Annotated in this window: 110 protein-coding genes (2 of these 110 running past the window's edge); 55 read left to right on the top strand and 55 right to left on the bottom strand. The window is 68.8% G+C overall.

What is annotated here, in order from left to right; all coding sequences use genetic code 11:
* The 4 genes in view from AC3WS6_RS16870 to AC3WS6_RS16855 are tightly spaced (at most 45 nt apart) and all read left to right on the top strand, a layout consistent with a single transcriptional unit that may run on beyond the window.
* Positions 1-634, top strand: the 3' portion of a protein-coding gene (locus AC3WS6_RS16870; RefSeq protein ID WP_492502163.1) for a putative oxygenase MesX. 371 nt of this gene lie to the left of the window's left edge; 634 of the gene's 1,005 nt are visible here — the last part of the coding sequence; its start codon lies off the left edge, out of view; it ends in the stop codon at positions 632-634.
* A gap of 20 nt (positions 635-654) precedes the next feature.
* Complete coding sequence (locus tag AC3WS6_RS16865) at positions 655-1,692, top strand: methionine synthase (RefSeq protein ID WP_492502162.1); 1,038 nt, start codon at positions 655-657, stop codon at positions 1,690-1,692.
* A gap of 45 nt (positions 1,693-1,737) precedes the next feature.
* Entirely contained in the window at positions 1,738-3,390 is a 1,653-nt protein-coding gene (locus AC3WS6_RS16860; RefSeq protein ID WP_492502161.1) for a sodium-dependent transporter, read from the top strand.
* Positions 3,387-3,521 (top strand): methionine/alanine import family NSS transporter small subunit, encoded by a 135-nt coding sequence (locus AC3WS6_RS16855; RefSeq protein WP_492502159.1) that lies wholly within the window; start codon positions 3,387-3,389, stop codon positions 3,519-3,521. The genes AC3WS6_RS16860 and AC3WS6_RS16855 overlap by 4 nt, the downstream gene beginning before the upstream one ends.
* A gap of 103 nt (positions 3,522-3,624) precedes the next feature.
* On the opposite strand, the gene AC3WS6_RS16850 is transcribed toward AC3WS6_RS16855, so the two are convergent.
* Complete coding sequence (locus tag AC3WS6_RS16850; RefSeq protein WP_492502158.1) at positions 3,625-4,287, bottom strand: arsenate reductase/protein-tyrosine-phosphatase family protein; 663 nt, start codon at positions 4,285-4,287, stop codon at positions 3,625-3,627.
* Between the two features lie 116 nt (positions 4,288-4,403).
* Here AC3WS6_RS16850 and AC3WS6_RS16845 point away from each other — a divergent pair, with 116 nt between their 5' ends.
* The 6 genes from AC3WS6_RS16845 to AC3WS6_RS16820 all read left to right on the top strand — a co-directional run bounded on the left by AC3WS6_RS16845 (position 4,404) and on the right by AC3WS6_RS16820 (position 10,086).
* Positions 4,404-4,664, top strand: coding sequence for a DUF6458 family protein (locus AC3WS6_RS16845; protein ID WP_201471102.1), 261 nt, complete (start codon positions 4,404-4,406; stop codon positions 4,662-4,664).
* A 6-nt stretch (positions 4,665-4,670) separates the two neighbouring features.
* The gene (locus AC3WS6_RS16840; protein WP_492502157.1) at positions 4,671-5,354 is read left to right on the top strand and encodes a phosphatase PAP2 family protein; all 684 of its coding nucleotides are present in this window, start codon (positions 4,671-4,673) and stop codon (positions 5,352-5,354) included.
* On the top strand, positions 5,351-6,166 hold the full coding sequence (locus AC3WS6_RS16835; protein WP_492502156.1) for a DUF1206 domain-containing protein: 816 nt from the start codon (positions 5,351-5,353) through the stop codon (positions 6,164-6,166). Before AC3WS6_RS16840 ends, AC3WS6_RS16835 begins: the two co-directional genes overlap by 4 nt.
* Before the next feature lie 538 nt (positions 6,167-6,704).
* Entirely contained in the window at positions 6,705-8,384 is a 1,680-nt protein-coding gene (locus AC3WS6_RS16830) for a YcaO-like family protein (protein WP_492502155.1), read from the top strand.
* Between the two features lie 12 nt (positions 8,385-8,396).
* A complete protein-coding gene (locus AC3WS6_RS16825; protein ID WP_492502154.1) occupies positions 8,397-9,536 on the top strand; it encodes an MFS transporter in 1,140 nt (379 codons plus the stop codon).
* Positions 9,537-9,675: 139 nt separating this feature from the next.
* A complete protein-coding gene (locus AC3WS6_RS16820) occupies positions 9,676-10,086 on the top strand; it encodes a DUF2087 domain-containing protein (protein ID WP_492502153.1) in 411 nt (136 codons plus the stop codon).
* A 115-nt stretch (positions 10,087-10,201) separates the two neighbouring features.
* Here AC3WS6_RS16820 and AC3WS6_RS16815 read toward each other — a convergent pair whose 3' ends face one another.
* From AC3WS6_RS16815 to AC3WS6_RS16800, 4 genes are all read right to left on the bottom strand, one after another.
* A complete protein-coding gene (locus tag AC3WS6_RS16815) occupies positions 10,202-10,816 on the bottom strand; it encodes a hypothetical protein (RefSeq protein WP_492502152.1) in 615 nt (204 codons plus the stop codon).
* Between the two features lie 61 nt (positions 10,817-10,877).
* Complete coding sequence (locus AC3WS6_RS16810; RefSeq protein ID WP_492502151.1) at positions 10,878-11,507, bottom strand: hypothetical protein; 630 nt, start codon at positions 11,505-11,507, stop codon at positions 10,878-10,880.
* Positions 11,504-11,746 carry a hypothetical protein gene (locus AC3WS6_RS16805; RefSeq protein WP_492502150.1) on the bottom strand — a complete coding sequence of 81 codons (243 nt, stop codon included), beginning with the start codon at positions 11,744-11,746 and terminating at the stop codon, positions 11,504-11,506. The genes AC3WS6_RS16810 and AC3WS6_RS16805 overlap by 4 nt, the downstream gene beginning before the upstream one ends.
* Before the next feature lie 339 nt (positions 11,747-12,085).
* A complete protein-coding gene (locus AC3WS6_RS16800) occupies positions 12,086-13,111 on the bottom strand; it encodes a LacI family DNA-binding transcriptional regulator (protein ID WP_492502149.1) in 1,026 nt (341 codons plus the stop codon).
* A gap of 245 nt (positions 13,112-13,356) precedes the next feature.
* On the opposite strand from AC3WS6_RS16800, the gene AC3WS6_RS16795 reads away from it, so the two are divergent.
* From AC3WS6_RS16795 to AC3WS6_RS16775, 5 genes are all read left to right on the top strand, one after another.
* Positions 13,357-14,739, top strand: a complete 1,383-nt coding sequence (locus AC3WS6_RS16795; protein WP_492502148.1) for an ABC transporter substrate-binding protein — start codon at positions 13,357-13,359, stop codon at positions 14,737-14,739.
* A complete protein-coding gene (locus tag AC3WS6_RS16790) occupies positions 14,739-15,677 on the top strand; it encodes a carbohydrate ABC transporter permease (protein ID WP_492502147.1) in 939 nt (312 codons plus the stop codon). The genes AC3WS6_RS16795 and AC3WS6_RS16790 overlap by 1 nt, the downstream gene beginning before the upstream one ends.
* Positions 15,678-15,684: 7 nt before the next feature.
* Positions 15,685-16,578, top strand: a complete 894-nt coding sequence (locus tag AC3WS6_RS16785) for a carbohydrate ABC transporter permease (RefSeq protein WP_492502146.1) — start codon at positions 15,685-15,687, stop codon at positions 16,576-16,578.
* 73 nt (positions 16,579-16,651) lie between these two features.
* On the top strand, positions 16,652-18,211 hold the full coding sequence (locus AC3WS6_RS16780; protein WP_492502145.1) for a glycoside hydrolase family 32 protein: 1,560 nt from the start codon (positions 16,652-16,654) through the stop codon (positions 18,209-18,211).
* 5 nt (positions 18,212-18,216) lie between these two features.
* Positions 18,217-19,149 carry a carbohydrate kinase family protein gene (locus AC3WS6_RS16775; RefSeq protein ID WP_492502144.1) on the top strand — a complete coding sequence of 311 codons (933 nt, stop codon included), beginning with the start codon at positions 18,217-18,219 and terminating at the stop codon, positions 19,147-19,149.
* Here AC3WS6_RS16775 and AC3WS6_RS16770 read toward each other — a convergent pair.
* Together AC3WS6_RS16770 and AC3WS6_RS16765 are read right to left on the bottom strand one after the other, a co-directional pair.
* Positions 19,142-20,293 (bottom strand): calcium:cation antiporter, encoded by a 1,152-nt coding sequence (locus tag AC3WS6_RS16770; protein WP_492502143.1) that lies wholly within the window; start codon positions 20,291-20,293, stop codon positions 19,142-19,144. The two genes, AC3WS6_RS16775 and AC3WS6_RS16770, sit on opposite strands and share 8 nt — an antisense overlap.
* Before the next feature lie 166 nt (positions 20,294-20,459).
* Entirely contained in the window at positions 20,460-21,860 is a 1,401-nt protein-coding gene (locus AC3WS6_RS16765; RefSeq protein ID WP_492502142.1) for a threonine/serine exporter family protein, read from the bottom strand.
* Positions 21,861-21,933: 73 nt separating this feature from the next.
* On the opposite strand from AC3WS6_RS16765, the gene AC3WS6_RS16760 reads away from it, so the two are divergent.
* Together AC3WS6_RS16760 and AC3WS6_RS16755 are read left to right on the top strand one after the other, a co-directional pair.
* Positions 21,934-22,545: a sugar O-acetyltransferase gene (locus tag AC3WS6_RS16760; RefSeq protein ID WP_492502141.1), complete on the top strand. Its 612-nt coding sequence runs from the start codon at positions 21,934-21,936 to the stop codon at positions 22,543-22,545.
* Entirely contained in the window at positions 22,535-23,116 is a 582-nt protein-coding gene (locus AC3WS6_RS16755; protein ID WP_492502140.1) for a TetR/AcrR family transcriptional regulator, read from the top strand. Before AC3WS6_RS16760 ends, AC3WS6_RS16755 begins: the two co-directional genes overlap by 11 nt.
* A 39-nt stretch (positions 23,117-23,155) precedes the next feature.
* Here the strand turns inward: AC3WS6_RS16755 and AC3WS6_RS16750 are convergent, their stop codons facing one another.
* A complete protein-coding gene (locus tag AC3WS6_RS16750; RefSeq protein ID WP_492502139.1) occupies positions 23,156-24,709 on the bottom strand; it encodes an MFS transporter in 1,554 nt (517 codons plus the stop codon).
* A gap of 180 nt (positions 24,710-24,889) precedes the next feature.
* Here AC3WS6_RS16750 and AC3WS6_RS16745 point away from each other — a divergent pair, with 180 nt between their 5' ends.
* The gene (locus AC3WS6_RS16745) at positions 24,890-25,333 is read left to right on the top strand and encodes a MarR family winged helix-turn-helix transcriptional regulator (protein WP_492502138.1); all 444 of its coding nucleotides are present in this window, start codon (positions 24,890-24,892) and stop codon (positions 25,331-25,333) included.
* Positions 25,334-25,337: 4 nt separating this feature from the next.
* Here the strand turns inward: AC3WS6_RS16745 and dinB are convergent, their stop codons facing one another.
* Positions 25,338-26,534, bottom strand: coding sequence for a DNA polymerase IV (gene dinB / locus AC3WS6_RS16740; RefSeq protein ID WP_492502137.1), 1,197 nt, complete (start codon positions 26,532-26,534; stop codon positions 25,338-25,340).
* A 167-nt stretch (positions 26,535-26,701) separates the two neighbouring features.
* Here dinB and AC3WS6_RS16735 point away from each other — a divergent pair, with 167 nt between their 5' ends.
* From AC3WS6_RS16735 to AC3WS6_RS16710, 6 genes are all read left to right on the top strand, one after another.
* Positions 26,702-28,432: an MDR family MFS transporter gene (locus AC3WS6_RS16735; RefSeq protein WP_492502136.1), complete on the top strand. Its 1,731-nt coding sequence runs from the start codon at positions 26,702-26,704 to the stop codon at positions 28,430-28,432.
* 1 nt (position 28,433) lies between these two features.
* On the top strand, positions 28,434-28,889 hold the full coding sequence (locus AC3WS6_RS16730; RefSeq protein ID WP_492502135.1) for a MarR family winged helix-turn-helix transcriptional regulator: 456 nt from the start codon (positions 28,434-28,436) through the stop codon (positions 28,887-28,889).
* A 99-nt stretch (positions 28,890-28,988) separates the two neighbouring features.
* Positions 28,989-29,543 (top strand): MarR family winged helix-turn-helix transcriptional regulator, encoded by a 555-nt coding sequence (locus tag AC3WS6_RS16725; protein WP_492502134.1) that lies wholly within the window; start codon positions 28,989-28,991, stop codon positions 29,541-29,543.
* Between the two features lie 40 nt (positions 29,544-29,583).
* A complete protein-coding gene (locus tag AC3WS6_RS16720) occupies positions 29,584-30,675 on the top strand; it encodes an alkene reductase (protein WP_492502133.1) in 1,092 nt (363 codons plus the stop codon).
* A 164-nt stretch (positions 30,676-30,839) separates the two neighbouring features.
* Positions 30,840-31,100 carry a hypothetical protein gene (locus AC3WS6_RS16715; protein WP_492502132.1) on the top strand — a complete coding sequence of 87 codons (261 nt, stop codon included), beginning with the start codon at positions 30,840-30,842 and terminating at the stop codon, positions 31,098-31,100.
* Between the two features lie 100 nt (positions 31,101-31,200).
* Complete coding sequence (locus AC3WS6_RS16710; RefSeq protein WP_492502131.1) at positions 31,201-32,385, top strand: zinc-dependent alcohol dehydrogenase; 1,185 nt, start codon at positions 31,201-31,203, stop codon at positions 32,383-32,385.
* On the opposite strand, the gene AC3WS6_RS16705 is transcribed toward AC3WS6_RS16710, so the two are convergent.
* Positions 32,354-33,181 carry a CPBP family intramembrane glutamic endopeptidase gene (locus AC3WS6_RS16705; RefSeq protein ID WP_492502130.1) on the bottom strand — a complete coding sequence of 276 codons (828 nt, stop codon included), beginning with the start codon at positions 33,179-33,181 and terminating at the stop codon, positions 32,354-32,356. The genes AC3WS6_RS16710 and AC3WS6_RS16705 overlap by 32 nt on opposite strands.
* A 94-nt stretch (positions 33,182-33,275) precedes the next feature.
* Positions 33,276-33,713: an SRPBCC family protein gene (locus AC3WS6_RS16700; protein ID WP_492502129.1), complete on the bottom strand. Its 438-nt coding sequence runs from the start codon at positions 33,711-33,713 to the stop codon at positions 33,276-33,278.
* Positions 33,714-33,892: 179 nt separating this feature from the next.
* Here AC3WS6_RS16700 and AC3WS6_RS16695 point away from each other — a divergent pair, with 179 nt between their 5' ends.
* Complete coding sequence (locus tag AC3WS6_RS16695; RefSeq protein ID WP_492502128.1) at positions 33,893-35,227, top strand: cytochrome P450; 1,335 nt, start codon at positions 33,893-33,895, stop codon at positions 35,225-35,227.
* Between the two features lie 29 nt (positions 35,228-35,256).
* Here AC3WS6_RS16695 and AC3WS6_RS16690 read toward each other — a convergent pair whose 3' ends face one another.
* Both AC3WS6_RS16690 and AC3WS6_RS16685 read right to left on the bottom strand, forming a co-directional pair.
* Positions 35,257-36,240: a cation efflux transmembrane domain-containing protein gene (locus AC3WS6_RS16690; RefSeq protein WP_492502127.1), complete on the bottom strand. Its 984-nt coding sequence runs from the start codon at positions 36,238-36,240 to the stop codon at positions 35,257-35,259.
* Positions 36,237-36,725, bottom strand: coding sequence for a hypothetical protein (locus AC3WS6_RS16685; RefSeq protein WP_492502126.1), 489 nt, complete (start codon positions 36,723-36,725; stop codon positions 36,237-36,239). Before AC3WS6_RS16685 ends, AC3WS6_RS16690 begins: the two co-directional genes overlap by 4 nt.
* Positions 36,726-36,885: 160 nt before the next feature.
* Here AC3WS6_RS16685 and AC3WS6_RS16680 point away from each other — a divergent pair, with 160 nt between their 5' ends.
* On the top strand, positions 36,886-38,196 hold the full coding sequence (locus tag AC3WS6_RS16680) for a hypothetical protein (protein WP_492502125.1): 1,311 nt from the start codon (positions 36,886-36,888) through the stop codon (positions 38,194-38,196).
* Between the two features lie 380 nt (positions 38,197-38,576).
* Here AC3WS6_RS16680 and AC3WS6_RS16675 read toward each other — a convergent pair whose 3' ends face one another.
* The gene (locus AC3WS6_RS16675; protein WP_492502124.1) at positions 38,577-39,134 is read right to left on the bottom strand and encodes a hypothetical protein; all 558 of its coding nucleotides are present in this window, start codon (positions 39,132-39,134) and stop codon (positions 38,577-38,579) included.
* Positions 39,131-39,796: a DUF4352 domain-containing protein gene (locus tag AC3WS6_RS16670; RefSeq protein ID WP_492502123.1), complete on the bottom strand. Its 666-nt coding sequence runs from the start codon at positions 39,794-39,796 to the stop codon at positions 39,131-39,133. The genes AC3WS6_RS16675 and AC3WS6_RS16670 overlap by 4 nt, the downstream gene beginning before the upstream one ends.
* Before the next feature lie 105 nt (positions 39,797-39,901).
* Here AC3WS6_RS16670 and AC3WS6_RS16665 point away from each other — a divergent pair, with 105 nt between their 5' ends.
* Entirely contained in the window at positions 39,902-41,365 is a 1,464-nt protein-coding gene (locus tag AC3WS6_RS16665) for an HNH endonuclease signature motif containing protein (protein ID WP_492502122.1), read from the top strand.
* Positions 41,366-41,444: 79 nt separating this feature from the next.
* Here the strand turns inward: AC3WS6_RS16665 and AC3WS6_RS16660 are convergent, their stop codons facing one another.
* The 5 genes from AC3WS6_RS16660 to AC3WS6_RS16640 all read right to left on the bottom strand — a co-directional run bounded on the left by AC3WS6_RS16660 (position 41,445) and on the right by AC3WS6_RS16640 (position 45,864).
* The gene (locus AC3WS6_RS16660) at positions 41,445-42,254 is read right to left on the bottom strand and encodes an endo alpha-1,4 polygalactosaminidase (RefSeq protein WP_492502121.1); all 810 of its coding nucleotides are present in this window, start codon (positions 42,252-42,254) and stop codon (positions 41,445-41,447) included.
* Positions 42,255-42,271: 17 nt separating this feature from the next.
* On the bottom strand, positions 42,272-42,994 hold the full coding sequence (locus AC3WS6_RS16655; RefSeq protein ID WP_492502120.1) for a DUF899 domain-containing protein: 723 nt from the start codon (positions 42,992-42,994) through the stop codon (positions 42,272-42,274).
* Positions 42,995-43,068: 74 nt separating this feature from the next.
* Positions 43,069-44,460 (bottom strand): MFS transporter, encoded by a 1,392-nt coding sequence (locus tag AC3WS6_RS16650; RefSeq protein ID WP_492502119.1) that lies wholly within the window; start codon positions 44,458-44,460, stop codon positions 43,069-43,071.
* Positions 44,461-44,494: 34 nt separating this feature from the next.
* Positions 44,495-45,589: a carboxylate-amine ligase gene (locus AC3WS6_RS16645; protein WP_492502118.1), complete on the bottom strand. Its 1,095-nt coding sequence runs from the start codon at positions 45,587-45,589 to the stop codon at positions 44,495-44,497.
* Positions 45,590-45,597: 8 nt separating this feature from the next.
* Positions 45,598-45,864, bottom strand: a complete 267-nt coding sequence (locus tag AC3WS6_RS16640; RefSeq protein ID WP_492502117.1) for a Rho termination factor N-terminal domain-containing protein — start codon at positions 45,862-45,864, stop codon at positions 45,598-45,600.
* 115 nt (positions 45,865-45,979) lie between these two features.
* Between AC3WS6_RS16640 and AC3WS6_RS16635 the strand changes: the two genes are divergently transcribed.
* A complete protein-coding gene (locus AC3WS6_RS16635; protein WP_201471139.1) occupies positions 45,980-46,144 on the top strand; it encodes a hypothetical protein in 165 nt (54 codons plus the stop codon).
* Positions 46,145-46,195: 51 nt separating this feature from the next.
* Here AC3WS6_RS16635 and AC3WS6_RS16630 read toward each other — a convergent pair whose 3' ends face one another.
* Positions 46,196-46,402: a CsbD family protein gene (locus AC3WS6_RS16630; protein ID WP_492502116.1), complete on the bottom strand. Its 207-nt coding sequence runs from the start codon at positions 46,400-46,402 to the stop codon at positions 46,196-46,198.
* A 228-nt stretch (positions 46,403-46,630) separates the two neighbouring features.
* Between AC3WS6_RS16630 and AC3WS6_RS16625 the strand changes: the two genes are divergently transcribed.
* Positions 46,631-47,005 (top strand): four-helix bundle copper-binding protein, encoded by a 375-nt coding sequence (locus AC3WS6_RS16625; protein WP_492502115.1) that lies wholly within the window; start codon positions 46,631-46,633, stop codon positions 47,003-47,005.
* Between the two features lie 197 nt (positions 47,006-47,202).
* Here the strand turns inward: AC3WS6_RS16625 and AC3WS6_RS16620 are convergent, their stop codons facing one another.
* On the bottom strand, positions 47,203-47,550 hold the full coding sequence (locus AC3WS6_RS16620) for a hypothetical protein (protein ID WP_492502114.1): 348 nt from the start codon (positions 47,548-47,550) through the stop codon (positions 47,203-47,205).
* 330 nt (positions 47,551-47,880) lie between these two features.
* Here AC3WS6_RS16620 and AC3WS6_RS16615 point away from each other — a divergent pair, with 330 nt between their 5' ends.
* Together AC3WS6_RS16615 and AC3WS6_RS16610 are read left to right on the top strand one after the other, a co-directional pair.
* Positions 47,881-48,366 carry an FBP domain-containing protein gene (locus AC3WS6_RS16615; RefSeq protein WP_492502113.1) on the top strand — a complete coding sequence of 162 codons (486 nt, stop codon included), beginning with the start codon at positions 47,881-47,883 and terminating at the stop codon, positions 48,364-48,366.
* A gap of 109 nt (positions 48,367-48,475) precedes the next feature.
* On the top strand, positions 48,476-49,102 hold the full coding sequence (locus tag AC3WS6_RS16610) for a Type 1 glutamine amidotransferase-like domain-containing protein (protein WP_492502112.1): 627 nt from the start codon (positions 48,476-48,478) through the stop codon (positions 49,100-49,102).
* A 10-nt stretch (positions 49,103-49,112) separates the two neighbouring features.
* Here the strand turns inward: AC3WS6_RS16610 and AC3WS6_RS16605 are convergent, their stop codons facing one another.
* From AC3WS6_RS16605 to AC3WS6_RS16590, 4 genes are all read right to left on the bottom strand, one after another.
* A complete protein-coding gene (locus AC3WS6_RS16605) occupies positions 49,113-51,410 on the bottom strand; it encodes a beta-xylosidase/alpha-l-arabinosidase (protein ID WP_492502111.1) in 2,298 nt (765 codons plus the stop codon).
* 64 nt (positions 51,411-51,474) lie between these two features.
* The gene (locus AC3WS6_RS16600) at positions 51,475-52,365 is read right to left on the bottom strand and encodes a carbohydrate ABC transporter permease (protein WP_492502110.1); all 891 of its coding nucleotides are present in this window, start codon (positions 52,363-52,365) and stop codon (positions 51,475-51,477) included.
* Positions 52,362-53,360 carry a carbohydrate ABC transporter permease gene (locus tag AC3WS6_RS16595; protein ID WP_492502108.1) on the bottom strand — a complete coding sequence of 333 codons (999 nt, stop codon included), beginning with the start codon at positions 53,358-53,360 and terminating at the stop codon, positions 52,362-52,364. The genes AC3WS6_RS16600 and AC3WS6_RS16595 overlap by 4 nt, the downstream gene beginning before the upstream one ends.
* Entirely contained in the window at positions 53,341-54,636 is a 1,296-nt protein-coding gene (locus AC3WS6_RS16590) for an extracellular solute-binding protein (protein WP_492502107.1), read from the bottom strand. The genes AC3WS6_RS16595 and AC3WS6_RS16590 overlap by 20 nt, the downstream gene beginning before the upstream one ends.
* Positions 54,637-54,796: 160 nt before the next feature.
* On the opposite strand from AC3WS6_RS16590, the gene AC3WS6_RS16585 reads away from it, so the two are divergent.
* Complete coding sequence (locus AC3WS6_RS16585) at positions 54,797-55,798, top strand: LacI family DNA-binding transcriptional regulator (RefSeq protein ID WP_492502106.1); 1,002 nt, start codon at positions 54,797-54,799, stop codon at positions 55,796-55,798.
* On the opposite strand, the gene AC3WS6_RS16580 is transcribed toward AC3WS6_RS16585, so the two are convergent.
* The 6 genes from AC3WS6_RS16580 to AC3WS6_RS16555 form a co-directional block, all read right to left on the bottom strand.
* The gene (locus AC3WS6_RS16580; RefSeq protein ID WP_492502105.1) at positions 55,704-56,675 is read right to left on the bottom strand and encodes a PaaX family transcriptional regulator; all 972 of its coding nucleotides are present in this window, start codon (positions 56,673-56,675) and stop codon (positions 55,704-55,706) included. The two genes, AC3WS6_RS16585 and AC3WS6_RS16580, sit on opposite strands and share 95 nt — an antisense overlap.
* Complete coding sequence (locus tag AC3WS6_RS16575; RefSeq protein WP_492502104.1) at positions 56,665-57,930, bottom strand: kynureninase; 1,266 nt, start codon at positions 57,928-57,930, stop codon at positions 56,665-56,667. The genes AC3WS6_RS16580 and AC3WS6_RS16575 overlap by 11 nt, the downstream gene beginning before the upstream one ends.
* A gap of 1 nt (position 57,931) precedes the next feature.
* Positions 57,932-59,002 (bottom strand): amidohydrolase family protein, encoded by a 1,071-nt coding sequence (locus AC3WS6_RS16570; protein WP_492502103.1) that lies wholly within the window; start codon positions 59,000-59,002, stop codon positions 57,932-57,934.
* Positions 59,002-59,856, bottom strand: a complete 855-nt coding sequence (locus tag AC3WS6_RS16565; protein ID WP_492502102.1) for a tryptophan 2,3-dioxygenase — start codon at positions 59,854-59,856, stop codon at positions 59,002-59,004. Before AC3WS6_RS16565 ends, AC3WS6_RS16570 begins: the two co-directional genes overlap by 1 nt.
* Positions 59,857-60,236: 380 nt before the next feature.
* Entirely contained in the window at positions 60,237-61,952 is a 1,716-nt protein-coding gene (locus AC3WS6_RS16560) for an amidase (protein ID WP_492502101.1), read from the bottom strand.
* A complete protein-coding gene (locus AC3WS6_RS16555) occupies positions 61,949-62,989 on the bottom strand; it encodes an agmatine deiminase family protein (protein WP_492502100.1) in 1,041 nt (346 codons plus the stop codon). Before AC3WS6_RS16555 ends, AC3WS6_RS16560 begins: the two co-directional genes overlap by 4 nt.
* A gap of 90 nt (positions 62,990-63,079) precedes the next feature.
* Here AC3WS6_RS16555 and AC3WS6_RS16550 point away from each other — a divergent pair, with 90 nt between their 5' ends.
* Both AC3WS6_RS16550 and AC3WS6_RS16545 read left to right on the top strand, forming a co-directional pair.
* Positions 63,080-63,799, top strand: coding sequence for a TetR/AcrR family transcriptional regulator (locus tag AC3WS6_RS16550; protein ID WP_492502098.1), 720 nt, complete (start codon positions 63,080-63,082; stop codon positions 63,797-63,799).
* A gap of 9 nt (positions 63,800-63,808) precedes the next feature.
* Positions 63,809-65,182 (top strand): pyridoxal phosphate-dependent decarboxylase family protein, encoded by a 1,374-nt coding sequence (locus AC3WS6_RS16545; RefSeq protein ID WP_492502097.1) that lies wholly within the window; start codon positions 63,809-63,811, stop codon positions 65,180-65,182.
* Between the two features lie 223 nt (positions 65,183-65,405).
* Here the strand turns inward: AC3WS6_RS16545 and AC3WS6_RS16540 are convergent, their stop codons facing one another.
* Positions 65,406-66,458 carry an alpha/beta hydrolase gene (locus tag AC3WS6_RS16540; RefSeq protein WP_492502096.1) on the bottom strand — a complete coding sequence of 351 codons (1,053 nt, stop codon included), beginning with the start codon at positions 66,456-66,458 and terminating at the stop codon, positions 65,406-65,408.
* A 243-nt stretch (positions 66,459-66,701) separates the two neighbouring features.
* Here AC3WS6_RS16540 and AC3WS6_RS16535 point away from each other — a divergent pair, with 243 nt between their 5' ends.
* Both AC3WS6_RS16535 and AC3WS6_RS16530 read left to right on the top strand, forming a co-directional pair.
* On the top strand, positions 66,702-68,306 hold the full coding sequence (locus tag AC3WS6_RS16535) for an ABC transporter transmembrane domain-containing protein (protein ID WP_492502095.1): 1,605 nt from the start codon (positions 66,702-66,704) through the stop codon (positions 68,304-68,306).
* Positions 68,303-70,051, top strand: coding sequence for an ABC transporter ATP-binding protein (locus AC3WS6_RS16530; protein WP_492502094.1), 1,749 nt, complete (start codon positions 68,303-68,305; stop codon positions 70,049-70,051). The genes AC3WS6_RS16535 and AC3WS6_RS16530 overlap by 4 nt, the downstream gene beginning before the upstream one ends.
* A gap of 7 nt (positions 70,052-70,058) precedes the next feature.
* On the opposite strand, the gene AC3WS6_RS16525 is transcribed toward AC3WS6_RS16530, so the two are convergent.
* A complete protein-coding gene (locus tag AC3WS6_RS16525) occupies positions 70,059-70,586 on the bottom strand; it encodes a TetR/AcrR family transcriptional regulator (RefSeq protein ID WP_492502093.1) in 528 nt (175 codons plus the stop codon).
* 81 nt (positions 70,587-70,667) lie between these two features.
* Here AC3WS6_RS16525 and AC3WS6_RS16520 point away from each other — a divergent pair, with 81 nt between their 5' ends.
* Positions 70,668-71,378: an MBL fold metallo-hydrolase gene (locus tag AC3WS6_RS16520; RefSeq protein WP_492502092.1), complete on the top strand. Its 711-nt coding sequence runs from the start codon at positions 70,668-70,670 to the stop codon at positions 71,376-71,378.
* Here AC3WS6_RS16520 and AC3WS6_RS16515 read toward each other — a convergent pair.
* Genes AC3WS6_RS16515 through AC3WS6_RS16505 form a run of 3 tightly spaced genes read right to left on the bottom strand, consistent with a single transcriptional unit; the run spans position 71,375 to position 74,699 of the window.
* Positions 71,375-71,926, bottom strand: a complete 552-nt coding sequence (locus AC3WS6_RS16515; RefSeq protein ID WP_492502090.1) for a cysteine hydrolase family protein — start codon at positions 71,924-71,926, stop codon at positions 71,375-71,377. The genes AC3WS6_RS16520 and AC3WS6_RS16515 overlap by 4 nt on opposite strands.
* Positions 71,923-73,368, bottom strand: coding sequence for a purine-cytosine permease family protein (locus AC3WS6_RS16510; RefSeq protein WP_492502089.1), 1,446 nt, complete (start codon positions 73,366-73,368; stop codon positions 71,923-71,925). The genes AC3WS6_RS16515 and AC3WS6_RS16510 overlap by 4 nt, the downstream gene beginning before the upstream one ends.
* A gap of 47 nt (positions 73,369-73,415) precedes the next feature.
* Entirely contained in the window at positions 73,416-74,699 is a 1,284-nt protein-coding gene (locus tag AC3WS6_RS16505) for a M18 family aminopeptidase (protein ID WP_492502088.1), read from the bottom strand.
* Between the two features lie 280 nt (positions 74,700-74,979).
* On the opposite strand from AC3WS6_RS16505, the gene AC3WS6_RS16500 reads away from it, so the two are divergent.
* The 4 genes from AC3WS6_RS16500 to AC3WS6_RS16485 are packed head-to-tail and all read left to right on the top strand — an operon-like array spanning position 74,980 to position 77,646.
* The gene (locus AC3WS6_RS16500; protein ID WP_492502087.1) at positions 74,980-75,849 is read left to right on the top strand and encodes an EamA family transporter; all 870 of its coding nucleotides are present in this window, start codon (positions 74,980-74,982) and stop codon (positions 75,847-75,849) included.
* A 29-nt stretch (positions 75,850-75,878) separates the two neighbouring features.
* Positions 75,879-76,331, top strand: a complete 453-nt coding sequence (locus tag AC3WS6_RS16495; RefSeq protein ID WP_492502086.1) for a GNAT family N-acetyltransferase — start codon at positions 75,879-75,881, stop codon at positions 76,329-76,331.
* Positions 76,332-76,390: 59 nt separating this feature from the next.
* Positions 76,391-76,639, top strand: a complete 249-nt coding sequence (locus tag AC3WS6_RS16490) for a hypothetical protein (RefSeq protein WP_492502085.1) — start codon at positions 76,391-76,393, stop codon at positions 76,637-76,639.
* Entirely contained in the window at positions 76,636-77,646 is a 1,011-nt protein-coding gene (locus AC3WS6_RS16485; protein WP_492502084.1) for a hypothetical protein, read from the top strand. Before AC3WS6_RS16490 ends, AC3WS6_RS16485 begins: the two co-directional genes overlap by 4 nt.
* Positions 77,647-77,652: 6 nt before the next feature.
* Here AC3WS6_RS16485 and AC3WS6_RS16480 read toward each other — a convergent pair whose 3' ends face one another.
* Positions 77,653-78,306 carry a response regulator gene (locus AC3WS6_RS16480; RefSeq protein WP_492502083.1) on the bottom strand — a complete coding sequence of 218 codons (654 nt, stop codon included), beginning with the start codon at positions 78,304-78,306 and terminating at the stop codon, positions 77,653-77,655.
* Between the two features lie 226 nt (positions 78,307-78,532).
* Here AC3WS6_RS16480 and AC3WS6_RS16475 point away from each other — a divergent pair, with 226 nt between their 5' ends.
* Entirely contained in the window at positions 78,533-79,681 is a 1,149-nt protein-coding gene (locus tag AC3WS6_RS16475) for a sensor histidine kinase (protein ID WP_492502082.1), read from the top strand.
* Between the two features lie 262 nt (positions 79,682-79,943).
* On the opposite strand, the gene AC3WS6_RS16470 is transcribed toward AC3WS6_RS16475, so the two are convergent.
* On the bottom strand, positions 79,944-80,687 hold the full coding sequence (locus AC3WS6_RS16470) for a GntR family transcriptional regulator (RefSeq protein ID WP_492502081.1): 744 nt from the start codon (positions 80,685-80,687) through the stop codon (positions 79,944-79,946).
* 171 nt (positions 80,688-80,858) lie between these two features.
* Here AC3WS6_RS16470 and AC3WS6_RS16465 point away from each other — a divergent pair, with 171 nt between their 5' ends.
* The 6 genes from AC3WS6_RS16465 to AC3WS6_RS16440 all read left to right on the top strand — a co-directional run bounded on the left by AC3WS6_RS16465 (position 80,859) and on the right by AC3WS6_RS16440 (position 87,513).
* Complete coding sequence (locus AC3WS6_RS16465; protein ID WP_492502080.1) at positions 80,859-81,788, top strand: phosphate/phosphite/phosphonate ABC transporter substrate-binding protein; 930 nt, start codon at positions 80,859-80,861, stop codon at positions 81,786-81,788.
* 163 nt (positions 81,789-81,951) lie between these two features.
* A complete protein-coding gene (gene phnC, locus AC3WS6_RS16460; protein ID WP_492502078.1) occupies positions 81,952-82,794 on the top strand; it encodes a phosphonate ABC transporter ATP-binding protein in 843 nt (280 codons plus the stop codon).
* Positions 82,791-84,548: a phosphonate ABC transporter, permease protein PhnE gene (phnE, locus tag AC3WS6_RS16455; RefSeq protein WP_492502077.1), complete on the top strand. Its 1,758-nt coding sequence runs from the start codon at positions 82,791-82,793 to the stop codon at positions 84,546-84,548. Before phnC ends, phnE begins: the two co-directional genes overlap by 4 nt.
* A complete protein-coding gene (locus AC3WS6_RS16450; RefSeq protein WP_492502076.1) occupies positions 84,545-85,699 on the top strand; it encodes a TIGR03364 family FAD-dependent oxidoreductase in 1,155 nt (384 codons plus the stop codon). The genes phnE and AC3WS6_RS16450 overlap by 4 nt, the downstream gene beginning before the upstream one ends.
* Positions 85,696-86,412: an HAD family hydrolase gene (locus AC3WS6_RS16445; RefSeq protein ID WP_492502075.1), complete on the top strand. Its 717-nt coding sequence runs from the start codon at positions 85,696-85,698 to the stop codon at positions 86,410-86,412. Before AC3WS6_RS16450 ends, AC3WS6_RS16445 begins: the two co-directional genes overlap by 4 nt.
* A gap of 12 nt (positions 86,413-86,424) precedes the next feature.
* Positions 86,425-87,513 carry an alcohol dehydrogenase catalytic domain-containing protein gene (locus AC3WS6_RS16440; RefSeq protein WP_492502074.1) on the top strand — a complete coding sequence of 363 codons (1,089 nt, stop codon included), beginning with the start codon at positions 86,425-86,427 and terminating at the stop codon, positions 87,511-87,513.
* A gap of 58 nt (positions 87,514-87,571) precedes the next feature.
* Here the strand turns inward: AC3WS6_RS16440 and AC3WS6_RS16435 are convergent, their stop codons facing one another.
* Together AC3WS6_RS16435 and AC3WS6_RS16430 are read right to left on the bottom strand one after the other, a co-directional pair.
* Positions 87,572-88,081, bottom strand: a complete 510-nt coding sequence (locus AC3WS6_RS16435) for a CinA family protein (RefSeq protein ID WP_492502073.1) — start codon at positions 88,079-88,081, stop codon at positions 87,572-87,574.
* A 50-nt stretch (positions 88,082-88,131) separates the two neighbouring features.
* Positions 88,132-88,713 (bottom strand): FHA domain-containing protein, encoded by a 582-nt coding sequence (locus AC3WS6_RS16430; RefSeq protein ID WP_492502072.1) that lies wholly within the window; start codon positions 88,711-88,713, stop codon positions 88,132-88,134.
* Between the two features lie 150 nt (positions 88,714-88,863).
* Here AC3WS6_RS16430 and AC3WS6_RS16425 point away from each other — a divergent pair, with 150 nt between their 5' ends.
* Positions 88,864-89,223 (top strand): DUF7882 family protein, encoded by a 360-nt coding sequence (locus AC3WS6_RS16425; RefSeq protein WP_492502071.1) that lies wholly within the window; start codon positions 88,864-88,866, stop codon positions 89,221-89,223.
* Between the two features lie 48 nt (positions 89,224-89,271).
* Positions 89,272-90,156, top strand: coding sequence for an SDR family oxidoreductase (locus AC3WS6_RS16420; protein ID WP_492502070.1), 885 nt, complete (start codon positions 89,272-89,274; stop codon positions 90,154-90,156).
* Between the two features lie 9 nt (positions 90,157-90,165).
* On the opposite strand, the gene AC3WS6_RS16415 is transcribed toward AC3WS6_RS16420, so the two are convergent.
* Both AC3WS6_RS16415 and AC3WS6_RS16410 read right to left on the bottom strand, forming a co-directional pair.
* The gene (locus tag AC3WS6_RS16415; protein ID WP_492502068.1) at positions 90,166-90,999 is read right to left on the bottom strand and encodes a YidC/Oxa1 family membrane protein insertase; all 834 of its coding nucleotides are present in this window, start codon (positions 90,997-90,999) and stop codon (positions 90,166-90,168) included.
* 59 nt (positions 91,000-91,058) lie between these two features.
* Positions 91,059-91,331, bottom strand: coding sequence for a DUF6412 domain-containing protein (locus AC3WS6_RS16410; RefSeq protein WP_492502067.1), 273 nt, complete (start codon positions 91,329-91,331; stop codon positions 91,059-91,061).
* A gap of 54 nt (positions 91,332-91,385) precedes the next feature.
* Between AC3WS6_RS16410 and AC3WS6_RS16405 the strand changes: the two genes are divergently transcribed.
* A complete protein-coding gene (locus AC3WS6_RS16405; RefSeq protein ID WP_492502066.1) occupies positions 91,386-92,438 on the top strand; it encodes an NAD(P)H-dependent flavin oxidoreductase in 1,053 nt (350 codons plus the stop codon).
* Here AC3WS6_RS16405 and purU read toward each other — a convergent pair.
* Positions 92,435-93,286 carry a formyltetrahydrofolate deformylase gene (gene purU, locus AC3WS6_RS16400; RefSeq protein ID WP_492502065.1) on the bottom strand — a complete coding sequence of 284 codons (852 nt, stop codon included), beginning with the start codon at positions 93,284-93,286 and terminating at the stop codon, positions 92,435-92,437. The genes AC3WS6_RS16405 and purU overlap by 4 nt on opposite strands.
* A gap of 113 nt (positions 93,287-93,399) precedes the next feature.
* Here purU and AC3WS6_RS16395 point away from each other — a divergent pair, with 113 nt between their 5' ends.
* Positions 93,400-93,867 (top strand): glutaminase, encoded by a 468-nt coding sequence (locus AC3WS6_RS16395; protein ID WP_492502064.1) that lies wholly within the window; start codon positions 93,400-93,402, stop codon positions 93,865-93,867.
* Here the strand turns inward: AC3WS6_RS16395 and AC3WS6_RS16390 are convergent.
* The 6 genes from AC3WS6_RS16390 to AC3WS6_RS16365 form a co-directional block, all read right to left on the bottom strand.
* Positions 93,858-94,589: a glutamine amidotransferase-related protein gene (locus AC3WS6_RS16390; RefSeq protein WP_492502063.1), complete on the bottom strand. Its 732-nt coding sequence runs from the start codon at positions 94,587-94,589 to the stop codon at positions 93,858-93,860. The two genes, AC3WS6_RS16395 and AC3WS6_RS16390, sit on opposite strands and share 10 nt — an antisense overlap.
* 19 nt (positions 94,590-94,608) lie before the next feature.
* The gene (locus tag AC3WS6_RS16385; RefSeq protein ID WP_492502061.1) at positions 94,609-95,364 is read right to left on the bottom strand and encodes a LysR substrate-binding domain-containing protein; all 756 of its coding nucleotides are present in this window, start codon (positions 95,362-95,364) and stop codon (positions 94,609-94,611) included.
* A 60-nt stretch (positions 95,365-95,424) separates the two neighbouring features.
* On the bottom strand, positions 95,425-95,832 hold the full coding sequence (locus AC3WS6_RS16380) for a DapH/DapD/GlmU-related protein (RefSeq protein WP_492502060.1): 408 nt from the start codon (positions 95,830-95,832) through the stop codon (positions 95,425-95,427).
* Between the two features lie 93 nt (positions 95,833-95,925).
* Positions 95,926-96,699, bottom strand: a complete 774-nt coding sequence (locus AC3WS6_RS16375) for a DNA-formamidopyrimidine glycosylase family protein (RefSeq protein ID WP_492502059.1) — start codon at positions 96,697-96,699, stop codon at positions 95,926-95,928.
* Positions 96,699-97,499 carry an EI24 domain-containing protein gene (locus AC3WS6_RS16370; RefSeq protein WP_492502058.1) on the bottom strand — a complete coding sequence of 267 codons (801 nt, stop codon included), beginning with the start codon at positions 97,497-97,499 and terminating at the stop codon, positions 96,699-96,701. Before AC3WS6_RS16370 ends, AC3WS6_RS16375 begins: the two co-directional genes overlap by 1 nt.
* Positions 97,500-97,635: 136 nt before the next feature.
* The gene (locus AC3WS6_RS16365) at positions 97,636-102,228 is read right to left on the bottom strand and encodes an ATP-dependent helicase (RefSeq protein ID WP_492502057.1); all 4,593 of its coding nucleotides are present in this window, start codon (positions 102,226-102,228) and stop codon (positions 97,636-97,638) included.
* A 69-nt stretch (positions 102,229-102,297) separates the two neighbouring features.
* On the opposite strand from AC3WS6_RS16365, the gene AC3WS6_RS16360 reads away from it, so the two are divergent.
* The gene (locus AC3WS6_RS16360; protein ID WP_056279641.1) at positions 102,298-102,708 is read left to right on the top strand and encodes a DUF6157 family protein; all 411 of its coding nucleotides are present in this window, start codon (positions 102,298-102,300) and stop codon (positions 102,706-102,708) included.
* Between the two features lie 2 nt (positions 102,709-102,710).
* Here the strand turns inward: AC3WS6_RS16360 and AC3WS6_RS16355 are convergent, their stop codons facing one another.
* Positions 102,711-104,384, bottom strand: a complete 1,674-nt coding sequence (locus AC3WS6_RS16355; protein ID WP_492502056.1) for an ABC-F family ATP-binding cassette domain-containing protein — start codon at positions 104,382-104,384, stop codon at positions 102,711-102,713.
* Positions 104,385-104,642: 258 nt separating this feature from the next.
* Positions 104,643-105,299, bottom strand: a complete 657-nt coding sequence (locus AC3WS6_RS16350) for an alpha/beta hydrolase (RefSeq protein ID WP_492502055.1) — start codon at positions 105,297-105,299, stop codon at positions 104,643-104,645.
* Positions 105,300-105,412: 113 nt separating this feature from the next.
* Between AC3WS6_RS16350 and AC3WS6_RS16345 the strand changes: the two genes are divergently transcribed.
* Positions 105,413-106,012, top strand: coding sequence for a DUF4916 domain-containing protein (locus tag AC3WS6_RS16345; protein WP_053097566.1), 600 nt, complete (start codon positions 105,413-105,415; stop codon positions 106,010-106,012).
* A 24-nt stretch (positions 106,013-106,036) separates the two neighbouring features.
* Here AC3WS6_RS16345 and AC3WS6_RS16340 read toward each other — a convergent pair whose 3' ends face one another.
* Positions 106,037-107,104, bottom strand: a complete 1,068-nt coding sequence (locus tag AC3WS6_RS16340) for a threonine aldolase family protein (RefSeq protein WP_053097565.1) — start codon at positions 107,102-107,104, stop codon at positions 106,037-106,039.
* 92 nt (positions 107,105-107,196) lie between these two features.
* Here AC3WS6_RS16340 and AC3WS6_RS16335 point away from each other — a divergent pair, with 92 nt between their 5' ends.
* Positions 107,197-108,729, top strand: a complete 1,533-nt coding sequence (locus AC3WS6_RS16335) for an MFS transporter (RefSeq protein ID WP_492502053.1) — start codon at positions 107,197-107,199, stop codon at positions 108,727-108,729.
* A gap of 51 nt (positions 108,730-108,780) precedes the next feature.
* Here the strand turns inward: AC3WS6_RS16335 and AC3WS6_RS16330 are convergent, their stop codons facing one another.
* Positions 108,781-109,422, bottom strand: coding sequence for an SDR family NAD(P)-dependent oxidoreductase (locus AC3WS6_RS16330; protein ID WP_492502052.1), 642 nt, complete (start codon positions 109,420-109,422; stop codon positions 108,781-108,783).
* Positions 109,423-109,533: 111 nt separating this feature from the next.
* Positions 109,534-110,837, bottom strand: the 3' portion of a protein-coding gene (locus AC3WS6_RS16325; protein ID WP_492502051.1) for a DUF6421 family protein. Its footprint extends 127 nt past the window's final position; 1,304 of the gene's 1,431 nt are visible here — the last part of the coding sequence; its start codon lies off the right edge, out of view — the gene reads right to left on this strand; it ends in the stop codon at positions 109,534-109,536.

Raw genomic sequence — 110,837 nt, 5'->3', positions numbered from 1 at the left:
CGACTTCAGCGTGCTGCTGCCGGCGGCCGCCGAGGCCGCGGGTGGATTCGCCGTTCCCGACGACTTCGGGGCGCTGCACGGCAAGCTCTTCCGGCACTTCCTCGACTCCGACGCCTATCGCGAGCGTTTCGAGATCTCGCCGGTGATCTGCATCAGCGTCTCGACCAGCAAGACCTACCGTCGCACCGAGAACCACCACCCGGTGCTGGGCGTCGAGTACGAGCAGAAGGATCCCTCGCTGACCGACGACTACTTCGGCAGGATGGGCCTCTCGGTGCGGTACTTCATGCCGCGCGGCAGCGTCGCGCCGCTGGCGTTCTACTTCCGCGGCGACCTGCTGGGCGACTACACGAACCTGCAGCTGATCGGCACGATCAGCACCATGGAGACGTTCCAGAAGATCTACCGGCCCGAGATCTACAACGCCAACTCGGCCGCTGCGAGCATCTACCGCCCCACGCTGGATCAGCAGGACTACTCGGTGACGAAGATCGCCTACGACCGCGACGAGCGCAGTCGGCTCGCGAGCGAGCAGGGCAAGTACGCGGATGCGCACCTCATGCGCCCCCACGGGGATGTGCTCGCCCAGTGGGCGGCCTCCTACTCCGCTGCAGACCTGGCCCCTGTCGGATGACGAACGGAACCCACCCGATCATGAGCGCACTCCTTCCCACCTCGATCGTGGGCAGCCTTCCCAAGCCGTCGTGGCTGGCCGAGCCCGAGACGCTCTGGTCTCCCTGGAAGCTGCAGGGCGACCAGCTGGTCGAGGGTCGGCGGGATGCGTTGCGCATCGCCGTCGACGAGCAGCGTCTCGCGGGCATCGACGTCATCAGCGACGGCGAGCAGACGCGCCAGCACTTCGTCACGACGTTCATCGAACACCTCTCGGGTGTCGATTTCGACCAGCGCGAGACGGTGCGCATCCGCGACCGCTATGACGCCAGCGTGCCGACGGTGGTCGGCGCCGTGGGTCGCGAGAAGCCGGTGTTCGTCGAGGATGCGAAGTTCCTGCGTGAGCTGACCGATCAGCCGATCAAGTGGGCGCTGCCCGGTCCGATGACCATGATCGACACGCTCTCCGACCGCCACTACGGCAGTCGCGAGAAGCTGGCGTGGGAGTTCGCGACGATCCTCAACCAGGAGGCGAGGGAGCTCGAAGCGGCCGGAGTCGACATCATCCAGTTCGACGAGCCCGCGTTCAACGTCTTCTTCGACGACGTGCAGGACTGGGGCGTCGAGGTGCTCGAGCGGGCGGCCGAGGGGCTTAACGCCCAGACCGTCGTGCACATCTGTTACGGCTACGGGATCAAGGCGAACACCGACTGGAAGGCGACGCTCGGGGCGGAGTGGCGCCAGTACGAGAAGTCGTTCCCGCTGCTGCAGCGCTCGAGCATCGACATCGTCTCACTCGAGAGCCACCACTCCCACGTGCCGCTCGAGCTCATCGAGCTGATCCGCGGCAAGAAGGTCATGCTCGGGGCCATCGATGTGGCGAGTCACGAGATCGAGACTCCCGAAGAGGTCGCCGACACGCTGCGCGACGCGCTCCGCTTCGTCGATGCCGAGAACCTCATCCCCAGCACGAACTGTGGCCTGGCGCCGCTTCCCCGCGATGTCGCGCGGGGCAAGCTGCGTGCGCTCGGCGCGGGCGCCGCGCTTCTCCGTGAAGAGCTCGGGGGTGCGCTCGGCTGACCCGACCGCGAGGGCGCAGAACCGGCACTCCGGTATTCTCGGCGGATGGCCATCGCACAGACTCACACCCCCAAACGCGAGGCATTCGGATCGCGGAACGTGTTCATCATGTCCGCGATCGGGTCGGCCGTGGGGCTCGGCAACATCTGGCGCTTCCCGTACGTGGCGTATGAGGGCGGTGGCGGCGCGTTCCTCATCCCGTACCTCTGCGCGCTGCTGACGGCCGGCATCCCGCTGCTGTTCTTCGACTACGCGATCGGGCACCGCTTCCGCGGCTCTGCACCGCTCGCGTTCCGGCGCATGCATCGCCGGGCGGAACCGCTCGGATGGTGGCAGGTGCTGATCTGCGTGGTCATCGCGGTGTACTACGCGGTGATCATCGCCTGGGCCGCGATGTACACGTGGTTCTCGGCGCAGCTCACCTGGGGGCCGGGCAACGAGAACGACTTCTTCTTCATCGACTTCCTCCGCTCGGCCGACGTCGCCGAGGTGGGTGTCTCGACCGAGTTCGTGCCGCAGGTCGGCATCCCGCTCGTCGTCGTCTGGCTGGTGGTGATCGCCATCATGGCCCTCGGCGTGAAGCGCGGCATCGGCAGGGCGAACATGATCCTGATGCCGCTGCTCACGGTCATGTTCGCGATCCTCGTGGTGCAGTCCCTCTTCCTTCCCGGAGCGATGGACGGGCTCAACGCGTTCTTCACCCCGAACTGGGAGGCGCTCGGAGACCCCGCGGTGTGGGCTTCGGCGTACGGCCACATCTTCTTCTCGCTGTCGGTCGCCTTCGGCATCATGGTCACGTACTCGTCGTACCTGAAGCGCAAGACCGACCTCACCGGCTCGGGCCTCGTCGTGGCCTTCGCGAACTCGGGCTTCGAGATCCTCGCCGGGATCGGCGTCTTCGCCGCGCTCGGCTTCATGGCACAGGCGCAGGGCACCGAGGTGGCCGGCGTCGCCTCGTCGGGCATCGGACTCGCGTTCATCGCGTTCCCGACGATCGTGTCGCAGGCCGCCGGAGGCTCGATCATCGGGGTGCTGTTCTTCGGGGCGCTCGTGTTCGCGGGAGTCACCTCGCTGATCTCGATCCTCGAGGTGATCGTGGCCGCGCTGCAGGACAAGCTGGGCTGGGCGCGCATCCGCACCACGCTGACGGTCGCGATCCCGCTCGCGATCATCTCGATGGCGCTGTTCTCGACGACCACTGCGCTGTCGGTGCTCGACACGGCCGATGCGTTCGTCAACGCGTTCGGCATCATGGCGGTCGCGCTCGTCGCGGTCGTGGTGGTCGCCTGGGTGCTGCACAAGCTGCCGGTGCTGGTCGAGCACCTCGATCGTCGCTCGAGCTTCCGCGTCGGACGCATCTGGATGCTGCTCGTCGGTGCGCTCGCGCCGCTGGTGCTCGGGTACCTGCTCGTCACCGAGCTCGTCGCCAAGATCTCCGAGCCGTACAGCGGATACCCGAGCTGGTTCATCGGCGTGTTCGGCTGGGGCATGGTGATCGCCCTCGTGGTGATCGCGCTGCTGCTGTCGGCGCTGCCCTGGGGCGGACGCTCGCACGCCAAGGACGATCCGGAGTACGACGAGTTCCTCGTCGACGAGCAGTACGAGCCGGATCCCGAGACGTCGTCGATCCCCCTGTTGCGCGACGGTGGTGCCGCGACGCCGGGATCCGCCACGGCTGAGAAGGGAGCAGGCGCATGACTCCGACAGCGATCGTCATGATGATCGTCGCGATGGTCGCGGTGTGGGGTGGCCTCGTCGCCGCGGTGGTCAACCTCGCGCGGCACCCCGAGGTCGCGGACTCCGAGCCGGATCCGCCCGTCGAACTCTGAGGTTGCGCGGGGGCGCCGCTGCGCCGTGAGGCCGCGACGTCTCTGTGCCGCAGGTCTTCAGGCTGCGACGTCTCTGTGCCGCAGGTCTCTGTGCCGCAGGTCTCTAGGCTGCGATGAGCCGTGACGAGAGTGCGCGGATCCGCAGGTGCAGGGCGTCGAATGCGTCGTCGAAGGCCGCGGGGGTGCCGATCCGTGCGGGATCCCGCACCGACCAGTGCAGGTCGTCGCGGGTGTGCAGGCGCTCATGCGCATCGTCGCAGACCGTGATCACCAGGTCGCCGTCTGCGCGCACGTCGTCGATGTGGCGGGGTGGACGGCTCGGATCGATCGCGAGACCGTGACGGGCGGCCGACGCTGTGGCCTGGGGGTTCACGAGCGCTGCGGGTCGGGTGCCGGCCGACGCGACCTCGATCGGGCTCACGTCGCGCCAGATCGTCTCGGCGAGCTGGGATCGGGCGGAGTTCGCCGTGCACACGAAGAGCACGCGTCGAGGCGGTTCGACGCTCGGCGGCGCGAGGGTGTCGAAGACCTCGGGGCGCAAGCCGATGTAGCTGCGCCGACGGTCGAACTCAGAGCGTGTGCGGGTGATGATGTGCGCGGATTCGAGGACGCCGAGATGATGGGCGATGAGATTCGATCGCAGATCGAGCGTGGTTCCGATCTCGGACGACGACAGGTCGCCGAGCGTGAGCAGATCGACGATGCGCAGGCGCGTCTGGTCGGCGAGGGCGGCGAAGATGGCCACACGGCGTTCGAGCTCAGTCATCGCTTCCATCCATACCATGTGCGCCGAGCCGTGTCCATGACTATTGACTCAGTGCCCGTTGACCATATTCTGGGGGGCGCGAGACCGCAGAGGCGGTCTCGGGGAGGAATGAACACATGGGAATCGGAACCGGAATCGCGCTCGTCGTCATCGGAGCGATCCTCGTCTTCGCGCTCAACATCGACACCGGCGGCTACGTCGATCTCGACCTGATCGGCTACATCCTCATGATCGCCGGAGCGGTGGTCTTCCTCATCAGCCTGGTGCTCGTGATGCGCAGCCGCCGTACCGAGACGGTCGACCGCACCGCTGTCGACCCTGCCACCGGCGAGCGTGTCACGCGCCGCAGCATGCGCAACAACGATCCCCTCGCCTGACCCGTCGTGACAGCTGTCGCACGCGGCACCACGGCCCTGGTCTGGGGTGCCGCGGCGACGCTCGCCTTCGTCGCCCTGCGTGCCGTGGTGGCGATCGGCGGGCACGAGCCCCTCGCGATCGACCACTGGTGGAACGACCTCATGGGCGATCTGACCAGTGACGTCTGGCTGGTCGTCGCCTGGGTGCCCGCCGTCGTCGGCGGCACGATCGGCATGATCGTCGTCGGAGCGCTGCTCATCGTGTGGTTGCTCTGGCGTGGGCGGCGGTGGGATGCCGCGACGCTGGCGATCGCCATGGTGGCCGTCGTCGCGATCGGCGCCAGCATGGCCGCCGTGATCGGACGCACGCGGCCCGAGGACTCGCTCGCCGAGAGCGTGGCGACATCGTTTCCCTCGGGCCACACCGCCGTCGCGACCACCGTCGTGATGGTCTTGGCACTCGTCTTCCGGCGCTGGTACGTGTGGACGCTGGGGGCGGTGTGGGTGCTCACGATGATGTGGAGCCGGACGTATCTGCATGCTCACTGGCTGAGCGACGTGGTCGCGGGCATGCTCGAGGGCATCGCCGTCGCCACGGTCGTCTGGGCGTGCATGGCCCTGTGGCGCGCACGTCGCGCGGCGCGCGCGCAGACCTCGTCGTCTGATGAAGAATCTTCCACTCAGCAACCCATCGAAAGAAGCGCGACATGATGAACACCCGTGCGTCGGCATCGTCGACGGCCCGAGCCGCCCAGGACTCGAAGACGTTCCGCATCCTGGCCCGCGTCGGCTATGTCGTTCTCGGCATCCTGCACATCCTCATCGGCGGCATCGCGATCTCGATCGCGACCGGCGGGGGAGGGGAGAGCGCTGATCAGGGCGGTGCCCTGCAGCAGATCCAGCAGACGCCCGCAGGCATCTTCCTGCTGTGGCTGATCGTGCTCGGGCTGCTGGCTCTCGCGATCTGGCAGATCGCCGAAGCCGTCGTCGAACGCGACCCCGACGCCAAGAAGAAGTGGGCCCATCGCATCAAGTTCGCAGGCACCGCCGCCGCCTACCTCGCGATCGGCGCGACCGCGCTGGTGTACGCGTTGGGAGGCCAGTCGCAGTCTTCGCAGTCGTCTCAGTCGTTCAGCGCCCAGCTGCTGTCGGCTCCTGCCGGCGTCGTTCTGCTCGTGCTCGTGGGGCTCGTCGTCGCGGCGATCGGCATCGCATTCATCGTGCGAGGAGCCACCAAGGCGTTCATGAAGCAGCTCACGCCGCCCAGCGGCACGGCTCGGCGCGGCATCGTGGCGTTCGGTATCGCGGGGTACATCGCCAAGGGCATCGCGATCGGTGTGGCGGGAGTGCTTTTCGTGATCGCAGCGCTCACGCACGACCCCGAGACGGCAGGCGGCTTGGATTCTGCACTGCGCGCGCTCGCCGGACTGCCGTTCGGAGTTGTGATCCTGTGGGTCGTGGGCGCCGGGCTCGTGCTCTACGGCCTGTTCTGCATCGCGCGCGCCCGCTACGCCCGGATGTGAGGGTCGCCGCCGACCTCGGTCGATCGCGTCGCGAGTGGTGTGATCGATTCTCGTGGACCGTTGCTGGTCACTCGCCGCGATGCTCGACGCAGCGTGATGATCGTCATCGCCGCGTGAGCAGAACTGGGCGACGAACAAGCAGAACCAGAGCGTTTCGGCGGTAGGCGACACCAAAGCGGCGTGCGATCAAGAGCGCGAGACACGTCAGGAACTGGCAGTTAGCCCAGATCAGGATGATATTCCGGGATGTAGCGCGTGGCAGAGGAGCGTTTTGCTGGGTAGTGCCCGGAGTGCCTGGTACATCTATGGGTGGACCCGTGGTCGCGGGTCCTGCCCACCCGGCTCTCGAACTGAGAGACGCCGCTTAGAACAAGGAGATCGAAATGATCAAGTCCCGCATCCTGAGCTCAAAGCCGAACCGTGTGTTCGCTGGACGTCAGTCGAAGCAGAGCTACGGTCCGAAGTAACTGAGCGACGCGAGGGGTGGGCGCCTGAGTGCCCGCCCCTTGCCATGTCCAGAGACGAATTGGAGTTGAGAATGAACCAGGAACTGTTCGACGCATACGAAGCGATCTGCTCTGAACTTGGGTTGGCACCTACACTGGAATCTCGGTTCCATGACACCCGTGCCGACGATCTGGTCGGCGCCGAAATGCTGCGAGCTGGAACCACGGACCACACCTGGGTGCTAGTTCGCGACGACAGCCGGGACGGATGCGCGAGGTGCTTGATGCCGGTCGCTCCATTTATCGACCACTTCTACAGCGGCGATGCGGATCCCGTATTCTCTGACACGACCGCCACACATCTACTCGTCAGCTTCCACGTCATCCATGATTTGTCGATAGCTGTGACGAATGCCTACGGCGCTCAGAACTGGTCCTGCGCTGTTGCTGCTTCCGACTGTCCAGACTGCGCGGGCGCGCGCGTCAGCATTACGCCACCGGCGCTTCGGTGCATAGCACCGGACTCTGCGGATGGGAGCGCGAGTTCGACAGACACCGGTGGCGAGCGCTCGATGAGCCCCAAATCGTTCGTTAGTCGCAACCGCTGGGCCTTCGGTTTCGCTTCAGTGGTGGGCAATCCCGTACTGGTACCCGAAGCCAACTCGGTGTCTCTTGTGAACGCCCCCATCCGCACGAGCGTGGACACTCTTCAATGCGAGATTGCGGGAGGTAAAGGAATTAGCCTCGACCAAGCACTCGCGAGCTGCTTAGGGGAAGCTCTCGAGCGCTACGCCCTAGCGACTGCCGGCCGACGCGACGTTGTCACCGGTACTTCAGGAGAGGTTGCTGGCGCGATCGATGTCGCGGCGACGTTCGGATTCCCCGTTCTCGATGAGCACCCTTCGATCACCCCGCTGGAAGACGACATCGTTCTCGAGTGGATGGAGGCCGTCGACATCACCACCGGAGCTTCAGTTCGCATCCCCGCGAACTTTGCGCTGTGTCCCTACATGAGCAGCACTTATGCGGAGATTGTCGCAGGTAGCACTAACGGGGCAGCGGCTGGAGCTACCAGCGAAGACGCAAGATTGCAAGGCCTTCGCGAGATCGTCGAGCGAGATGCCTTCTGGTATTACGCGAGGACCGGCGCCGACCCAATCTGTGTTGATTCCACGTCGCTCGATCCATACATCGTCGAATCCATGGGCGACTACGACGGAACATTCTCTGTCGCGCTGCTTCCAAATCCGTTTGGGGCGCCTGTCGCAAATGTAACTTTCGTCGCACGCTCAGGCTTTCAGACCAAGTCTGCGCGCGGTTCGGGCCACGCCTCGACCGTCGATGCTTCCGTCCGGCGTGCTTTCGCGGAGTGCGTTCAGATGCTGTACTCACTGGATTCGGGGATCGAGGTTGAAACAGCTCAGACCGACATGCGCAGCCTCTGGTTCAGCGGCCAAGCCGCTCAAGACATGCCCAACCTCTTCGGCGCCCCAACGACGACACGGCTGCAGAGCCTCGAACATGCCCGAGAATCTTTTACAGCGGACCAGACCGTAGAAGCACTCATCGAGTCCGCGTCACATCAAGGTCTGTCCGTGTTCGAGATCCCGCTCGTCAGAGAAGGCGGGTTCGCCGTCACGAAGGTAGTCATGAGTGGTGCAAGCGTCACCGACGCGACCTACTTCGCGTCATCTGAACGATTCGCCGACTTCGCGTCAATAATGGCGCACCCCAAACCCGAGATCCAGTACCACGGCTCGCTGTTCATGTAGAAAGGATTCCTCATGAAGCGCGCATACGCTTTCATTATGCTGAGCGCGGCGGGCGTGGCCTGCTTCGCCTCCGTGGACGTGGTCTACTTTCAGGCATTTGGATATTCCCTGGCCTTCATCGGGGTCATGACCGCTGCATTCAACATCGCAGTTACAGTCGCGGAATTACCTTTCGCGATCCTCTTTGACCGGTACTCGAACAAACTAGCGTTGCAGTTTGGCAACCTGCTTAGAATCGTTGCCTTCGCGTTGTTTTTCGTCAACCTGAACGAGCCAACTCTCCTGTTAGCACAGGTTGTAGCAGGAATCGCAGTCGCTGCGATGAGCGGCACTTCCAACGCTCTAGTCGTCAACCAAATCCAAGCCATCAACGCGAACAAGATCGCAGCGGCGTTCGGCCGTATCTCTTATCTCGCTGCCTCAGCAGGCATCCTCGGCGGAGTCATCGGCATCGCAATCTTCACTGTTTGGCCCCAGGGGATCTGGGTTGCGGCCATCACCTTCTTCATCGTTGCAGGAATCGTGATCGCTACATTCCAAGACACAACAGCCGACGTCGAGAAGATCCCGCTTCGTTCCTTCCTCATGCAGGCACTCAGAACCGCACGTGCCCCGCATGCGTGGTTGCTCGTCGTTACGAACGCAGCCGCCGTAGCGCCCTTCTTGCTGTGGCAGATCAAGTTCAACCAAGTGTCACTGCTGTTCCTCGCGTTCGGCTACTTAGGCATGAACGCGGCGAACATCTTCGGCCCCCTACTGCTCAGGGTATTCAAGGTGCGGGTCGCACACGTCGCGATGGTCGCGGCGCTCAACGTCGCCGCGGCGGTCGTGTTCGCCGCTGCGGACGGGGTCGTGTTCATTTGGGTCTCGTTCGTTCTGCACGTTGCGCTTCACGGTGCCTTACAAATCCTCGTGTCAGGATTGTTCCATGAGGGCATCCCCAACAATGTCCGGGCAACCGCAGGCTCGGTGATCTCGATGGCAGACTCGCTGATCGTCGCGGTCGTTGCTCCGATCGTGGCGATCGTCGGGCAGTCGTTCGGTATCGGATGGGGTGTCACGATTTCGTCGCTGCTCTACCTGGCGGTTGTTCTTGGCGGACTGCGACGAAACATCCGTCGCGAGTTCGCAGTCGTGGAAGGATCTAACTGACGTGAGTGAGCCGAATCAATGGAGGCCACTGATCGCGATTCTCGCGAATCCGGAGACGCGCCGCGTCGCTGCCGAGATGATGTTGGGCGGCACACTCGAGGCCTCGACGGCGGACCTGTCGCCGTCGAGGCGACGGCGTGTGACCGATGCCGTGATCCACAGCGGACTGGTCGATCCCGGCACTCAGGCCTTCGCGCCCGAGGTGTTTCGGGCGATTCTCGACGCAGCACCGGTTCCCAGGCGCGAGGGGATCGATCGGTTCCTCGAAGGAAAGAGGATCCGCCAGTATCCTGCCAACGTCGAGGAACGCGGCAAGCTCCTTGCATGGGTGGCACGTGACGCCTTTTCGGCGAATGAGGTACTCACCGAACGAGAGGTGAATCGCAGACTTCTCATGTACTCGGAGGACGTTGCCGTTCTTCGCCGGTACCTCGTGGACTACGAGTTCGTCGAGCGCTACGCCGACGGCACCGGGTACTCGCTGGCTTCCAGCGAATCGACCGGGGCCGGCGAGGCTGTGGACGCGCCCGGAAGGACGCGATCGACGTGACGCGCTCGGGCGGCGCGGTCTGCGGCTCCCGACGCCGCCCAGACCTGGGCGCAGAAGATACGCCGCGACTGGCAACAGCAGCCGACCCCTGAACACAGCGCCCTTGTCAAGCTTTCTACACTCCGTCAAGCTGCGCTAAGGGTGGACTCGATGTCTTCGACGCATCGCTGCTCGTTCGGCGTAATTCTCGCCCCAGAGCGAGAAATGTCGTGCAGCTGAAACAGAGCCGAACGACGAAAAGGCAGAACCAGAGCGCCTCCGGAGTCGGCAAAACGAACCGACACACGACGAGCAGGGCCGGGGCGAGCAGCAGATACGTCAGGATCAGACCGAACAGTCCGGACATCGCTCCACATGACACTTTGAGGTACGCGAACAACGACCCCGAGAACGGCTCGAGCAGTAGTTGGACCGCGATGAGAATAGTGAGCGCAACGCTCCCCAAGGCGCTGATCCCGAAGGCTGCCGCTCCGATCAGACCCGAGGCGATGGGCACGACGAACACAGCTGTGGCGCCGAAAGAAGCAAGCACAAACTTCCACCCGTGGCCAGGATCGCGAAGGTTCATGCGCCCAGCGGTGAGGCCGACCATCTTCAATGGAAGAATGACTGTGCGACAGAAGGCGACGCCAGCAGCCGCCTGAGCACCCACTTCGATGGAGATGCTCGCAGCAATGAGTTGCGCAATCATGAACAGCACCATGAACACTGCGCCGTCGAGAGAATTCACGACGCGATCCCAGATGGCGCGCGGCGAAGCGTCCGGAGCGACGAGTAGCCTCACGCGTATCTCAGTACGAGACAATCGGCGACGCTGCTGCGCCAGCATTGTCGCCGCCACGATCGATACCACTGCCGATTGAAGGGCGATCGCAAGGACCGGATCGGCGACGAGAACCACTGCCATGAGTCCGGCCAGTAACCCCCCCGAGCGTTCGCAACACCGTGATGGTGAGGTTCTCTCTTTCTCGGTCTAGATGTTGGAAGGTTGCGGTGAGCACACTCGTCTGCGGTGAAATTGCGTAACTGGGGATCTGAATGGCAAACGCGGCCCAGATGCCGGTTTGTGCACGGGAATTATCCGGAAGGGCGAGCCAGAACGCGAGAGTCGTGATCAAGCTCACGGTGAGCACAATGACAGACACCGCTGACGCGATGCGCAGGTTCCTCGTCACGGCCGCCGTCACCAGATGGGGATCATCCTGGACACGCGCCAGCTCGCGCAGTGTACCGATCCCCACACCGACATTTATGAGCGTGCCGAGGCCGCCGATGGTTGCCATGGCTCCGATCACAGTAACGAAATCGTTGCGGCCGAGCGCAAGGCCCAGGGAGACCACAGCTAGTGAGGCGGCTAGTGGGATGAGCTGCGCCAACATCATCGGGAAGGCGTGCTTGACGACATGCCACGTGGTGCTCATTCGGTGTCCGTTTTTGATAGAAGTCGCTGAGCAAGTTCAGCCATGGTGGCTCCCAAGCGCTCCTGGACTTGACCGGTTGCTATCGCGATCGACAACGTTTCGGGATCACTCAACGCCTCAACAATTGCAACGGAAGTCAGATCCCAAAGTCGTTGATCCTGCGACAAATGGACCTTCATCCCGGATGGCACGATCACCCCACCAAGCCTGATCGCAGCCAGGCTGGCCAATTTTGACATAGTGCAAGTCACCGCAGTGTCCCTACGAAGCCAAAGCGACACGAATTCTCGGAAATTTCCCCGGTAAGGCATGAGATATGCCGCGTCGAATCTATGGCGGGGTTTGTGCGGTGTCAACGACGCTGGCGAGGATCTTCTGCGAGATATTGGAATGCGATCGCTTCAGTGGATCGCCGGAGTGACGGGCGGCCGAGTGGTGTTCGATTTCGCCAGTATCGAGGTCGGGTGACAGCACCCCAGATCATCGAGCGACAACGGGTACTCTTCGACAGCCTCAGAGACCCACACTCTCCGACACGCTCAGGACGCCGGCCCGAAGTCGAAGCACCGGCACCGCCCTCACCGCACGTCGCGAATCGACTCCCGCACGACCACGGGCATCGGGATCAGCGTCGCCCCGAGGGGTCTCTCGCCGAGCAGCATCTCGACGGCAGCGCGCCCCATGACGTCGTAGGGCAGCCGGGCTGTGGTCAGGCCGGGCCGCTGGAAGCTCGCGAGCTCCTCATCGTCGAAGGACGCGACCGAGATGTCGTCGGGCACCCGAAGCCCCCGTTCGGCGATCGCCTGATACGCGCCGAAGGCCACGCCGTCGTTGCCCGCGAGGATCGCGGTGATCTCGGGGTGCTCGTCCAGCATCCGCAGCGTCTGCTCGTAGCCGATGCTCGGATTCCACTCGCGCACGTCGACCATGATCGGGTCGACCCCCGCCTCGGCGAATGCGGCGGCGATGCCCTCGAAGCGCAGGCCGATCGTCACGGAGTGCCGCGGCGAAGCCATGGCCCACGGGTTGTTGCCGATGACTCCGATGCGGCGGTGCCCTGCGTCGAGGAGGAGCTGCGCCATCGCGGCGCCCGCCGCCCGCTCGTCGGGAAGGACCGACGGATGCTCCGACGGGCTGGTGCCGTTGACGATCACGATCGGCACATCATGCGGCGTCTCGGGAACGTCGATCATGCGGGCACCCAGCAGGCCGATGAGGATCCCGTCGACGCGGCGATCGATCATCTCCTGGATGCTGTCGGAGATCGTGTCGTCGTCGCCCTCTGTCTCCGCGATGAGCACCGTGTGGCCGTGCTCTTTCGCCGCGGCGAGGAGGCCGCGGATCATCTCCGACGCATACCGCGTCACGGTGATCTGGTCCGAGATGAATCCGAGCGTCCTGGTCTTCCCGAGGCGCAGGCTCTGTGCCGCCGGGTTCGGTCGATAGCCGAGCTCTTCCGCGGCCGCGCGCACCCGGCGTGCAGCGTCGGCCGACAGCCGGGAACCCGGTCGGTCGTTGAGGATCATGCTGACCGCGGTCTTCGACATCCCCGAGCGCGCGGCGACGTCGGCGAGCGTGGGCCTGCGCTCGACGTTCTTCGGCATCGGCTCCTCCGTCCCGTCGCGTCGGATCCAGCTTAGGGATGACTCGGGGTCACCCCGGCATCTCGGATGTTGAATCAATTTAGCAAAACTGTTGCCGCGTCTCGGCATCCGGTGCTACTGTCCTCATGCTGAATCAATTTAGCTTCCCCGGCCGACACAGGATCCGACACGGATGACGTCGCCGAGAGCGCTGCCGACGAAGGCGACGCGACCGCGGGGGGAGTGACGGACACAGGAGAGACATCGTGGTTGATCTCACTCGCCGAGCGCTGCTCGGCGCGATCGGACTGGGCATCGTGGGCACAGTGGTCTCGTGGCCACGCCTCACCGGAGCCGACATCCCCGGACGCGGCGGAGACACGCTCACCGTCGCGCTGTTCGGAACGCAGCAGGATGCCGTGGCGCGTCAGTCCCTGGTGGAAGGGTTCCAGCGCAGGCATCCGAAGACCGAGGTGCGGATCGTCGCGATCCAGGGCCAGGACTGGAGCGAGTACTTCGCCAAGATCCTGACCATGATCGCCGCGGGCACGCCGCCCGATGTCGTGACCGTCGCGACCGAGGGATCGCAGCTCTTCGCCTCGCGACTCGCGCATCCACTCGACGACTACGTGCGGCGCGACGCGAGCGAGATGCAGGAGTACTTCGACGACGTGCACCCGTCGCTCATCGAGTCGTTCATGTACCAGGGGAGCCTCTTCCAGCTGCCCGACAACTTCAACGCCGCGAACGTGTTCTACAACACCCAGGCGCTGGAGCGTGCGGGCCTGGAACGGCCCGCCGACAACTGGACCCTCGAGGACTTCCTCGCGACCGCGCGAGCGATGCAGCAGAACGCGACGGGCCAGTTCCTCCCGTACTTCTGGAACAACCGCCTGTGGGGCGGAGCGGTGCCGTGGCTCTACGTGAACAACACCAGCTTCCTCCGCGAGGAGAAGGCGTCGGGCGGCGACTGGTTCTGGAACCGCTTCTACCCGAATGAGTCGGGGCGCAGCGGCGGCTACGTCTGGCAGCAGGCCGATGCGCTCAACGACCGGGCGGTCGAGAGCTTCTCGGTGCTGCAGAGCATGGTCTCGGAAGGGCTCGCTGCGAACCCCGCCCAGGGCGGCGGCAACGAGCTGGTCTCTCTGTTCTCGTCGGGGTCGGTCGGCATGACTCCCGCCGGCGGATTCTGGGTGCAGGGCCTCGCCGAGGCCGGCGTCGCGAACGATGCCTACGACGTGACCTACTTTCCGCGGATGTCGGGTCAACGGCACCAGTTCGGCGCCGGCGGGTACGCGATCATGCAGACCTCGTCGCGCAAGGACGAGGCGTGGGAGTGGCTCAAGTACTGCGTCTCTCTCGAAGGCATGCGCATCGCGCACCCGAAGCCGGATTCCTCGTCGCCGCGCCGCTCGCTCAACACCGAGCTCTACGGGGCCGGGATCGGGCCCGCCCACTGGGAGGTCTTCTACGACACTCTCGAGAAGTTCCCCGACACCGGCCCGATGCCGGCGCCGCCGCAGCAGGCCGCGGTCGAATCGGCCCTGATCAAGAACGTGGTCTCGACGATCACGAACGGCCCCTCGGGCGTGCGGCGCGGTCTCGAGACCATGCAGCGCGACCTCGAACTCGCACTGGGAGGACGCTGATGTCCACGAGCAGCACACAGACCGTCACGATCCCCGCGGCGGTGCGTACGCAGACCGGCACGGCCGCGCGGTCGGGGAGGTTCTTCGTCTGGATCTTCCTCGCGCCGACCCTGATCGGCCTCGGACTCTTCAATCTGCTTCCGATCGTCGGATCATTCGTGCTCGCGTTCTTCCGGTGGGACATCATCTCGGCGCCGGAGTTCGTGGGTCTCGACAACTTCGTCGATCTCGCGACCAACCCCACGGTGAGCGTGTCGTTCCTCAACACGATCGGCTTCGTGATCGTCGCGGTGTTCCTGCAGCTCGCGGTCGCACTGGCCCTGGCGATCCTCGTGCAGTCGAAGATGCCGACGTGGCTGCGCAGCTTCTTCCGATCCGCCCTGTTCTTCCCTCTCATCCTGTCGGCCGCCTCGGTGTCGCTGATCATGGCCTACCTGTTCAACCAGGAGTTCGGCCTCGTGAACCAGACGCTCAACCTGATCGGCATCGCCGACGTGGGCTGGCTGACCACGGGGCTGGGCGCCAAGGTGGTCGTGCTCCTGGTGTACCTGTGGCAGAACTTCGGCTTCACGTTCCTGCTGTTCATCGGCGGTCTGGCGGCGATCCCGGGCGAGGTCTATGAGGCTTCGTCGCTTGACGGGGCCACCGGCTGGAGCCAGTTCCGGCTCATCACGCTGCCGCTGATCAGCCCCACGATGCTCGTCGCCTCGGTGATGGCCATCATCAACGCGCTGCAGATCTTCGACCAGCCGTGGGTGCTGACCCGCGGCGGCCCCGGAGACGAGACGCGGACGGCGGTCATGGTGATCTACGAATCCGCCTTCCGCCAGCTCGACTTCGGCGGAGCATCCGCGATCGGCATCGTGCTCACGCTGCTGATCATGCTCGTCACCGCCATCCAATTCCGGCTGAGCCGCCGATTCGTCTTCTACGGGTGAGGCAATCATGATCACGAAAACGACCACCGCTCCGGCTGCTCGCTCACAGGCCGCGCCGCCTTCCGCCGCTCCGCAGACACAGCCGTCGAGGCGGTCGTGGATGTACGGCCTCGGCACCGGCGCCAAGTACTTCATCCTGGCGCTCGCCGCCTTCCTGACCCTCGGGCCGGTGGTGTGGACGCTGTTCACAGCCCTCACCCCGACCGACAGCGTGACGCAGCAGGTAAGCCCGGGCTTCGGAGCCTTCGTCGACGTGTTCGCCCGCATCCCGGTGTGGCTGTATGCCTGGAACAGCGCCCTCGTGGTGCTGCTGGTGGCGGCCGGGCAGATGCTCTCGGCGGCGATGGCGGGCTACGTGTTCGCGAAGTTCGAGTTCCGCAGCAAGAAGATCCTCTTCGCGCTGGTGCTGGCGACCATGATGGTGCCCCTGCAGGTCACGATCGTCCCCGTGTTCATGCTGGTGCGCGGAATGGGCCTCGCCGACACGCTGCTCGCGCTGATCGTGCCGGCGCTCCCCACCGCATTCGGCACGTTCCTGATGCGGCAGTACTTCCTGGGCATCCCGTCCGAGCTCGGCGAGGCGGCGCAGCTCGACGGCGCCGGTCCCTGGCGCACGTTCTTCCGCGTGTATCTCCCGCTCGCCACTCCCGCGCTCGCGATCGTCGGCATCCTGGCGTTCAACTACCACTGGAACGAGTTCTTCCGGCCCCTCATCATGACGATCAGCGAGCAGAACTTCACGCTGCCGCTGGGCCTCGTGACGCTGCAGGGCAACCTCGGCACCGGCAGCATCTCGACCGTGCTGGCCGGCGTGATCCTCTCGATGATCCCCGCGCTGCTGGTCTTCTTCTTCGGCCAGAAACCGTTGCGCGAGGGGCTCACGGCGGGCGTCGGCAAATAGCCGAGAGCCGCCACACGCCGTACCGCGTCTCTCGTCGACCTTCCCCACCGCCCCACAGAAAGACCCCGCACCGGTGACCACCACTGACATGCACCCCGCCCGTACCACGCACCCTCGCCTGCACTTCGCTCCGCGGCGCAACTGGATGAACGATCCGAACGGCCTCGTCTTCCATGACGGCCTCTACCACCTCTACTTCCAGTACAACCCGCTCGGATCCGGGCACGGGAACATCAGCTGGGGTCACGCGACCAGTCCCGACCTGACGCGGTGGACCGAGCACGCACCCGCGATCCTCTGGGACGACGACGCGCAGATCTTCTCGGGATCGGTCGTGGTCGACCACGGCAACACGTCGGGCCTGGGCACCGAGGGGGCTCCGGCCCTCGTGGCGCTCTACACCGCCGCGGCACCGGACCGCCAGGCACAGTCCCTCGCGTTCAGCGTCGACGGCGGATACACCTGGACGAAATACGCCGGGAATCCGGTGCTCGACCGCGGCACGAGCGACTTCCGCGACCCCAAGGTGTTCCGCTACGACGACGGTCGCGAGGCCTACTGGGTGATGGTGGCTGTCGAGGCGCAGGACAGGCAGGTGCTGTTCCATCGATCCGACGACCTCACGAACTGGGAGTTCCTGTCGTCCTACGGGCCGGCCGGTCCTGTCGGAGGCGTCTGGGAGTGCCCCGACATGTTCCCGCTCGCCGTCGACGGAGACGACGACGATGTGCGCTGGGTGCTGCTGATCAGCATGAACCCGGGGGGCATCGCCGGCGGATCGGGAACGCACTACGTGGTGGGGGAGTTCGACGGCGTCTCGTTCACGCCGGACGAGCCGCACGCGGCGCCTGACGCCGACGGCGGTTGGTCAGTGCCCCCGCGCGCGGAGCTGGAGCAGTACGGCTGGATCGACTTCGGCCCCGACTGCTACGCGGGGGTCACCTTCGACGGGCTCGCCAGAGGCGAGCGCACGCTGATCGCGTGGATGGACAACTGGGAGTACGCGCGGGAGATGCCTGCTGACCGCTCGAGTCCGCAGCGCAGCGGCATGACGCTGCCCCGCCGTCTCTCGTTGACCCGCCGGCCCGACGGCGCCGTGCGTCTGCGACAGCAGCCCGCCGCGACGTTCGACGGTCACGAGGAATCGGTGCGGTTCGGGCGGCTCGATGCGCCCGCCGCGGTCGACGCACGCGATGCGGGTGCGGTCCGCCTGCGCGTGCAGGCATCCGTGGGCGACGCCCGCGGACTCGAGCTCCGCCTCGACGCCGAAGACGCCGCGGGAGCCGCAGGCGGAGCGGGAGTCGGTGCCGCCGAGCACGACCGAGCCGTCGTGGTGATCCGCTACGACCGGGCGCGCGGACGCGTCGAGCTCGACCGCTCGGCCCGAGCGACCGACCTGCCCGCCGCCTTCTCGGAGGTCCCGTCGATGCCGGCCGCTCCGGCGGATCGCATCGAGTGGCAGGTCTGGATCGACTCGCTCAATGCAGAGGTCTCGTCCGTCGAGGTGTTCGCAGACGACGGTGATCGCGTGATGACCGCTCTCATACCGGCATGGCCGGGTGGCTCCATCGTGCTGAGCCCCCTCGACGGCGTCGTGACCGACGCGACGCTCGACGTCGTGAGCACACAGTGACGGGCATGCGGATGCTGGTCGTGGGCGAGTCCCTCGTCGACATCGTCGGCGGGCACGCGCATCCCGGCGGGTCTCCCCTCAACGTCGCGGTGGGACTCTCTCGCCTCGGACTCGCGACCACGCTGCTCGCGAGGATCGGCGACGACGAGCACGGACGGATGCTCGAAGAGCACCTGGCGGGAGAGGGTGTGCGGCTCGGCACGGGCACGGTCGTCGCCGGCGCGCGCACGTCACGCGCGGTCGCGACGGTCGACGCCGAGGGAGTGGCGACGTACGACTTCGACCTGGAATGGCGGCTCCCCGACTCGCTGCCCGACTCGCTCGGCGACGAGACGGGCCCCGAGCTCGATGTCGATCTCGTGCACGTGGGGTCGTTGGGTGCGGTGCTCGAGCCCGGGGCCGAGGTGGTCAGACGGCTCGTGCGCACGGCCCCCGCGGCGGTGCTCCGCACCTACGACCCGAACGTCCGAGCGCAGCTGATGGGTCCACGCGACGCCGCGGTCGCACGAGTGGAGGAGATCATGCGCGCCTCGCATGTCGTGAAGCTGAGCGACGCCGACGCCGCATACCTGTATCCCCAGCTGGATGTCGCGGCCGTGCTGCACCGCATCATCGCGCTCGGGCCGCGCCTCGCCGTGGTCACACGCGGGGCCGAGGGGTGCCTCGCCGCCCTGGCGCACGATCCCGAACTTGTGATCGGGCAAGCAATCGCCGTCGACGTCGTCGACACGATCGGCGCGGGCGACGCCTTCATGTCGGGGCTGCTGTTCGGCCTCGTGAGCACGGGCGCTGCGACCGCGCTCGCCGCGGAGACGGTTCGGCCGGGCGAGCTCTTGCGCGACTGCATCCGGAGGTCGATCGACCTGGCGCTCGCGAGCGCGGCCGTCACTGTTTCGCGTGCCGGGGCGTCGCCGCCCTACCCGCACGACCTCAGCTGAACAGGATCAGCACGTACGCCGCGAAGGTCACCAGGTGAGCCGCACCGTGCATCGCCGTCACCCGTTTGGCGCTGAACGTCGTGACCGACAGCAGCAGTGTCACGGCGAGCATCAGCAGGTTCGCGGGGGATTCGGCGAGGATCACGGTCTGGCCGGTGAGCATGCCGATGATCAGCACGGCGGGGATCGTGAGTCCCACGGTCGAGACCAGGGCCCCGTGGCAGAGGTTGTTCACGCGCTGCGCCTCGCCACCCAGGGCCGCACGCACCGAGGTGATCGACTCGGGCAGGAACACGATCATCGCGATCAGCACGCCGGCGAGGGCGGGCGGAGCGCCGAGGCGCCCGAGTCCGTCGTCGAGCAGGGCGGCCATGTCGTGCGAGAGCAGCACGATCGGCACGACGGTGACCACGAGCAGCGCGAGTCGGACGATGATCTCGCGGCGGTTCTCGCGGAGCACGGCGACGATGCCGCCCGTCGATCCGCTCGTCTCGTGTGCGTCGGCGCGCGCCCGCAGGCGGGGGTCGACCTCGGTGAAGTCGGAGGCCTGAGACCCCATCTGCCGGTAGAGGAAGAACGCGTACAGGCCGAGGGTCAGGATGATGATCGGGACCGCCTGTGCAGGCGTGTACGAACCCGCCTCGCCGATCAGAGCGGGCAGCGCGAAGGCCAGCGCACTCAGCACGACGAGCATCGAGAGGTACGCCGAGGTGCCCGTGCGGTTGTGGGCCATGCCGCCGCGGCGCAGGCCGCCCAGCAACAGGCAGAGGCCGATCACCAGGTTGAGGATGATCATCGCGACGGCCATGACCGAGTCGCGGGCGATGGTCGCGTGCTCGCCGGGCCCGAGCATGACCGCCGAGATCAGGATGACCTCGATCAGCACGATCGACAGGGTCAGCACGAGCGAGCCGTAGGGGTCGCCGAGCTTGTGGGCCAGCGCCTCGGCCTGCTTCACGACCCCGAAGGCGCACGCGATGATCACGGCGACGATGGCGGCGAGTGCGATGATCAGCGTCGGCGCGGGGGCCGGCGCGGCGATCACCGGATGGATCAGCAGCAGGATGCCGAAGGCGCCCCAGCCGAGCACGATGCGTCCGATGTCGCCGGCGTCGATCAGGCGGGTTCGGGTGGTCTCAGACATCTGCAGCTCCTTCGAGGCGGGGCCGTCCCCGATGAGAGAGGCGCCCGGGTCGTCCCGGCCGCGGTGCTGTGTCAGCGTCCTGCCTCGATGGTACGCGAGCGGCGTTCCCCGCACCTGGTCAGAGGCAGATCAACTCCTGATCGCGGGCTGTGCACCCGCGTCGCCCTCAGCGTCGCGCGCGAGCGCGGGTCTTCGTGACGCCGTTGAGGGTGGCCCGTACCGGGGTTCCGAGATACAGGCCGAGCGAGGCTCCCGATGCGAGAGCGACACCGATCACGACCGCATCCACGAGAGAACCGCCGATGCCGAGCACTCCGGTCCCGGCTCCCGCCGCGTGCACCATCTCGAGCAGGCCCTGGAAGACCGCGACTCCGGGCACGAGCGGCACGATGGCGGCGGTCGTCACGGCGACCGACGGCACGTGCAGGTTGTGGGCGATCAGCACGCCGACGAAGCTCGCGAGCAGCGCGCCGATCGCGCTGGCGGCCGCGGGGTGCAGCTGCAGCGCGACCATGCTCGAGTACCCGGCGATCGTGATCGCGCTCAGCAGCGCGCTCACCAGGATGATGCGCGTTCCCGCGCCGTTGAACACGGCGACCGCGATCGCGATGATGACGGCGCCGACGAACTGGTTGAGCAGCGGTCCGAAGGGTGCCGGGTCATCGGGCAGGTCCATCGTGAACCCGAGCACACTGCCGAGCTGCAGGCCGACCAGGATGCCGATCACGACCCCGAGCGTCTGCATGGTCAGGTCGAGGATGCGCCCGCCCGCGGTGAGGGCGAAGCCGTCGATCGCGTCCTGCGCGGCGCCGACCACCGTGAGTCCTGCCAGCATGAGCACGATTCCCGAGGCGACGATGATCGAGGGGCGGATGCCGACGAACGGCTCGATGCCCGCCGACCCGAGCGCCGACACGGCGACCGCGACGACGGTGGTCACGAGCGCCCCGGCGATCTGGCTGAAGAACAGCGGCACGCGGATCCGTGCGAGTCCCGCCTGGGTCACCGCCGCTGCGAGAGCGGCGATGAAGGTGAGGCCGACGATGATCGGCGAGGCGCCGAGCATGATGCTGACGCCGACCGCCAGCAGGGCCCGGGCCACGACGACCACCGGCTGCTGGTAGCGGAACGGCACCCGCCGGATGACGCGGAACGCCGTGCGCGCCGACTCGAGATCCAGGCCGTCGGCGATGTCGGCGACGAGCGCCTGCACGCGCTGCAGCTTGTCGTGGTCGGGGGCGGCGACGCGCACGACCCGCACGAGGGTCTCGGGCCACACCTCACCGCTGAGGTGGAAAGACACGGTGATCGAGTTGTAGGTCACGTCGACCTGCACGCCGCGCATGCCGTAGGCGTCGCACACGCGGATGATCGCGAGAGTCACCTCGTGCGCCGAGGCGCCGACGGCGAACATCGCCTCGCCGATGCGCGTCGCGAGATCGAGCACCCGAGGCACCATGCGCTCGTCGATCACGGGCATGGCCTCGGTATGAGCGACGGAGGAGGGGTCGGTGTGCACGATTCTGCGCACCGAGGCGAGCAGCCGCCGCGGAGGGTTCGGGGACATCCCTCCATTCTCCCATCGGCAGGCACCGCGACCGGATGAGTACGGACGTACGCAGAGTTGCTATCCTCGATGCATGACGCATGACGGCACGACGGACTACTTCGCAGGCGACCCGCGCACGAACCGGGAGCGGATGCTCGCGGGCGACCTGTACATCGCCGACGACCCCGAGATCGAGCGGCGATCGGCGCGGGCTGCCCGACTCGCCGATCTCTACCAGCGCCAGACGCTCGCGGGTGACCCCGCCGCACGCGGGTGGCTCGAAGACCTCATCGGCGATCTCGGCGAGGGGGTCGCGATCCGCCCGCCGCTGCACGTCGACTACGGCGACCACATCTCGATCGGCGCACGCACGTTCGTGAACTTCAACCTGACGGCGCTCGACGTCGCGGCGATCACGATCGGCGCCGACTGCCAGATCGGGCCGAACGTGCAGCTGCTCACTCCGACGCATCCGATCGATCCCACGATGCGTCGTGACAAGCTCGAGGCTGCCGAGCCGATCACGATCGGCGACAACGTCTGGCTCGGCGGTGGGGTGATCGTCTGCCCCGGCGTCACGATCGGCGAGAACAGCGTGATCGGTGCGGGATCGGTCGTCACGAAGGACATCCCCGCCGGCGTCGTCGCCGTCGGGAGTCCCGCCCGGGTCGTGCGGACCATCGGAGACGAGCATGTCGTCTGAGCCCGCGGCCGGATCCCGTAGCGGTCGCCGCAACGACCCGGAACGCCGGGAGCGCATCATCAGCGCGTGCCTCGACGTGATCGCCGAATCCGGAGTCGCGGGGGCCTCGCATCGGCGCATCGCGGCAGCCGCCGGTGTGCCGCTCGGGTCGATGACCTATCACTTCTCGGGCATCGACGAGCTGCTGCATGCGGCGTTCACGCGGTTCGCCACCATCGTGAGCTCCCGCTTCGAGGAGCGCATGGCCGCGGCATCCGATCCGGCGTCCGCCCGCGCCGCGGTCGTCGCGATCATCCTCGAGGATGTGGCGCGCGGCAGGAGCGAGCTGGTGCTCTCGCACGAGCTCTACACGCTCGCCGCCCGCGAGCCGTCGTACCGCGCACTCACGACGGCCTGGATGCAGCGCAGCCGCGCAGCCCTCGAGCGTCACTTCGACCCCGAGACGGCGAGGCTGCTCGACGCGATGATCGAAGGCGTGTCGATCCACCGCGCCCTCGACGACGAGCCCAGGGGCATCGCCGAGGTCGAGGACGCGGTGGATCGGATCGCCGGTCTTTCCAGCCGGGAGTGATCAGTGCGCTCCCGGGTGATCAGTGCGCTCCCGGGGTGATCAGTGCGCTCCGACCGCCCCCTCGGCGGTCTCGACGACGACCTCTTCCGTGCTGTGCCGACGCGTGGTGCGCAGCAGCACGGCCGCGAGAACCGCGACGACCGCGGTGACGGCCGCGCCGACGAGCATCGCGGAGTGAAGACCCGACAGGAACGCATCCTGCGCGATCGCGGCCTGATCGCCGCCGAGCCCTGAGGGCACGATGCCCTGGGCGAGCTCGTCGGTCTGGACGCCGGTCAGGTTCAGATCCGACGCTCCGCGGGCGCTCCCCGCTCCGACCACGGCGGCGAACACGGCGGTGCCGAGGGCCCCGCCGAGCTGCAGCATGGTGGCCTGGAAGCCACCGGCGACACCCGCGAGATGCACCGGCGCGCTGCCGACGACCGCGTCGGCGCCTGCCGTCATCGTGAGTCCGACGCCCATCGCCAGAGCGACGAACGGGATCGCCATCGCGATGTACGGAGTGTCGACGCCGATCGGCGTCAGCGCCACGAGTGAGAGAGCCACGAGCGCGAGCCCGATCGTCATGGTCACCCGCGTGCCCAGGCGGCTCACCAGCACGGCTCCGATCGGCGAGGCGATGATCGACACGGCCGACAGGGGAAGAAGCATGACGCCGGCGACCACACCCTCGACGCCGCGCAGGTTCATCAGGAAGAGGCTCAGGAAGAACGTCACGCCGAGGAGGGCGAAGAAGTTCGCGCCCACGGCGAGTCCGCCGATCGAGAAGCCCGGCTCGCGGAAGAGCGACATCGGCAGCAGCGGGTGGGCGCTGCGGAGCTCGACCAGCACGAACGCGACGAGCACCACCAGGGCGCCTCCGAGCACGAGCAGGGTGCGCGCGTCTCCCCAGCCCCAGTCCTCGGACTGCACGATCGCGAGGACGACCCCCGCGAGCCCGATCGCGAGCAGGATCACTCCCGGCACGTCGAAGCGCACCGTGGAGCTGCCGGCCGTCGATTCGCGCACGACCAGAGCGGTGAAGATCACCGTGAGCACCGCGATCGGGGCGTTGATGAAGAAGATCGATTCCCAGCCGAGGGTGGCCACCAGCGCGCCGCCCACGATCGGGCCGGCAGCGATCGCGACCGACGAGACGCCGCCCCAGATGCCGACGGCCATGCCGAACTTCTCGCGGGGGAACGTCGCCCGCAGGATCGACAGGGTCTGCGGCATGAGCATCGCCGCGCTGACCCCCTGCAGGGCGCGGAACACGATGACGCCCGTCGCGCTGCCGACGAGGCCGATCGCGACCGAGGTGAGGGCGAAGGCGATGACGGCGATGATGTAGATGCGACGACGGCCGAAGCGATCGCCGAGTGTGCCGCCCAGGATGAGGCACACGGCGAGCCCGAGCAGATACGCGTGCGTGATCCACTGCAGCTGGGTGAAGGAGGTGCCGAGTGAGGCCGCGATCGCCGGGTTCGCGATCGAGACGACGGTCGCGTCGAGGCCCACCATGAACAGGCCCAGTGAGACGGCGATGAGGGTGGCGATCGGGTGCCCGCGCAGAGTCTTGCGAGGCGGTGCCGTGAGTGCGGCGGTGGAGGTCATGAGAGTGCTTTCGTCGTTCGTCGGATGCAGGGCGCGACGAGCACAGGGCTTCGCGAGGAGCGCCGTCGGTTGCCCGGAGGACCTGGGTGGCAGCGACGGCGGCTACACGAGCGCCGTCGGCCCTCGTGCCGGTGGCGCTCCCTCAGAAGCGTATGAAACAATACACAAATGGATGCGACAATGCCAATCCCGGATGCGGAGCTGGACCGATTCGCCGATGCGGTGATGTCGATCGCGCACCGCATCGAACCGCGCGGTCTCGACCTGCCGGGCAAGCGTCGGCTGACGCCACGAGAGATCCTGGTCATGCACGAGGTCGCGGTCGCGCCGGGCGTCACGGCGACGCAGATCGCACGAGGTCTCGACCTGCATCGCAGCAACGTCAGCGCCACGCTGCACACGCTCGAGCGGGAATCGCTCCTCGTGCGCGTCGCAGCGGCAGACGGTCGGGGAGCGGGCTTCGCCCTGACCGACGAGGCCCGTGGCGAGGTCGCTCTCGTGCGCGCTCATCGCTCGGAGCGGCTGCGCTCGGCATCCGACGATCTACTGCGCGAGGTCGTGTCGATCTCGGATGCGCTGTCGCGCCTGGCGGGCGGGATCGGGGCGGAACGCACGCGAGAGTGAGCTCTCACTCATGCTCGGGCAGCACCGGGGTCGACCACCCCGGCTCGCGACCGAGCTGGGTGGCCCGACCCAGGGACTGCGCGCCGAAGCGGTCGCGAACCGCATCGAGGGCCGTGTCGATGCGCTCGCCGTCGCCCCAGTCGATCGGCAGCTCCGGCTGCAGGTGTGCGGCGCGATCGAGCTGGGTCAGCGAGATGCCGATCAGCGTCACGCCCTGCGCCTCGATCTGCGGCAGTGCTGCGGTCAACAGCGCGCGGGCCACCGACAGCAGCGTCGCCGTGCGCACGGTGGCGACCCCGACCGTGCGTGACCGGGTGGCCCTGGTGTAGTCGCCGAATCGCAGGCGCAGCACGACCGTGCGGCAGGTGCGCCCACCGTCGCGCAGTCGGCGGGCGAGTCGGTCGACGATCTGGGTCAGGATGACGTCGAGCTCTTCTGCCGACCGGGGCTTCGTGCCGAGGGCGCGCTGCGAGCCGATCGATCCGCGACGTCTGGCGGTGTCGACGGGCCGGGGGTCGCGCAGGCGAGCGAGCGCGTGCAGGTGGCCGCCGGTCGCCGAACCCAGGAGCCGCTCGGCGGTCGCCGCCTCGAGCTCGGCGAGCTGGCCGACCGTGTGGATGCCGAGGCGGTGCAGCTTCTCGGCGGTGACCGCGCCGACGCCCCACAGCCGTTCGACCGGGAGGGGGTGCAGGAACTGCTGCTCGCGATCGGGGTCGACGACGAGCAGCCCGTCGGGCTTGCTCACGGCGCTCGCGACCTTGGCGAGGAACTTCGTGCGGGCGACGCCGACCGAGATCGCGAGCCCCACCTCGGTGCGCACACGCTCGCGCAGTCGGGCGGCCACGGTCTCGGGAGTGCCGGCGATGCGGCGCAGGCCCCCGACTTCGAGAAAGGCCTCGTCGATCGAGAGGCCCTCGACGAGCGGCGTCGTGTCGCGGAAGATCTCGAACACGTCTCTGCTCGCTGCGCTGTAGGCGTCCATGCGCGGCGGCACGACGGCGGCGTCGGGACAGAGCAGCAGCGCCTGACGTCCGCCCATCGCGGTGCGCACGCCGCGGGCCTTGGCCTCGTAGCTCGCGGCGAGCACGACCCCGCCGCCCACGATCACCGGTCTGCCGCGAAGGTGCGGGGCGTCGCGCTGTTCGACCGAGGCGTAGAACGCGTCGAGATCGGCGTGCAGCACGGTGGCCTCGCCCCGCATCCTGCGCTCCTCTCGACGGGCAGATCGTCGCACGGGCCACCGACAATCGCCGGGGGTCGAGCGCCGTCACCACCGGGGAATAGTTGACCCGCATCGACAGTTGCACTAAATCAACCATCGGCGTATAGTTGACACCAATCAACTTTCTACACAGGAGCTCTACAACTGTGACCACCACTTCCCACACCTCCGCGCCCGAGGCGACCCGGTCGCCGCGCGAGGTCTTCACCGCGATCTCCGGACTCGTCGTCGGCATGTTCGTCGCCGTGCTCTCGGGCACCGTGGTGTCGACCTCGATGCCGGTCATCATCGCCGACCTCGGCGGCACCCAGTCCCAGTACACCTGGGTCATCACCGCGAGCCTTCTGGCGACCGCCGTCTCGACCCCGATCTGGGGCAAGCTCGCCGACCTGGTCGATCGCAAGATCCTCGTGCAGATCTCGCTGATCCTCTTCACCGCCGGCACCGTGATCGCCGGCTTCTCGACCGACACCAACATGCTCATCGGCGTGCGCGTGCTGCAGGGCATCGGCGTCGGCGGCCTGATGTCGCTCGTCATGATCGCCGTCGCCCTGATCATCTCGCCGCGTGAGCGCGGCAAGTACATGGGCGTCGTCGGCGGGATCATGGCCCTCGGCACGATCGGCGGACCGCTGCTCGGCGGATTTCTCACAGACGTGTGGGGATGGCGCTCGAACTTCTTCGTCGGCGTGCCGTTCGCACTCCTCGCCCTGGTGCTGCTGCAGTTCACCCTGCACCTGCCCAAGCCGCAGCGCGACACCAAGATCTCGATCGACTACTTCGGCATCGTCCTGCTCGCGGTCGGCGTCTCGACCCTGCTGATCTGGGTCTCGATGGGCGGCAGCCAGTTCGACTGGGACTCGTCGACCAGCATCATGCTCGCCGTGATCGCCGGTGCGGCGATCGCCGCGTTCATCACGGTCGAGTTCTTCGTGAAAGAGCCGATCGTGCCGATGTCACTGTTCCGCAACCGCACCTTCACGCTGTCGGTCATCGCATCGATCGCGATCGGCGTCTCGATGTTCGCGACCTCGGTCTTCCTCGCGCAGTACTTCCAGCTCGCCCGCGGCGCCACACCGACCGAGTCGGGCCTCATGACCATCCCGATGATCCTCGGGCAGATGGGCGCCTCGATCATCATCGGCCAGCTCGTCAGCCGTTTCGGTAAGTGGAAGGGCTGGATGGTCACAGGATCCGTGCTCACCACGGTCGGCGTCTCGCTCATGGCCACCCTGCGCTACGACACGCCGTTCCCGCTCGTCGCGGTCTACATGTTCGTGCTGGGTGCCGGTCTCGGCATGGTGATGCAGAACCTGACCCTCATCGTGCAGAACGACACCGCGCCGCAGCAGCTGGGTGCCGCCTCGTCGAACGTCAACTTCTTCCGCACGATCGCGGGCACCATCGGCGTCACCGTCATGGGAGCCATGCTGTCGACCAGCGTCGCGAACTACATGACCGATGCGCTCAAGGGCTTCACGCCCACCACTCCCGATGAGGTCGACGCCCTCACGCACCTCGCCTCGGGCGATGTGCCGAAGGTGACCGAGCTGCCCGACACGATCCGCGCGATCGTCGAGAGCGCCTACGGACACGGCATCGCCGACTCGTTCATCATCGCGATCCCGCTCGCCGTGATCTCGATCATCGCGATCGTGTTCATCAAGAACAAGCCGCTGTCGACCAAGAACGCCGCCGAAGAGCTGCGGGCGCAGGCCGAGGAATCGGTGCTCGAGGTCTCGGAGGCCGAGGTCGGAGGCAACCTCTCGACGGGCGTCATCCGCACGGTCGGCGCGGGAACCGCCACCACCGCCACAGGCTCGGTGACCGTTCTGGAACGCGAGGGCGAGCGCGAAGGCCGGGAGTCGAGGGGCTGACATGGCCACGTCGGAGGCCGTCACGGCACCGCACCTCGAGGACGCGATCGGCGACCTCCAGAGTCATCTGAACCTCATCTTCGCGAGGACTCGGACGCTCTGGAGGGAGTCGGCCGCCCGCATCGCCCCCGAGCTGCAGGTCGGCGGCTACAAGCTGCTGACCTTCATCGAGCGGGCGGGCACCGCCAACGCGCATGAGCTGGCCGAGCGGTTCGAGATGGACAAGTCGGTCATCAGCCGCCAGGTGCGCACGCTCGAGGAGCTGGGGCTGATCGAGTCCCGTGCCGATGAGCGCGACGGCCGGCTGCGGGTGCTCACGGCGACGCCGGCCGCACAGGCCGCGCTCGCCGAGCTGCGTCAGGAGCACGGATGGCGGCTGCGCGCCGTGCTGGCCGAGCTCACCCCCGACGAGATCAACGCCGCGTCGAAGGTGTTCCGGCTTCTTTCCGAGGTCTGACCCCTCCGTTCGAATCGCTCACTATGCAGTGTCACGCCGCGGAAACTGCCAAGTGGGCGATTCGAACCGCTCGCATGACTTCACCGTAAGCTTTCGAGCATGAGTGCCTCCGACAGCGCCGACCTCGATGAGGCCGTCTCCCGGGTGGAGCACGAGCTCGGCCGACTGTTCGCCCGCATCCGCGTGAGCTGGCGCGAGGCCGCGATCACCGTGCATCCCGACCTGCAGCCGCTGGGGTATCAGGTGCTGACATCGATCGCCACGGGCAAGGCCACCTCGGCCGGCGCGATCATCGAGCGGCTGCAGACCGACAAGTCGGCCGTGAGCCGTCAGGTGCGCCAACTCGAACAGCTGGGGCTCGTCGAGAGCGTCCGGGATCCGGACGACCGACGGGCACGGGTGCTGGTCGCCACCGACCTCGCCCAGGAGCGGGTCGCGCTCGCGCGTTCGCGCTACGAGGCCCGCCTCGGTGAGCGCCTGGGCCGCTGGTCGGCCGAAGATCTCGACCACTTCACGCGCCTGCTCGCCGACCTCGGCGGCGCGACGCCGACGGCAACGGATGCAGCGGGTGCGACGGATGCGGGGGATGCGCCGGATGCGGGGGCTGCGCCGGACGCAACGGATGCGCGCGAAGACGAGTCGCCGTCATCGTGAGCGGGGAATACCCGACGAGCGCCGCGCCTTACCCCTCACTGTGAGCCTTTACGAGTCCGCCGCCTTCGGCGCCCTTCCGCTGTCCAATCGCGTCGTCATGGCGCCGCTGACCCGCACCCGTGCCGACGACGACGGCGTGCCCACCGAGACGATGGTGGAGTATTACCGGCAGCGTGCGGGATTCGGACTCATCATCACCGAGGGCACCTGGCCCGCGGCCGAGGGCAAGTCGTACTCGGGGCAGCCGGGAATCGTGACGCCCGAGCAGATCGAGGGATGGCGTCCGATCGCAGATGCCGTGCACGAGGCCGGCGGCACGATCGTGATGCAGCTGATGCACGGCGGCCGCGTCTCGCACCCGGCGATCTCGGGGCAGCCCCGCGTCGTCGCTCCGAGCGCGCTGGCGGCTCCCGGTGAGACGCACACGCCCGAGGGCAAGGCGGCCATGCCGGTCGCGCACGCTCTGACCCTCGACGAGATCCCCGAGGTCATCGAGCAGTTCGTGCAGGCGGCGCGCAACGCGATCGCCGCCGGGCTCGACGGCGTCGAGGTGCACGGCGCCAACGGCTACCTGGTGCAGGAGTTCCTGTCGCCGGTGTCGAACATCCGTGACGACATCTACGGCGGGTCGCCCGAGAACCGTGCACGATTCGCGATCGAGGTCACGCGGGCGGTCGCCGAGGCCGTCGGCGCCGACCGCACCGGCATCCGGCTCTCGCCGCAGCACAACATCCAGGGCGTGCTCGAAGAGGATGACGCGGATGCTCTCGCGACCTACCTCGCGGTCGCCGAGGGACTCGCGCCGCTGGGTCTCGCGTTCATCGACGTGCTCAACGCCGCGCCGACGAGCGAGCTCGTGCAGCGCATCCGCCGCACGGCCGGCACCGCGCTGATCATCAACTCGGGCTTCGCGGCGCCGACCACCCGCCACGAGGCCGAGACTCTGGTCTCGGAGGGTTGGGCGGATGCGGTGGCTGCTGGCCGACCTGCGATCGCCAACCCCGATCTGGTCGAGCGCTGGCGCGACGATACCGAGCTGAACGAGCCGCGCCCCGCGCTGTTCTACGGTCGCACCGCCGAGGGGTACACGGACTACCCGTCGCTCGAGGTCGCCCGCGCCGACGTCGGCTGAGGTTCGCGGAGCCCAACTCACGGGCGTCTCCCCGGGGGTTGCACGCGGGAGGAGATACCGCAAGGCCCTTCTGAGTCTGGGCGGTGCTCCGTAGCGTTCGTGTCAGAGGCGGTTTCACGTCTGCGGAAAGGGCGGTTCCTCGTCTCCCGATAGAGGGGGAGAACATGACGCAGCAGACCCGGATCGCATTCGACGACGTCCAGTACGTCCTCGCGCCGGAGCAGGACCTCGTCGACCTGATGGAGCGTATCGAGATCGCAGCGAAGTCGGAGCCGACGTTCGTCGACTTCATGGCGGGAGACCGCCTGGTGAGCGTTCTGGTCTGCTCTGCGACGCGCGTGGTGGTGACCGTGCGGCCGGAGCAGGCAGCCGAGGACTCGCCCTACCTGCCGCTCGCGGTCGAACCGCTGGACTGGGACTACTGACGCGCGCATACTGTCGGCCGGCACCGGTCTGTCAACCCTCTGTCGTCTCACGGCGCCTCGACGCATGGTGGTCCTCCGGCAGCGATAGAGGAGGACGACCATGAAGGCACTCACCTGGCAGGGCACCCGTTCCGTGGCGGTCGAGGAGGTTCCGGACCCGGTGATCGAGCACCCGACCGACGCGATCGTGCGCATCACGTCGTCGGCGATCTGCGGATCCGACCTGCATCTGTACGAGCTGCTCGGTCCTTTCCTCGACAGGGGAGACATCCTCGGGCATGAGCCCATGGGCGTCGTGGTCGAGGTGGGCAGCGCGGTCACCCAGCTCGCGGTCGGCGACCGCGTCGTGGTGCCGTTCACCATCTCGTGCGGACACTGCTTCTTCTGCGAGCGAGGGCTGCAGTCGCAGTGCGAGACCACTCAGGTGCGTGAGTACGGCAGCGGTGCCTCGCTGTTCGGATACACGAAGCTCTACGGCCAGGTGCCGGGTGGGCAGGCCGAGTATCTGCGCGTGCCGCTCGCCGACTACAACCACATCAAGGTCGCGTCCGACCTGCCCGATGAGCGGTACCTCTTCTTGAGCGACATCCTCCCGACGGCGTGGCAGGGCGTGGAGTACGCGAACGTGCCGGATGGAGGCACGCTCGCCGTCATGGGTCTCGGGCCGGTCGGCCAGTTCGTCTCGCGCATCGCGGCCCATCGTGGCCACCGGGTGCTCGCAGTCGATCCTGTCGCTGAGCGCCGCGAGATGGCCGCTCGCCACGGGGTGGAGGTCTTCGACCTCACCGACGACATCACCGATGAGCTGCGCGACCTCACCGAAGGTCGGGGAGCGGATGCCGTCGTCGACGCCGTCGGCATGGAGGCGCATGGCAACCCGGGCGTCTCGATGGTGCAGAAGGCCGTGGGCCTGCTGCCCGACCCGGTCGCACGCCAGGTGTTCGAGAAGGCCGGTATCGACCGTCTCGCGGCGCTGCACACCTCGATCGACGTCGTGCGCCGAGGAGGCACGGTGTCTCTGAGCGGCGTCTACGCCGGAGACGCAGACCTCATGCCCATGAAGACGATGTTCGACAAGCAGGTCAGCCTGCGCATGGGCCAGTGCAACGTCAAGCGCTGGGTGTCAGACATCATGCCGCTCGTCGAGGCGATCGACGATCCGCTCGGCGTCATGGACCTCACCACCCACGAGGCACCGCTCGACGACGCTCCGGGGCTCTACGAGACCTTCCAGCGCAAGGAAGACGGCTGCATCAAGGTCGTGCTGCATCCAGGGGCTGCGTGACGCGTCCGCGGATGAAGAACAGCGCGATGACTCCCACCGCGATCACCGCGATGTTGCCGAGATTCGCGATGCCGCCGAGCGAGCCCTCCGCAGGGTAGAAGCCCTGAAGGAAGATCGCTGGGTCGGTGCTCGCGTGCAGCAGGATCGGCGCGATGATGGTGCCGGTCACGCGCATGGCCAGGTACATGCAGATGCCGAACGCGAATGTGTAGCCGAGCTGGATCAGTGTCGCGAACAGCGACTGGCCCGTGAGCAGATTGCCCGCGTGCAGCAGCGCGAAGAGCGCCGACGAGACAAGAGCGACGACGAGTTCGCGGTTGCCTGACCTGCGCAGCAGCGACACGACGAATCCGCGTGTGAGCACCTCTTCGGCGAAGCCGATGAACACCCCGGCGAGCAGCCAGGTCGCGACGACCTCGAAGCCCGCCGCGCCGTAGTCGATCGACAGGAAGTGCAGCACGTTGAACAGCAGCACGACCGCGATTGCGATCCACATCCATCCCCGGCCGCGGATCGGCTGCGGACCGAGCACCTCGGGCAGCCAGCCGAGCGATGCGCCGAAGGCGAGCAGAAGCAGGCAGCCGACGAAGATCGGCACCGCATAGAAGACCAGGATGCCGGCGGCACTCTGTGGATCGTCGATCTGCGACGCGATGGGGGTGAGCAGCAGCGAGAGGCCGTTGTAGAGCACGAAGTACACGACGACGAGCACGAGCGCTCGCCACCATCCGCCCTGTTCCCAGAAGCGCCTCCAGGCCGATCGGGAATGCTGCTCAGGCCGCGCCACGTCTCTCATCACTGGCTCCTCCGCTGCGCGCGGAGGTCGCGGCATCACTCAATATATCGGCGGCGAGCCGGCTCCCGGTCGGTTCGGCGACGCGTCTGCGCGTTCAGTCGGCGTGGCCCTCGGCGAGATATGCCAGGCGATGCAGGGTCTCGGCGTTGCGCAGGCGCAGCAGGGGAGCGGTGAGCAGGTCGGGAAGAAGCGTGGCCGGTCCTTTCACCGGCTCTTCGTCGATGCGCACCATGGCACCGCCGTCGTATGCCCGCACCCGCAGAGTCACGCGGGCCTCACCGATCGGCCAGCCGCGGGCACGGATGACCATTCGGTGCGGCGGCGCCCACTCCTCGACCACGGTCGTGTCGTCGATGAGCGCCGGCCACACGCCCACCGAATGGTGCAGCTGCGCCCCGGGCTGCGGCCAGGTCTCGTCGACGTCGCGCATGCGTGACGCCCCGACGACCCACGTCGGATAGAGCCAGCCGTTCTCGAGCACGCGGAACACATCGTCGGGACTGCAGTTCATGGTGCGGACGTTCTTCGCCATCAGGGTCTCCTCCTCGCTCCTGGAGGCATCCTGACCCGGGGCGGCTGTGCATCCCAGGGGGTTGACGAGCGGATGCCGAGCAGCATGCGCTCCGCTCGTCGGCGGCAGAGGCGCTACCACACCGGCCGCTCTCATGCCTCCCCCTGTACCCCGAGGCGCACGTCTGACAGCGTCGCCCCATGGAACTCATCGATCTTCCCGTGCGGGCCGCGCGCCGTCTCGGAGCGCTCGCTCGCGACGACGCGCCCTCCCTGCTCATCCACGGTTACGGGCTCGGGCCACGCATCTGGCGACGGGTCCGACCGGGGGCACGGTCGGCGCCCATGCGCCTGCTCGGGCGCGACGCGATCTTCGTGCGCGGAGTCGAGGGCGTCGAGCTCTTCTACGACGAGAACCGCATCGCCCGCCACGCGGCCATGCCCGCGCTGGTGCAGGAGAGCCTCTTCGGCCATGGCTCGGTGCACAGCCTCGACGGTGCGGCGCATCGGCACCGCAAGGCCACGTTCGTCGACGTCGCCTACGAAGACGAGCAGGTCGCACGGCTCACGCCCTGGCTGGAGCGCGAATGGGCTGCCGAGCAGCAGGCGTGGCGTGACGGCGGCACCCGAACCGCGTACGACGCGGCCGTCGGCGCCCTCGGGCGTGCGGTCATGACCTGGGCGGGGCTGCCCGGTACCGACGCGGCGAAGACACGCTGGTCGGTGCGCCTCGCGCAGATCGTCGACGGGTTCGGATCGCCCTACTCGCCGCAGTACCTCGCGGCGCTCGCCAACCGCTGGTGGTCCGACCGCCACTCGACGCGACTGATCGAGGCCGTGCGGCACGGCTCACTGCGGGCCGAACCCGGCACGGCGCTCGAGCAGTGGGCGCACCATCGCGACGAGAACGGCGAACTGCTGAGCGCCCATGTCGCCGGAGTCGAGCTGCAGAACAGCATCCGCCCGATGATCGCGGTCGCGCGATTCGTCGCCTTCGCGGCCAAGGAGCTGCACGACCGCCCGCAGTGGCGAGGTCGGATCGCAGCCGAGACCGCCGAGCGCGGCGCACTCGTCGGCGGCCCCCTCGCCGTCATGTTCGCGCAGGAGGTGCGCCGCACCGCCCCGTTCGTGCCGATGCTGCCCGGATGGGCGCTCGACGACATCGAGCTCGACGGTCAGCGCGTCGAGGCCGGCGGGCGGGTGGTGCTCGACATCGGCGGCACCGACACCGACGAGCGCTTCTGGGCGCGCGCCGAGACCTTCGATCCCGAGCGGTTCCGAGATGTGGGCGACGACTACGAGGCGCTCGCGGCGTTCGTCCCGCACGGCGGTGCGGGGGTCGCGACCGGTCACCGGTGCCCGGGGGAGAAGCTCGCGATCGCGGGGCTGTCTGCCGCTGTCGCCGTGCTGAGCGACCCCGACCTGCGCATTCTCGATGCCGGTCTCGACGTCGATCTGCGGCGGCTGCCCACGAAGCCCCGATCGGGCGCCCGGGTGCGCTCGGCGACGGCATCCGGTCGCTGCCCGTTCCACTGAGCCGGCCGGTCGGCGAGACGGCGCAGCGGTCAGGCCCTCCCGCTGGTGTCGGTGCCCTCGGGCAACTCGTCGACAGGCACGATCACAACCTCCTGCACCTTCCAGTCGATCGCGGTGATCCGCTCGGCGAGGTCGGTCGTCTGAGCGAGCGACACCTTGCCCCGTCGCGGCACCACGAACGCCTCGATGTGGAAGACCTGTCCCTGGTCGCGCATGCGCACCGACGCCTGCGTCACCCACGGCTGGGAACGCATGGTGGAGAGCACGTCGTGCGCCAGCGGATGCGGGTCCTTGCTGTCGTACGTGCGGGCGCGCTGGTCCATCAGGTCGATCACCGCCGTCCGGGTGTTGCGTGCGCCGTCCCAGATGATGCCGAGCGAGATGAAGAGAGCGGCCGCGCCGTCGAGCCACCACGCTCCGACGCCCACCCCGAGCACTCCGACGATCGAGGCGACCGTGGTCTGCCAGTCGGCCTTCGCCATGTCTGCGTCGGCGTAGAGCAGCTTGTTGTGCAGCACGGGAGCGAGCTTCGCCTTGGCGGGGCCGTAGAAGAAGACCGGCCCGACGATCACGACCGCCATCACGGCGACCATGAGCCAGCCGAGCCAGATGGTCTGGCCGAAGAGCTGCACGGTGCCGATCGTCGGATGCTCCCCGGCGATGAGTCCGGTCGCGGCTTCGACGGCGAGGTTGAGGCCGACGGCGAACAGCGCGACGCCGGCGACCAGGTGTCCGATCCCCATCGAGCGATGCAGTCCGTAGGGGTGCTTCACCGTCGGGCGACGCCGCACGAAGATCAGTGCGATGAGAAAGGCGATCTGCGGGATCAGAGACAGCATGTCCTCGATCCAGGCCGTGCGCATGGCCTGGGAGTTGCCGACGACGAGGGCGAGCACCGCGATCGTGACCGCGGTGTACGCGATCGTGAACCACTCCCACCGCACGGCCGACCGCAGCGCCTTCTGCTGCTCGTCGGGCAGTTCGGTGCGGCCGAGATGCGTCACGCGGGTCATCCGCCGACCTCCTCGTCGAGGAACCGTTCGAGGGTGCTGAGGAACGCGTTCTCGCCGAGCGGCACGAGCATGACGATCGATCGTCCGTCGGCGCCGTCGATGGCGGGGTACCCGCGACTGACTCCTGCCTTGTCGACCCAGGGCGTCTGACCCGTGAACCCGCCTGCCACCAGGTCGAGATCACCGCGCTCGAGCATCGTGACGAGGGTCTCTTCCGAGGCGACGGTCCAGTCGACACCGGCGTCGATGCTGTCGGCGAAGCCCCTCACGAGCTCGGGAACGCTGCCGGTCGGCGGCTCGGTGTCGTCCGACACGAGACCGGGATCCGGCGAGACCCCGACTCTCAGCTCGCCGCCCGACACGCTCTGCAGCGACCCCTCGGGATCGGTCGGAACGGTCAGGCCGCATCCTGAGATCGCGGCGAGGAGTGCGATCGCGATCACTGCGCCGACGGCGCGGCCCGCGTGGGCCCTTCGTCTGTTCACCCCGTCATGCTCGTGAATCGCATATCGGCCTGCAATGCGGTTGACGATCGGCAGGGGCGTGGCTAGCGGACGGGCGTGACGGGAGCGGCGCGGGCGAGATACCCGGGTGCGGCGCGGGCCATATACCCGGGTGCGGCGTGGGCCATATACCGTAGGGCACATGTCACAGGCTCTGCGCACGTTCGGGCGCATCATCGCGCGGCACGGTGTCGCGCTCATGGCCTGGTATCTCGGGGGAGAGGCACTGCACCGGCTGCTGGTCGAGCTCGCCGGTTTCGTGGGCGGCCATACGTCGCTCGGCGGGCTGCTGCTGCTGCCCCTCGCGGTGGGCGCGCGACTCTTCGCCTACGTCGCGATGTACCTCACCGTGCGATCGTCGCTGCCGCACAGCCGCAGAGAGGATGCCGGAGGGCCGCGCGAGTTCGCATCGGCGACCCTGGCGGCGATCCTCCCGTTCTTCGCGTTCTACACCGCCTGGGGGCTGCTCGACGCCGACCTGATCGACTTCTTCCGCATCGCCGTCGCGGTCGGCCTGCAGAGCACCGGACTCGACGCCTCTCAGCTGGGTGACCGCGGAGGTATTATCGCCGTCGGCGTGCTGCCGGTGGCGGTGCTGGTCGTCGCTCTGCTCGCGCGACTCCTGTTCACCCGTTTCGCAGCGCGCCTGCCGAAGTGGACGGTCGTGCTCGCGGTCTACACCGAGATCCTCTGGACCTTCATGCTCTTCGTGCTGATCGCGCGGTGGTGGAACGGAGTGCTCGGGTGGCTCTCCGAGCGGGCTGCGGTCGGGTGGCTGCAGGGGTTCGGCGATTGGTTCGCGGTCAACCTCGCGCCCGTCGCCGCGGTGTGGGAGGGGGCGACCTGGCTCTTCGGCGTCATCGTCGCAGCACTTCTCGTCCCCGCGGCGTGGCTCACGGTCGCGGGGGTCATCTTCGGCACCACGTTCGACTCGACGCCGTCGTTCCCGCGGTGGGCGGGCGACGCGGGCAGTGCGATGCGCGGGGCGATGATGAGCGTCGCGCGCACGCTCGTGATGCGTCTCGAGGGACTTTGGGCCGCGGTCACGGTGATCTGGCGCGGTGGACCGGTGCTGTTCGGCGCGTTCGTGCTCGCCTACGCATCCTGGAGCCTCGCGGAGCAGCTCGCGACCCGCGGAGTCCTCGAGGTCATCGGCGGTCACGATCTGCGGTTCTGGGCGGGAGTGTTCCCGCTCGTGAGCGTCGGCATCGCGGCGATCGCCGAGCCGCTGCGCGTGGCGATCGTCGCGACGGCCTATGACGGCGTGATCGGCCGCCCCAAGGCCGGGCTCGACACACGTCCGACGGGGGTCGACGAGGTCTCAGGGATCGACGGTGAACCGGGCCACGTCGGAGTCGTCGCCCTCGATGTCGAGCACGAAGGGCCCGTCGGCATCGTCGGGCAGCACGAAGACCAGCAGGATGCGGTACGATGCGGGCTCCGCGACACATGAGGTCGCATCCAGGCCCGTAGGCAGGTCGAGCCCGTCTCGCGAGGTCACCCAGGTGCGCGACGACGACTGCTCGGTGAGCGTGGAGGTGCCGCAGGATGCGGCATCCGGTCCGCCGCTCGCGGTCAGTCGGACGCTCAGCGTGCGCGACCCCTCGGGAGCGTCGAACTCGCCCCACTCCGCGAGGCCGAGTGCGAGCTCCTGACCCGAGATGACGGCGCGGGAGTCGGCGGCGGACCCGGCGTCGATCACGCGGTCGGGCTGCCGGACATTCGGAAGCACATCCAGCCAGACGGAGGCACCGACGACCGCGACGGCGGCGATGGCCACGGCGATCAGCGCGGTGCGCTGCGTACGGAACCAGCTCTTCATCCGGCCCCGGCTCATTCCGCGCTCCAGCCCGGAGCCGGCAGCTCGGTGCTCGGCACGCGCGGAAGGCCGGCGAGCTCGACCGAGATCGCGACGAGGTCGTCGAGCTCGGGTGTGGAGTACGTCGGCGTGAGGCGCAGCTCGGCGCTGCCGCTGTCGAGATCGCTCGGCAGCTCGAAGGCCAGCACGCCCGTGATGTCGGTGCCGACCCGGAGTGCCGTGCCACGCAGCGAGGCGGAGGTGCGCTCGCTCGCCTGGAACACGCGCCCGTCGACGGCCAGGGTCGCGAGCTGGATCGCGGCATCGACCTCTGTCGTCGCCGCCGAGACGTCGAGGGTGATCACGAGCCAGTTCCCGTCGGCGCTCCATCTCGACGTCTCCTCCGTCACCTCATCGGCGAAGCGCGCGTCGGTGACGGTCGCGATGATCGTGCGCGACGCGACGGCGTCGCCCGCCTGGCCGTGCAGCGTGATCGGACCGACGATGTCCTCGTCGGTCGGCGTCGCGGCCGTCACGAGGCCGGCGCCCAGCACCAGCGCGGCGCCGAGAACCCACGGCATCGCGCGCTTCACGGTGTCCCGCTCACGGGTACGGCGATGCGGGCGGCGATGTCTCCCGCGCGCCAGGTCACCACACGCGACGACAGGATCACGGCACCGGTGCCGATCACGGCCTCGTGCACGTCGAGCGACACGGTCTCGCCCGCCGTCGAATCGTCGGGAACCGGCCAGGCGATCATGACCTCGGCGGGGACCCCGGGCTGCAGATACACCTGACCCGCGGAGCCGTCTGCGCGCCACACGGAGGCGCTGTCGGTCGACTCGAGACCCGCGAGGTCGAGAAGAGGCTGCTCGTGGTTCACGAGGTTCGTGTCGATGCGGTCGGCGCTCGTGCCGACGCCGATCGGGTGGTCGGTGAGGTTCTCCAGCGCCAGGGTCATGACCAGCAGCACCTCGCCGTCTTCCGCGTCGAGGTACTCGGATTCGACCTCTCGCGTGAACTCGGCGTCGCGCACGGTGACGCTCAGTTGACCGGTGCGCACTTCGTCTCCTGCGTCGACCTCTTGCGGTTCGCTCACTGCCTGGGCGAACCCGCCGGTCGCGATCACCACGATGAGCAGTGCGGCGACCGCCGCGGCGGCGACCCAGATCCAGCGGGGGAGATCGGTGATCGCGTGCGCCCATCGGGACGCGATCGCGCGCACGCCGCCGGTACGGTCCCCCCTGATGCTCACGGGGTCAGCCTAGCGAGGGGTGTCTCGTGGTGTGCGGTTTCGAGATGCCGGGATCTTGCTGGTCTGGCCACGTCGAGAATCGAATATATGTTCTAAAATGGGGGTATGACCTTTCATGCCGGCGGTGACCTCGATCTCGAGGAGCGGTCTCGCCTGCTCGACGAGTGGGTCGGGGTGCGGCGTGAGATCGCGGTGCTCGAGGCGAAGGCGAGCGGGTTGCTGATCGAGCGGCTCGCGGTGCGTGAGGCGGATGTCGCCGAGCACGGGTTTCATCGTGAGGCGATTCACCGGTCGATGATCGCGGAGTATGCGGCGGCGGGGCGGGTGAGCACGGGGTCGGTGGAGTATGCGTTCACGGATGCGCGCACGCTGTCCCGGTCGTTGCCTGCCACGCGAGCGGCCTTCGAGACCGGGGCGATCAGCGTCGGGCACGTGCGGGAGATCGTGCGGGCGAGCCTGATCGTGAGCGAGGCGGTCGATGCGGGAGACGTCGCGCCCGAGACGATGGGACTCTACGAGGCGGCGGTGCTGGTGTTCGCGGAGCGGGAGACCGCGGCGCGCACGAAGGCGCACGCACGCCAGGTCGCGGCCACACTCGCGGGGGTGACGCTGGTGGCCCGTCACCGCAAGGCGGCCGAGGAACGCTGCGTGCAGGTGCGCTCCGTCGGCGACGGGTTGTCGCTGCTCACCGCGGTACTGCCGGAATGGGTCGCCGAGGGGATCCTCGACCGGCTCACGCAGATGGCTCGGGAGATCGTCCGCACCCGCGACGACCGGGACCCGTGCCTGCGGCCCCGCGACGAGGAGGGCGGCGCGCAGTCCCGAGACCTGCATGACTTCGACTCCGAGGACGCGCGGTACGACGCATATTTCACCAGCGGGGTGATCTTCGGCGAGTCGGGCACTTTCACCACCGACCCCCTCGTCGGCCTGATGGATCCGATGACCGATCCGACCAGCCCCGACATCGAACACCTCGAGACCGACACCCGCACCCTCGACCAGATCCGCGCCGACGTGCTCGCCGACCTCCTCCTCGCCGCGACCCCCAGCCCCGAGAACGGCACCGGACTGCAGAACATCACCGCCCGCATCCAGATCACCCTCGCCGCAACCACCCTGACCGGCGCCGACGACCGCCCTGCCCACCTCGACGGTCACGGCCCCCTCGCCCCCGAGATCGCCCGCTGCCTCGCCGGACGCAACACGGGCTGGACACGCCTGTTCCTCGACCCCTCGGGCCTCATCGTCGAGACCGACACCTACACCCCCACCGAGCCCATGCGCCGCTTCCTCCGCGCCCGCGACCAACACTGCCGATTCCCCGGATGCCGCATGCCCACCCACCGCTGCGACATCGATCACACCCACGACCACGCCCGCGGCGGCAGAACCCGCACCGACAACCTCAGCCACCTCTGTCGGCGCCACCACACCCTCAAACACCCCGACGTCCACGACCGACACCGCTGGACAGCCCATCAACAACACGACGGCACCATCACCTGGATCAGCCCCCTCGGCCGCACCTACACCGACGCACCGCCACGACGGGTCATGTTCACCTGACCACACCACGGTCGGCCTGCTCACTGACGCGTCGAACACTCACTGATGCGACGGACGCTCAGCGACGTGTCGCGGAGACTCAGCGACAGACCTCGAACACATGCCCGTCGTCGCCGGGCGTGAGCAGGTCGCGGTCGCGCAGCACCAGGGAAGCGGGCGACTCGTCGTCGGCGCACATCTCGGCGAAGGGTCGAGGGAGCTCGTCGGTGTACTCGATGTCGACGACATGGTCGCCGTACACGTCGGTGAAGGCTGCGCACTCCTCGTAGGCCGCGCATTCCTCGACCACGGCGAAGTCGAACCCGGCGTCATCATGCAGGCGTGCGGCATCCTCGGCGGCGTTCTTCTGCCCTGCCGCGAGCCCTGAGCCGTGCGCGATGTCGACGAGCATCGCCGCGAGAGCGAGATTGTCGTCGAGACTGAGCACCCCGTCAGACCGCGTGTACGAGTCGAGGTTGTCGAACTCGACCGCATCGAACCCGTCATCCGCGCACCCCTCGATCCACGGACCCACGCGGTCGGCGATACCCTCACGCTTCGCGGCGGTCGAGGTGTCGAGCAGCGCCTCGTCGGGCCAATCGGGGTCGAACACCGTCTCGCCGTCGTGGTGCAGCAGGAGGTCGGGATCCCAGTCGTCGAGTTCGCCCGGCTGCGTCTGGAATCCGTTCACGTAACAGATCGAGTAGAGCCCCTCGGCGGGCGGATCCGACCGGTCGCGCCCGACGATCGCAACGCCGTCGGCGGGATCGTAGGCGCCGCCCAGCTGGTAGTCGGGAGTCCCCCCGGCGGGCGGGAGGGCCAGTGCGTCGCTCGACGCGGCGCTCGTCGTGCATGCCGTGAGAGCGCATCCGGTGAGAGCGAGGGCGGCTGTCAGGAGCAGCGCGGTCACTCCGCGCGACACCCGCCTCAGGAGCCTGCTCCCTGCAGCGAGCCGTACAGCTGAGCGATCTCCTTCGACCGCATGCCCCGGTCATAGGTCGGGTGCTGCGGCCAGCCCTCGGGCGAGTCCTCCCACTCCTCCTGGCGGCCGTACGGAAGCAGGTCGACGAGTCCTTGCAGGTGGCTGAGTCGTTCGGTGCCGCGTCCGTTCGTGTGCCAGGTGCGGTACACGGTGTCGCCGTCGCGCAGCAAGACATTCACGCCGAATCCCTCGTTCGGCCCCGCATCCAGGTCGGCTCCGAACGAGCTGTCGGCACTGGAGTACCAGGCCATGCGGTTGCCGACGCGCTCTCGATAGGCGATCGCCTCGTCGATGGGGCCGTTCGTCACGATCACGAAGCGGGCGTCGTAGTAGCGCTCGAGCACGTCGAGGCGCGTGAACTGCGACGTGAATCCGGTGCATCCGGGGCACTGCCATTCGTTGCCGTCGGTCCACATGTGGTTGTAGACGATGAGCTGCGGATGCCCGTCGAAGATCTCGGCGAGGCGCACGGGTCCTTCCGCCCCGACCAGCGTGTACTCGGGGAGTTCGACCATCGGCAGACGACGGCGCTGCGCGGCGATCGCATCGAGCTCACGGGTCGCGGCCTTCTCGCGCACGCGCAGAGCGTCGAGCTCGCGGCGCCACGTGTCGGCATCCACGACGGGCGGAAGCGGGCTCTGCGTCGTCGATTCGTCTGGCGTGCTCACGAGTGACCTCCGGATGCTCGGGGAAACGGCTTCTTCAGTCTGCGCCCGGGCACCGCCATCGTCAACGCGCACCGTCACCGCGCGGCGTCGACGTCGGCAGGCGCGGACTCCGCGGGGTTCCGTCGGATGCCGATCCACGACACGACTCCACCTACCGCGAACAGCGCCGCCGTCACCCAGGCGGCGTTGTGGAAGCCGTCGAGATCGAGCGTGCCGCCGATGATGGTCGACAGCATCGCGACGACGAGCAGTCCGGCGACGCGCGAGACCGCGTTGTTGACGGCCGAGGCGATGCCCGACCGCGACTCGTCGATCGCTCCGAGGATCGCGGAGGTGAGCGGGGCGACCGTGAGGGCGAGGCCGAGTCCCAGCACGATCATCGCGGGGAGCACCTGCCACCAGTAGTCGAACTGGTCGGCGACGAGCAGCAGCATCAGCGCGCCGACCGCCATGATCAGCGGGCCGATCGTCATGAAGATGCGCGGCCCGAAGCGACCAGCCCACGACCCGGCGCGAGAGCTGAGCAGAATCAGCAGCACCGTCACGGGCAGGCTCGCGAGGCCGGCCGCCGTGGCGCTGAGCCCCGCGCCCTGCTGCAGATACACGCCGATCACGAAGCCGTTCAACGAGAGAGCCGCGTACACGAACAGGGTCGCGAGGTTTCCCCACGCGAAGTCGCGCACGCGGAAGAGTGACAGCGGCATGAGCGGCGCAGGCGACCGCTGCTGCCGCACGAGGAAGAGTGCGAAGAGCAGAGCGCCGACGACGCCCGGCAGCCAGATCGCGGGGGAGGACCAGCCCAGGTTCGGCTGCTCGATCAGCGCGAACACGACCGCGCCGAGGCCGATCGCGCACAGCGCTCCGCTCAACCAGTCGACACGCACGCCGCTCGGGCGTTCCGAGAGCTTCAGGCGCGCGAGCAGCACCAGCGTCACTCCGATCGGGATGACGTTGATCAGGAAGACGAGACGCCACGACAGGTAGTCGACGAAGAGGCCGCCCAGAAGGGGGCCGACGAGCTGCGCCCCGGTCGTGAACGCGGTCCAGACGCCGATCGCCCGGGACTGCAGGTCGCCGCGCATGGTCGCGGTGATCAGGGCGAGCGAGCTCGGCACCAGCAGCGCTCCGGCCGCTCCCTGTGCGGCGCGCGCGATGATCAGGATGAGCGGATCAGGAGCCGCAGCCACGGCCACCGAGGCCACGCCGAACGCGATCAGCCCGACGCGCATCACGAGCACTCGGCCGTAAGCGTCCGACAGCGACCCCGCCAGCAGGATCAGCGCGCTGAGCGTGATCAGATACGCATCGACCACCCACTGCTGAGTGGTGATGCCTCCGCCCAGCTCACGACTGATCGCGGGCAGGGCGACGGTGACGACCGTGCCGTCGAGGAAGGTCACGAACGAGGCGAGCACGGCCACCGAGATGACGAGTCGCTGCAGGGGAGCGAAGCGAGATGATGCCACAGGCCGACACTACTGCCGTGGTGGCTCCGTCGGGTCAGTTCCCGTCTGGTCGGCTCTCGGCGGGCGCCGTGCCCGCGCGGTAGAGGTGACGCAGTCCGTCGACCCCTCGGTCGGCGTGTGCGCGCAGCTGCCGCTGTGCGCCGGTTCCCTCGGCGACCACGCGTGCGAGGGCATCGTCGACGAACTCGCGATCACCATGCTCCGCGAGGGTCGGAGCGATCCGCTCGAGCATCCGGGCCAGCACCTCTCGAGCACCCGCGACGTCGCCGGTGATCGGGTCGACGATGCGTGCATCCGGTCCCTGCCGTGCCGCCGTCCACAGCGACGAGTCGATCCCGTCGAGCGAGACGGCCGAATGGTCGCCGAGTTCGTCGCTGAGCACGAGTGCGCGGATCAGAGCGACGGCGAGCAGTGTGTCATCGACCGTCAGCTGCACGTCGCACACGCGCACCTCGACCGTCGGGAAGTTCTCGGACAGGCGCACGGTCCACGCGATCGAGCTGGCGTCGGGAATCGCCCCCATCGAGACGAGTTCGGCCACCCCGGCACGGTAGTCCGTCAGGTCGACGAACCGCGGAGGGCTCCATGAGGCCGGCAGGCGACGGATGAGCAGACTCCGCCAGCTGGCGAACCCCGAGGGTCGGCCCTTGCTGAACGGTGAGTTGCCGCTGACGGCGAGCAGCACCGGCAGCCACGGTCGCACGCGGTTGAGAGCGCGCACCCGCTCTTCGTCGTCGGGCACCTCGACGTGCACGTGCAGACCGTTGACCTCGTGCTCGCGGGTGATCTCGGCCAGGTGATCGGCGACCGCGTCGTAGTGGGGCGACCGCGACACGATGAATCGGTGCGGTGCGATGAACGGCGTGCCGGTCGGCGCGACGATCGCACCGTGCTCGGCGGCCTGGGTGCCGAGCATCTCGCGCATCTCGCGCAACTGCTGCACCCCGTCGGCCCTCGTGGCCAGGGGCGCCGTCGCCGTCTCGAGCTGGCATGTGAGGTATTCCGGCGTGACCTCACCCGACGGCCGTGTTCCCACGAGGCCATCGCGGGACTCCGGGGTCATGGCCAGCGGCACCAATGTCTTCTCGTCGAGGAGGACGAATTCCTCCTCGATCCCGAACCGGGCCACCCGCGGCCCTAGTGATTCCGCAATGCGGAGATCAGATCGGCCTTGCGCATGCGGCTGTAGCCGCGGAGCCCGATCTCCTTGGCGCGGGCACGGAGCTCTTTCACGGTCCAGTCCTCGTAGTCGCCGTGTTCGCCGCCGCGGCGGCCCACGGTGCTGCGGCCATCACGCGCTGCCGCGTTCGAGATCCGCGCCGCCTTCTCCTTCGATGCTCCGTCATCGCGGAGCTCCTCGTAGAGTTCCGGATCCTTGAGGGAACTGTTCCTGCGTCCTGGCATGTCTCACTCCTCACACGGCGGAAAGCCTCGCGTCAAGCCCCTCTGGCATGCGGCTTCGCGGGTCTAGGTTGAGAGCCCTAGCCGGGCGCACCGCGCCCCAGAGAAGGGAAGACCGATGAACATCCTTCTGATCATCATCATCGTGGTCGCGATCATCCTCGCGATCACCGGCGGACTCGTGCAGTCCCTGCAGTTCTTGCTGTGGGTCGGGCTCGTGCTGCTTGCGATCGCGGTGATCGCCTGGTTGATCCGATCGATCTCCGGCAACCGCACACGCTGAACCCGAAGAGTGGGGCCCGCCCTCCGGGGGGCCCCTTCTCTGTGTGCGGGATTACTCCTTGAAGCCGTCCCGGACGTTCTCGCCGACCTTGTGCGCGGCATCCTTGACGTTCTCGCCGGCCTGCTTGGCCGATGCCTTGGTCTGGTCCGCGCGGCCTTCGGCCTCGAGCTCTTCGTTGTCGGTCAGCTTGCCGAGGCCTTCCTTGGCCTTGCCGCCCAGCTTCTCGGCGTTGTTCTTGATGTCGTCTCCGGCGCTCATGTCCGTGTCCTTTCCTCGACTGATCAACGGACTGCCACGATCACACGCGGGGCCAATACTGGCCACGGGATTGACAACCAGGACTGGGCGTGGAAGCAGAATTCCGCAGTCGACGCCGGTGCCCGAGGCGACTAGCGTGGGCGGCAGGCGGGTGGTCCTGCCCGCTCTCACCTCGGCTGCGGCCGGCGACGAAAGCGGTGTGCGATGGACTCGATGATGATGGGCGCCATGTCGAAGAACATGGAGTCGACCGATATGGCGATGATGGACATGGCCGTCATGCAGGCGTGCATGGACGCGTGTTCGGCGTGTGAGCAGGCGTGCACGATCTGCTCGACGCAGATGATGGACTGCGCTCCCGCCTGCATGAACTGCGCCGACATGTGCAACACGATGATGCGGTCGATGCTCCGGATGCAGGGCATGACGCCCGCGACCATGATGGCCATGCTCGACGCGTGCATCGCGATGTGCCAGATGTGCATGGACGAGTGCATGGAGCACGCAGCCCACAGCGAGGTCTGCCGGATGTGCGCTCAGGCGTGCAAGGACTGCATGGACGCCTGCATGGCCGTCAAAGCCATGATGATGGCAGCAGCCTGATCCCCGGTCGCAGATCCCCGGTCGTTGAGCGAGGACGGCGAAACGCAGATCCCCGGTCGTCGAGCGAAGACGGCGAAACGCAGATCCCCGGTCGTTGAGCGAGGACGGCGGAGCCGCCCGAGACGAAACGCGCCCGAGACGAAACGCGCCCGAAACGAAACGCGCCCGAAACGAAACGCGCCCGAGAAGAAACGCGCTCAGGCCACGGCGACGTTGAACTGCGTGCGGCCGACGGCCAGCACGCCGTAGCGCAGGTGCAGCGCCACGGGGGTTCCCGAGGGGGCTTCGAGGGCGCAGCTCGCACCGTTCCACAGCGTATGCGCGGTGCCGTCGAGCGTGCGCACGACGAGGTCGCCCGTGGCGGCATCCGCGTGCTCGACGATCGCATCGACCCATTCCGCCGGCGTGGCCGAGGCGATGCGCGCCTGGATCAGGTGCAGGGCGTGACCCGCCTCGAACGATGAGCACGCGAAGCCGTGACGGCACATGCACGCAGAACGCTCACGCACCGAAAGGGGCGAAAGGCGGTTCAGCGGCGTCGACACGGTGGTCTCCTTCGTGAGCGGACGTGAGTCGTGGTGAGCGGGCGTTCCGGCAAGAGTAGGTCGCGTCGGTCGGAGAGGGAATCCCCGCCGACACGCGATGAAACAAACGGGCGTATACTTCCGGGATGCTGTTGTCGATGAGCGCTCTCCGCATGCCGGAGCGGGCGCAGAACGGAGCCGCAGGCGCCTTCCGCGCCGCCGGCAGAGGCTGACGATCGGCCGGAGACGGAACTTCCCGTCCCCGGTGCTGTGTCGTACTCCGCATCCGCTCGGATGCTCCTCCTCTCCGTATGCCGTCTCAGACGGCCGTCACGAAAGCACCTCTCGCTCATGCGTCCCATCGACGAGCGCACCCTGCGCGCCTCCTTCATCAACGCCTCCCGCAAAGAGGTCTCCGACCTCACGCTGCCGCCCGGTTTCGCCGACCTCGACGTCTCGACGCTCGACTACCTCGGCTGGGTCGATCCGAAGCTGCCCCGCCGCTCCTACGTCGTCGCCTGGGTCGACGATGTCGCCGTCGGCGTCATGCTGCAGCGGGCCGAGCAGCGGGTCATCGCCAGGGCGCAGTGCTCGTGGTGCGAGGACGTGACGCTGCGCAACGACGTGCAGCTGTACGTCGCACGCAAGGCCGGCCCGGCCGGGCGAAAGGGCGACACCGTCGGCACGCTCGTCTGCGCCGAGTTCGGATGCTCGCGCAACGTGCGCATCCTTCCCCCGCTCGCCTACGAGGGCTACGACCGCGAACTCGCCCGTGAGATGCGCATCGTCAAGCTGCAGGAGCACGTCGCGGCCTTCCTCGCCGCCGTGAAGGGCTGAGCTGAAGGGCTGAGCTGAAGGGCTGAGCTGAAGGGCTGAGCTGAAGGGCTGAGGTCGAGACGACCCGCGAATCGACGCGGTGTCGGCGGGCGTCCGTACCATGGGGCGCATGAAGCTCCTCCTCCTGTCCCTCGGTCCCGGCGCGCTGCGGCCGTTCCTCGACGACGTGGGCAACGGTTCATCGCTGCGCGTCGGGTACGTCGGCGACGCCCAGGTCGCGTACGCCGAAGCGCCCTGGGTGCTCGCCGAGCGGCGCTCCCTCGTCTCGCTCGGCCACGAGATCGTCCACATCACGGCGCGCGACGTCTCGTCCGCCGACTTCGCTTCGACGCTGTCGGCGATCGATGCCGTCTACGTCGCGGGCGGCAGCACCTTCGCACTTCTCGAAGCTTTACGGATCACCGGGAGCGACGTGGTGCTCGCAGAGCGTGTGCGCGCGGGGTTGCCCTACATCGGCCTGAGCGCGGGCTCGATCATCGCGGGGCCCGACATCACTCCGGCGTCGCTGATGGACGACCCGGCAGACGGTCCTGCCCTGACCGACCGGGCGGGTCTCGGTCTGATCGACCGCACCGTGATCCCGCACGCCGACGGGCAGCTGGATCCCTATCCGCCCTCGCTGATCGCCGAGACGGTCGCGACGTACGGAGCGACCCATCGGCTGCTTCCGCTGCGCGACGATCAGGCGCTGCTCGTCGACGGCGATCGGGAGACGGTGGTCCATTCGGCGCCGTGAACGCGCCCTCTCACACGATCTCGAGCCGAGCCACCGTCTCCTCGTCGTCGCAGGCGCCGCCGACCCACAGCCGGATGCTGCCCGCCTCGACGCGCTTGACACCGTCGAGCCCGGTGAACGCGAGACGGTCGATCGGCACGTCGAACTCGACCAGGCTCTCGGCGCCCGGCGCGAGCGGGACGCGACGGAAGTCGAGCAGCTGCGCGACCGGACGCGTCACGCTCCCGACCTCGTCGTGCGCGTACAGCTGCACGACATCGGTCGCCTCCGCCGGGCCGGTGTTGCGCACCCGCACGGTCGCTCTGATCGTCTCGCCCGCAGCGGCCGTGGCGGGCACGGCGAGTTCGTCGTGCGCGAAGGTCGTGTAGCTGAGCCCGAAACCGAACGGGCGCACGGGCGTGGAGTCCGCGCTCGTGACATCCGTCCGGCCACCGAGAACGGGGTGCAGATACGAGTACGGCTGCGCTCCCGCGGAACGCGGCAGCGACACGGGCAGTCGCCCCGAGGGTGCGACCCGGCCGCTCAGCAGCGCGGCGAGTGCGGGAGCACCCTCCTCGCCGGGGAAGAACGTCTGCAGCACGGCGACCGGGATGCCGGCGGACTGTGCGCCCGCGGATGCGGAGGTGTCGACCACCCCGAGCCCGGTCAGGGTGCCGGCAGCGCCCGCGCGGGCAGGCAGCGCCCAGTCGAGCACGTACGGACGCCCCGTCATGGCGATCAGGATCACCGGAGTGCCGGTGGCGACCACGGCCTCGACCAGCTCGCGCTGCACTCCCGGCAGTTCGAGGTCGTCGACGTCGTTGCCCTCGCCGACAGTGCCCCGACCGAACAGGCCCGCCCGGTCGCCGACGACGACGATCGCGACGTCGGCGGCGCTCGCCGCATCGACCGCGGCGGGGATGCCCGAACGATCGGCGCCATCGACATCGCATCCGGTCGTGGTGGTGATGGCGGCGTGAGGGAACTCGTCGCGCAGTGCCTCGGCGACCGTGGGCAGCGCTATGCCTGCCGGCGTCTCGGGGTGGTGCGCGAGCACGTGGTTGACGAACGAGTAGCAGCCCATCAGGGCGACGGTGCTGTCGGCGTTGGGGCCGATCACCGCGATGCGCGAGGGCGCCTCGGGGGCCAGGGGCAGTGAGCCGTCGTTGCTCAACAGCACGACCGACTCCTCGGCGAGGCGGCGGGCCAGCGCGCGGTGCTCGGCAGGGTCGAGGTCGATCGCGGTCGGCGCCGTGTCGAAGCCGGCATCCAGCAGGCCCAGCTCCTCCTTCTGCGTGAGCACCCGCGCGACCGCGCGGTCGAGGATCTCAGGTGCGAGACGCCCGTCGCGCACCTGATCGGCGAGCGTGCGATAGGCGTCGGGTGACGGAAGCTCGACGTCGATGCCCGCGGTGAGGGCGAGTCGAGCGGCCTCGGCCGAGTCGACGGCTGCCCGGTGCATGCTCTGCAGGAAGTCGACCGCGAAGTAGTCCGAGACGACCACGCCGTCGAAGCCCCAGCGATCGCGCAGGATGCCGGTGAGATACCGCGCGTCGGCGGCGACGGGCACGCCGTCGATGTCGACGTAGGAGTTCATGACGCTGCGGGCGCCGCCCTCGCGCACCGCCATCTCGAACGGCGGCAGGAGCACGTCCTCGATCTCCCGCTGGCCGATGCTCACGGGGGCGTGGTTGCGACCAGCCCGCGAGGCGGAGTACCCGATGAAGTGCTTCAGCGTGGCGTGCACGCCCTCGGACTGCAGACCGCGCACATAGGCGGTGCCGACCCTGCCGACCACGAGCGGATCCTCGGCGATGCACTCGTCGACCCGGCCCCACCGGGGATCGCGGATGACGTCGAGCACGGGGGCGAGACCCTGGTGGATGCCGAGGGTGCGCATCGAGGAACCGATCGCCCGCCCCACCTCCTCGACGAGCTCGGGGTCGAATGAGGCTCCCCAGGCGAGAGGGGTCGGGAACGTCGCGGCCTTCCATGCGGCGAGACCGGTCAGGCACTCCTCGTGCACGATCGCGGGGATGCCGAGTCGGGTCTCTTGCTGCAATCGGCGCTGCTCGCCCCAGAGCCACGCCGCCCGCTCGACCGGGTCGACCGGGCGGGTGCCGTACACGCGGGTGAGGTGGCCGATGCCGTGCTCCGACGCGTCCTCGTAGCGCGAGGAGCTCTTCTTCTCGCCCGACATGGGCGCGACGACCTCGGCCCCCTGGTCGACCCAGAAGCCGACGAGCTGCGCCTGCTTCTCTTCGAGGGTCATCTGGCCGAGCAGCGCGTCGACTCGTGGGGAGCGGAGCGCGCCTGTGTACTGCGACATCGTGTTCTCTTTCTCGTTCGGGTCGACGTGCGTCTTCGTCGGAGGTGTCGCGACGGTGATCGCGTCAGCCCTTGACCGCACCGGTCAGCCCTCCCACGATGCGCCGCTCGAACAGGCTGAAGAAGATCAGCGCGGGGATCATCGACAACGACGTGAAGGCGAGCACTCTCGCGGTGTCGACCGAGTACTGCGACGCGAACGACTGCACCCCGAGCGGCAGCGTGAACGCCGCCTGGTCGTTGAGGATGAACAGCGGCAGCAGATAGCCGTTCCAGCTGCCGATGAAGGCCAGGATGCCGGTCGTGATGACGCCTGGGAGTGAGAGCGGCAGCACCATGCGCCAGAAGAAGCCCAGGCGGCTGCATCCGTCGATGAACGCCGCCTCCTGGATCTCGTCGGGGATCGCCCGCAGGAACGGCACGAGGATGATGATCGTGGTGGGCAGGGCGAATGCGATCTGCGGCAGGATGACGCCGCCGAGCGAGTTCATGAGCCCGAGGCTGCGCACCACGATGTACAGGGGGGTGATCGCGACCGTGAGCGGGAACATGAGCCCTGCAGCGAAGAACGCGTACAGCACTCCGCGCCCGGCGAACCGGTAGCGGGCGAGCACGTACGCGGCCATCAGACCCAGGGCGACCGTGCCGACGGTCGTCGCGAAGGCGACGATCGTCGAGTTGCCCACGAGCCGCCAGAACACGTCTCCGGTGAGTACGTCGAGATAGTTCGACGCGATCCAGGGAGACGGGAACCCGGACGGGTCGGTCGTGATCTGCGCATTCGTGCGGAATCCGCCCGTGATGATGTACGCGATCGGCGCGAGCATCAGCCCGACGGCGATCAGTGCGACGAAGTACACGGTCGGATGCGCCCACGGCAGCCGGGGCTTCGCGGCGCGACCCTGACGTCCGAGACGTGCAGGTCGCTGGGTGACGAGCACCGAGGTGGCGGTCATCGGACCAGCTCCTTCTCGAGAGGGGTTTCGGATTCTGAGGGGGCCGCCGCGGCGTCGCCTGACCGACGCCCCCGCTTGCGACCCGAGGTGCCGGTGAGGGCTCCGTCGGTGTCCTTGCGCAGCACCGCACGCTGATAGATCAGCGCGACGACGAGCGAGATGAGGAAGAGCACGACCGCGACCGCGTTGCCGTAGCCGTAGTTGCCGGCGTTGCGCCCCTCCGACACCATGTACGTCGCCATGGTCGAGGTGCCCGCGGTCGAGGCGATGTACTGCCCCCAGATGATGTAGACGAGGTCGAACAGCTGCAGCGAGCCGATGATCGACAGGAAGGCCCAGATACGCAGCGTCGGTGCGAGCAGCGGAAGAGTGATGCGCCACTGGATCTGCCAGTAGGACGCGCCGTCGATCGCCGCCGCCTCGTGCAGCTCCTCGGGGATTCCCTGGAGACCTGCGAGGAACAGGATCACCGCGAAGCCGATGTACTTCCACGTGATGATGGCCATCAGCGTCCAGATCGCGATGCCCGGGTTCGAGAGCCAGTCGGTCGCGAGGAAACCCAGGCCCATGTTGGTCAGCATCGCGTTAAGGGCGCCGTTGGTCTGGAGCATGAGGCTCCACCCGGTTCCCACCACGACCTCGGAGATCACGTAGGGCACGAAGATCAGCACGCGGATCAGCGACTGCCCGCGCATCCGGCGATTCAGCAGCAGTGCGAGCAGGATCGCGATCGGCCCCTGGAGCACGAGCGAGAAGACGAGGATGAAGCCGTTGTGCGCGAGAGCGTCATGGAAGAGCGGATCCTGGAGGATCGTGAGGTAGTTCTTCAGCCCTACGAAGTCGGTGGGCGGGCCGTAGCCCTGCCAGCTGAAGAAGCCGTAGTACGCCGCCATCAGCACCGGGAAGATGACGAAGGCGAGGAAGACGAGCAGGGCGGGCCCGGCCAGAAGGATCACTTCCAGCCGGGCACGCGTGTCACGCTTTCGCTGCAGCATCCTGCACAGCCCCCACGAGATCCTCTGCGGAGCTGTTGCCCGCGAGCAGGTCGACGACCGCGACGTTCAGCGCGTTGCCGACGTTCTGCCCGTAGACCGTGTCGAGCCACTGCGTCGCGTACGGTGCGTCGTTGTAGGCCGCCAGGATCTCCTGCAGGTACGGCTCGGTGACGGCCTCCTGCGCGACGGTGTTCACCGGGGGAGCGTTGAACGCCTTGTAGTACTCGGTCTGCACGGCAGAGGTACCGAGGTAGTTGAGGAAGTCCACGCACGCGTCGGGTGCATCGACCGAGCACGAGTAGCCGTCGACGCCGCCCATCATCGAACCCGGCTCGCCGTCGCCGCCCTCGATCTCGGGGAAGGGGAACCAGCTGAGATCCGCGAGCGGCTCCTGGTCGGGAGTCAGAGACCCGATCACGCCGGGGTTCCAGGCGCCCATGAGTTCCATCGCCGCCTTGTGGTTGGCGATCAGGCCGGCCGAGCTGCCTGCGCCCTGCTGCGCGGTGGTGGTCAGGAACCCTGCGTTGAAGGGCTCGGTCGCGGCGAACGATTCGAGGTCCTCGCCGGCGCGGACCCAGCACTCGTCGCTGAAGTCCATCTCGTCGGCGGCGCTGGCGAGCGTGTCGGAGCTGCACTCGCGCAGCGCGAACCAGTAGTACCAGTGCGCGGCGGGCCAGGCATCCTTCGCGCCCAGCGCGATCGGGTCGATCCCCGCGGCCTTCAGAGCCTCGTTCGCCGTCTCCAGCTCGTCGATCGTCGTCGGGTTCTCGGCGATGCCCGCCTGGTCGAACAGATCCTGGCTGTAGAAGAGGCCTCCGGGCAGCACCGCGACGGGCATGGCGTAGATCTTGCCGTCGAGGCTGTTCGCCGAGTATGCGGCGGACGGGATCTCGTCCTTCGCGCCGCCCTCGATCGCGTCGGTGAGGTCCTTGAGCTGGCCGGCCTTGACCATGGCGGCCATCTTGCCGCCACCGCGCTGCAGGAAGATGTCGGGGGCATCGCCCGAGTTGAGCGCCGTCTGCAGCTTGCCGTCGAGGTCTTCGTTCTGCACCGACTGGATGTCGATGGTCACGCCGTCGTTCTCCGCTTCGAAGTCGGCGACCGTCTTCTCCCAGAACTCCACTCCGGGACCGGTCGTGGAGTTGTGCCAGAGCGTCATGGTGGTGCCGTCACCACCACCGCCGCCGGAGGTGTCGCCGGTGCAGCCCGAGAGCGCGAGCGCTCCGACGGCGAGCACCGAGACCGCTGTGGCGAGGGGGAGCCTTCTGCTGTTCATGTGATTCTCCTCATCGAGTTGCGCGCCGCGTCTCTGCGGGGCGCCTGCGGAGGCTCGGGCGAGACCGCAGTGGCATGAGTCTCCTGGCGCCGGACCCGATCGTCAAACGTTTTCGAAAACAGTTTCCATACCCTGTTCGACGGGGCTACGCTGGCGTCTCATGGGGGCACGCACGACGATCCACGACGTCGCGAAAGCGGCGGGTGTGTCGGTGTCGACCGTCTCGAAGGCGGTCAACGGGCGCTACGGAATAGCGGATGCCACGGTGCAGCGCGTGCTCGACGCCGTGAAGGACCTCGGCTACGAGTCGAGCCTCGTCGCGAGCAGCATGCGCGCGCGGCGCACCGGTGTGATCGGAGTGCTGCTCGCCGACTTCGAGCCGTTCAGCGCAGAGATCCTCAAAGGCGTCGGCGCCGCCATGCACGACACCGGCTTCGACCTGCTCGCCTACGCGGGGTCGCACCACGGCGCGAGCGACGGATGGGAGCGGCGATCGCTCAGCCGGCTCTCGGGCACGCTGATCGATGCCGCGATCATGGTCACGCCCACGGTCGTGAGCCCCGGCACCGAGATCCCGGTCGTGGCCGTCGACCCGCACACCGGTCGGGCCGATCTGCCGACCGTCGAGTCCGACAGCTTCGGCGGCGCGCTCGCCGCGACGAAGCACCTGATCGAGCTCGGCCACCGGCGCATCGGCTTTCTCGCCGGGCGAGAAGACCTGCGGTCGGCAGGCCTGCGCGATGCCGGCTACCGACGCGCCCTCGCCGACGCCGGCATCCCGATCGACCCGACGCTGATCGGCAGCGGCCGCTACGAGCTCGAGGCCACGCGGGAATCGGCGCGCTGCATGCTGACCGGCGATTCGCGCCCGACCGCGGTGTTCGCCGCGAACGACCTCTCGGCCATCGCGGTGATCGACGTCGCCCACCAGCTCGGTCTGCGCGTTCCCGCCGATCTCTCGGTCGTCGGTTTCGACGATGTTCCCGAGGCGACCCGGCGGGCGCTGCCGCTCACCACGATCCAGCAGCCCATGCGGCGGCTCGGGGCCGTGGCGGCCGACATGGTGGTCACTCTGCTCTCGGGGGGCGAGATCGAGGAGATGAACGTGATCCTGCCGACGCGGCTCGTCGTGCGGGCGACGACGTCCCCTCCGGCTCGCTGAGCTGCGCGGGCGACGTGACCGCGCGCACGTGGCGCCACGCGGCGTCAGCAAACAGCTGCGAGAGCCGGGCGAATTCGCGATAGCTGCGCCCGCCGGGCCAGTCCGCAGGCAGCATGGACGGCGGGAGCCCCGGGTCGAGGTACGGCAGCATGCGCCATCTGTCGATCAACTGCACGTAGGCGGCGAACGGCTGGTCGGCGAGGGTCGTGAGCGAGCTCTGGAAGGCGAGGTGCTCGGCGCGCAGCGCGTCGAGATCCCACCACTCGGCGGCCGCCTCCGGCAGCGTGCGCGGGGTCGTGGGTGTGTCGGCCTGGAACATCGTGACCCAGGCCCGAGCATCGAGCTCGGCGACGATCTGCTGCACCTCTGACTGCAGATGGCCCGGGCAGATCCACAGTGCGGGTGACACGACTCCGGCCCCGATCCACTGCAGTCGACGCCGCAGCTGATGGCGGATGCTGCGCGCGCTCTCGGGGATCGAGAACGAGATCAGGCACCAGCGGTCGGCATCCGTCATCTCGCGCATCTCGAAGATGCGCCGATCACCGCGCTCGAGCATCGTCTCGGCATCCGGGTTCAGCCGATAGCCGACCGCATGCCCGCGCTCGGCGAGCAGCAGCCCCTTCTGCTTGAGGCGAGTGATTCCGGTGCGTGCCTGCGCGACGGGGATGCCGAGATCGCCGGCGAGCGCCACGAGATCGGCTGCCGAGATCCAGCCGCCGAGAGGCCGCAGGTAGAGCCCGATCAGGGTGCGCAGCAGCGATGCCGTGCTGCCGGGGCGCGCATCGATGTCGTCGAGCACGGGGCTCTCGGCGACCTGCGCGGCGAGCTTCTCGGCGACCTGCGCGCCGCGCTTCTCGGTGACGTCAGCGGCCATGCGACTCCAGGGCGTCGCGCACCGCGAGCACGCCGGTCAGGGTCTCGGCATACGAGGTGCTGAGCGGCGAGAGGCCCAGGCGGATGCCGTCGGGGAAGCGGAAGTCCGGAATGATGCCATCGGCCCAGAGCCGCTGCGTCACGGCGCGGAAGTCAGGGTGTCCGATCGTCACATGCCCCCCGCGCCGTTCGGCGTCTCGAGGACTGAGCAGACGTACGTCGAGCGGCGCGAGCACCTCGTCGTAGGCGCGCACGGCGAAGTCGGTGAGCGAGCGGGCCTTGTCGCGCACCGCGTCGATGGTCGCCTGCTCGATCAGATCGAGCATCCCCTGCATCGCGATCATCGAGGTGATCGGGGGAGTGCCGCTGAGGAGCTGGCGGATGTCTCCGGCGGGCACGTACTCGGGCCCCATCGCGAAGATGTCGGCGGCGCTCCACCAGCCCTGGATCGGCTGACGCAGCACGCCCTGCAGCTCGTGGCGCAGGTAGGCGAACGCGGGCGAGCCGGGGCCGCCGTTCAGGTACTTGTAGGTGCAGCCCACGGCCATGTCGACACCCCACTCGTCGAGCTGCATCGGGATGATGCCGGCCGAGTGGCACAGATCCCACATCATCAGCGCGCCCACCTCGTGCACAGCCTGTGTGATCGCGGGCATGTCGGCGAGTGCGCCCGAGCGGTAGTCGACGTGGCTGAGCGAGACGAGCGCCGTCGTCGGCGAGATCGCCGCGAGCACGTCGGCCACCTGCACGCCGTGCACCGGGTCGGGCTCGATCCACCGCACCGTCATGCCGGTCTCGGCGGCGACGCCCTCGGCCATGAATCGATCGGTGGGGAAGTTGCCGGCCTCGATCACGAGTTCGGTGCGCGTGGGGTCGGCGCTCGCAGCCGCGCGCATCAGCTTGTAGATGAGCACGCTGGTCGAGTCCGCGACGACGGTCTGGCCGGCGGCGGCGCCCAGAGTGAGGCTGCCGATGCGGTCGCCGAGCTGCATCGGCAGGGCCATCCACTGCTCATCCCACGAGCGGATCAGGCGGGTGCCCCAGTCATCGCGCACGAAGGCGGCGAGCTTCTCGGGCATGTCGCGCAGCGGACGGCCGAGCGAGTTGCCGTCGAGGTAGGCGCCGACTCCGGGTGCGTCCGCGAACGCGTCGAGGTGGGCGCGCAGAGGATCCGCGGCGTCGAGAGCGTGGGCGAGGTCGAGCAGGGCTCCGTCAGCGGTCGGAGCGGCGGTCGTGGTCTCGGGTGAGTCGGTCATGTCATGCCTTCAGGTCGGCGCTGGTGAGCGGGCGGGCGAGAGCCGGTTCGGCAGCGGTGCCGGGGAGTCTCAGGAGCAGGGACGGGGAGTCGAGGGGGTTCTGCGGAGCGAGCGCGCGCAGCAGGGCGTCGCCGTCGATGCCCGCCTCGCGCAGGGCCTCGAGCTCGGCGGAGTTCAGGTCGACGGGCGTCGGGCCGTTGCCCATGTCGGTGCCGTAGAGCACGGTGCCGCCGGCGGCGTGGAAGCGGCGCACGTTGTCGATCGCCGTGGTGCGGGCCTCGCTGTCGACGTCGTGGATCGCCAGCGTCGAGATCCACTCGACGGATGGGGCCTGTGCAGCGATCTCGGCGTCGTCGAGGTGTTCGGTGAACGGAGCGTGGGCGAGTCTGGCGGCCCCGAGACGAGCGGCGCGCTGCGCCTGACCTGCACCCTCGGCGTGAGCGACGACGGGGAGCCCGCGGGCGGCGGCGGCCTCGACGATCACGCGGAACAGGTGGTCGTCGAACACGGGGCCGGCGGTCGCGTTGCTCGCCACCTTGATGCAGGATGCTCCGGCATCCGCCATCTCGGTCACGGCGCGTTCGGCGGCTGCGGCGTCGGGGATCTCACGGAAGGAGCCGACCGGAGCCCAGGCGCGGTCGCTCGGATAGCCGCCGACCGGGGTGAGGAAGGCGCCGGCGAAGTCGACCGGCACGGGGTGCGGGGTCGGGGGCGGGGCCGTGGGCCCGTGCGGGGCCAGAAATGCACCGGAGAACGTCGATTCGGATGCGTTTGTGGCCCCGCTCGAGTCCGCGGATGCACTACTGGCCCCGCGCAGCCTCGCCGAGAGCGCGGCGACGACGGACGGATTCGCGCCGAGATCCGTGACGCGACCCAGTGTCGACTCCTGCAGGAGCAGATGGTCCACGAGCTGAAGGTGCACGTGGTGATCCGTGAACCCTCCGATGACCGCGCCCTCGAGGCGGGGCAGATCGGATGCCGGCGGCTCGTCGCGAAGCAGCATCCGCTCGCCGTCCGCGTCGATGATGCCGTCGCGCCAACCTTCGCCGTCGAAGAAGGTCGCCGCGTGCATCAGCCGCCGATCTCGGTGCGCACGGTGTACAGCTCGGGGAAGAACGTCAGATCGAGCGCGCGCTGCAGGAACCCGACGCCGCTGGAGCCGCCGGTGCCGACCTTCATGCCGATCGTGCGCGCGACGGTCTTGAGGTGACGGAACCGCCAGAACTGGAAGTTGTCCTCGAGGTCGACGAGGTCTTCGCAGGCTTCGTAGAGGTCCCAGTGCTGCTGATGGTTCTGGTAGATCTCACGGATCGCGGGCACGAGCGCGGGCGTCTCGCGGTAGGGCAGGCGCACGTCGCGGTCGAGGATCTCGGTCGGGATCGGGAGGCCGCGTCGCGAGGCGTAGCGCAGGAACTCGTCGTACAGCGTGGGCTTGTGCCATTCGGCGGTGAGCAGCGCGAGGTTGGCGGGGTGATCGCTGAAGACGCTCAGCATCTTCTCGTTCTTGTTGCCCAGCGCGAACTCGACCGCGCGGTACTGCACCGACTGGAAGCCCGAGGAGTTGCCGAGCGCGCCGCGGAACTGCGCGTACTCGGTGGGAGTCAGCGTCGCGAGGATCGCCCATTGCTGGGTCATGACGTCCTGGATGCGCTTGACGCGCGCGACACGCTTCAGCGCCTCGCGCAGGTCGTCGCTCGCGAGCAACTCGCGGGCCGACGACAGCTCGTGCAGCAGCTGTTTGAGCCAGAGCTCGGTGGTCTGGTGCTGGATGATGAACAGCAGCTCATCGTGGTGCTCAGGGACACTGACCGGGTTCTGCGCGGTGAGCAGCTGGTCGAGCGACAGATACGACCCGTACGTCATGCGCCCCGACAGATCGGTGACGATGCCGGCCTCGAGCTCGCGCTCGTTGTTCTCGGTGCTCATGCAGAGAACATATAACAATCCTGGCGGCCGTCACAATGATGAAATGTTCGCGATGCCGGTCTTGGAGCGAAGACGACGAAGTCCCCTCCCCGGTCGTTGAGCGAAGACGACGAAGTCGCCTCCCCGGTCGTTGAGCGAAGACGACGAAGTCGCCTCCCCGGTCGTTGAGCGAAGACGACGAAGTCGCCTGAGACGAAACGTCGTGAGCCGATCTCGCATCGCAGCGCGTTTCGTCTCGCTCGGCTCCGCCGTGCTCGCTCAACGACCGGTGGGTGGTGTCTCGCTCGGCTCCGCCGTGCTCGCTCGACGACCGGTGGGTGGTGTCTCGCTCGGCTCCGCCGTGCTCGCTCGACGACCGGGGGGTGGCCTCTCGCTCGCGGTCAGAGTCCCGGTGTGCGCGGGGGAGGAGTGCGGCGCTCGCCGGGTGCGCCGACCGCCTCGAACCCGGCGGCGAGTCGCAGCAGAGCAGAGTCGTCGTACGCGCGGCCGGCGAAAGTGAGGCCGATCGGCATGCCGATGTCGGCCATGAGCCCCATCGGGACGGTGACGGTCGGGATGCCGAGGTGACGCATGGTCAGGTTGCCGTTCGCGATCCAGGTGCCGTTGCGCCAGCCGAGATCGGCGGATGCCTCGTTGACATCCATGTCGGCAGGCCCCACGTCGGCGACGGCGGGGAAGACGACGGCATCGAGTTCGTGCTCGTCCATCCACTCCTCGAGGTCGATGCGACGGGTCTCCTCGAGTCCGCGCAACCCGTCGGGGAGCTCCGGCATGTCCTCGACTCCCGCACCCGGGTTGTCTCGCACCCAACCCGGGTACTCGGCGATGTCGTCGTCGAAACCCGTGTACCGGTCGGGGAGCGCGCCCTCAGGATGCGGGAAGATCGACGAACCGTCGATGTCGGCGAGCGTGTGCAGTTGCGGGTCGCCGTTCGCCTGCAGGAAGTCCTCCCACGCCCATGCCGACAGGTCGACGATCTCGCGGTGCAGATACTCGGGTGAGACGAGACCCCGGGTGGCGATCGTCGGCGCGCCCGGCCGGTCGCCCTCGTAGTTCGAGACCACGGGGAAGTCGACCTCGACCACCGTGGCACCGGCGGCCTCCAGGTCGCTGCGAGCAGCCTCCCAGCGTGCGATCACCGAGCGGCGTGTCTCGATGCGCTGTCCCGTGGGGCCCCCGATGCCGGGGTCGTCGGCGGTTCCGGCATCCGGGTCGGCGTTGATGTACATGCGGGGGATGCCGATGCGAGCGCCCCGGAGTGCCTCCGACGCATCGGCGGATAGCGCCCGGTACGACTCAGGGCGGATCTCGGACGACGACGGCAGCGAGACCCAGGGCTGCGCGCGCCAGAAGTCCCCGCGGGTCTCGGCGTCGTTCGAGACGATCACGTCGAGCACCTCGAGCAGGTCGTCCATCGTGCGGGTGTGCGGCACGACCACGTCCATCGTCGGCACGAGGGGCCAGTTGCCGCGGGTCGAGATCACCCCTCGGGAGGGCGTGTAGGCGCACAGGGCGTTGTTCGTGGCGGGGCCGCGTCCGCTCGACCAGGTCTCCTCGCCCAGCCCGAACGCGCCGAAGCTCGCTGCGGTCGCCGTGCCCGAGCCGTTCGACGAGCCCGACGCGAACGGTGCGGTGAGGAAGTCGGCGTTGTACGGACTCTCGGCACGGCCGTAGACCCCGCGCTGCATGCCGCCGTTCGCCATCGGGGGCATGTTCGTGAGCCCGAGGCAGATCGCGCCGCCCGACCGCAGGCGCTCGATCGTGAACGCGTCACGCTGCGCGATGAGGCTCGCGAAGGCGGGGCTGCCCGCCGCGGCCGTGAGTCCTCGCACCAGGTAGCTGTCTTTCGCCGTGTACGGGATGCCGTCGAGCGGGCCGAGCGTCTCGCCGCGTGCCCGTCGGGCGTCGGACGCCTCGGCCTCGGCGCGCGCCTCGGGGTTCGCGACGACCACCGCGTTGAGCGCAGTCTCGGTGTCGGGCCCGTCGTAGGCGGCGATGCGTGCGAGGTAGGCATCGACGAGTTCGACGGCCGTCGCAGCGCCGGTCTCGAGCGCTTGCCGCAGGTCGGCGATGGTGGCCTCGACGACGCCGATCATGAGCGCACTCCCACGCTCGGCTGCTGCTGGGTGATGCAGTGGATGCCGCCGCCGCGGTCGAACAGCGGCCGGGCATCGACGCTGATGACGCGACGACCGGGATACGCGTCGGCGAGGATCGCCCGCGCCGCGGCATCCGCCTTCTCTTCGCCGAATCCGCACGCGACCACGCCGTCGTTGGTCACCAGGTGGTTCACGTAGCTCCAGTCGACGAAACCCTCTTCGTCGCGCAGCGTTGCGGGCGCGGGGAGGTCGATGATCTCGAAGCGGCGACCCGCCGCATCCGTCTGCTCGCCGAGATATGCGCGGAGCTCGCGCGTGACCTCGTGGTCGGGGTGGGCGGGGTCGCGCTGGTCGTGCAGCAGCAGTCGGCCGGCTGAGACGAGTGTCGCGACGATGTCGACGTGTCCGTTCGTGCCGAAATCGTCGTAGTCGCGAGTGAGGCCGCGGGGCAGCCACACGGCCTTCGAAGCGCCGAGTGTGCGGGCCATCTCGGCTTCGACGCGCGCCTTGTCGGCGTAGGGATTGCGGCGCGGATCGAGCTGCACGGTGTCGGTGAGCAGCACCGTGCCCTCGCCGTCGACGTGGATCCCGCCACCCTCGTTCACCAGCGTCGAGCTCACGAGTTCGGCGCCGACGGCCCCCGCGATGATGCGGGCGTGCTGCGCGGCCTTCTGCCACTGCGCCCATGCGGGAGCGCCCCATCCGTTGAAGATCCAGTCGACCGCCCCGAGAACGCCGGGCCGTTCGTCGTCGATCACGAAGGTGGGGCCGGAATCCCGCATCCAGAACTCGTCGACCGGCGCCTCGACGATGTCGATCTCGCCGCTGAGCATCCGTCGCGCGCGTGAGGACTCTGCGGGATCGACGATCATGGTGACCGGCTCGAACTCGGCGACCGCGTGGGCCACCGCCGTCCAGGCGCCGTAGCCCTCTTCGCGCTCGGTCGCCGTCTCGCCGAGTGTCGGCCCCTCGGCGGGGAACGCCATCCAGGTGCGGTCGTGCGGTGCGGTCTCGGCGGGCATGTGCCAGGCCATGATTGTCTCCTCGCTGCTGATCGCGACCTCTGGCATGAGGATCGTGCTCGCTATTGAACACGTGATCAACGAGTGCTACGGTAACCCGTGATGAAGAACACGTCAAGAGCCGTCGAGCCGCGTCGGCTGCCGCCCGAAGAGCGAGAGCGCTCGATCCTGCGGGGTGCCGTGACGCTGGCGACTGAGAGTGGACTCGAGGCGCTCACCGTGCGTGCCGTCGCGGCGCAGGTGGGGGTGACACCGGCCCTCGTCGCGCACTACCGGCCCGTCATGGAGTCGTTCGTCGCCGAGGTTTTCACGGCGATCGTGGCCGCCGAGCGCGAAGAGGTCATCGCGTCGTACGACCCCGCGGTCGATCTGCGCACGAACCTGCTGCGGCTCATCGAGACGCTGCTCGACGACTCGCGTGACGATGTGGCGATGGTGTGGGTGCAGTCCTGGGCGCTCGGAGCCCGCAACGAGGCGCTCGGCACCCGGGTGCGTGCCGAGATGGACCTCTGGCACAGCGCTCTCGAAGACCTCATCGCCCGAGCGATCGCCGAGGATCCGGCGCTGCGGCGGGAGCCGACCACGCCGGTCGACCCCGCCTCGTCGGCCTGGATGCTGCTCGCCATGGTCGACGGCATGAGCGCACACTCGCTCGTGCACTGGGCTCCGCGCGACCGAGCCGCACTGGCGAGACGAACCCTCACGGCGGTACTCGATTCCCCGGCGTCCGATTCCCCGGTACTCGATTCCCCGGCGTCCGATTCCCCGGTACTCGATTCCCCACGGCTCGCGGGCGCCCAGTCCGCAAGACCCCACAGTTAAGGACAGCTCATGGGAGCAGAACGCATGCACGCGGCATCGCCCGAGTCGACGGCGATCGTCGATGCCGTGCTCGACTATTCGCGACGGCGGATGCTCGCGGCCGATGTGCCGCTCGACAAGCCGCAGTCGCCCGCCGAGCTCAACCGGCTGGTCGGCACGACGATCACCGACGCGGGGCTGGGGTCGCAGCGGGCGCTCAGCGTGTTCGAGCACATCCTGGCTCCCGCATGCCTGACCACCAGCCACCCGTCATACCTGTCGTTCATACCCACGGCGCCGACGATCGCGTCGATCGCCTTCGACCTCGTCGTCTCAGCATCCGGTCTGTATGGCGGCAGCTGGCTCGAAGGCGCGGGAGCCGTGCATGCCGAGAACGAGGTGCTGTCGTTCCTCGCCGCGGAGTTCGGCCTTCCCGACACCGCGGGAGGGGTCTTCGTGCAAGGCGGCACGATCGGCAACCTGTCGGCGCTCGTCGCGGCGCGTGAGGCGGCGAAGGCGCGGCTGCTCGCCGCGGGCGCAGAGCTGCCTCGTCGCTGGAAGATCGTGTGCAGTGTCGAGGCGCACTCCTCGAACAAGTCGGCTGCCAAGGTCATGGATGCCGACGTGCTGCTCGTGCCCGCGGGTGACGACGGCGTGCTGAGGGCCGATGCGGTGCGCGACGCACTGGCCGAGCACGGTGATGAGATCTGCGCGGTGGTCGCGACCGGCGGCTCGACCAACTTCGGCATCGTCGACGACATCGCCGGCATCGCCGCCCTGAAGGACGAGTTCGACTTCTGGCTGCACATCGACGGCGCCTATGGACTGACCGCCATGCTGGCCCCCGAGGCGCGAAGCGTCTTCGCCGGGGTGGAACGGGCCGACTCGGTGATCGTCGATCCGCACAAGTGGCTGTTCGCGCCCTTCGACTGCTGCGCGCTGATCTACCGCGACCCCGACTCGGGTCGTCGGGCGCATACGCAGCACGCCGAATACCTCGACACGCTCACCGATGCCGGCGACTTCAGCCCGTCGGACTATTCGATCCAGCTGACCAGGCGCCCCCGCGGGCTGCCGCTGTGGTTCTCGCTCGCGACGTATGGGGTGACCGCCTATCGCGAGGCCGTGAGCGCGACGCTCGCTCTCACCCAGAAGATCGCCGCCGAGATCGAATCGCGTCCTGAGCTGCGCCTCGTGCGCGACCCGCAGCTGTCGGTCGTGGTCTTCGAGCGTGACGGCTGGCAGCGCGAGGACTACGACCGCTGGTCCGACGAGCTGCTCGACTCGCAGCGCGCCTTCGTGGTGCCGAGTTCGCACCGCGGGCGCCCGAACACCCGCTTCGCGATCCTCAATCCGCTCACGACCTTCGACGACCTGGTCGGCATCCTCGACACGATGAAATAGCCCGGTCGCGTCCATCCGCGCGGGGTGCCCGAGGTCAGGTGCGCCCGAACTGCACACGATGCCCCGATCCGCGGACCGTTTCCGAGACATCAGTCGCAGAACGGGGCAACCTGTGCAGATCGGGACGGGCCGGGACGGGGCGGGTCAGGGGCGGGTTAGGGGCGGAGACGGGTCAGGGCCGGGTCGGGGCAGGGCCAGGACGGGACGGACGGATCGAACCCCCTCACCGGGTGGTGTGGGCGTTCAAGAAGTCGATCGTCTTCTGCAGCGCGGTCTGCGCATCGGGCATGTCGAGGTGGAACTGGTACTCGTGTGGCAGTGCCGGCTCGTGCGGCGCCGGCCAGAAGAGCGTCGTCACCTCGACGCCGAGCGCGTCGAGGCGCTTCGCCAGGGGGATCGACTGCAGCCAGGTGAGGCCATCGCCGTTGCCGCCCGAGATGTAGGTCGCCGGAAAATCGGCGGTGACCCAGTCGACCGTCGACATCGTGGCTCCGGTCGAGTCCTCGGCCCAGGTCTTGGTGCCCGAGTACGCCCACATCGAGGTCTTCAGCCCCCAGCCGACGACCCCGTCGAGGGCGGCGAGAGCCGCAAGGTCGTAGACGCCGCAGTTCAACACTGTCGCCACCAGCTGGTCTTTCTCCAGTGCGGGCGTGATGTCCATGATCTCGGCATAGTCGGGGCTCGTCATGAGGGTCGCCATCTGGCTGGCGAGCTGTGCACCGGCCGAATCGCCGGCCAGCACGATCTGGCTCGGGTCGACGCCCAGCTCGTCTGCGTGCTCGTCGATGTAGGCGAGCGCGTCGTTCAGCTGATGCACCGCGAGCGGATAGACGCCTTCGGGCCCGATCGTGTAGTTCACGGCGATCGTCGTGTATCCCTCGGCGGCGAGGATGCGCATGTACGGGTCGACGTTCTCCTTCGAGCCCGAGATCCAGGCCCCGCCGTGGATCCAGACGATCGTCGGCAGGGGGCCGGTGGCGGATGCCGGTGCGAAGACGTCCATCGTGGTGTCCGCACCGCCATCGGCGTAGGCGACGTCGCGCTGCTCGGTGAGCGACGTGTCGGGCACATGCCTGTCCATCTCGGCGGCGGTCTCGTCGCCGCCCTTCGTGAACACCGCGCGGATGAGCATCGCCGAGGGCCACGGTGTGAGCGAGCCGACGATCGCGATCACGGCGGCGATGGCGACGATGATCCCGAGCGCCACCTTCGTCCGGTGCCACGGGCGGCGAGCTCTCGTCGGGCGGGCGGAGTCGTCGGACGCGCTCGTGGTCATGGATTCCCCTCTCCGCGCATCATCTTGGCAGTATTCCGGTTCTGATGCGCTCGGCCGTCGACCGCTACAAGGCGTCGGCCAGACGACATCGCATTCGCATATGTTGAAACGGGGTGCTCACCGTGATCGCGGGAGATCCCGCGATCTTCCCCTGGAGTCCCCGATGTGCCCCTTCTCCTCCGCGCGCACGCAGCGCGACCCGTCCTTCACGGTCCTCGAGGGGCAGCGAACGGCGGCGCTACGGTGACCGCCGCGGTCGGAGCAGTCTTCCGCGAGGGTGTCTGGGGCCGCGGACGCCGTGCGCGCACCGCCGTCTCGATCGCCGGCTTCTGCGGTCATCAGCTGGCCGAGGTCATGGTGCCCGTGGCCGTCGGCGTCGTGATCGATCGGGCGATCGCGCCCGGTGATCCCGCCGCCCTCGGATGGGGTCTGGTGTTCCTCGTCGTCGTGTTCGCGGTGCTGATCTGCTCGTGGCAGGTCGGTGACCGCGCGGGGACCAAGGCCTATGCCCAGGGCGAGCATGCGCTGCGTCAGGGAATCCTCGGACTCGCGCTGCGCCGACGCACGCGGCGGCCCGCGGGCGAGGTCCTCACGATCTCCTCCTCGGACGCGGGCGAGACGGCCGGGTTCTTCTGGGTCATCGCCGAGCAGGCCGCCGCTGCGACGGCCGTGCTCGTTGCCTGCATCACCCTGCTCGTGATCGCGTGGCCGCTCGCCGTCGCCGTCGTGATCGGGACGGTGGTGCAGGCGCTGCTGGTGCACGCAGTGAGCGGCGGACTGCGGCGCCGAGGGTACGAGGCGCAGAAGCAGTCCGCTCGACTGGATGCTGTGAGCACCGACTTCGCCACCGGCCTGCGCGTTCTCGGCGCACTCGGCGGTTCGACCCGGGCGGCCGATCGCTATGTCGCCGAGAGCGTTGTGGCCGCCGAGGCCGCGTATCGCGCCGAGAAGGCCGCGGCCGGTCTGACCGCGCTGAATCTCCTCATCAGCGGTCTCGCCTTCACCGGCATCGCGGTGCTCGGCGGCTGGCTGGCGCTCGACGGCGCCATCACGATCGGCGGCTTCGTCACCGCGATGGGCCTGGCCCAGACCATCCGGGGCCCGCTGCAGGCGCTCGGCTACCTGCCCGCGCAGATCGCCTCGAAGCACGGATCCGCACGTCGCATCGCGGAGTTCTCGACCGAAGCCGGGGCGGTGACGGATGCGATCGCGTCGCCGCAACGCGAGTCGGCCGATGAGAGTCCCACGGATCGCGCCGACTCTCGCGTCGTGGCCCGCCTGACCGTCAGGGGGTCGTCGATCGACATCGCGCAGGGCCAGGTGACCGGCATCCGCGCCGATCCCGATCGCATCGCGGATCTGGCGCGTCTCTTCGGTGGGCTGCGACCGCCCGTCGCAGGAGAGCTCGTCATCGGAGACATCGATGCGACCCGACTCGGCCACGACGGGCTGCGCGACGAGGTCTTCGCCCCGCCGCATGACGCGACGGTGTTCACCGGAACGGCAGCCGAGAACATCTCGACGCGGATCGACCACGCTCGCCTCGAGGCCGCAGCATTCGACGAGGTGGTGCGTCGGCTCCCGGGCGGACTCGACGAGATGGTCGGAGAGCGCGGGCTGCGGCTGTCGGGCGGTCAGCGTCAGCGTCTCCTGCTCGCACGTGCTCTGCATCAGCCGCAGCGACTGGTGGTGCTGCACGAGCCGACCACCGCGATCGATCCGATCACCGAGGCGCAGGTGGCGGCCGGACTCGCCGCCGAGGGACGCACGATCGTGCTGCTCACCGACCGCGCCTCGCTGCTGTCGAGATGTCATCGCGTGCACGACCTGAGGGGGGTGGACGCGTGAGCGACCTGAAGCTGCCGATCGCCACACGACGGGACACGGCGCGCGGTCTGCTCAGCGCGCTCGGTCGAAGACGCGCGCTCGCGGTGTTCGCGATCCTCACTCTCTGCGCGGGAGTCGGCTCCGCGCTCGTGGCTCCGTGGATCATCGGCCTCATGGTCGACGACATCGTCGCCGGAGGCTCATCCATGCTGCCCTTCGGGCTGGCGTTGACCGCGTCGCTCGCCGTCGGCGCCGGATTGACCTGGGTAGGACGCGTGCTGCTCGCCCGGCTCGCACAGGGCACGATCCGGGAGGTCCGTGAGGCGGCGTTCCGCACCGCGCTCGCCCAGCCGACGGCTCGGATCGAGGCCGCAGGCACCGGCGACCTGGTCGCGCGGCTCTCGGGCGACGTGCGCGCGGTCGGGCAGGTGGTCGAAGGAGCACTCCCCGCATTCCTCTCGGCGCTCTTCGGCATCGTGCTGAGCCTGCTCGGCATGGGCTTGATGGACTGGCGCTTCGCGCTCGCCGCGCTGGTCGCGGCCCCGATCCAGTACTTCTCGCTCCGCTGGTTCCTCCGGCGCTCGGCGCCGGTCTACCGCGAGCACCGCGTCGTCGTGGCCGAGCGGGGCCAGCGAACGATCGAGGCCGTTCGGGGCGTCGACACCGTGCGCGCTCTGCGCACGGAGGAGCAGCACCTCGCGCGCATCGCCGAGGCGAGTGAAGATGCGATCGCGCTCGAAGTGCGCGCCACCCGCGTGCGCAACGACTTCAATGTGTTCCTCAACGGCGCCGAGCTCGTGGGCCTCTCGGCCGTACTCGTGGTCGGCTATCTGCTGGTCACCGGTGGGCAGGTCGAGCTGGGCGCGGCGACCGCCGCATCGCTCTACTTCCTCGGGCTGTTCGGACCCATGGGGGCGCTGCTCTTCCGAATCGACGAGCTGCAGGATGCCGGGGCCAGCCTGGCCCGCCTGTTCGGCGTCATCGACATGCCCGCGCCGGCTGCTCGCGAACAGGAGCAGCCGCAGGAGAGGGCGGCGACGCGTCGGGGTGAGATCGAGGTCGATCGGCTCGGCTTCGCGCACCGCCCCGATCAGCGAGACCTCGTCGCCGTGTCGATGACGGTCGCTCCGGGCGAGCGGGTCGCGATCGTGGGTGCGAGCGGCGCGGGAAAGACCACGCTCGCACGTGTGCTCGCCGGAGCGCTGCCGGTCGGCACGGGCGAGGTGCGGCACGACGGGCGGGGCATCGAGCAGTGGCATCCGCATGATCTGCGCGATGCCGTCGTGATGCTCAGCCAGGAGCCGCACGTCTTCGCCGGGACGGTGCGAGACGACCTCGCGCTCTTCAGCGACGCCGACGACGAGCACATGCGGGCCATGATCGCCCAGCTCGGCGCCGAGTGGATACTCCGGCTGCCGAACGGCCTCGACACCGAGATCGGCGAGGCGGGGCATGCGCTCACGCCGGGTCAGGCGCAGCACCTGGCGCTCGTGCGCGTGGGGCTGTCGGCGGCATCCGTCGTGATCCTCGACGAAGCCACGGCCGAGGCAGGATCCGCCGATTCGGAGGCGTTGGATCTGGCATCCCTCGGCGCGATCGGCGACCGCACCGGTCTCGTGATCGCGCACCGGCTGAGACAGGCGGCGACCGCCGATCGCATCCTGGTGATGCACGAGGGGCGGATCGTGCAGTCGGGAACGCACGACGAGCTCGCAGCGGCCCCCGGACCGTACGCCGATCTGTGGGGCGCGTGGACCGCGTGGTGATGCGCGCTCAGTCGGCCGTGAGGCCCGCGATGATGCGACCCATCGCGTAGTCGAAGGCGGCGTCCACGTCGCCTCCCAGACGGAAGGCTCCGGCCAGTTCCATCTGTAGGAAGCCCGTCGCCCACGCGGTGAAGAGCCGGGCAGCATCGAGCGCGCGGTCCGCCCCGACGAGAGCGGTGCACGCGCGCAGGACCGGAGCGGAAGTCCGATGCAGGGCGTCTTCGGGAGCGGACGCGGTGAACAGCAGGCGGAACGCCTCCGGACGCTCGTGCGCGAAGGTGCGATACGCGGCGGCGAGCAGGGGGAGTTCGTCTCCGGCGGCGTCGAGCTTGTCCGTCAGCGCGTCGGCCGCGGCCTCCGCCACCGCCGACAGGAGACCATCCCGATCGCGGACGCGTTTGTAGAGGGACGGCGCCCTGACGCCCACGCGCTCGGCGACCGCCTGCATGGTGAGTCCCGCGGGGCCGGCGGATTCGAGGATGTCACGACCGGCATCGATGATGGCCGCGAGCGAGGTGCGTTCGGGGGTCGGCATCCGGATCTCCTTCATGGCTATTGACAGTAGCTATGATAGCTACGTAGACTAGCCATCCTAGCCCACCGCGAAGGAGACGCCATGAAGCTCGCGCCGCACCTGCACAGACTCGGCAACGACATCGTCGCGTCCTACCTCATCGATCTCCCTGAGGGGATCACGCTCGTCGACGCCGGACTGCCCGGTCACTGGAACGACCTGCAGCGGACTCTCGCCGAGCTCGGGCGGACGCTGGCCGACATTCGCGGTCTCGTCCTGACCCACGGCGACAGCGACCACATCGGTTTCGCCGAGCGGCTGCGCCGCGAAGCGGACGTACCGATCTTCATCCACGACGCTGACGCGCACCGTGTGCGCACGGGTGAGAAGCCGAAGACCCCGATGGGACCCACCCGCATCGGTCCGCTGATCTCCTTCGTGGCGTACGGCGTACGCAAGAACGGGTTGCGCACGCGCCATGTCACCGATGTCGTGACAGTCGCAGACGGCGAAGTGCTGGATCTGCCGGGATCGCCGGTCGTCATCGGCATGCCGGGTCACTCGCCGGGCAGCATCGCGGTGCACATCCCCACGGTGGACGCGGTGTTCGTCGGCGATGCCCTCACCACGCGCCATGTGCTGACCGGTCATGTCGGTCCTCAGCCCGCGCCCTTCACGGATGAGCCGGCCCAGGCCATCGCGTCTCTCGACAGGCTGGCCGCCGTGACGGCATCCTGGGTGCTGCCCGGGCATGGAGCTCCGTGGCGGGGGTCGCCCGCCGACATCGCGACCTCTGTGCGTGCGGCGAGCTAGAGCCCCGACAACACGGAGGCGGTGTCGCTGATCGTGATCTGCGGCGGGTAGAGACCCATCACCTGCATCGCAGCCGCATGATTCTCCGCCGTCGATCCCGCGCAGGCGTCGCCGACCACGGTGACGTGCGCTCCGGCATCCGCTGCGGCCAGTGCGGTCGAGATGACGCAGCAGTCGGTCGCGACACCCGCCAGCACGACCTGCGCCCCTCGGCCGACGACCGCTTCGATCTCTGCGCCCCACTTGCCGAAGGTCGGCAGGTCGAGAGTCGGATGCGGCGACAGCCCGACAGCCTCGGGCACGAGGTCGAACAGCGGATCGGTCGGCGGCTGGTCGGCGAAGGGCCAGGCCGCGAAGTAGGCGCCCCACGAGGTCGCGCGGTCTGCCGTCGGCACCCAGCGGGTCACGATCACGCGCTCGCCGAAGGCCGCGGCGAGCTCGCGGATGCGCGGCATCGCCTCGGCGAAGAACGGCGATCCCCAGGCCGAGTCGGGCGAGGCGAAGATCGCCTGAGGGTCGATCACGACCAGCCAGGGGCCGTCGCTCATGCCGATGCTTCCTGCCTGCGGATCTTGCCGGCGCGGGCGAACCAGGTCACGACGAACGACAGCACGAGGGCGAAGAAGACCCCGAGGTTGGCGTAGGCCCAGTCGCCGTCGACACCGCCGACGAGGCCCAGCAGGTAGCCCTGCCAGTTGTTCCACGGCGCCGCATCCGCGAATCCGTTGAGCACGAAGCCCCAGCCGATCACGCTCGCGACCACCATGGTGCCGATCGAGATCCAGTCCCACGCGCCGTAGCGGCCGCGGCTGTCGAAGAGCGCCTCATCGTCATAGTGCTTCCTGCGGCGCAGGATGTCGGCGATCAGGATGCCGGCCCACGAGGCCAGCGGCACGCCCAGCGTGATGAGGAAGCTCTGGAACGGCCCGAGGAAGTCGGTGGCGAAGAACACGACGTAGATCGTGCCGATCGTGAGGATCACGCCGTCGATCGCCGCCGCCGACGGGCGCGGGATGCGGATGCCGAGGCTCAGCAGCGTGAGGCCCGAGGAGTAGATGCCCAGCACTGCACCCGACACGAGCGCCAGCACGGCGGTGAGCAGGAACGGCACGAGCACCCAGAGCGGCAGGATCGTCGCGAGTGCACCGATCGGGTCGGCAGCGATCGCCGCGCTGAGCTCGTCATCGGATCCGGCGAGCAGCAGACCGAAGATGACGAGGATCACGGGAGCGACCGAACCGCCGATCGTGTTCCACAGCACGATCGCCCCATCGGATGCCGTGCGCTTCTGGTAGCGCGACCAGTCGGCGGCGATGTTGATCCAGCCGAGCCCGAAGCCGGTCATGACCATCACGAGAGCGCCCGTGACCTGGCCGATCCCGCCGTCGGGCCGAGCCAGCACGGCGGCGATGTCGATGCTCGGGGCGGCGAGGACGATGTAGAGCACCGTCACGATGCCGGTGATCCAGGTGAGCACCGACTGCAGCTTCATGATCGTGTGATAGCCGAGCACGGATGCCGCGACGATCAGCGCGGCGACGATCACCGTGGCGGTGATCTTCAGCGCGATGCTGTCGCCGTCGCCGCCGAGCTGCGTGATGACGGTGGCCGTCGCGAGCACCGCCATGATCGCGAGGAACGTCTCCCAGCCGATCGATGTCAGCCACGAGACGATGCCCGGAACCTTCTGCCCCTGCACGCCGAAAGCGGCCCGCGACAGCACCATGGTGGGTGCCGAGCCGCGCTTGCCGGCGATCGCGATGAGCCCGCACAGCAGGAACGACACCACGATGCCGATGATCGACACGATCGTCGCCTGCCAGAACGAGATGCCGAACCCCAGCACGAACGAGCCGTACGACATGCCGAACACCGACACGTTCGCCGCGAACCACGGCCAGAAGAGGTCGCGCGGCTTCGCCGTGCGCTCGGATTCGGGGATGATCTCGATGCCCGCGCGCTCGATGAGAGCAGGCTTGATGTCCGTCATGCCATCATCCTGGCACCGTGGACGGCCCACGAGGGCGGCGACAGGGCTCAGCCGGCGAAGAATGCCCTCGCGACCCGCGTCAGGTCGTGCAGGTCAGACACCCCGGCGAGCTCACGGGCGGAGTGCATCGACAGGATCGGGATGCCGACGTCGACCGTGCGGATGCCGAGGCGCGTCGCCGTGATCGGGCCGATCGTCGACCCGCAGGGCACCGTGTTGTTCGACACGAACTCCTGGGTCGTGACGTCGGCGGCGTCGCACCACCGGCTCCAGGCGGCCGAGCCGACGGCATCCGTCGCGTAGCGCTGGTTGGCGTTGAGCTTGAGGATCGGACCGGAGCCGAGCACGGGCTGCACGACGGGGTCGTGCTTGTGCGCGTAGTTGGGGTGCACCGAATGGCCGACATCGCTCGACAGGCACCACGACGACGAGAGGGCGCGGCGGGTGTCGGAGGCGGTGGCACCCAGAGCGTCGTAGACGCGCCCCAGGATGTCTTCGAGGAAGGGGCCGGCGGCGCCGGAGCGGGAGTTCGAGCCGAGCTCCTCGTGATCGAAGGCGGCGAGCACCGCGATGGGGCCGGAGGCGGGGGTGCCGAGCTCCTCGAGCGCGACCACTCCCGCATGCACGGAGGCGAGGTCGTCGAGACGGCCGGACGCGAAGAACGCGTCGTTCTTGCCGAACACGGCACCGCGCGCGGAGTCGGCGATCACCACGTCGTAGCCGCGGATGTCGGATGCCGACACGCCCGCGGAATCCGCGAGCTCGGCCAGGATGTCGGCCTGCGAGGGGTCGCCCAGACCCCAGACCGGCTGAGTCTGGTACTGCTTGTCGAGGGCGAGTCCGGTGTTGGCCTCGCGATCGAGGTGCACGGCCAGCTGGGGGAGTCGCAGCATCGCGCCGGTGTCGGCGAGCACGACGCGGCCGTCGGCCAGCGCGAGGCGCCCGGCCAGACGCAGCTCGCGGTCGAGCCAGGAGTTCAGCAGCGGGCCGCCGTAGACCTCTACGGCCGCCTGCAGCCAGCCCCGCGAGCCGGTGGTCGGCTGCGGCTTGAGCTTGAAGCCGGGGGAGTCGGTGTGTGCGCCGAGCACGTGCACGGGTGTCGTGGCGACGGCATCCGTCGGAAGAGTCCAGGCGATCGCCGCGCCGTCGCGCACCACGACGTATCGCCCGCCGGGGGCCACGGCCCAGGCATCCTCCTCGGCGAGACGCTCGAAGCCGGCATCCTCGAGGCGCCGCGCCGTCTCGGCGGCGGCGTGATAGCTCGAGGGCGAGGCGTCGACGAAGTCGGCGAGATCGGCGGCGTGGGCGAGCGCATCCGGGGTGACGGGCATGAGGGACCTTCCTGAAAGGGGCGGTCCTTCGATCGTAATCGGGGACCGCGTGTCACGTCGCCGGGCGAGGGTCCCGTCGTTCACCGGCCGGACACCTGCGCCCTCTATCGTGACGTTCGATAGCGCCTAGGGTTCCGGGGCTCGTTCGCACGTCCGGTGCGATCGGCCCGTCTGGTCCGAGCGGCGCCACGGTGCTCCTCCGCAGGGGCGCCGTCATCTGACAGGACAAAAGCCCGGAGGACCCGTTCGTCGCGCCGCGCGACGACCAGAAGGGTCTGTCATGTCACCTCTCGCTTTCGCCCTCGTGATGGCCGCGGCGATCACCCACGCGGCCTGGAACGTCATCGCGCACGGCGTGAGCCGAGCGGGCATGCCGTTCCTCTGGTGGGGCGCGGTCGGCGGAACCGCCGTATGGATCGGGGTGATTCCGTTCACGGGCGGACTCGGCACCGACGACGTGCTCGCCTTCCTGCTCGGGGTGGGGGTCTCGGCGGTCATGCACGTCGTGTACATGGCCGTGCTGCAGCGCGGATACCGCGAGGGCAACCTCTCGACCGTGTACGCCACGGCTCGGGGGACCGGCCCGTTCCTCTCGGTGCTCGTCGCCGTGCTCGTGCTCGGGGAGCGGCCGTCGCAGATCGCGTTGATCGGCGTCGCGGCGATCATCCTCGGTGTCGTGGCGATCGGACTCGTCGATCGCGGGCGGACGGGTCCGTCGACGCCTCGCCGCATCGACCCCGGCCTCGTCTTCGGCCTGCTCACGGGTGTCGCGATCGCGGCCTACACGATCTGGGACGCGCACGCCGTGCGCACCTGGAACCTGTCTCCGGTGGCGTTCATGGTCGGCACGATGCTGCTCGAGATCCCCTTCTACTCGATCGGGGTCCGGCGTCGGTGGGGCGCGGTGTGGGCGCTCGGTCGTGCGCAGTGGAAGCGCATCGTCGCGTTCAGCATCCTCTCTCCGCTCTCGTACATCCTCGTGCTCACCGCCATCCAGATGGCGCCGGTCGCGCTCGTCGCGCCGCTGCGGGAGGTGAGCGTCGTGCTCGTCAGTCTGTTCGGCGTGTTCGCGCTGAAGGAGAGCCGACCCGGGTGGCGGATCGCCGCGTCGGCGGTGGTGGTGGCGGGCATCGTACTGCTCGCGCTGTGAGGGTGCCGCCCCCTGGGAGAATGGACCGCGTGAATGTGTCGTGGTCGAGTCGCCCGAGCACCCCGTCGGATGCGTCGTGGATCGCCGAGTTGCGCGCCGTGGTGCTGCGCCCCGATCTCGAGCGACTGGGCAGGTTCGACCCGGTGCGAGTGCGGCAGAGGTTCTTGGATGCCTTCGAGCCGCGCTTCTCGCGCGTGATCGTCGCCGAAGGCGTCGACGTCGGGACGGTCGCTGTGCGGCCGGCCGCGGATGCCGCCTGGATCGAGCACTTCTATCTGGCGCCCGACTGGCAGGGGCGCGGGCTGGGCGGCGCCGTCTTGGCGGATGCCCTCGCCAAGGCGCCTGATGCGGCGAGTCCCGTGACCTATCGATTGAACGTGCTGCAGGGGAGCGCGGCGAGGCGCCTGTACGAGCGTCACGGTTTCGTGGTCGAGAGCGAAGACGACGTCGACGTGTTCATGAGGCGGGTGCCGGTTCGCTGAGCACGAGCCTCATGCAACCGGGCTTGCTAATCCATGCTTAGCAAGCTAGGTTGCTAATCATGGAGTCCACAGAGTTGGCCGCGACCGCAGACGATCTGCTGCATCCCCGCGAAGGCCTGCGCGCGGTCGCTGCGTTGCGGCTGCACGTCGAAGCGCTGGAGTTCCGCCAGGTCGAGGCGGCATTGCGCGCCGGGTTCAGCTGGAGCCAGATCGCCGAGCTGCTCGGGGTGTCCCGCCAAGCCGTCCACAAGAAGTACGGCAGACGAGTGGATCCGACGATCGACGTCCCGAGAAGGAGGCGCTCATGAGTCGCATGGTTCGCACCATCAAGTGGTTCCGCGAGATCAGCGTGCTCGCCGAAGACGAGCAGCGCCGTGCCGCGCACCCCGACATCGATGTCGAGCACCTGTTCCTTGCGCTCCTCGGCATCGGCGGGTCGGTGACCGATGCGCTCGCCCGCGACGGGGTCATCCTTGCCACAGCGCGCACGGCGTTTCAATCGCTGTACGCCAGTCGCTTGGCACGCCTCGGTGTGGCATCCACCGCGGCGATCGATGACGGCCGACGAATACCTGAGGGAGCCACGCGCGGAGGCTTCGTCTACAGGGAGGGCGTGCGCGCGATGCTGGAGAACGCGGCGGCAGCTCCGCATCCGGATCTCACCCTCTTCCGTGCATTGCTCGACGAACCCAGCGGGCATGTGAGAGAGGTTCTCCGAGATCTCGGCGTAGATCCCGATGCCCTCCTTTTGTCGTTGGAGCGCTCCGTCCCGGCGCCACGGCAGCAGATCCGCGACCAGCAGCTTCGCGACCACGCGCGGCCGCGTGGAACCGAGCGCGAGTACCGTCGCTTCGTCCCAATCCCGGTGGGAGAGGTGCGGGCGCTTCTCTCCCACCCGGAACGGTGGCTCGAGTGGAACGACTTCGAGGCTCAGGCGGCTCAGGTGAAGCCGAGTGGCGAGGTGCAGGCGCACACCCGCGAGCGGCACGTCGACGGAAGGCCCGCACGGCTCAAGCCCGAGTTCGCCACGACCGATCACCGCATCCGATCATCCGAGAGGCTGGGGGCCATCGAATGGGTACGCTCGTTCCCTGGCGCCCCGCACATCGCGGGTCAGGTGCTGCGTATCGATCTCGAGCCGCGTGGCGCCGGCACCGAACTGACCCTCTCGCTCCGCCGCGACACAGCGGACGCCGCATCAGACGGGCTGCTCCGCCGCACGGGCCGCGTGCTGCTCACACCGCTTCGTCGTCTCATCGTTCGCGCGTACCTGCGAGGCAAGGCCGACAACATCTCTCGGGCGCTGCGTACCTGACTCGCGTCAGCGGAACTCGACGAGGCCCGCGTGCGCCGCGGTCACCAGGATCTGCACGCGGTCACGCACGTGCCACTTCGACATGATGCGGCCCAGATGTGCTTTGACTGTGCCCTCCGAGACGATCAGCGCGCGAGCGATCTCGGCATTCGACATGCCCTGGGCCAAGCGTTGCAGCACCTCTTCTTCGCGGTCGGTGAGCTCCTCGAGGGTTCCATCGCCGCCGACCGGCTCGGTGTCGCGCACATGCTTGATCAGCAGTGACGCGATGCGCGGAGAGAGTGAGCTCGCGCCGCTGTAGACCTCGCGCACCGCAGCGACGATGCTCGCAGCGCTCGAGTCCTTCAGCATGTACCCCGACGCGCCGGCGCTCAGCATCGGCAGCACGGTGTCGCTGCCGTCGAGCGTCGTCACCGCCAGGATCTTCACCTCCGGCCAGCGCTCGCTGATCACCGCAGTCGCCTCGATGCCGTTCATCTCGGGCATCTGCACATCCATCATCACGACGTCCGGGCGCTCGCGCTCGACCGTGTCGATGCCCTCGAGACCCGACTCGGCCTCGGCGATCACCGTGATCTCCGGGTCGCGCGAGACGAAGTGTGAGAGCGCTGAACGCACCAAGGGGTCGTCATCGACGATCACTACGCGGATTTCGGGCATGGAGGAAGCCTAACCGGGGTCGACCACGGGTGCGAAGGACTAGACCTTTGGCTAGTCAGCTCTGGCCTTAAGGCAGATGCGCGGCAATCTGTTCACCGAGAAGATCAATACATCGCTAAACAAAAGTACAACTCGGGAGGTGAATGTATATGTCTTTTTGGGATCAGGTTGGTCGCTTCTTCGGCTTCTATCGTTAATATAGCTGGCGAAAAGGAGATACTGAAGTATGGCTTCAAGTCTTGCGACAGGTGATCGTTTCGACGTCACCCGACTCGGTAAGGGCGAGAAGCTCAGCACGATCGAACGGATCGCCGTTCTGGCGGTCGTCGGTACGATCCTCATCTTCGACATCGTCGGACTGTTCCTCCCTCCGGGGCTGGAACCGCTGACAGCAGTCATCAGCATCGCCTCCAGTGCGGTTCTGATCATGTATCTCTGGTCGCCCCTCGTCGCGACATGCGCCCTCGGCGTCGTGTTCGCACTCTCATTCATTCCCGGCAGTCAAGCCCAGGTGCTGACCACCGCCGCATTCGCGGCCGGTCTGATCATGCGGCTCGGGTGGACCTCATTGGTCCTCTCGTATGTCGGAGTATTCCTCGTCGCCGCCGCGTTGGTGGCGACCAGCGGATCGACCGAGGTCTTCCGTGTCAGCATCTTCCTCGTCGGCGCCGCAGTGTCCGGAGCTGTCGGTTACGCACTTCGTCTCGCCTTCGCCCGAGGGCGGACGCTCGAGGTGCAGCTCGCGCAGAAGGCCGAGCAGGAAAGACAAGCAGTCCTCGCCGAGCGACGGTGGATCGCCGGTGAGTTGCACGACAGCATCGCTCACCACCTCACGGTGGTGTCGCTGCACGTGCAGATGCTCGACGACGATCGGGCGAGCGCCTCTTCTCAGGAGGCGATCCGCATCGCTGCACGAAAAGCCATGACCGATCTGCGGTTCGTGATCGATCTCGCCGACGACGGTCCCCGCTCCGCGGGCATGCCCGCCGGCGACCTCGCCGCATCCATCGAAGAAGCCGCGGAAGAATTCGAGTCCGCGGGGCACCCCGTGGCTCTCAGCGGAGACCCGACCGACGAGCGCATCCCGCGCGCGGCCGAGATCATCCTCGCCCGCATCATGCGAGAGTCCGCGACCAACGCCCTGAAGTACGCAGGCGAAGGCGAGATCGCCATCGACCTCGACGTGAGCGACGAGTCCGCCGTGCTCACGGTCGCCAGCCCGCTCTCCCCGACGCCTCGACGCGAGCTCTCATCGAGCCGTACCGGCATCGGCCGGATGGCCGAAAGGGTTCTCGGAGCCAGCGGCACTTTCGACGCCGGCGAGATCGGCGGACGCTGGGTCGTCTCGGCCCGTCTGCCCATCGCACGCGTCTGACCCGCAAGCCACAGCACGCGATCGACCCGCATCCGGCGCGAAACACCCGATATTCCGGAAGACTGGCCAAAGGTCTATGTGGGGTCTCGACGTTAGACCGTACTCCCTCGGTAGATATGCGGTTTACATTGGTAATACCCCAGAAATAGCGCATCCCCAGCGCTGTGATCGCGAGCGCGATCCTTGGAATCTGATCCCCTCGCGCTCGCGATCAGCTTCTCTTCTGTCGGCCTGATCCGACAGAAGTCGGCGATCATTCGGCTCAGCCGCCGACCGCCCTCATGTAGTGCCCATCCGTCGAGATTCCGGATGCTGCCACGGTGAAGCGCACGACCTCGCTGAGGTATCTGTCTTCCGAGGCCTCGAAGACGCGCCCCTCCGCGTCGCGTGAGATGCGGCTGAGGCGCAGTATCGGCGTTCCCTGTGCCACCTGCAGCAGCGAGGCGTCCTGCTCGTCCGCTGCCACCGCGTCTATCTGGTGCTGCAGGCCGACGATCGGGTGCCCCTTCGAGCCGAGGTACTCGGTGATCGAGATCTCGTCCGGGTCGACGGCGAACAGCAGACGTCCGACCGCCTCGGTGAAGAACAGTCGCTCGAGCATGGTCGGGCGACCGTCGAGCAGGCGCAGTCGCACGACGCTGACGATGATGTCGTCCGGTGAGACCCCGAGCAGCTCGGCGCGGTCTCCCGCACGTCTCAGGCTCAGCTCTTGGGTTCGTGCCCCCGGCTCGACGCCGAGTTCACGCGCCCAGCGGGTGAACGGCACCGAGACGTCGACCGCCTGGCTGGCCTTCTGGGCGACGACGCGCGCGGGGCGGCCGCGCCCGGTGTCGATCAGCCCCTCGGCCTTGAGAGCGGCGAGCGCGTTCCTGATGGGGCCGCGCGACGTCCGCCACCGTTCGGCGAGCTCGGCCTCGGTGGGGACGTCGTCTCCGGGGCGCAGTGCGCCGGCCTGGATCTGCGAGCGCAGCTCCTCGGCGATCTGGGTGTATACAGCTTCGGCCACATAGGCATACTACCTCGGCATCCGCCCCTTCTCGTCGCCCGTTCTTCGTGAGTTCACTTCGGGAAATCACGGATGAACGAACCCTGAACTCTTCAGAGTTAGGTATATATCTCGCTCACTCGGCTGTCAGAGTGGCTGACGGATCACCTCCCTCACCCTCGAAAGGTCCTCATGAAGCTCCGTGCTCTCCCCGTTCTCGCCGGCGCCGCGATCCTCGCGCTCGGCCTCTCCGCGTGCTCCGGTGCCGCCGAGGCCACAGGCAGCTCCGGTGCCGCAGAGTCATCCTCCGGCAGCGCCTTCGCGGTCGACGAGGACACCCTCGTCTTCGGCGTGGTTCCCGACTCGGTCGACACCGAAACGAACTACCAGCCCCTGATGGACTACATCGCCGAGATCTCGGGCAAGACCGTCGAATACCACGAGTCCACCGACTACGCCGCCCTGATCGAGGCCGCGGTCGCCGGCAAGGTCGACGTCGCCTCGTTCTCGGGCTTCACCTACGTGACGGCCACGAACAACGGCGCCGAACTCACGCCGATCTCCTCGATCGTCACCGAAGAGGGCCAGGAGCCCGGCTACTACTCGCAGGCGATCGTCCCGGCCGACAGCGACATCGACAGCTACGAGGACTTCGCGGGCAAGAAGGTCTGCTTCGTCGACCCGTCGTCGACCTCGGGCTACCTCTTCCCGTCGTACAACCTGCTCGAGGCGGGCATCGACCCCAAGACCGACATCACCCCGGTGTTCGCGGGCAAGCATGACGTGAGCGTGCAGAAGGTCGGCGAGGGCGTCGAATGCGAGGTCGGCTTCGCCGAAGACTCCGAGGTCGAGAAGTCGGATGCGGTCAAGGTCATCGACGAGACGATGGTCCCCGGTGCTCCGCTCGTCTACTCCTCGAGCCTGCCCGATGACGTCTCGACCACGCTGATCGACGGCCTCGCCGAGATCACGATCGACGACATCGTCGCCGCCGGCATCGACGGCGCCGACACGGATGCGTTCCGCAGCGTCTTCTTCGCCACGAAGCCGGTCGACGACGCCTATTACGACCTCATCCGCGACATCTGCGAAGAGACCGAAGCGGAGCAGTGCAAGGCCTGAGCCGCGCACAGCGCCTCGCTCCCGGTCGCTGAGCGAGGGAGCGAATGAGCGGGGCGGGAGGCGCTGAACGTCGGCGCTCCTCGTCCCGCTCGACCCGCTCATCCCGCTCATCCCGCTTGTCCCGCTCACCGATCGAGCGTCAGCACTCACGAGGAGAACCGTCATGAACGCCGCATCCCCCGCCCTCATCCGCCTCGACGGCGTGACCAAGACCTTCGGGTCGACCACCGCGCTGAAGAACGCCTCGCTGCAGGTCGCACGCGGCGAGATCGTGGTGCTCCTCGGACTCTCCGGCTCCGGCAAGTCCACACTTCTGCGTCATCTCGACGGTCTGGAGACCCCGACCTCCGGCTCGGTCGAGGTGCTGGGGCAGCAGGTGCCGTCGCTCTCGGGCAAGGCACTGCGCGCACTGCGCAGCCGCGTCGGCTTCATCTTCCAGCAGTTCGAGCTCGTGCCCTCGCTCACCGTGCTCGAGAACGTGCTCACCGGGTCGCTGTCGACGGTGCGCGGACCGCGCCTCGGGCTCTGGGGCTACTCCCGCGCGTCGAAGATCCGCGCCCTCGAGCACCTCGACCGCGTCGGTCTGCTCGACCGTGCCTACCAGCGCAGCGACACCCTGTCGGGTGGGCAGCAGCAGCGCGTCGCGATCGCGCGTGCGCTCATGCAGAAGCCCGACATCCTGCTGGCCGACGAGCCCGTGGCCTCGCTCGACCCCGAGTCCAGCGACCAGGTCATGGCGCTGATCCGCGAGATCGCCGCCGACGAGGGACTCACGGTGGTGTGCAGCCTGCATCAGGTCGATCTCGCCATCTCGTGGGCCGACCGCATCGTGGGTCTCCGACACGGCGAGGTGGTGCTCGACACTCCGACCACCGATCTCACCAAGGCGGAGGTCATGGAGATCTACGGCCGCGTCGCGACCACGACCGCCGAGATCCAGGCCGTGGCGATGGAGCTCATCGAGGAGCCCGCCCTGGTCACCGCCGACGAGGCGCGCGTCTCATGACGCTGCTCGATTCGTCTGCACAGCCGGCGGGATCTGCGGCGATCGGCCCGCGCGGCGGCGCCGTGGCCGATCGCGCGCCCCGGCGGCGACTCTCGCCCGAGCGCATCGCGGCCTCGCTCACGCTGCTCGCACTGCTGGTGCTCGGCATCCTGGCCGTGAACCAGGTCGGCATCTCGATCCCCGCCATGGTGCAGAGCTGGGGCAACGCCGAGAACTTCATGGCCCGCGTCGGCGGACTCTCTTTCCCCGAGCCTGCGGATCTCGCCTGGCTGATCGCGCTCACCGTCGGGCTGGTGCTGGTGGGCACCCTGCTCGCGGCCGTGCTCTCGGTGCCCATCGCCTACCTCGCCGCATCGAACACCACACCCGGCAACGGATGGCGTGCTGCCGCCCGGTTCATCGGCGTGCTCACCCGCGCGCTCCCGGATGTCGTGCTCGCCATGGCGTTCGTGCTCATGTTCTCGCTCGGCACGCTGCCGGGCATCCTCGCGATCGGCATCCACTCGATCGGGATGATCTCGAAGATGTTCGCGGATGCGATCGAGCAGATCGATGAGGGGCCTCGTCGTGCGATCCGCGCGGCCGGCGGCTCGAAGCTGCAGGAGTTCGCCTCCGGCATCCTGCCCCAGGTGCTGCCGAGCTGGGTCGCGACGGTGCTGCACCGCAACGACATCAATCTGCGCGGCAGCGTCGTGCTCGGCTACGTCGGCGTCGCGGGCCTCGGCCTCGAGATGTCGTACGCGTTCAAATCGCTGAACTACGGAAAGGGTCTGGGCATCGCGCTCGTGATCTTCCTCCTGTGCATCGCGATGGAGATCGTCTCCAGCATGGTGCGCGGCGCGATGCTCGGACAGCAGAAGCACACGCGGTCGTGGATCGACCGCATCCTCCATCCGCGCCTGCGGGATGCCGGGTCCGCGGACGGCGCCGCCGCCACCGCGCGTCCGGACTGGGCCGCCACTCCGCAGACGGCTGTGCGCCGGCCGTGGACGGGCGAGCGTGTGCGCGACACGATCGGCGCGCTCCTCGCCGTGCTGGTCGTGATCGGCAGCGTCGTGGTGAGCCAGATCAACTGGGGCGACTTCTTCACGTTCTGGGCGAAGCTGCCCGAGGTCGCCGCCCGGTTCTGGCCGCCGTCGTTCGGCAACTACGACATCGCCGCCATGGTCGCCGCCATGGTCGACACCGTCTCGATCGCACTGGCGGCCACCGTGCTGACCCTGATCCCCTCGCTGCTGCTCGGCTCGCTCGCGGCGAGCAACGTGGCCCCGAGTTCGGGCATCCGCGGTGCCGCGCGCCTGCTGCTCGTCGGCATCCGCGGCATCCCCGAGCTGATCCTCGCGATCGTGCTCGTGGTGATCACCGGTCTCGGTGCGCAGGCGGGTGTGATCGCTCTCGCGATCGGCGGCATCGGTCTGCTCGGCAAGCTCATCGCCGACTCGTTCGAAGAGGTCGACCGCGGGCCCGAGCGCGCGCTGCGGGCTGTCGGAGCGACACGCGTGCAGACCTACGCCTCGGCCACGGTGCCGCAGGGCATGCAGGCTCTCATCGGCCACAGCTTCTACATGCTCGACACGAACATCAGGGCGGCGACGATCCTCGGCATCGTCGGCGGCGGCGGTGTCGGCTACTACCTGCTCAACGCCAGCCAGGGGTCGCGCTACGAGACGGTCACCGCGATCGTGCTGATGATCCTCGTGACGGTGCTGATCGTCGAGGGGCTCGCGATGTGGATGCGGAAGGTGTTCCGGTGAGCGCGCTCTCCGCCTCCGCCGACGTCGTCGTGGTCGGCTCGGGCATCGTCGGACTCGGCTCCGCGTACGCGGCGGTGCGCCGCGGGCTGCGGGTGATCGTGATCGATCGCACCGACGGCCCGATCGGCGCCACGATCCGCAACTTCGGGCACCTGTGCATCGGGGCGCAGCACGGCGAGGCGCGCCGGTACGCCGACGCCTCGCGCGAGCTCTGGCTGCGGCTCTCTCGCGACGCCGGTTTCTGGCTCCGCGAATCGGGCACGCTGGTCGCTGCCCGCCACGTCGATGAACTCGCGGTGCTCGACGAGGCGGCGCGCGACGGCGGCATCCGGATGCTGGAGGCCGATGAGCTGCGGCGCCTCGCGCCCCTGCGCGCTGCGGGGCTGCTCGGCGGCGCGCACATCGAGACCGATCTGCAGACCGATCCGCGCACGGCGGCCTCCGCGATCGTGCGCCATCTCGCCGCGCTCGGGGTCGAGTTCCGGTTCCGCACCGCGGTGACGTCGATTCCGAGTCGCCCGGGTGGCACCGCACGGGTCGAGACGAGCAGGGGAGCGATCGAGGCGGGTGCCGTGGTCGTCGCGGTGAACCACGACGTCGATCAGCTTCTGCCCGAGGTGGCCGAACGTATCGGCGTGGTGCGCTGCGCGCTCGACATGATGCGGGCGGCGGTGACCGTGCAGCATCCGCTCACCGCCCCGCTGCTGACCGGCTGGTCGCTCGTGCGCTACGGGCGCTTCGCCGACACGGCCTCGGCGGCGGCCCTGCGTGAGCGTCTGCATTCCGAGCGTCCCGATCTCGCGACGCTCGACCTCAACCAGATGTACACGCAGCTGCCCGACGGCACGCTCATCATCGGCGACTCCCACGCCACGGCCACGGCGCCCGAGCCCTTTCAGCCCGAGGCCGCGTTCACGGCGTTCCTCGCCGAGGCGGAGGCGCTGTTCGACATGCCCGCGCCGCGGGTGCTCGAACGCTGGCAGGGGGTCTATGCCCGGGGCCCGAGGGAGTTCCTCATCGAACGCGTCGACGAGGGCGTGCTGGCGCTCGCCGCCACCACCGGCATCGGAATGACCACGGGTCTGGGACTCGCCGAAGAGAATCTCGCATCCGCCTTCGGGTGGGCACCCGCAATGGAAGGAACATCATGACCGCTCTCGACACCATCCGCACCGAACTCGTCGTGCTCGACATGGCCGGCACCACGGTGCTCGACGACGGCGTCGTCGAGCAGGCGTTCCAGCGCGCCGCGGAGCGCACCGGGGTGGCCGATCGGATGCCGTGGCATGAGGCGCTGGCCCATGTGCGCGACACCATGGGCCAGTCGAAGATCGATGTGTTCACGCATCTCGCCGACGGTGATCGCGCCGCCGCCGAGCGCGCGACCGCCGCGTTCGAGGGTGCATACGCCGAGATCGTCGCCGCACACGGCGTCACCGAGATCCCCGGGGCCGCCGATGCGATCCAGGGACTCAAGGATGCCGGGCTGCGGGTCGTGCTCACGACCGGCTTCGCTCCGGTGACCCGCGACGCGCTCATCGACGGGCTCGGCTGGGGTGGTCTCGTCGACCTCGTGCTGTCGCCCGTCGACGCCGGTCGCGGTCGTCCCGCGCCCGATCTCGTGCTCACCGCGCTCCTGCGCACGCAGACCTCGTCGGTCGAGGCGGTAGCGGTCGCCGGCGACACGGTCAGCGACATCGAGTCCGGTCGTCGTGCCGGCGCCGGGTTCGTCGCGGGGGTGCTCACGGGTGCGCACGTCACTGAGGCGCTGAACGGCGCGGGAGCCCATGCCGTGCTCGCCGATGTGACCGAGCTGCGCGCGGCGCTCGCCGAGCGCGGCCGACTCGCCCTCGTCGCGGGCTGAGGGGGCGCCGTCATGGGAACCCTTCTCGTGCGTCCGCCCGGCCATCGCCGCGATGTCGCGCTGCGCCCTGCCGCGACGGCCATGGTCTGGATCGGCGAGGGGCATCCGCACGAGATGATCGCCGTGCCCGGGGTGGCTCTCGGTGACGGCGACGTGCTCGTGGCGGTGGAGATGTCGACGATCTGCGGTTCCGACGTGCACACCGTGCAGGGGCGACGGTCGGCGCCGGTGCCGCTCGTGCTCGGTCACGAGAGCGTGGGCCGGGTGATCGCGATGGGCGACTGCGGAGCGACGGCTGTCGACGGCAGCCCTCTGCGCATCGGCGATCGCGTCGTGTGGTCGGTGACGATCTCGTGCGGCACGTGCGACAGGTGTGTGCGAGGCCTGACGCAGAAGTGCCGCACGCTCGGCAAGTACGGCCACGACCGGGTGGGTGTCAACGGCGATCTCTCCGGCGCATTCGGCAGCCATGTGCAGGTGCGCGCCGGGACCGCGATCGTGCGGGTGCCCGAATCGCTCCCCGCGGCTGTGCTCGCTCCTGCCTCGTGCGCCACGGCGACGGCCTGGGCGGCGGTGGCGCGAGCCGCTCGCGACCACGACCTCGACGGCGCCGCGGTGCGCGTGCACGGGGCCGGTCTCGTCGGGCTCACGGCTGCGGCGATCGCCGTCGAGCACGGGGCATCCGTCGAGGTGCTCGATCCGAACCCCGCGCGCCGCGCGCTCGCGGCCCGTTTCGGAGGCGCGCCGCTCGACCGGGAGCCCGAGGTCGTGATCGAGGCTTCGGGGCATGCGGTCGCCGACGCTCTCGAGGGGGTCGCGACCGGTGGAACCGTCGTGCTCGTCGGCAGCGTCTTCGCCGCAGACCCCGTGCCCGTCGACGCCGAGAGCATCGTGCGCCGGCTCGTCACTGTGAGCGGCGTGCACAACTACACAGGGGCCGAGCTCGCCGAGGCGGTCGCCTTTCTCGGCGGACGAGGTCGCGCCTATCCGTTCGCGGATGCGGTGGGAGAGGTGCGTCCGCTGGCCGACATCGACGACGCGCTGACCCGGGCATCCGCCGCGGGCGCGCCGCTGCGGATCGGTCTCGTGCCCGGGCGCTGAACACCCGGTCTCAGATCTTCCCGGTCTCAGATCTTCCCGGTCTCAGATCTTCCCGGTCTCAGATCTTCTGAGCGTCTCCGCGACGCGGACCCACCGGGTGCAGGCTCTCGGCGTGGAACGCGAGCAGCCGAGAGGCGATCGCGACGGTCTCGTCGAGCACCTCTTGCGGATCACCGGTCAACGCCAGCATCCGATGCCCGATCCCGTCGTTCGACGCCCAGCCGAGGTACACGGTTCCGGGGTCGTGGCCGCCCTCGGCATCCGGTCCGCCGACGCCCGTCGTCGAGACGCACAGGTCGGCGTCGAACAGGCGGCGCGCACCGTCTGCGAGCTGCTCGGCGCATACCGCCGACACCGGATCGGTGCCCGGCGTGACGCCGAGAACCCGCTCCTTGATGTCGGTGCGATACGCGATGACGCCGCCGGTGAACCAGTCGGCTGCTCCCTCGACCGCGCCGACCGTGCTCGCGAACTGCCCGGAGGTGAGCGATTCGACGACGCACACGCGCAGGCCCCGCTCGCGCGCGACCTCGCCGAGCCGCGCGAGGACGGCAGAGGGGGCGTTCACCTCTGCTTCGGTGGTCTCCTCGGAAGCGATCTCAGAAGTCCCGTCGCCCGTCACCGGGCGGACTCGTCGGTCGCGGGGTCGACGGTCGCGGCCTCGGCCGTCGCGTCATACTCCGATGGTGCGGCATCATCGGTCGTCGGAGTGGGGGTGTCGGTCGTGGCTTCCGCCTCGTCGGAGTAGTCGGGCCGCGTCGGCTGCAGCGGCTGGTCGGAGTACTCGCCGCCGAGGCGACCGCCGTAGGGGCGGCCGTGGTCGGCGAACTCGTCGCGGGCGAACACCAGCTCCCAGGCGTCGACCGTGAAGCGGGCTCCGGTGCGCAGCGTCTGCACGCGCTTGCCGGGGTGCGTCGCATCGGCGTCGGGGTTGGTGTTCATCTCGCCCTCGCCGTGCAGCTCGAGCACGTACTCGTCGCGCTCGTCGTGGGTGATCGTCGCGTGCACGGGATCCGCACCGTCGAGGCGCAGCTCGATGTCGGGAGCAGACCCGATGCGCACGACCTCTGCCTCGAGCGCGAACTCGCTGCGTTCGCCGTCGCGCGTGATGCGCAGCCGGGGGTTGCCCGCGCCGAACTCGGCGTGGGTGGTCGTGGGCGTGTAACCCTCTTCGGGACGGTCGTCGATGTGTCGTGCCATGGTCAGGCCTCCTCGCAGTCAACAACGACGCTAGGGCCTTCAGGGCGTCGCTGTCAGGGGGTTGACTTCCGATGAGCAGTCCGGTGCATTCGAAGCGACATTCCGGTGTATCTCTCGAATATGATCGGCATGAGGCAGAGGGAGGCCGGCATGGGAAAGTTCATCTACGAGGGCAACGTCAAGACCGAGATCGAGGACCGCACTCTCACCCACCTTCAGCTCGTGATCACCGCGAAGCTGCGCCGCGCAGAGCCCTTCCCGTTCAGCTGGCGCGAAGACACGAGCGTGGGCGGGGGCCGCACGACGGTGTGGATCCAGCCCGGCAGCGCCCTGGTCTTCAAGTACTTCGGCAGCCGGCAGCCCTCGATCAACCGGGCCTGGATCGAAGCGCTCGCGTTCACCGCGAACGCCCCGAGCGGACTCCACGTCGTGCCCGAGCCGAGCGAGACGCACGGCGCCGCGGCCGCAGCGGCCGACACCGCGCCGGCGGACTCCAGCCCTCAGCTCTGACCTGTCAACCCCCTGCCCTGACCGCGCCGGGTCGGCGAGTCTCGGTGCATGACCGACACCACTCCCGACCCCCGCACGCAGCACCGCGACCAGGAGTTCCCCGGACAGGAGCAGAGCCAGCCGGGGCTCACCGACGAGATGCGACCCGAACCCGACCACGGCGAGAAGAGCTACACCGGCAGCGGACGACTCCGAGGACGCCGGGCGCTCATCACCGGCGGCGACTCCGGCATCGGACGAGCGGTTGCGATCGCCTTCGCCCGTGAGGGCGCTGACGTCGCGATCGTGCACTTGCCCGAGGAGCAGGCGGATGCCGATGACACGCTCGACCTCATCCGCGCCGAAGGTCGCACCGCGCTCAGCATCGCCGGAGACGTGCGCGACGAGGGCTTCGCCACCGACATCGTCACGCAGACCGCCGAGGCGCTCGGCGGACTCGACATCGTCGTGCTCAACGCCGCGTATCAGCACGACATCGAAGGATTCGAGAACCTCGAGACCGATCGGCTGCGCCGAGTGTTCGAGACCAACCTGTTCGGCCTCCTCTACACGGCGCGCGCCGCGTACCCGCGTCTCGGAGCGGGCGCGAGCATCATCGTCACGGCATCCGTGCAGGCGTACCAGCCGTCGCCGGGACTCATCGACTACGCGATGACCAAGGCCGCGCAGGTCGCCTTCGTGAAGGCGCTCGCCGATGAGGCCGGTGAGCGCGGCATCCGCGTCAACGCCGTGGCGCCGGGGCCGATCTGGACGCCGCTGATCCCCGCGACGGGGTGGAGCGAGGACCGCGTCAAGACTTTCGGGCAGGACACCCCGCTCGGCCGCGCAGGACAGCCGGCCGAGCTCGCGGGAGCGTATGTGTATCTGGCCTCGGCCGAATCCTCGTACACCTCCGGATCGGTGATCGCCGTGACCGGCGGCAAGCACCTCTGAGGCGCACGCTCACCGCCCCGCGCCTGCTGCCCGCCTTTTCGCTCCCGAGACCCGGGTCGAGCCTGAGCTCGAGCCCGACGTCTTCTGCGGTGCGATCTCGGGCAGCGGGTAGCGGCGGCGCAGGATCACCCGCTGCACCAGGGTCCACACGACCGTGACAGTCAGGTACAGCGCGGCCGCGAGCGGCACGAACGCGGCGAAGACGACCGTCAGATAGTGCAGCGCCCCCGCGATGCGCAGCATGGCAGGCGAAGACATCGGGGAGTCGGCGGCGTCGGGCACCGGCGCCGGACGGAACACCCGACGACTGATCTCAGCGACCACGAGCATGATGATCGCCAGCACCCCGAACACCAGCAGCGTCGCGGGCGAGGCCGTGCCCCCGAACACCGCAGACACCAGACTCGTGCCGAGCGGCGCACCGAAGAGGTCGTGCGAGAGCAGCTCGTTCGGATGCCCGGCGATCATCGGATGCAGGAAAAGCGTGTAGAGCAGGCCGACCACGGGAGCCTGCGCGAGCACGGGCAGCATGCCAGCGAAGGGCGAGGTGTTCTCGCTGCGGTAGAGCTCGAGCATCTCCTTCTGCAGCCGCTCGGGGTTCTTCTTGTGGCGGCGCTGGATCTCGCGCAGCTTCGGCGCGAGTCGCGCCCTGGTCTGCTCGGCTCTGGCCTGAGAGATGCCCACCGGGATCAGCAGGGCACGCACCAGCAGCGTGACGAGCACGACGGCGAGAGCGGCGGCGGATGCTCCGGCGAGAGGTTCGAGTATCGAGGAGAGCCCGGCGAGGGCTCCGTAGGCCGCATCCAGCAGGGCGGCGAGGGGTGGGAAGGCGAAGATGTCCATGAAAGTCCGTTCGTGTGTCGGGAAGGGTCGGCGAAGCCGCGCGGTCCCGTACAGACGGACTACGCGGCGACGGCGACTCCCGGCGCACGAGGACGCGGGTGCCCTGCGGCATCCGGATCGCTCTGTGCGAGCAGAGTCGAGACATCGATCGCCCGCAGCGGATGCGGGGTCGTTCCTCCGGTCGCGGGAACGAGGCTCAGAGCCACGGCGATCGTGAGGGTGGCGAGGGCGATCAGTGCGATCGCGACGCCGAGGGCGGCGGCGTCGGGCACGGTGATCAGGCCGAGCGCAGACGCGACGAAGCCGAGCATCTGCCCGAACCATTCACTCATGCGCGCCTCCCTCACAGCCACGGTAGCACCGTGGCACAGGCGTAGCCTCGGAGTATGACTGCACTGCGCGCGCTCCTCGGCATCGATCATCCGATCGTCCTCGGCCCGTTCGGCGGCCTCTCATCGGTACCGCTCACCGCCGCCGTGAGCGATGCGGGCGGCCTCGGCGGGTACGGCCTCTACGGCTATGACGGTGACCGCATCCGCTCGACCGTAACGGAGCTGAGGCGGGCGACCGACCGTCCGTTCGCCGTGAACATCTGGATGCCGACGGGCGACGAGGTGGAGCCGAATGCACAGCACACCGTGTTCGCACAGGCGCTGCAGCCGTTCTACGACGCGGTCGTCGTCGAGGTGCCGGCTCGGCCCGCGCACTACATGCCGCCGCTCGACGAGCAGCTCGACGCGATCTGGGACGCTGCGCCGCCCGTGCTCAGCGTCGTGTTCGGCGTGCCCGAGAGCGGCGTCGTCGACGAGGCGCATCGCCGCGGCATCCGCGTGATCGGCACGGCGACCACCGTCGCCGAGGCGACCGCGCTCGCCGACGCCGGTGTCGATGCCGTCGTCGCCACCGGCTTCGAGGCCGGAGGGCACCGGGTGTCGTTCCTGCGGCCCGCCGAGGAATCGCTCGTGGGGACGTTCTCGCTCGTGCCGCAGGTGGTCGACGCCGTCGACGTGCCGGTGATCGCGGCCGGCGGCATCTCGGACCGTCGCGGTGTCGCCGCCGCCTTCGCGCTCGGGGCCTCGGGCGTGCAGGTCGGCACCGCGTTTCTCGCGACCGTCGAATCCGCGGCCACCGACGCGCATCGTCGGGCGATCCGCGAGACGGCCGCCGACGGCACGGTGCTGACCCGTGCGATGAGCGGTCGACTGGCGCGGGGCGCCCGCAACCGCGCCGTGCGGGCGATCGAGGCGAGCGGCACGATCGCACCCTTCCCGATGCAGAACTGGCTCACCGGGCAGTTCCGTGCGGCGGCGGGGAGGCAGAACCTCGGCGAGCTGCAGTCGCTGTGGATGGGGCAGGGGGCGCCGCTCGCGGCGTACCCCACCGCGGCGGAGGCGTTCGCCGAGCTGCTCGCCGGTGTGCCGGGCTCGCTCGCTCGCTAGAGGATGACGGTCGAGCGGCCGTGCACGATCACGCGGTCTTCGGCATGCCACTGCACGGCGCGCGCGAGCACGAGCCGCTCGACGTCGGCGCCGCGGCGCTGCAGCTCTGCGGCCGATTCCGAGTGCGTGACTCGCGTGACGTCCTGCTCGATGATCGGCCCCTCGTCGAGGTCGGCCGTCGCGTAATGCGCGGTCGCGCCGATCAGCTTCACGCCGCGGTCCTTCGCGCGTGCATACGGGTTGGCGCCGATGAACGCCGGCAGGAACGAGTGGTGGATGTTGATGATGGGGGCGCCGAGTCCGGTGATGAAGTCGTCCGTGAGGATCTGCATGTACCGGGCGAGCACCACGAGGTCGACGTTGCCCTGAAGCAGTTCGAGCTGGCGCTGCTCCATCGTCTGCTTGTCGCCCGAGGGGATGTGCACGAACGGCACGCCGAAGGAGCGCACCGACTCCGCGAGATCCGGGTGGTTGGAGACCACCATGGTCACGTCGATGTCGAGCTGGCCGCGCTGTGTGCGCCACAGCAGCTCCATCATGCAGTGGTCGTACTTCGAGACGAAGATCGCGACGCGCTTGCGACGGGCCGTGTCGTGCAGCGACCACTCCATGCCGAATCGCTCGGCGACCGCGGCGATGTCGGCCTCGAGCGCGGGGCGCGCGGCGGAGAGCCCCGGAAGGTGGATCACGGTGCGCTGGAAGAACCGACCGCCCTCGGAGTCGGTCGAGTGCTGGTCGAGCGAGATGATGTTCGCGCCGTGCTGCGCGAGCACACCGGCGACGGCGGAGACGATGCCGGGCTGGTCGTCGCAGGCGATGAGCAGGCGGGCGGTGTCGGGCTGAGACATGGGGGCTCCTCGAGGGTGTGCATCGATTCTGCCGTGACTGGCGCCCGAGGGGCGAATCGCGCACCGACTCTGGCTACTCTGAGACCTGTGAACGATGCACGTCAGGGGGAGCGGTGACGACGGCATCCGCGCTGCTCGCGAACGCGGTCGGACAGCTCGACGGAGCGCCGCGGGAGGGGCTCGGCGAGGAACGGCAGTCGCGCTGGCGCGGGCACCGGATCGTCCGCATCGGCGAGGCATGGCATCTCGGAGTGCTGCTGCTGACCGAAGACCGCGTTCTCGCCACCGCCGAGGTGCTTCGCGCCGCCGACCCGGGGCGGCGCGGATACACGGCGGAGTCGGCTCGTGAGCGGGCGGCTCGGCGGGCACTCGCGCTGCGAGGAGGATTCGGCGAGGGCGAGGTCGCGCACATCGGCTGGAGCGTGATCGACGTCGACGCGGTCGATGCCGGCGGATCGTCGGGGCCGCTCGCCGTCATCGACGGGCTGCCGTCGGTGCGGTGGAGCACGGCGGGCGGGTGGATGCCGTTGGAGGCATATCTTCGCGAGCGGGTGCAGCTGCTGCGCGACGCTCAGAGCTGAAGCGCGGGCGCGAACGTCTGCGCGAAGCGCCGCAGCAGAGCGGCACCCTCGGTGACGGATGCGGCGAGCACCTGTCGCTGCACGATGTCGAACTCCTCGGGATCGAAGTACCCGGTCGTGCGATAGAACGTCATGCGGTCGGCGAAGTCTCGCGGGGTGGGCTCGGGGTGGAACTGCGCCGTGTACAGATGCGTGCCCACCCGGTAGGCCTGCACCGGGCAGGTCGCGTTCGTGGCGAGCAGCACCGCGCCGTCGGGCAGTGCGGCCGCGCTCTCTTTGTGAGCAGTGAAGACCGTGAGGGCCGGAGCGCTCGGCCCGAAGATCGGGTCGTCGGCCGCCGCTGCCGTGGTCTCGATCACGGTGGCGCTGGCGGACTCCGGGGTGGCGGAGGTGACCTCGCCGCCGAGCATCCGCGTCACGACACCGATGCTGAAGCACGTGAAGAACGCCGCGATCTCGCCGGCGACGGCGCTGCGCGCGATGCTCTCGAGATCGGCCTCGACGCGACGCTGCACCGGGGTCTTCGCGGGATCCGTGACATTGAACGGCGAACCGCCCACGACCACGCCGCGGTAGCGCGCGAGGCGCTCGGGGTCGAGGCGCTCGGTCAGCAGGTCGAGACGGTCGACGACGTCGACGCCGAGCGCTCGGCGGAACGAGGCGTGCTCGGCATCCGCCGCCCCGAGCTCGGGGCGCACGCAGACATAGAGAAGCGAGACCACCACGCGAGTCTAACGAGGGTCAGCGCGACGAGTTGGCCGTGCGTCCGCGGACGATGCCCACGAAGGTCTCGACGTCGGGCGTCGTGCGGTCCCGCGCCCACGCGAGGGCCACGGTCGAGGTCGGGCCGTCGACGAGCACCCGGTGCTCCGCATCCTTGCGGTGGTGCAGGCGGGCGAGCGACATCGGGACCACGACCACGCCGATTCCCGTCGCGGCGGTCGCGATCGCGTCGGCGGTCGCCAGCGGCGCGAACGACGGGGCCACAGAGTCAGGAACCACGAAGCCCGCGAGCGCGTCGTCGGAGGGAGCCATCACGACCTCGCCGGCGAGATCGGCGAGGGTGAGCTCGTCGGCCGCCAGCAGGTGGGACTCGATCGAGGCGACGACCACCGGCACCTCGTCGTACAGGGGGATGACGTGCGCGGTCTCGGCAGATGACGCATGACCGTGTGCATCGGTCAGAGGCAGCCGCACCAGGGCGGCGTCGAGATGCGCGAGGGCGTCGTGCGGGGTCGCGGCCTCGATCGGCACGAGCTCGAGCGGCACGTGCGGCATCCGCTGCTTCCAGGCATCGATCCACTTGCCCGGGGTCGCTCCCGGAACCGCGCCGAGACGGAACGTGCGGGGCTCCTCGGCCTCAGGAGCGGGAGCGTCGAAGGCCACCGAGGCGGTCTTCTTGGGCGGCTTGGGCGGCGGGAACCGCTGGGCGGGCGCGGCCTTGTTCCTGCGCACCTGTCCGGCCGGGCGCGCCGGTCGCCGCTGTTGTTTCGCCATCAGCCCAGAGTACCCGGCGGGAATCCGCCCGCCGGGTCTGTCTTTCTCAGGCGACCGGTCTCAGGCGGCCAGCCAGAGTCCGCGGGGGTCGGTGGCCACGGTGAGTCCCGCGGCGACCGTCTCGTCGTCGCCGATGCGTGCGCCACGCACGATGCGAGCGCCGGCTCCGACCTCGGTGCGCACGCCGACGTGAGCGTTGTCGCCCACCGCTGCGCCCTGGCCGATGTGCGCGTGCGCGTCGATGTGCGCGCCTTCGCCGATCACGGCATCCGGTTCGATCCAGGCGCCCCTGGCGACTGTCGCGCCGGCTCCGACGCGCGCTCCGGGCTCGACGTATGCACCCGCTTCGACGTGCGCCTTGGGGTGCACCTTCGCGCCGTGCGCGACGAGACCGCGACCGTTGGCGTGCTTGCGGTACCGCAACGTGGCGCCCTGGTCGTTCTCGATGTCGATGTAGTTCTTACCCACGATTCCTCCCCGTGCTCCGAACCTTCTCCGAACCTGTTCGGATATATCAACAACCACGGGACTGCTCGATTCATTCCCGAGCATGCAATCGGTTCAGGACTGGCACACGGGGCACCAGAAGGTGATGCGTTCGCGGGTCGGATCCGCGCCCAGTTCACCGCGACGGATCGGTGTATGGCAGCGTCGGCACGGTCGTCCCGCGCGGCCGTAGACCCAGGTGCCCTGACCCGGTCTGTCGACGCCGGTGAAGGTGCGATGGCGGCGGTCGCGATTGGCGCGGATCGTGCGCACGCCGAGGTCGAGCAGTGCGACGATGTCGACCTCGGGGGCCGGTGTCGTCGGGAGGACGCCGCGCAGGAACAGCAGTTCGGCCGCGTACTCGTTGCCGAAACCCGCGACGTTGCGCTGATCGAGCAGCGCGACGTGGATCGCCCGGGTGTCGGCGCCGAGACGACGTGCGGCCTCCGCAGCATCCCAGTCGGGGCCGAGCGGGTCGGGACCGAGGTGGCCGACCAGCTCCTGCTCGTCGCGCGTCGGCACGACCTCGATCTCGGCCAGGTCGATGCCGACCGCATCGCGCTGCGCGGTGCCGACGATCGCGCGCACCTTGAAGGCCGGATGCCGCCACTTCTCGCCGCGCCCGTAGGTGAGCCAGGCGCCGTCCATGCGCAGATGGGAATGCAGTGTGCTGTCGCCGATGCGCAGCAGCAGATGCTTGCCGCGGGGGATCGAGGCGATCACCGGCTGTCCGGTCAGATCGACGGTCGCGAAACGCGGCACGCGCAGATCGAAGCGCGTGACCTCGGCGCCGACCAGCGCCTCTTCGAGCCGGCGAGCGGTGCGGAAGACGGTGTCGCCCTCGGGCATCAGTCGGATCCCGGTGGTGTCTGACTCTGCGGCGGTGCCTGCGTGAGGGGAGGTGAGGCCGGCGTGAGGGGCGTGCGCTGCAGCATCGTGCGGGCGAGCATGGTCGATCCCGCGACGGCTGCGGGCATGACCGCGACCGCGCCGCCGGGAATCAGGAAGCACAGCTGCGTCGCCACCCCGAAGCCCAGTACCCGCGCGCGGCTGCCCCGGAAGAGCAGCGCGCGGTCAGCCTGTGAGAGGTCGCGCGCGTCGAAGGCTCGCCCCGTGAGCTCGCGGGCGAGGAGGCGGCCGGTCAGCGTGACACCGAGCACGGCGCCCAGCACGCCGCCCACCAGGGGGATGAACCCGATCAGCAGCACCGCGATCGCGACGAGCACACCGAGCAGCACGAGCCGGATGCCTTCGCCCAGCGCGGTCCAGAACCCGCCGCCCTCCGAGGCCGGGGCTTCACCGAGGTCGGTCTCGACGGCGTGCCAGATGCGCTGGTAGAACGGATCGCCGATCGCGAGAGCGAGAGCACTGAACACGGCGCTGGCGAGGGCGAGCGCTGCGACGAGGACGACCAGGCTCACGGCGCCGCGGAACAGCGAGCGCCACGGTTCGAGCCAGCGATCCGCGAACGGCGTCAACGCATCGGAGATCAGCCCGAGCGACAGGGCGAGGGGCACCAGCACGGCGATCAGCAGCACGGCAGCGATCACGGCGGGCACCAGCCCGAGCGCCATGAGGCCGGGGCGCCTGCGCCAGGTGCCGAATCCCCGCAGGAGGGTGCGGATGCCCTCGAAGAACTCCCCGATCATGCATCCAGCCTAGGAGCAGTCGCCCGGACGCTCGCAGAGAAGGAGATCTCGCACAGCGCAGGATGCGTGCGGAGATCGGCTCCTTCGTGACGTGAGATCTCCTTCCGGACGCTCGCGCGCTGAGGGTCGCCGTGCATCAGATCGCCTTGCGCAGCGTGTACCCGCGGGGCGTGGCGACGAACCCGGCCTCCTGCAGGGCGAGCGCGAGGTCGGTGCCGTAGACGCCGTCGCCGTTCACCTTCTCGACCGTGAGCGTGTCGAGCCGTCGGGCACGCGCCGTCGAAGCGAGATCGATTGCCGCGGCGCGCAGCACATCGGCGTCGTCGGTGAAGCAGAGCACGGTGCGGCCGCCGCGCTCGAGGTACAGCACGAGCGATCCGTCGACGAGAACGACCAGGCCGCCGGCCTTGCGTCCCGGACGATGCGAGACGTCGTCACGCTTCGGCCATCCGAGGGCCGCCCCATAGGGATTCGCGGGATCCGTCGCCGCGAGGGTCACGGCCGCACGCGGCGGCGGGTCGCCGAGACCCGCGAACGTGCGCAGCCGGTCGACCGTGGCCGAGGCCGCGAACTGCGCGGCGCCGAGCCGCTCGATCACGTAGCCGCGCCGGCAATGCCCGGCCTCTTCGAAACCGGCGAGCACCCGATAGGCCTGCGCGAAGCCGCCGGGCACGCCCTCGGCCTGCACGGCACCGCGCGTCACGACGCCGTAGCGGTCGAGCAGCAGCCCTGCGGTGACGGTCGCGCGTCGAGCGGCATCCGTCTCGACCGCAGGGAGCAGCGACCACCGGCCGCCGATCGACGTCGGTCGTGGCGCGGTGCGGGTCAGCGACATACCGCGATAGGTGCGGGCGCGGGGAGCGCGTCGGGTGACGCGATGAGCCTGGGATCCGCCGCCGAGCAGCGACCGGATCGGCGAGAACGTGTCGTTCGTCACCCTGCCCGCCCAGGTCAGCGACCAGAGCGCTTCGAGCACTGACTGCTCGTTCTCGGCGCCCGCCATGTCTTTCAACTGCGAGGCGAAGTAGGCGCCACCCGCCTCGAGAGCGGCGAGCACACGCGCTTCGAGCGAGTCGGCCGCGATCTCGTCGTCGGGCTCGGGCAGCGTGAAGGGCGCGAGATCGGCCGGATGCAGCGACACCCATCCGTCACGACCCGGAAGCGTGCCGTGCCCCGACCAGATGACCTCGCCGGCGGCTGTGAGCTCGTCGAGAAGCGCCGGCGAATAGTCGCGCACACGCGAGGGGAGCACGAGAGACTCCCAGGCGCTCGCGGGGATCGGCACACCGGCGAACTGCTCGATCACCGTGAGCACGCCGTCGAGCCCTTCGAGGGGGCGGCTGAGATGCTGCCACTCCGGGAGGAATCGCGCGTAGGCCTCCGGCGACACGGGCTCGACGCTGCCGCGGATCGCGGCGAGCGAGCGCATGCGCAGACGCCGCAGCACCTCGGTGTCGCACCACTCGGTCTCGTTCGCCGAGCCCGATGCCTCGGGAAGGAAGTATCCGCTCGTCAGGCGTCCGGCATGCTCGAGTCGCTGCAGGGTGTGGCGGGCGACTGCGGCGCCGATCCCGAAGCGGGTCGCCACCGCCTCCGTCGTGAACGGGCCGTGTGTGCGGGCGTACCGCGCGAGGAGATCACCGAGCGGATCGGCGAGAGGCTCGAGGAACGCGACCGGGATGCCGGTCGGAAGCGCCGCGCCGAGCGCATCCCTCAGGCGGCCGGCGTCTTCGATCGCGGCGACGCGGGTGGCGCCGGCGACCGTGACCGGGATCGCGCGGCGCGCGGCGATCAGGGCATCGAGGTGCTCGGCGGCGTCGCCCGTGTCGGGGTCGAGGCGCTCGGCGATCTCGGCCGCATCCATCGGCCCGAGCATCCGCAGCAGGTCTGCCACGCCCTCGAGGCCACGCGCGTGTCGTTCGGGATCGAGCCGCTGGGCCTCGCGCTCGAACTGCGCGATGACGGCGGGATCGAGCAGCTCGCGCAGCTCGACCGTGCCCAGCAGCTCGCCGAGCAGCGCAGGGTCGACCGACAGGGCGGCTGCCCGGCGCTCGGCGAGAGGCGAGTCCCCCTCGTACATGAAGGCCCCGACGTAGCCGAACAGAAGGTCGCGTGCATAGGGCGAGGGCTGAGACGGCTGGGTCTCGACGAGTCGGATGCGCCGGTCGGCGATCGACATCGCGAGCCTCCGCAGCGACGGCAGGTCGTAGACGTCTTGAAGAACCTCGCGCAGTGTCTCGAGGATGACCGGGAAGGTCGGGTGCCGGCGTGCCACCTCGAGCAGCTGCGCCGAGCGCTGACGCTGCTGCCACAACGGCGTGCGCTTGTTCGGGTTCATGCGGGGCATCAGCAGCGCGCGGGCGGCGCACTCGCGGAATCGCGAGGCGAAGAGCGCCGACCCGCCGACCTCCTGCGTCACCAGCTGCTCGAGTTCGTCGGGGTCGAAGACGAAGAGCTCGGCGCCCGGCGGCTCGGCCTCGGCATCGGGGATGCGCACGATGATGCCGTCGTCGCTCGCGACCGCCGAACCCTCGACGCCGAGACGCTCACGCACGCGGGCGTTGATCGCCAGCGCCCACGGCGCGTGCACCTTCATGCCGTAGGGGGAATGCAGGATGACACGCCAGTCGCCCACCTCGTCGTGACCGCGCTCCACCGTGAGGGTGCGGTCGGTGGGCAGCGTTCCGGTCGCCTCGCGCTGCTCGGTCAGATGCGCCATCAGGTTCATCCGCGCCTGCTCGTCGAGCCCGGCCTCGATCAGTCGCTGGGCGGCCTTCTCGGGGGTCGCCGCCGCCACCTCGCGGGAGAACCTGCCCAGTGCCTCGCCGAGCTCGAACGGCCGTCCGATGCCGTCGCCGTGCCAGAACGGCACCTTGCCGGGCTGTCCGTATGCGGGGATCACGTTGACCCGATCGTGGGTGATCTCGGCGATCCGCCAGCTGGTCGTGCCGAGCGTGAACACATCGCCCACGCGCGACTCGTAGACCATCTCTTCGTCGAGCTCGCCGACGCGCGCGCCGGTCGTCTCGCCGGCCACGAACACGCCGAACAGGCCGCGGTCGGGTATCGTGCCACCGCTCGTGACGGCGATGCGCTGTGCACCGGGGCGACCGGTCAGGGTGCCGGCGTCTCTGTCCCACACGAGGCGGGGGCGCAGCTCGGCGAACTCGTCCGAAGGGAATCGTCCGGCGAGCAGATCGAGCGTCGCCTCATAGGCCGAGCGGGGGAGCGACTGGAATGGGGCCGACCGTCGCACGGTCTCGAACCACTCCTCGACGCTGATGGCTCCCAGCGCACTGGCCGCGACCGTCTGCTGCGCCAGGATGTCGAGCGGATTGCGCGGCACCTGGATCGCCTCGATCTTGCCCGCCAGCATCCGCTCGGTGACGATCGCGGTGTGCAGCACATCGCCCCGGTGCTTCGGGAAGAGGGCGGCGCGGCTGATCTCGCCGACCTGGTGCCCGGCGCGGCCCACGCGTTGCAGACCGGACGCGGCAGACGGCGGGGCCTCGACCTGGATCACCAGGTCGACCGCGCCCATGTCGATGCCGAGTTCGAGGCTGCTCGTCGCGACCACGCAGCGCAGCACTCCGGATTTCAGTTCCTCCTCGACCTGAGCGCGCTGCTCTTTGGAGACCGACCCGTGATGCGCCTTGGCGAGCACGGGATCGGCTCCGGCAGTGGCTCCTGCCTGCGCCATCATGGCCGCGGGCACGGCGGCCTCGGGCAGGGCGACCCCGATGCGCTCCGAGTAGATCTCGTTCAGACGCCCGGTGAGGCGCTCGGCCAGGCGCCGTGAGTTCGAGAACACGATGGTCGACTTGTTCTGCAGGATGCGGTCGACGATCGCCTCTTCGACATGAGGCCAGACGGAACCCGTGACCTCGGTGTACTCGGCCCCCGCGGCATCGCCGGTGTCTTTCGGGGCGCCGGGTGGCGGAGGCGGGTTCGTCATGTCGTCCATGGGGACGACGACGCCCAGCTCGAACGTCTTCGACGCCGGCGGGGCGACGATCTCGACAGGAGCCGCGCCGCCGAGGAACCGCGCGACCTCGTCGATCGGTCGCACGGTCGCCGACAGACCGATGCGCTGTGCGGGTTCGTCGTGGCCATGCGAGCGACGCAGGGAGTCGAGCCGTTCGAGGCTCACGGCGAGATGCGCGCCGCGCTTGGTCGCGGCCACCGCGTGCACCTCGTCGATGATCACCGTGTGCACGTCGCGCAGCGTCTCGCCCGCGCGGCTGGTCAGCATGAGGTACAGCGACTCGGGGGTCGTGATGAGGATGTCGGGTGGGTCGGAGACGAGTTTGCGTCGATCACTCGAGGTGGTGTCGCCCGATCGCACGCCGACCGTGACGGCGGGTGCCTCGAGACCCAGGCGGCGGGCCGACTGACCGATGCCGATCAGCGGGGAGCGCAGGTTGCGCTCGACGTCGACGCCGAGCGCCTTCAGCGGCGAGATGTAGAGGATGCGGGTGCGGGAGGCATCCGCGGCCTTCGAGCTCTTCGCCGGGGCCGCCGTGTTCTCGGTGCGTTCGCGGAAGACGCTGTCGATCGCCCAGAGGAACGCCGAGAGCGTCTTTCCCGAACCCGTCGGCGCGACGACGAGCGCATGCTTCCCAGCCGAGATCGCGTTCCATGCGCCGGCCTGAGCGGGCGTGGGTTCGGGAAAGGCACCCCGGAACCAATCCTGTGTGGCGGGGGTGAAGCGGTCGAGCACGTCGCTCATCCCTCCATCATCACCTGTGCCACCGACATCGGGGTCGGCATTGTCCGAGGTTGCGGGCATGCTGTAGGCATGGCGACGCACACCACGAACTACGCGAGCACGTTCATCGAGGTCGCAGAAGACTGTCCCGTCGACCACGCCGAAGAGCCGCCGACGGGTGAGAGGCCCACGATCGCCGCACTGCACTATCGACTGATCGCGCAGGAGCCGTATGCGCGCACCTCCGACGACGTGATCTTCACCACCCATGCGCTGCGTGCCGGGATCGACCCCGACGACTCCGCCGCACGCGAGGCGTTCTTCTCGAAGGGGCAGCCCTGCCTGCGCTCATCACCGCTGGGAAAACGCTACGGGTGGGGGATCGCCCACGACGCCGAGGGGCGGGTCGCGCTCGTCCCTCGAGAATCCGAGGACTACACCCTGCTCGCCGCCGACCCCGCGATCGCCCATACCCGGGCGATGCGGAGCCGACGGGCGTGAGCTCACCTCGCGGTCAGTGAGCCGTCGACGTCGATCTCGAGCGTGAGTCCCAGGTCGAGACGCGCGAGGAACGTATCGTCATGACTCACGACCAGCACCGCCCCGCGGTATGCCCGGAGCGCCTCGACCAGCTGGTCGACCGTGTCGATGTCGAGGTTGTTCGTCGGCTCGTCCAGCACCACGAGGTGGGGTGCGGGGTCCGAGAGCAGCAGTTTCGCCAGAGTCACGCGGAACCGCTCCCCGCCTGACAGAGCGGCGACAGGTCGCTCCGCGGTGGCCCCTCGGATGAGGAACCGTGCGAGGCGATTGCGCAGCTCCTTCTCGGGCACCTGCGGTGCGGCATCCGCGATGTTCTCGAATACGGACCGGTTCTCGTCGAGCCCGTCGACGCGCTGCGGCAGGTAGCCGATCCGGTCGGTGAGAGCTGTCGCGACGAGGCGCGCTCCGGAGCTCCGGAGATCCGCGTCGTCACCTGACGGATCGGGACGGTCCGCGTCGAGCGGCAGCGCTTCTCCGGAGTCGTGGCCGACGTCGGCCACGAGCCGTTCGAGCAGCGTGGTCTTTCCGGCGCCGTTGCGCCCGATCAGCGCGACCCGGTCGGGGCCCTGGATAATCCACGACCTCTCGCCGTCGCCGATCGTCGCGATGCGACGACTGCGTGACACCTGCGGATCCGGCAGCTCGATCTTCATCGACGCGTCGGACCTCAGGCGCCGCCCCGCCTCGTCGAGCGCGGTGCGGGCGGCATCCTCCTTCGCCCCGACCTCCGTGCGCAGCCTGCCCGCCGACACCTCGGCCGCCATCTTGCGCCCGTGGGCCACGATCTTCGGCACGCGCTTCTCGATCTCGGCCTTCTTGGCGGTGCGCGCTCGGTGGGCGAGCTTGACCTCGGCCTCGATGCGCTGGCGCTTCTCCTTGCGGAACTCCTGTTTCGCCGTCACCTCCGCCTGCCTCGCGGCATCCTGCTCGGCGTCCAACCAGGCGCGCCATTCGGAGTACGGCCCGCCGAACACGCTCAGCGTCTGGGCGTAGAGCTCGGCGGTGTCGTCCATCAGTTCGAGCAGCGACAGGTCGTGGCTGACAACGATGAGTGTGCCCTTCCACGAGCGGACCATCGCCGCGAGTCTCGCGCGGGCGTCGCGGTCGAGATTGTTGGTCGGTTCGTCGAGCAGGGTGATCGGCGCGCGCCGGAGACGGATGCCGGCGATCGCGACCAGCACGGCCTCACCACCCGACAGCTCGCCGACCCTCCGGTCGAGGAACTCGGGGGCGAGCCCGGCGTCTGCCAGGGACATCTCGGCGCGCGCTTCGATGTCCCACTCGTCGCCGACCGTGTCGAAGTGCACCTGATCGACGTCGCCCGCGCCGATCGCACGGACGGCATCGAGGGCGGGAGCCACTCCGAGAAGATCGGCGACCCGGCGGTCGACGTCGAGTGTGAGCTGCTGCGGCAGGTAGGCGACCTCGCCGGTGGTGGTGAGGTGCCCGGCCGTCGGGGTCAGCTCGCCCGCCATCAGCCGCAGCAGCGTGGACTTGCCGGCGCCGTTGCGACCGACGAGGCCGGTGCGACCGGAGCCGAATGATCCGGAGACCGAGTCGAGCGCTGACGTGCCGTCGGGCCAGGTGAAGGTGAGTCGATCGAGGGTGACCGATGAATGAAGAGTGGGGACTGACATGGTGTCTCCTGTCCAGTGCGAGGGTGCACTGACACCGGTCGCCCGATGGGCCCGTCTGAGCGGGTCGCTGTCGAAGGACAGCGGGCGGTGGTCTGCCGTGGAGTCGGCGATCGTCGGGTCAGCGCGCGGAAAGATGAGCGCGGAGGCGACGGATCAGATCAAAGGACTTCCAGACACGGCGGACAGGACTCAACGACGATACCCGGGCGTGTCGGAGTTTCGCAACCCCGGGCGTGTCGCGGCTGCGTGCGGGGGCGGTCACGCCTCGCCGGCGCGTTCCAACCACTTCGTGAGGAACGCGCGCACGTCTCGGAGCTCCTCCTCCGAGATGCTGTGCGTGAGCCCGGTGTAGACGCGTCCGGACAACTCGGAGTGCGCCGGAAGCCACTCGGCGGTGTGCGCGACCAGCGCCTGGGGGATCACCTGGTCGTTCGTGCCTCGGCCCCAGAAGACGTGCGGTCGCGCCTCGGTCAGCGCATCGTCGCCCGGCAGCTCGCCGGGCGCGGCGTAACCGCTGAGGGCCACCACGGTGTCGATGCTCCCGGGCGCGAGTCGCATGGCCTGCAGGGCGACGGCGGCACCCTGCGAGAACCCGAGAAGGGCCACGGCAGGGGCGTCGGCCCTGATATCGTCGAGCCAGCGCAGGAACGCCTCTGCCGCGACGGTGACGGATGCCGAGCTGCGGCCGTCGAGATCCTCGATGGCGTACCACGAGCGCCCGGGCATCGGCCACGGGGGAGCGAGCGGGGCGGCGACGGACGCGACCACGATGCCGTCCGGCAGGTAGGGGACGAGACCGAACAGGTCGTGCTCGTCGGCGCCGTATCCGTGCAGCAGCACCAGCAGCGGCATCCCCGCGCGATCTTCCGTCGACCAGCGCGTGACGAGCCCGTCGATCATCAGTTCTTCGCTCACGGTCCCATCCTGCCAGCGCCGTCCGACACCCGCAGGAGACGATCGTCGGATCGTATGCCGGTCGTGGCCTCAAGTCGGTGTTCGCCGGAGGGTGCTGCTGGTAGAAAGGAGACATGGCCGTCCGCACACCTGATCCCGACCCCGAGCCCGACGACGGCATGGAGGGCTTCGGCGCCGCACAGCCCTCGCGTGACTCCAACCCGGGGTGGTTGAGCGACTTCGAGCTGGCGGAGGCGAGACGCCATCTGCCCATGCTCTACGTCGAGGCGATCCCGGTGAGGACCGATGGCTCCGGGCAGGTGACCGAGATCGGCATCCTGCTGCGTTCGACGCCCATGGGCGAGATGACGCGCACCATCGTCTCGGGCCGAGTGCGGTTCGGCGAGACGATCCGCGATGCGCTGTTCCGCCATGTCGAGAACGATCTGGGCCCGATGGCGTTCCCGCTGCTGCCGCCGCAGCCGCTGCCCTTCACGGTCGCCGAGTACTTCCCGATCCCGGGGGTCAGCGCCTACCACGATGACCGCCAGCATGCCGTCTCGCTCGCGTTCGTGGTGCCGGTCACGGGCACGTGCGAGCCGCGCCAGGATGCACTCGAGGTCACCTGGTTCTCGCCCGAAGCCGCGGCGTCGGACGCCGTCGCCGCCGAGATGGAGGGCGGGCGAGGCACCCTCATCCGCCTGGCGCTCGCGAACCTCGGTCTGCTGCGCTAGCCGCTCCGCTCAGTTCCGCTCAGCTCAGCGTGTCGTGAGGCGCGCGAGCTCTGCGACGAACTCGTCGACGTCGGACTCCTCGGTGTCGAAGCCGCACATCCACCGCACCTCGTTGCGCGCGGCATCCCAGTCGTAGAAGCGGAACTTCTCGCGCAGCTGGTCGGCGATGCCGTCGGGCAGCTGCGCGAACACGCCGTTCGCCTGGGTCGGCTGCGTGAACGAGACGCCGGTGATCTCGCCGGCCGCGATGCCGGCCTCGATCGCCCCGCGCAGTCGCTGCGCCATGGCGTTCGCGTGCTGGGCGTTGCGCAGCCACAGGTCTCCCTCGAGCAGCGCGATGAGCTGGGCGGAGACGAAGCGCATCTTCGACGACAGCTGCATGTTGAACTTGCGGGAGTACTGCAGTCCGTTCGATGCCTCGGGGTTCAGCACCACGATGGCCTCGCCCAGCATCGCGCCGTTCTTCGTGCCGCCGAAGCTGAGCACGTCGACGCCGGCGTCGCGGGTGAACGCGCGCAGCGGCACGTCGAGGGCTGCGGCCGCGTTCGAGATGCGCGCGCCGTCGAGGTGCAGGGTCATGCCGCGTTCGTGCGCGTGATCGGCGAGAGCCCGGATCTCGTCGACGGAGTAGAGGGTGCCGAGCTCGGTCGACTGCGTGATCGAGACCACGAGCGGCTGCGCGCGGTGCTCGTCGCCCCAGCCCCAGGCCTCGCGGTCGACGAGCTCGGGCGTGAGCTTGCCGTCGTCGGTCGGGACGGCGAGGATCTTGAATCCGCCGATCTTCTCGGGCGCTCCGCCCTCGTCGACGTTGATGTGCGCGGAGGATGCCGCGATGACGGCTCCCCAGCGGGGCAGCATCGACTGCAGACCGGTGACGTTCGCGCCCGTGCCGTTGAACACCGGGAACGCCTGGACGCCCTCGCCGAAGTGGGCGCGGAACACCTCCTGCAGACGGGCGGTGTAGGCGTCCTCGCCGTACGCGACCTGGTGGCCGCCGTTCGCCGCTGCGATGGCCGCGAGGACCTCGGGGTGGACGCCGGAATAGTTGTCGCTGGCGAAGCCCCGGACCGCGGGGTCATGCTGAATAGTCACCGCACAAGCCTACGGGCGGATGCCGAGCCCGGCGTCCCCCGGCCGGCATACCGCTCTAGCGAATGTCCGAGGCCCCGCCTACCCTCTAATTCATGGAGCGCAGCGCTGCGAAGACCGCCTTCGCGAACGTCCTCGTCAACACGCTCATCGCGAACGTGACGACGAGCTTTCTGTGGTTCGCGCTGACCTTCTGGGTCTACATCGAGACGCAGTCCGTGCTCGCGACCGGCGTCATCGGCGGCGCGTACATGCTGTTCATCGCCTTCTTCGCGATGATCTTCGGCACCATCGTCGATCGCAATCGCAAACACACGGTGATGCTGCTCTCGAGCGTCATCTCGGCGGTCGCCTTCCTGATCGCCGGCGTTCTCTACGTCTGGCAGCCGGAGGCGGCGCTGCTCGACCTCGGCGGTCCGTGGTTCTGGCTGTTCTCGGCGATCATCCTGTTCGGCGGGGTGATCGAGCAGCTCCGCAACATCGCGCTCTCGACGACCGTCACGCTGCTCGTCCCCGAAGATCGACGGGCCAACGCCAACGGCCTGGTCGGCACGGTGCAGGGTCTGGCCTTCCTCGTGACCAGCGTCTTCTCCGGGCTGTCCATCGGCTTCCTGGGCATGGGGTGGACGCTCGCGATCGCGATCGGCGCGATGGTGCTGACCTTCGTGCACCTGCTCTTCATCCGCATCCCCGAGGGGGCGCCGCAGCCAGACCCCGATGCGAAGAGCGCCCTCGACTTCCGCGGCAGTGTGGCGGCGATCCGGCTGGCCCCCGGACTGTTCGCGCTGATCATCTTCTCGACGTTCAACAACCTCATCGGCGGCGTGTACATGGCGCTGATGGATCCGTACGGTCTCACGCTCTTCGACGCGCAGATGTGGGGCTTCGCGCTGGCGTTCGCGTCGACCGGGTTCCTGATCGGCGGCGGGCTCGTGGCGAAGTTCGGCCTCGGGGCGAAACCCATGCGCACCCTGCTGCTCGTCGTGATCGCGATGGGCATCCTGGGGTCGGTGTTCATGCTGCGCGAATGGTGGCCGCTCTACGTCGTCGGCATGTGGATCTACATGGCCCTCGTGCCGCCCGTCGAGGCGGCCGAGCAGACCATCATCCAGAAGGTCGTCCGCTATGACAGGCAGGGGCGCGTGTTCGGCGTCGCCGCGGCGATGGAGGCCGCAGCCGCTCCGATCACGGCATTCCTCATCGCGCCGATCGCGGAGTTCCTGATCATCCCGTACATGAGGACGCCCGAGGGGCAGCAGCAGTGGGAATGGCTGCTGGGTGAGGGTGAGGCTCGGGGCATCGCCCTGATCTGCCTGTTCGCGGGCATCATCATGGTGATCGCCGCGACGCTGGCCTTCTTCACGAAGTCGTATCGCAAGCTCACCGAGCTCTACGCGAACGCGCCGGAGCAGAATCCCGGCGACGGCGTACCCGACGGCGACGGCGCACCCGACGACGCAGGCGAGAACACGGGCGGCGGCACGGGCACCGGCGCCGAGTGGAACGCGGACGCGGTGGCCGAGGGCCGAGCGGATTCCGCGGAGGACCGCAGCGTCGATGCGCGCGTCGCGGATGCTCCGCCGCCGCTCCGAGGGCTCCCTCCTGAGGTGCCGGAGGCGCGCCGCTAGCGGAACGGCGTCACCAGCCGAACGCGTCGGCAGCGGAACGGGCTGCGGCGTTCAGTCGAGCGTGATGATCCGGTCGTTGAGATCGGCGGCGTCCGCATCCCACAGTGTGAGCACCTGCGGCGCGAGCGAGTCCGGGTCCAGTGCCTTGGCGCGGAAGACGACCGATGCCGCGCGCAGGGGCTCGACGGCATCCCGCGCTGCCTTCGCGAAGCCCTGCGCCACCGCGCGCGTCCACGCCTCGCTCGCGGCCTTGACGGCGGCGTAGTTCGCGCCTCCCGCCAGAGGGCGACCGACCGCTGTCGACGAGACGATCGCGAAACGTCCGGCGTCAGAGGCGCGCAGCAGGGAGTCGAAGGCGCGGCTGGTGGCGCGCACCGCATCGAACGCGGGCAGAAGCGCGTGCAGGTCGTCGTCGGTCTGCCCGGCGAGGCCCCCTCCGCCGCGCCAGCCGCCGACCAGCGGGATCACGGCGTCGATCGCCTGCAGGCGGGAAGCGAGTTCCGTCATCGACGCCAGCGAGGTCGCGTCGGCCACCTCGACCTGTGCGCCGAGTGCGTCGAGCGCGTGCAGCCGTTCTGAGGATCGGCCGGTGGCGACGACGCGCGCCCCGGCGTCGACGAGTGCTCGCGCCAGGGCGAGGCCAGACGGGCTGGTGGCTCCGGCGAGGAGGATCGTGCGGTCGGTGACGCTCATGTGCTCAACTCTCGTGAAGAAACAGCTCTGCGGCCACCCCGGGCAGGAATGGCCGCAGACGCTGCGTCCGGTCGCACCACACGATCGGACCCCAGAAATGCGCGATTCGAGTCAGTCGTCGGTGCCCCGGATGCCGACGGTCGACTCGATGACCGCCTTCATCTTCTTGTCGAGGGTCTCGAAGAACATCGACAGCGGGAACTCGTCGTCCATCACGGCATCCGTGTAACCCTTCGGCGCGCCGGCGAGGATCTCGTCCGACAAACCGCGGGCCCACTGCGATGCCGGGTGCGGCGTGAGCGTGCCGCGCACGAGGTCGTACGCGGCGAGCCAGTGCGCGACCTTCGGGCGGTCGATCGAGTGCCAGTACAGGTCGTCGATCGCGTCTCCCAGAGCCACGACGGCATCCGGCACGTTGTCCCAGTCGAAGGTGAGCGCCGTGTCGGTCCAGTGCAGCACGCCGCGCTGGTGCAGCCAGGCGAACAGCAGCTGTCCGCCGACGGCGTCGTAGTTGCGCGTGCGGGTGCCGGTGATCGAGAAGCGGAAGATCCGGTCGAAGATCACCGCGTACTGCACGAGGTGCGCGTAGTCGTGCATCTCCTGCTCGGTCTCGGTGAGCTCCTCACCCGCGGCGATGCGGGCCGCGAGGGTGCGCTCGATGTTCACCGACTCGCGGAACGCCGTCATGTCGCAGCGCATCTCCTCGAGCGAGTAGAGGAAGAACGGCATCCGCTGCTTGATCATGAACGGGTCGAAGGGCAGGTCGCCGCGCATGTGGGTGCGGTCGTGGATGATGTCCCACATGACGAAGGTCTTCTCAGCCACCTGCTGATCGTCGAGCATCGCGCTCGCGCGCTCAGGCAGGTCGAGGTTGGTGATCGCGGCAGCGGCACGGGTGACGCGGCGGTAGCGCGCGGCCTCACGGTCCTGGAAGATCGCGCCCCACGTGAACGACGGGATCTCGCGCATCGCGACGGTCTCGGGGAACAGCACGGCGGAGTTCGTGTCGTAGCCGGGGGTGAAGTCGACGAGACGCAGCGACACGAACAGCTTGTTGCCGTAGTCGCCGGCCTCGAGGGCGGCGATGAACTCGGGCCAGATCGTCTCGACGATCAGAGCCTCGACGAGACGATCGCTCGAACCGTTCTGCGTGTACATCGGGAAGACGACCAGATGACGGATGCCGTCGACGCGGTGCTGCTGCGGCTGGAACGCCATGAGTGAGTCGAGGAAGTCCGGCACGCCGAAGCCCTCGGCGACCCAGCGGTCGAAGTCGACGACCGATGCGGCGAGGTACTCGGCGTCGTGCGGGAAGGCGGGGGCGAGCGCGCGGATGCCGGAGGTGATGGCGGCGACCAGATCGCGGGCGGCCGCGTGGTGCGCGGCATCCGGGATCGATCCGTCCTTGATCTGCA

It is taken from the genome of Microbacterium sp. EB106-03-03-XG65, assembly GCF_058791955.1.
This window is presented reverse-complemented; position numbering and strand designations above follow the sequence as displayed.

Bases quoted from the DNA above. Each gene is read 5' to 3' on its own strand.
- AC3WS6_RS16865 (WP_492502162.1), top strand. From the start codon at position 655: ATGAGCGCACTCCTTCCCACCTCGATCGTGGGCAGCCTTCCCAAGCCG.
- AC3WS6_RS16860 (WP_492502161.1), top strand. From the start codon at position 1,738: ATGGCCATCGCACAGACTCACACCCCCAAACGCGAGGCATTCGGATCG.
- AC3WS6_RS16855 (WP_492502159.1), top strand. From the start codon at position 3,387: ATGACTCCGACAGCGATCGTCATGATGATCGTCGCGATGGTCGCGGTG.
- AC3WS6_RS16850 (WP_492502158.1), bottom strand. From the start codon at position 4,287: ATGACTGAGCTCGAACGCCGTGTGGCCATCTTCGCCGCCCTCGCCGAC.
- AC3WS6_RS16845 (WP_201471102.1), top strand. From the start codon at position 4,404: ATGGGAATCGGAACCGGAATCGCGCTCGTCGTCATCGGAGCGATCCTC.
- AC3WS6_RS16835 (WP_492502156.1), top strand. From the start codon at position 5,351: ATGATGAACACCCGTGCGTCGGCATCGTCGACGGCCCGAGCCGCCCAG.
- AC3WS6_RS16830 (WP_492502155.1), top strand. From the start codon at position 6,705: ATGAACCAGGAACTGTTCGACGCATACGAAGCGATCTGCTCTGAACTT.
- AC3WS6_RS16825 (WP_492502154.1), top strand. From the start codon at position 8,397: ATGAAGCGCGCATACGCTTTCATTATGCTGAGCGCGGCGGGCGTGGCC.
- AC3WS6_RS16810 (WP_492502151.1), bottom strand. From the start codon at position 11,507: ATGAGCACCACGTGGCATGTCGTCAAGCACGCCTTCCCGATGATGTTG.
- AC3WS6_RS16805 (WP_492502150.1), bottom strand. From the start codon at position 11,746: ATGTCAAAATTGGCCAGCCTGGCTGCGATCAGGCTTGGTGGGGTGATC.
- AC3WS6_RS16800 (WP_492502149.1), bottom strand. From the start codon at position 13,111: ATGCCGAAGAACGTCGAGCGCAGGCCCACGCTCGCCGACGTCGCCGCG.
- AC3WS6_RS16790 (WP_492502147.1), top strand. From the start codon at position 14,739: ATGTCCACGAGCAGCACACAGACCGTCACGATCCCCGCGGCGGTGCGT.
- AC3WS6_RS16785 (WP_492502146.1), top strand. From the start codon at position 15,685: ATGATCACGAAAACGACCACCGCTCCGGCTGCTCGCTCACAGGCCGCG.
- AC3WS6_RS16775 (WP_492502144.1), top strand. From the start codon at position 18,217: ATGCGGATGCTGGTCGTGGGCGAGTCCCTCGTCGACATCGTCGGCGGG.
- AC3WS6_RS16770 (WP_492502143.1), bottom strand. From the start codon at position 20,293: ATGTCTGAGACCACCCGAACCCGCCTGATCGACGCCGGCGACATCGGA.
- AC3WS6_RS16765 (WP_492502142.1), bottom strand. From the start codon at position 21,860: ATGTCCCCGAACCCTCCGCGGCGGCTGCTCGCCTCGGTGCGCAGAATC.
- AC3WS6_RS16760 (WP_492502141.1), top strand. From the start codon at position 21,934: ATGACGCATGACGGCACGACGGACTACTTCGCAGGCGACCCGCGCACG.
- AC3WS6_RS16755 (WP_492502140.1), top strand. From the start codon at position 22,535: ATGTCGTCTGAGCCCGCGGCCGGATCCCGTAGCGGTCGCCGCAACGAC.
- AC3WS6_RS16750 (WP_492502139.1), bottom strand. From the start codon at position 24,709: ATGACCTCCACCGCCGCACTCACGGCACCGCCTCGCAAGACTCTGCGC.
- AC3WS6_RS16745 (WP_492502138.1), top strand. From the start codon at position 24,890: ATGCCAATCCCGGATGCGGAGCTGGACCGATTCGCCGATGCGGTGATG.
- dinB (WP_492502137.1), bottom strand. From the start codon at position 26,534: ATGCGGGGCGAGGCCACCGTGCTGCACGCCGATCTCGACGCGTTCTAC.
- AC3WS6_RS16730 (WP_492502135.1), top strand. From the start codon at position 28,434: ATGGCCACGTCGGAGGCCGTCACGGCACCGCACCTCGAGGACGCGATC.
- AC3WS6_RS16725 (WP_492502134.1), top strand. From the start codon at position 28,989: ATGAGTGCCTCCGACAGCGCCGACCTCGATGAGGCCGTCTCCCGGGTG.
- AC3WS6_RS16715 (WP_492502132.1), top strand. From the start codon at position 30,840: ATGACGCAGCAGACCCGGATCGCATTCGACGACGTCCAGTACGTCCTC.
- AC3WS6_RS16710 (WP_492502131.1), top strand. From the start codon at position 31,201: ATGAAGGCACTCACCTGGCAGGGCACCCGTTCCGTGGCGGTCGAGGAG.
- AC3WS6_RS16705 (WP_492502130.1), bottom strand. From the start codon at position 33,181: ATGAGAGACGTGGCGCGGCCTGAGCAGCATTCCCGATCGGCCTGGAGG.
- AC3WS6_RS16700 (WP_492502129.1), bottom strand. From the start codon at position 33,713: ATGGCGAAGAACGTCCGCACCATGAACTGCAGTCCCGACGATGTGTTC.
- AC3WS6_RS16695 (WP_492502128.1), top strand. From the start codon at position 33,893: ATGGAACTCATCGATCTTCCCGTGCGGGCCGCGCGCCGTCTCGGAGCG.
- AC3WS6_RS16690 (WP_492502127.1), bottom strand. From the start codon at position 36,240: ATGACCCGCGTGACGCATCTCGGCCGCACCGAACTGCCCGACGAGCAG.
- AC3WS6_RS16680 (WP_492502125.1), top strand. From the start codon at position 36,886: ATGTCACAGGCTCTGCGCACGTTCGGGCGCATCATCGCGCGGCACGGT.
- AC3WS6_RS16665 (WP_492502122.1), top strand. From the start codon at position 39,902: ATGACCTTTCATGCCGGCGGTGACCTCGATCTCGAGGAGCGGTCTCGC.
- AC3WS6_RS16640 (WP_492502117.1), bottom strand. From the start codon at position 45,864: ATGCCAGGACGCAGGAACAGTTCCCTCAAGGATCCGGAACTCTACGAG.
- AC3WS6_RS16635 (WP_201471139.1), top strand. From the start codon at position 45,980: ATGAACATCCTTCTGATCATCATCATCGTGGTCGCGATCATCCTCGCG.
- AC3WS6_RS16630 (WP_492502116.1), bottom strand. From the start codon at position 46,402: ATGAGCGCCGGAGACGACATCAAGAACAACGCCGAGAAGCTGGGCGGC.
- AC3WS6_RS16625 (WP_492502115.1), top strand. From the start codon at position 46,631: ATGTCGAAGAACATGGAGTCGACCGATATGGCGATGATGGACATGGCC.
- AC3WS6_RS16615 (WP_492502113.1), top strand. From the start codon at position 47,881: ATGCGTCCCATCGACGAGCGCACCCTGCGCGCCTCCTTCATCAACGCC.
- AC3WS6_RS16610 (WP_492502112.1), top strand. From the start codon at position 48,476: ATGAAGCTCCTCCTCCTGTCCCTCGGTCCCGGCGCGCTGCGGCCGTTC.
- AC3WS6_RS16605 (WP_492502111.1), bottom strand. From the start codon at position 51,410: ATGTCGCAGTACACAGGCGCGCTCCGCTCCCCACGAGTCGACGCGCTG.
- AC3WS6_RS16600 (WP_492502110.1), bottom strand. From the start codon at position 52,365: ATGACCGCCACCTCGGTGCTCGTCACCCAGCGACCTGCACGTCTCGGA.
- AC3WS6_RS16595 (WP_492502108.1), bottom strand. From the start codon at position 53,360: ATGCTGCAGCGAAAGCGTGACACGCGTGCCCGGCTGGAAGTGATCCTT.
- AC3WS6_RS16590 (WP_492502107.1), bottom strand. From the start codon at position 54,636: ATGAACAGCAGAAGGCTCCCCCTCGCCACAGCGGTCTCGGTGCTCGCC.
- AC3WS6_RS16585 (WP_492502106.1), top strand. From the start codon at position 54,797: ATGGGGGCACGCACGACGATCCACGACGTCGCGAAAGCGGCGGGTGTG.
- AC3WS6_RS16580 (WP_492502105.1), bottom strand. From the start codon at position 56,675: ATGGCCGCTGACGTCACCGAGAAGCGCGGCGCGCAGGTCGCCGAGAAG.
- AC3WS6_RS16575 (WP_492502104.1), bottom strand. From the start codon at position 57,930: ATGACCGACTCACCCGAGACCACGACCGCCGCTCCGACCGCTGACGGA.
- AC3WS6_RS16570 (WP_492502103.1), bottom strand. From the start codon at position 59,002: ATGCACGCGGCGACCTTCTTCGACGGCGAAGGTTGGCGCGACGGCATC.
- AC3WS6_RS16565 (WP_492502102.1), bottom strand. From the start codon at position 59,856: ATGAGCACCGAGAACAACGAGCGCGAGCTCGAGGCCGGCATCGTCACC.
- AC3WS6_RS16560 (WP_492502101.1), bottom strand. From the start codon at position 61,952: ATGATCGGCGTCGTCGAGGCCACCATCGCCGACCTGCGGCAAGCGCTC.
- AC3WS6_RS16555 (WP_492502100.1), bottom strand. From the start codon at position 62,989: ATGGCCTGGCACATGCCCGCCGAGACCGCACCGCACGACCGCACCTGG.
- AC3WS6_RS16550 (WP_492502098.1), top strand. From the start codon at position 63,080: ATGAAGAACACGTCAAGAGCCGTCGAGCCGCGTCGGCTGCCGCCCGAA.
- AC3WS6_RS16545 (WP_492502097.1), top strand. From the start codon at position 63,809: ATGGGAGCAGAACGCATGCACGCGGCATCGCCCGAGTCGACGGCGATC.
- AC3WS6_RS16540 (WP_492502096.1), bottom strand. From the start codon at position 66,458: ATGACCACGAGCGCGTCCGACGACTCCGCCCGCCCGACGAGAGCTCGC.
- AC3WS6_RS16525 (WP_492502093.1), bottom strand. From the start codon at position 70,586: ATGCCGACCCCCGAACGCACCTCGCTCGCGGCCATCATCGATGCCGGT.
- AC3WS6_RS16520 (WP_492502092.1), top strand. From the start codon at position 70,668: ATGAAGCTCGCGCCGCACCTGCACAGACTCGGCAACGACATCGTCGCG.
- AC3WS6_RS16515 (WP_492502090.1), bottom strand. From the start codon at position 71,926: ATGAGCGACGGCCCCTGGCTGGTCGTGATCGACCCTCAGGCGATCTTC.
- AC3WS6_RS16510 (WP_492502089.1), bottom strand. From the start codon at position 73,368: ATGACGGACATCAAGCCTGCTCTCATCGAGCGCGCGGGCATCGAGATC.
- AC3WS6_RS16505 (WP_492502088.1), bottom strand. From the start codon at position 74,699: ATGCCCGTCACCCCGGATGCGCTCGCCCACGCCGCCGATCTCGCCGAC.
- AC3WS6_RS16500 (WP_492502087.1), top strand. From the start codon at position 74,980: ATGTCACCTCTCGCTTTCGCCCTCGTGATGGCCGCGGCGATCACCCAC.
- AC3WS6_RS16490 (WP_492502085.1), top strand. From the start codon at position 76,391: ATGGAGTCCACAGAGTTGGCCGCGACCGCAGACGATCTGCTGCATCCC.
- AC3WS6_RS16485 (WP_492502084.1), top strand. From the start codon at position 76,636: ATGAGTCGCATGGTTCGCACCATCAAGTGGTTCCGCGAGATCAGCGTG.
- AC3WS6_RS16480 (WP_492502083.1), bottom strand. From the start codon at position 78,306: ATGCCCGAAATCCGCGTAGTGATCGTCGATGACGACCCCTTGGTGCGT.
- AC3WS6_RS16475 (WP_492502082.1), top strand. From the start codon at position 78,533: ATGGCTTCAAGTCTTGCGACAGGTGATCGTTTCGACGTCACCCGACTC.
- AC3WS6_RS16465 (WP_492502080.1), top strand. From the start codon at position 80,859: ATGAAGCTCCGTGCTCTCCCCGTTCTCGCCGGCGCCGCGATCCTCGCG.
- phnC (WP_492502078.1), top strand. From the start codon at position 81,952: ATGAACGCCGCATCCCCCGCCCTCATCCGCCTCGACGGCGTGACCAAG.
- phnE (WP_492502077.1), top strand. From the start codon at position 82,791: ATGACGCTGCTCGATTCGTCTGCACAGCCGGCGGGATCTGCGGCGATC.
- AC3WS6_RS16445 (WP_492502075.1), top strand. From the start codon at position 85,696: ATGACCGCTCTCGACACCATCCGCACCGAACTCGTCGTGCTCGACATG.
- AC3WS6_RS16440 (WP_492502074.1), top strand. From the start codon at position 86,425: ATGGGAACCCTTCTCGTGCGTCCGCCCGGCCATCGCCGCGATGTCGCG.
- AC3WS6_RS16430 (WP_492502072.1), bottom strand. From the start codon at position 88,713: ATGGCACGACACATCGACGACCGTCCCGAAGAGGGTTACACGCCCACG.
- AC3WS6_RS16425 (WP_492502071.1), top strand. From the start codon at position 88,864: ATGGGAAAGTTCATCTACGAGGGCAACGTCAAGACCGAGATCGAGGAC.
- AC3WS6_RS16420 (WP_492502070.1), top strand. From the start codon at position 89,272: ATGACCGACACCACTCCCGACCCCCGCACGCAGCACCGCGACCAGGAG.
- AC3WS6_RS16415 (WP_492502068.1), bottom strand. From the start codon at position 90,999: ATGGACATCTTCGCCTTCCCACCCCTCGCCGCCCTGCTGGATGCGGCC.
- AC3WS6_RS16410 (WP_492502067.1), bottom strand. From the start codon at position 91,331: ATGAGTGAATGGTTCGGGCAGATGCTCGGCTTCGTCGCGTCTGCGCTC.
- AC3WS6_RS16405 (WP_492502066.1), top strand. From the start codon at position 91,386: ATGACTGCACTGCGCGCGCTCCTCGGCATCGATCATCCGATCGTCCTC.
- purU (WP_492502065.1), bottom strand. From the start codon at position 93,286: ATGTCTCAGCCCGACACCGCCCGCCTGCTCATCGCCTGCGACGACCAG.
- AC3WS6_RS16385 (WP_492502061.1), bottom strand. From the start codon at position 95,364: ATGGCGAAACAACAGCGGCGACCGGCGCGCCCGGCCGGACAGGTGCGC.
- AC3WS6_RS16375 (WP_492502059.1), bottom strand. From the start codon at position 96,699: ATGCCCGAGGGCGACACCGTCTTCCGCACCGCTCGCCGGCTCGAAGAG.
- AC3WS6_RS16370 (WP_492502058.1), bottom strand. From the start codon at position 97,499: ATGATCGGGGAGTTCTTCGAGGGCATCCGCACCCTCCTGCGGGGATTC.
- AC3WS6_RS16365 (WP_492502057.1), bottom strand. From the start codon at position 102,228: ATGAGCGACGTGCTCGACCGCTTCACCCCCGCCACACAGGATTGGTTC.
- AC3WS6_RS16360 (WP_056279641.1), top strand. From the start codon at position 102,298: ATGGCGACGCACACCACGAACTACGCGAGCACGTTCATCGAGGTCGCA.
- AC3WS6_RS16355 (WP_492502056.1), bottom strand. From the start codon at position 104,384: ATGTCAGTCCCCACTCTTCATTCATCGGTCACCCTCGATCGACTCACC.
- AC3WS6_RS16345 (WP_053097566.1), top strand. From the start codon at position 105,413: ATGGCCGTCCGCACACCTGATCCCGACCCCGAGCCCGACGACGGCATG.
- AC3WS6_RS16335 (WP_492502053.1), top strand. From the start codon at position 107,197: ATGGAGCGCAGCGCTGCGAAGACCGCCTTCGCGAACGTCCTCGTCAAC.
- AC3WS6_RS16330 (WP_492502052.1), bottom strand. From the start codon at position 109,422: ATGAGCGTCACCGACCGCACGATCCTCCTCGCCGGAGCCACCAGCCCG.